Below are 112784 nucleotides of genomic sequence, written 5' to 3' on the forward strand. Positions count from 1 at the left end.
GCAGATCAAGGGCGCCGAACTGCCCTATGAGGACGAAAAGTTCATCTATCTGGCGGCCACCCGCGTCGCGCTGGGGCCACGACCGTCGCGCGTGCTGGCGCAGCCGGAGCTGACCAAGGCCGCGATCACCGCGAAGCTGTGCACGTCGCAAGGCCTGTTGCGCGCCGTCGCGCCGCGCCGCGACAAGCCGGCCTATGCGCGCTTCCGCCGGCTGGACTGGGGCGACACGATCGAGCCGGACGCTGCGCAAGACTAGCCGGCGCGCAACCCGGCTACGCGGCGCTGCGCGCGACCGCCTTGGTGGCCACCGCCATCTCCAGCCGCAGCGGGCTACGGAAGGTCGAGGACGGCATCCAGTCGAGCCGGGGCTGCACCCGCGTGTAGTCCGGCACCACCTTGTGAAACTCCTCGAACGCGATCCTGATTGCCATCCGGGCGATCGCCGAGCCGAGGCAGCCGTGGACGCCGCCGCCGAAGCCGAGATGACCCTTCGGCTTGCGCGCCAGATCGTAGACGTCCGGATTGGGAAACTGCCGCTCGTCGCGATTGGCGGAGCCATACGCCAGACAGACGAAATCGCCGGCCTTCATGGTGACGCCGTGCAGCGTCAGGTCGCTCTGCAGGCAGCGTTTGAATCGTTGGGCAGACGTGTTGTAGCGCAGCGATTCCTCGACCGCGTCGGGCAGCCGCGCCGGGTCGTCGACCACGGCGCGGCGAGCGTCGGCGAAGTCGGCGAGGTTGAGCGCCAGCATGCTCATGAAGCCGCCGAGCGATTCGATGCCGGCCATGATCAGCGTCGTCGTGGTCAGCAGCACCTCGCGCTCGTCCAGCCTGTCGCCGTCGATCTCGGCCATGCTGAAATGCGAGATCAGGTCGTTCTGCGGTTCGGCGCGGCGCTGCGCGATCACCTTTGCCGCGTAGTCCTGCATCCACGCGTAGGCGGCGAGATGCTCGGGCCCCTTGGCGCGGGTGACCGGATCGCTCTGCACCATCAGCACCGCCTTGTCGCGCACCGTCTGCTCGTCGCCGAGCGGCAGGCCCAATGCGGCGAACAGCACCCGCACGGTGAATTTCGACGAGAAGTCGGCGATGAACTCGAACTGCTCACGCCCGCGCAGCGCCTCGGCGGCGTCGCGCGCGATGTCGCGCATCGGCCCGGCCAGCGCCTCGAGATTGCGCTTCATGAAGGCGTGCTGGACGAGGCCGCGCAGCCGGTCGTGGCGCGGCGGATCGGTGGTGCCGAGCGTGGCGCCGGCGCGGCCCGGCAGCTCGGTCATCAGATTGCCCTTGGCCGACGAGAACACCTGCCAGTTGGTGCCGGCACCTGCGACGTCGATGTAGCGCGACAGCACCCACATCTGCGCCGGCTCGCTCCAGAACGCCGGATGCTCGTCGCGCAGGGTCCTGTACAGCGGGAACGGGTCGGCATCGACCGCGGGCGAATAGGGATCGAAGCTGAACATTGCGGTGTTTCCTCGTGATCGCGGCCGTATTGGCGACCGCTGTTGTCTTCCTTTGCGGACTAACCACCCCACCGACCTCATCCTGAGGAGCCCGACGAAGCCCGAAGGGCTTTGGTGGGCGTCTCGAAGGATGGGCCGCGGGTCCGTTGCATGGCCGCGACTCGCGACCTCGTGGTTCGAGACGCCCGGCTACGCTGCGCTACGCCGGGCTCCTCACCATGAGGGACTTTGACTCTCCACAGATGACGGCTTTTACGCCGCCTGCGCCAGCTTCGGCCGGTTTTCCAGCAGCATGATGCCCGACGCGGTGTTGGAGATCGGCAGGTGATAGTTGCGGTGCAGCTCGTGGACGTCGCCCAGCAGCGCGCCGCGCATCGCCACCCAGTTCATCACCTCGACGCCCTGGCTGCCGGCGAGTTCGACCAGTTCGTGCGGATCGATGCCGAGAATGCTCTCGATATCGCCGGTCATGGCGTCCATGCAGCGGCGGTCGAAGGCGGTGTTGATGAAGCCGGCGCGCTCGCCCTCTAATTGATGCGACAGCCCGCCGGTGCCGATCACCACGACTTTCATGTCTTCCGGATAGCTCTCGATGGCGCGGCCGATCGCCTGGCCGAGCTTGAAGCAGCGGCGCAGCGACGGCAGCGGATGCTGCACGGTGTTGACGACCACCGGCACGGTCGGGATGTCGTGCGCCCTTTCGCGGAAGAACAGTTCCATCGGCAGGCTGTAGGCGTGGTCGACCAGCATCTCCTGGCAGGTGACCGGATCGAATTCGGCGCCGACCAGCGTCTCGATGATGTGCCACGACAGCGCGGTGTCGCCGCGGAACGGCGCGCGCACCGGGATGCCCCAGCCTTCGTCCTCGTTGCGATACTCCGGCGCGGCGCCGACCGCGAAGGTCGGCATCTTGTCGAGGAAGAAGTTGAGGCCGTGATCGTTGTAGATCACCACCGCGGCGTCGGGCTTCACCGCGTCGAGCCAGCGATGCGTGGCGTCGAAGCCGTCGAAGAACGGCGCCCAATACGGGTCCTTCTGCAGGCCCTTGGCGATCGCGCCGCCGATCGCGGGCACGTGCGAGGCGGCGAGGCCACCGATGATCGTCGCCATGTCGGCTCTCCCTTCAACTATCTCTGGCGGCCAGAAGCTTCGCCTTGAACTGCTCGACGCTCATGCCGGTCTGCAGCGCGCCGATGTCCTGCATGTTGAGACCGAGGATGCCGGCGAATTTGGCGAGGTAGTAGGCGTTGCCGCCGTGATCGAGCAGCTTCAGCAGGTCGCGCTTCAGGATCGCGTCGGTCTGCGCGGCGGTGAGGCCGTAGCGCGCGCAATAGGCCGCCTCGTCCGCGACGAACTCGGCGCGGGCGGCGGCGGAATTGAAGGAGAAGCACATCTTGTTGAGGGCGTAGCCCTTCTGCGCCGATTCCGGCCCGAAGATCGGTGTCCCGAAAATCTCGCGCTTTGCGCCGCTGCGTTCGCGCGCCACAGCCTGACTCATGGCCGTCCCCTCCTGATCGTTTCCGTCTGCGGCCGTGCGGCCGCGTTTCGCAAACGATAGGCGGGGGCGGGAACCGGGAATTGAGCTGGATCAAATCAGCGGCGGGATGCGATCAGGGTCGTCCACCCGTCGCGCCGCGCCACCAATCTCGGATGCGGCGCAGCATGGAGGGTTGCGGATCGGCCGTGTCATCGGACCCCGCCAGCGGCGGCGCATCTGCCAGTTCGGCGATGACGTCGTCGGTCCACGGCGATTGAAGCGCCGGCGGCGTCCGCGCGGCGGCGGCGAGCACCAGCGGCCCGACATGGGCGAGGAAGGCCTGTTCGTGGCTGCGCGACAGCCGTTCGACCGCCTCGCGAAGCGGCAGCCAGTCGACCGCGCGGATGTCCTTCATCAGCGGGTGGGTCTGCACCGGCGCCGCCTCCATCCGCCAGAAATGCACCACCTTGGTGCGGCCGCCGGCCTCGCAGGCGAGCGTGCCGATGAATTCGTGAATCTCGACGAGGTGCCCGGTCTCTTCCAGCACCTCGCGCGCGGCGGCGGCGCGCGGCGTTTCGCCGCCGTCGAGCTTGCCCTTCGGCAGCACCCAGTCGTTGCGCTTGCGCATGCGGACGACGGCGAACAGCGGCTCGCCGCCGCGCCGCAAAACAATCCCGCCCGCTGCCAGCACAGGTGCCCGCAAGGTCACATCCTCGTTCGCTGCATGAAACTGCGTCGCGTCAGTATAGGCCGCGCATCAGCGCAGAGCGAGGTCCCACGCCGGTGCCGGCGGGATCACGGCGACGGCGGCGGCACCACCACCGGATAGCCGCGGTCCGGCGCGATCACGCAGCGATACACCCGCTTGTGCGCGGTCAGCCATCGCACGACGATGGCTCCGCAATTCCCGCATTTCAGCTGTCCCGGCTCGCCTTCCAGCGTCTCGGATTCCGCGCAGCGATAGACGGCGCCGCATCCGCACCCGACCTCGGTCAAAATCATCGCGGCATCCTCGATCACATGGGCCCGCAGCGTGGGAAATGTTGTCTTGATACGACGGGAAACTGACGCTTCGATGTCAGCATGGCGGCGGCGGGGAGGTCCATTCGGCTATTTTCACGCCCACGTTCGGCTGGCGGTACGCGCGTCCAGCGGGATAGTCTGGACGCAGCGCAGGCACGCGACCGGCGCCGGGCCGATCGCGCACCACCGCGGCGCGCGCAAGAAAACGACAACGGGAAACGCGCATGACTTTCTGGACACCTTCCGGCATCGGCGGACCGCTGCGCCGCGAAACCCATTACGGCGACCGCATGATGCTATGCTTCGCCGAGCGGCCGCCGACGCTGGCGGCGATGGTCGACGAACTCGTCGCCCGATTTGGCGACCGCCCAGCGATCGTCGACGAGGACGTCGCGCTGACCTATCGCGAACTCGACGACCTCGTCCGCCGGATCGCGGCGTCGCTGGCCGGCCTCGGCGTCGTTCCGGGCGACCGGGTCGCGCTGTTTCTCGGCAATTGCCGGGAGTTCCTGGCCGTCACGCTCGCCTGCAACCGGATCGGCGCGCTGCTGGTGCCGATCGGGACGCGGCAGCGCAAGGCCGAACTGGAGTTCCTGCTGAACAACTCCGGCGCCAAGATGCTGGTATTCGAGGCCGAACTGGCCGATCAGATTCCGTCGGCGGCGGAGGTCCCGACGCTGACGCATCGCTTCGCCGCGCATGGCGAGGCCGCCGGCGCGCGGCCGTTCGCCGATCTGCTGGCGGCGTCGCCCGCAGATGCGCCGATCGCGACGATCCACGAGGACGACACCGCGGTGATCCTCTACACCTCCGGCACCACCGGCAAGCCCAAGGGCGCCGAGCTGACGCATCTCAGCATCCTGCATTCGGCCTACGCCTTTGCCCGCGCGCTCGAACTGACCGAGCACGACCGCGGCCTCGTCGCGGTGCCGCTGTCGCATGTCACCGGGCTGGTCGGCGTGTCCTACGCGACGCTCGCCGCCGGCGGCTGCGTGGTGCTGATGCGGCAGGCCTACAAGACCGCGGATTTTCTCGCGCTGGCGAGCCGCGAGAAGATCACCTGGTCGATCCTGGTGCCGGCGATCTACACGCTGGCGGCGATGGCGCCGGAGTTCGACAAACACGATTTATCGGCGTGGCGGATCGGCTGCTTCGGCGGCGCGCCGATGCCGGTGCCGACCATCGAGATGCTGGCGCAGCGGCTGCCGCAACTGCAACTGCGCAACGCCTACGGCGCGACCGAGACGACGTCGCCGACCACGATCATGCCGCAGGCGCATTGGCGCGATCACATGGACAGCGTCGGGCAGCCGATCCCCTATGCGCAGCTGCGCGTCGTCGACGCCGACGACAACGAGGTCGCGCCGGGCGAGCCGGGCGAATTGCTGATCGCCGGACCGATGGTGGTGCCGCGCTATTGGCGGCGGGAGGATGCCAACGCGACGGAATTCGTCGGCGGCTACTGGCGCAGCGGCGATATCGGTTCGATCGACGCGGAGGGATTTGTGCGGGTGTTCGACCGCAAGAAGGACATGATCAACCGCGGCGGCTTCAAGATCTTCTCGGCCGAGGTCGAGAACGTGATCTGCGGCCTCGACGGCGTGCTGGAGACCGCGATCATCGGCACGCCGGACCCTGTGCTCGGCGAACGCGTCAACGCCATCGTGGTGACCAACGGGGATGCACGGCTGACCGAGCGCGACGTCGCCGCCTACTGCGCGGCGCGGATGTCGGACTACAAGGTGCCGGAAAGCATCATCATCCGCACCGACCCGCTGCCGCGCAACGCCAATGGCAAGATCCAGAAGACGGTGCTGCGCGAGACGATCGCCGAGCGGGCGGCGAGCTACACGCGGGCCTAGTCGACGCAGGTCGTGCGCACCGACTCTCACGCCACGGATCGTCATGCGCGGGCTTGACCCGCCTGCGGGGCCGTAGCCCCTTCGGCGCGGCGTAGGCCCGCGCATCCATCTCTCTTGGAAGGAGGATGGATTGCCGGGTCGAGCCCGGCCATGACGATTGTGGTTGTTACTTCGTTCGCGCGCCCACCTCCGCCTCGCCGTCATTGCGAGGAGCGCAGCGACGAAGCAATCCAGCACGCCACGCGCCGCCTCTGGATTGCTTCGCTGCGCTCGCAATGACGGGAAGAGACGTTACGTCGCCGGCCTGATCCTCACCTGCACGTCGCGCGGCTTCGCCATGTAGGGCGCCGACGTCACCAGCACCTGCGCGCCGGCCTGCGCGTAGTTCGCGGCGTTGCTTGCGTTGACGCCGCCGGCGGCGGCGATCACCGGGCGCAGCGGCGTCTCGGCGAGCCGCGCGACCAGGGCGGCGACGTCGGCGGCGCGAATTTCTCGAGCTGCAGCACGTCGAAGCCGGCCTCGGCGGCGGCCAGCGCCGCGTCGATCGAGGACACTTCGACAATCAGCTTCTTCTCCGGCACGGCGGCGCGCAGCCGCGCCACGGTCGTGCCCAGCGGCTCGTCGAGAAAGCCGCGATGCTCGGCGAACACCAGAATGGTTTCCGACAGGCCGAGCCGGTGCATGCCGGCGCCGCCGGCCTTCACCGCGGCGACCGCGAAGCGCTTGGTGCCGGGCGTGTTCTTGCGGGTGCAGGCAATCGCGATCGACGGCGACACCGCGCGCGCGGCCTCGACGATCTCGCGCGTCGCGGTCGCAACCCCCGACCAGATCTCGATCAGCGTCTGCGCCACCTTCCAGCCACGCAGCAGGCCGGACGCAGCGCCGCGCGCGATCAGGATCGGCGCGCCGGGCGCGAGCCGGTCTCCGGACCCGGCGATCTGTTCGACCTCGCAGCCGCACAGTCGCAGCATCGCCGCCGCATCCTCCGCCAGCGCCAGCACCATCGGATCGCGGGCGGTGAATTCCATGATTGCCGCCTGTGCGCCGATGCCGAGCGCCTCCGTGGTGAGGTCGCCATGCGGGACGTCGTCGTCGAGCAGGCGCTCCAGTTCGGTCATGGTCGCAGCGGGCATCGGGGTCCTCAGGCATGAGTCGCGGATCGGGACCATTCCCGGTCGCAATCGTTATGTCCATGACTATACAGCGATGTCGGGTTTGCGACGGCGGTACCAAGACGCCACCAACCCAATAAACCCTTGAATCAAGGCGCCTGCTGATCGCATCGCGTCGGCTTGTCCGGCATGGAGATTGCTAAACTGCACGCAGCGACGATCCGCCCCGCCGATCCAAGGATGCAGGCCATGACCGAGACCCCGACCGAGGCAGACACCCCGCGTATTGCGGCGATCGTCTATCGCGCCGAGGACGACGCCGACGGCCTGCTGGCGGCGTTCGCGTTCGACCGGCTGCGCGCCGGCGACCGGCTCGGCGGCGTGGTGCAGCGGAACATCAAGGACGCGTCCGGGCGCAGGACCGACATGCAACTGATCGACCTGATGACCGGGCGGGCGATCGGGATCTCGCAGATGCTCGGCGGCAGCGCCGGATCGTGCAAGCTCGACGCCGCCGGACTCGCGGAATCGGCGCAGGCGGTGACCCGCGCCGTCGCGGCAGAGGTCGCGCTCGTCGTCATCAACAAATTCTCCAAGCAGGAGGCGACCGGCCACGGGCTGCGCAGCGAATTCGCCGAGGCGATCGTCGCCGGCCGGCCGCTGCTGACCGCGGTGCCGGAGAAATGCGCCGAGGCCTGGCGCGACTTCATCGGCGATCAGGGCACCGAACTGCCGTGCACGCGCGCCGCCGTCGAGGCGTGGTGGCGCGAGGCAAGTTCGGAGCGCACCGCAGCGCTCTGCGCGCCGGGCCGAACCGGCACCACCGGCCGGCAGCCGGACGACCGTGACTGGCTGTGGCGAACGATCTGCTGAGGGAGCGAGCAAATGGCTGTTGTGGTGTTCTACGAAAAGCCCGGTTGCGTCGGCAACGCGTTGCAGAAGGCGCTGCTGGTCGCGTCGGGCCACGAGCTCGATGTACGCAATCTGCTGAGCGAGACCTGGACGCCGGAGACGCTGCGGCCGTTCTTCGGCAGCAAGCCGCTGGCGGAATGGTTCAACGCGTCGTCGCCGAAAGTGAAAGCCGGCGCGATCGACTTTGCTGCACTGACGGAGGAGTCGGCGCTGGCGCTGATGATCGCCGACCCGCTGCTGATCCGCCGGCCGCTGCTGCAGGCCGGCGACCGCCGCGAGTCCGGCTTCGATCAGCCGACCGTCGACGCCTGGATCGGCCTCAAACACACCGACATTCCGGTGACCGATCGCTGCGCAATGGAGTAGCGGGGCCGAGCGCTATTTCGGCTTCCAGCCGATCAGGTCGATCAGCGCCGACATCCCGACATGGCCGCTGCCTTCGACGATCTCGCTGTCGTGCTCGCGGATGCTGAGATTGTCGAAATCGCCGAACGCGGCTTCGAGCAGTTCGTGGGTGTAGAGATTGTCGGCGCGGCTCGGGCCGCCGGTCTTGTAGATCAATTGCTTCGGCCGGTAGCCTTCGATCAGCAGCAGCCCGCCCGGCTTCAAGGCGTCGCGGATCGCCTGGAAGATCCGCGGCCGCTGCTCGGCCTCGACGAACTGAAAGAAGATCCCGGCGATCACATCGAAGCCGCCCGGCCAGTCCCAGCTCAGCAGATCGGCGGTCTGCGTCTCGATCGTGACGCCGCGCTCGGCGGCGAGCCGTTGCGCCTTGCCCTGGGCGGCCGGCGAGAAGTCCACCGACCGCACCGACAATCCGCATTCCGCCAGGAACACGCCGTTGCGGCCCTCGCCGTCGGCGATCGACAGCGCCCGCCCCTGCTTCGGCAGGATGTCCCGGCACGACGCCAGAAACGCGTTGGGCGCGGTGCCGAACACATAGTCCTCGACCGCGAACCGGCCTTCCCAGCGGTTGAATTCGTCCGATGCCATCAGCGTCTCGACTTTCCCTGCGCCAGCGCGCAGCGCCATGCCGCCCCGCGAGCTTGGCCGCACCGCCGGTTCCGCGCAATCCCCGATCCGTCGATGGCAGCTATCGGACGCGGCCGCGGTGACATCGTCACAGACGCTCCGGCGCGGCCATGCGACCAACCGGGCGCAGAGGCGGAGGCCGCCGACGCCAATGGGAATGCCAGGGATGACGAACATCACCATCATCGGCTCGGGCTTCGCCGCTCTGACCGCGGCCCGCGCGCTGCGCAAGCGCAAGGTCGATGCGACCATCACCATGATCTCGCCGCGGCGCGAGCTGCATTTCCTGCCGAGCACGATCTGGATTCCGGCCGGCATCCGCAGCGGCGCGCGGCTGAGAGTGCCGCTGGCGCATTTCTTCGAGAAGCACCGGATCGATTTCGTCGAGGCCTCGGTGACCGGGCTGAAGGACGGCGGCCGCGTCGTCGTGACCGATCGCGGCGAGTATCCGAACGACCATCTGATCGTCGCCTGCGGCGCCCGCTTCATCCGCAAGCTGCCCGGCATCGAACACGCGCTGATCCCGTGCGAGGGCATCGCGGTCGGCGAGGAAATCGGCCGGCGGCTCGACGCGATGAAGGGCGGCACCATCGCGGTCGGCTTCGCCACCAATCCGGAGGAACCCGGCGCGATGCGCGGCGGGCCGATGTTCGAATTCCTGTTCATCATCGACACGCTGCTGCGTCAGCGCGGCAAGCGGCCGGGGTTCCAGATCGTGTTCTTCAGCCCGGCGGCACGGCCGGGCGCGCGGCTCGGCGAACGCGCCGTCGACGGCCTGCTGCGGGAGATGAAGGATCGCGGCATCGCCACGCAGCTCGGCCGCAAGATCCTGCGCATCGAGGAGCGCAAGGTCGTGCTCGACGGCGGCGGCGAGATCGACGCCGACCTGATCCTGTTCATGCCGGGCCTGACCGGCCCGGCCTGGCTCGCCAACACCGAACTGCCGCTGTCGCCGGGGGGGATGATCAGGGCCGACGAATGCTGCCGCGTCGAGGGGCTGCCGAATGTCTGGGTCGCCGGCGACGCCGGATCGTTCCCCGGCCCGGACTGGATGCCCAAGCAGGCGCATCAGGCCGACCTGCAGGCGCTCGCGGTGGCGGCCAACATCGCCGCGGTCGAGACCGGCGCCGAGCCGGCGACGCGGTTCAAGCCGGAGCTGGTGTGCATCGTCGACACGCTGGATTCCGGGATGCTGGTGTTCCGCAACGAGAAGTTCAATTTCGTCGGGCCGAAGATGAAGCTGTTTCACTGGCTGAAGCGGCTGTTCGAACGGCACTATCTGACGACGTTCCGCTGATGCAGCCCGCCGGGAGCCGATGATGGGTGTGAAAACGATATCGCCGATCGAGGCGCAGCGGTTGCTGGACGACGGCGCGGTGCTGGTCGATGTCCGCGAGCGCCACGAGATCGAGCGCGAGCGCATCGACGGCGCGATCGAACTGCCGCTGACGAGCTTCAGGAACGGCGACCTGCTCGACGCGCGCGGCCGCAAGGCGATCTTCTTCTGCCACTCCGGCGGACGGACGCGGATGTATGCCGGCCAGATCGCGGCGAAAGCGAACGGAGTCTGCGAGCCCTATGTGCTGGGCGGCGGCATTCTGGCGTGGCGCAAGGCCGGCTTCGACACCGTGAAGGGGCCGCAGCCGCCCGGCCTGTTCAAGCGGCTGTTCGGCGGCAACACGGACTGATCGTCACCGCGATCCGAACTACCGGCGTGCGGCGATCTTCTTCGCGGGGACCGTCTTGACCGGCCGCAGCACCGTGACCTTGGCGGCCCTGCCGCGCGGCTTGGCGCAGAAGATCGCGTGAAGCGCGAGAATCAGGCTGCGGACTTCCTCGCTCGCGAGCGAATAGAACACCTGCTGACCGTCGCGGCGAGTCTCCACCAGCCGCTCGCCGCGCAGCCGCGCGAGCTGCTGCGACACCGTCGGCTGGCGCTCCTCCAGCGTCGCGGCGAGTTCCGACACCGACTTCTCGCCCTCGGCGAGCAGGCACAGCATCACCAGCCGCGACGGGTTGGACAACGTCTTGAGGAATTCGCTGGCGACTCTCGCATTGTCGCGCAGATCGCTGGTGTTGACATGCGCCGGCCCATCCGTCGATGGCCTCCGGGCTCGCTTGGGCACGGACATCTCGTTCGCCTCTTGCAGGATTTGGGGACCGGAGCATCGCGGGAGTCGAGCCCGGCAGTCCCCTTGGAAAATCGACGCTCGCAGGATAATCCAATGATCGATCCGACGTTGCAACACATTGTCGAGCGGGCAAGCGCGTTGTTGCGGCACCATGGCGCATCATGCGCTCCCGTCGCCACACCGGCACGGATTCATCCGCGCGAGAGGCCATGCAGAATCCGGAAAGTCGCTTCTATCGGTCGCACGGGCTGCGGCTTCACTACGCCGACTGGGGCAACGACACCGCGCCGCCGCTGCTGCTGATCCATGGCGGCCGTGACCACGGCCGGAGCTGGGATCATCTGGCGCGATCGCTGCGGGCGGACTTCCACGTCGTCGCGCCGGATCTGCGCGGCCACGGCGATTCCGACTGGACGCTCGGCGGCAGCTACAGCCTGCCGGAATATGTCTACGACCTGACGCGGCTGCCGGCGTTCGAGGGCCGCGGGCCGATCACGATCATCGGCCATTCGATGGGCGGCATGGTGAGCCTGATCTACACCGGCACCTTTCCGGAAAACGTCGAAAGGCTGGTGGTGCTCGACGGCGTCACCGTGCTGCCGAATGCGAGGAAGCCGCCGGTGCACGAGCGCACCCGCAAATGGATCGGCCAGCTCGAGGCGCTGGAACAGCGCGAGCCGCGGCGCTATCGCGACATCGCCGAGGCGGCCGCGCAGATGCAGGCGCACAACAAGCGGCTGGCGCCGGAGCTGGCGCTGCATCTTGCCACCCACGGCGTGAAGCAGAACGACGACGGCAGCTACTCCTGGAAATTCGATCCGTATCAGCGGGTGATGGCGCCGCACCGGCTGTGGCCGGACGATCACGTCGCGCTGTGGGGCCGCATCGCCTGCCCGACGCTGCTGCTGTTCGCCGGCGAGAGCTTTCTCAGCGACGCGGCCGCAGCCGGAATCGCCGACGACTTCCCGCAGGCCCGCGCCGAAACCGTCGCCGGCGCCGGCCACTGGCTGCAGCACGACCGGCCCGACGAGGTGCTACGCCTGATCCGCGAATTCCTGCTCGGGTGAGCGCGGCGCGCTCGCGCCGCCTCCCGACGTCTCTCAGCGGTCGGCAAAAATCCGGTAGCGCTGCGGCTGCAGGCCGATGCGGTCGCCGACCTTGAGCGAGTGATCGCGCGGCGCGTCGATCTCGATCAGCGTGTCGCCGGCCAGGCCCTGCAGCACGATATCGGCGCGCTGCATCGGGCCGAACGCGCGCACCGACTTGACCGCGCCCTCGAACACGCCGCTGCCGCTCGGCCCGACCGCGACGTCGTGGCGGCGGACGAACAGTTTCGACGGGCCGGAGGCCGTCTCGGTCGGCGCGAGGTCGAGCACGCGGTCGCCGAGCCGGACGCGACCGTCCTGCACCTCGACCGGCAGCACGATGGATTCGCCGATGAAGCCGTGCACGAAGGCCGAGGCCGGACGCTCGTAGACGTCGCCGGGCGAGCCGATCTGTTCGATCCGGCCCTTGTCCATCACCACCACGCGGTTGGCGACTTCGAGCGCCTCTTCCTGATCGTGGGTGACGAAGATCGAGGTGACGTGGATCTCCTCGTGCAGATTGCGCAGCCAGGCGCGTAGTTCCTTGCGCACCTTGGCGTCGAGCGCGCCGAACGGCTCGTCGAGCAGCAGGATGCGCGGCTCGATCGCCAGCGCACGGGCGAGCGCGATGCGCTGGCGCTGGCCGCCGGAGAGCTGGTTCGGATAGCGGTCGGCGAGCCAGCCGAGTTGCACCAGGTCGAGCAGATCGCCGACGCGCTTCCTGATCTCCGCCTCGCTCCTGCGGATCTTGCGCGGCTGCACCCGCAGCCCGAAGGCGACATTCTCGAACACGCTCATGTGCCGGAACAGCGCGTAGTGCTGGAACACGAAGCCGACATGGCGCTCGGCGGCGCCGCGCGCCAGCGCGTCCTCGCCGTCGAACGCGATCGAGCCGGCGTCGGGCCATTCCAGCCCGGCGATGATCCGCAGCAGCGTGGTCTTGCCGGAGCCGCTCGGGCCGAGCAGCGCCATCAGCTCGCCGGTCTCGACCCGCAGGTCGACATTGTCGAGCGCGCGGAAGCTGCCGAATTCCTTGACGATATTGCGAACTTCAATGGTCATCGGTGTGCAGCCCTTCCTCGATACGGCCTTCCAGGATTGTCTTGACGATCAGCGTCACCAGCGCCAGCAGCGCCAGCAGCGAGGCGATCGCGAAGGCGGCGACCATCTGATACTCGTTGTAGAGAATTTCGACCAGCAGCGGCATGGTGTTGGTTTCGCCACGGATGTGACCCGAGACCACCGACACCGCGCCGAACTCGCCCATCGCACGGGCGTTGCACAGCAGCACGCCGTACAGCAGGCCCCATTTGATGTTCGGCAGCGTCACCCGCCAGAACGTTCGCCAGCCGCTGGCGCCGAGCGAGATCGCGGCTTCTTCCTCGTGCTGGCCCTGCTCCTGCATCAGCGGGATCAGTTCGCGCGCGACGAACGGGAAGGTCACGAAGGTGGTCGCCAGCACGATCGCCGGCAGCGCGAACAGGATCCGCACATCGTGGGCCATCAGCCACGGGCCGACAAAGCCCTGCGCGCCGAACAGCAGCACGAACACCAGGCCGGAGATCACCGGGCTGACCGAGAACGGCAGATCGATCAGCGTGATCAGCAGCGTCTTGCCGCGAAACTCGAATTTCGCGATCGCCCAGGCGGCGATCACGCCGAACACCAGGTTGAGCCCGACCGAGATCGCCGCCGCGACCAGCGTCAGCCGGATCGCCGCCAGCGCTTCGTCTCCCGCCAGCGCGTCGAGATAGAACGAGACGCCCTTCGACAGGGCCTCCGAGAACACCAGGATCAGCGGCAGCACCACGAGTATTGTGAGGAAGCCGACGGCGAAGCCGATGATCAGGAAGCGCACCCAGAACGGCTCGCTGTGCGCCGGGCGCCGCGCCGAATTTCCGGTGCCGGCTGTGGCAGCCGCAACGGCAGCGGGCTTGCGGGCGGAGCGCCTCAGCGGAGTGGTCGCGACCAGCGTCATCGTGTCACGCTCCGGCCAGCGACCGGGTCTGCGCCCAATGCTGCAGCCGGTTCAGAACGAGAATGATGAGGAAGGAGAAGATCAGCATCACCACCGCGATCGCGGTGGCGTCGGCGTAGCGGAATTCCGACAGCCGGATCACGATCAGCAGCGGCGCGATCTCCGAGACGTTGGGCAGATTGCCGGCGATGAAGATCACCGAGCCGTATTCGCCAACCGCGCGGGCGAAGGCGAGCGCGAAGCCGGTCATCACCGCCGGCGCCAGCGACGGCAGGATGACGCGGCGGATGGTCTGCCAGCGCGACGCGCCGAGCGATTCGGCGGCTTCCTCGATCTCGACATCGAGGTCGATCAGCACCGGCTGCACCGTGCGCACCACGAACGGAATCCCGATGAACACCATCGCCAGGAAAATCCCGAGCGGCGTGAACGCCACCTTGATGCCGAGTTCGGCGAGCGGCGCGCCGAGCCAGCCGTTCTGCGCGAACAGCGTCGTCAGCGCGATGCCGGCCACCGCGGTCGGCAGCGCGAACGGAATATCGACGATGGCGTCGAAGACCCGCCGGCCGGGAAAGCGATAGCGCACCAGCGCCCAGACGATCAGCAGCCCGGCGACGAGGTTGACGCAGGCGGCGGCGAACGCCAGGCCGAACGAGATCTTCAACGCATGCAGCGTACGCGGCGCCGTCACCGTCGCGAAGAATTCCGAGGGGCTGAGTTCGGCGGTCTTGACGAACAGCCCGGCCAGCGGAATCAGGATCATCAGCGACAGCCACATCAGGGTCAGGCCCATGGTGAGCCCGAAACCCGGCAACGACCGTCGTCGTGCGATCGCGCTCACAGTGTCACCTGCGCGCCGTCATTGCGAGGAGGCAAAGCCGACGAAGCAATCCAGTCTCCGGCGTGAGGCTTCTGGATTGCTTCGCTTCGCTCGCAATGACGTGGGGAGGCGCTGAAGATCGCCCGCATAGGCTCGGCGGCGTGGAAACGCCCCCTCACCCCTGCCCTCTCCCCGCAGGCGGGGAGAGGGAGCGCGCTGCCGTTGCTGCGAAGCATGTCACCCCCAATGAGCGATCGCGTTGCGACCCGCGCGCCGCTCAGTTCTTGTAGATCTTGTCGAACACGCCGCCTTCGGCGAAATGCTCGGCCTGCGCCCTGGTCCAGCCGCCGAAGGTCTCGTCGATGGTGAACAGCTCGACCTTTGCGAACGAATCGGCGTGCTTCTTCGCCACCTCGGGATCGCGCGGACGATAGAAGTTCCGTGCGGCGATTTCCTGACCTTCCGGTGTGTACCAATACTTCAGATAGGCATCGGCCACCACCCTGGTGCCCTTCTTGTCGACCACGCTGTCGACAACCGCGATCGGCGGCTCGGCGAGAATCGACAGCGATGGTGCCACGATCTCGAACTTGTCCTTGCCGAATTCCTTGACCGCCAGGAACGCCTCGTTCTCCCAGGCCAGCAGCACGTCGCCGACGCCGCGCTGGACGAAAGTCATCGTCGCGCCGCGGGCGCCGGTGTCGAGTACCGGGACGTTCTTGTAGATGTTGCCGACGAATTCCCGCGCCTTGTCGTCCGAGCCGTATGTCTTCAACGCGTAGCCCCAGGCCGCCAGATAGTTCCAGCGCGCGCCCCCGGAGGTCTTCGGATTCGGCGTGACCACGCTGACGCCGGACTTGATCAGATCGTCCCAATCCCTGATGCCCTTCGGGTTGCCCTTGCGCACCAGGAACACGATGGTGGAGGTATAAGGCGAAGCGTTGTCCGGCAGCCGCTTCTGCCAATCTTTCGCCAGCAAGCCCGTGTTGGCGATCGCATCGATGTCGTAGGCCAGCGCGATGGTGACGACGTCGGCCTGCAGGCCGTCGATCACCGAGCGCGCCTGCGAACCGGAGCCGCCGTGCGACTGCTTGATCTGCACGGTCTTGCCGGCTTCCTGCTTGTAGGACGCGATGAACGCCTTGTTGAATTCGGCATAGAGCTCGCGGGTCGGATCGTACGACACGTTGAGCAGCGTCACGTCCGCGGCATGCGCGGAGCTCGCGACCAGAAGGCCGGCGAACAGAGCCATCATTCGGCGAAACATTTCAGATCTCCATGGACCGGACGACGCCGTCGTCGTCAGCGGCGGAGCTGCGAAACTCAGGAATAAACCCGATCAAGTCAACGAAACCGGATTTCAATGTTGGCGTCGTTGCGACAGCAATCTGCTACGAGGTCTTCATCGTGTGAATGCCGCATTCCGTCTTGCCGCGGCCCTGCCAGCGGCCGGAGCGCGTATCCTGGTCCGAATCGGCGCGGCTGGTGCACGGCATGCAGCCGACCGACTGAAAGCCCGATGCCAGCAGCGGGTGCGGCGGCAGCCGGCCGAGCGCATAGATCGCGGCGATGTCGTCGCGCGACACATTGGCGAACGGATTGAACTTGAGCCGGACGCCGTCGGCTTCGACCACCGGAATCTCCGCGCGCACGCCGCCCTGGAACCGCTTGCGGCCGTTGATCCACGCCTCGAACGGCGCCAGCGCGCGGCGCAGCGGCTCGACCTTGCGGATGAAGCAGCATTGGTCCGGATCGGAGAACCACAATTCGCGCGCCGGATCGTCGCGATCGAGATCGGCGTCGAGCGGCTTGATCGTGCGTACGTCGGTGAGACCCAACCGATCGATCAGCGTATCGCGGTAACCGAGTGTCTCTTCGAACAGCCAGCCGGTGTCGAGGAAGATCACCGGGATCGCCGGATCGACGTCGGCCATTACCTTGAGCAGCGCCGCAGCCTCAGTGCCGAACGACGACACCAGCGCCAGACGCTCGCGTCCGGTCTCGCGCAGCGCCGCGGCGATGATCCCGGCGGGCGACGCGGTGCGGAGCGCTGCATCGAGTTCGCGCGCCCGCGCGTCGACGTCGACAGCCGGGGAGTCAGATTGCGCCAGTCCATCCATGTCGTCACGTCCTGATCGCGGCAGCGGCCCGATGAAGCAAGACGCAGGGCTGCCGGCACCGCTGGTCCGAAGAAGGATTGACTAGAATTATTTTCTATCTATGTATCTTACAAGTCAGATAGATAGAAAATTATTCTTTCTTCTGATCCGTTCGTACGTAGAAATTCTATCCCCTAATGGCGCGCCGCAGAGATGTTCGTTCTCCCGACGATGATGACGACCTCCCCGCCGCGCACGCACGACACCCCGGAGCGATCCGGGACCGCTTTTCCGGGAGCCCGTGAATGACCCTCGCCGCACGCCAAGCCGCCTCCCCCGACCCGACCTTGCTCCCCGATCCCGATCGCCGCGAGCAGTTGCGTCCGATGGATCACCTCGACGCGCTGGAAGCGCAGAGCATCTACATTTTCCGTGAAGGTTTTGCGCGGCTGAAGAAGCTGGCGCTGCTTTGGTCGCTCGGCAAAGATTCCAACGTGATGATCTGGCTGGCGCGCAAGGCGTTCTTCGGCAAGGTGCCGTTCCCGGCGCTGCACGTCGACACCGGCAAGAAATTTCCGGAGATGTATGCGTTTCGCGAACACTACGCCAAGGAATGGGAGCTCGATCTGCGGGTCGATCCCTGCCCGCCGATCGACAGCGTCGACCCGACCCTGCCGCCGGCGGCGCGCTCGGCGGCGCGCAAGACCGAAGGGCTGAAGCTGGCGCTCGCAAAATACGGCTTCGACGGACTGATCGCCGGCATCCGCCGCGACGAGGAAGCGACCCGCGCCAAGGAGCGCGTGTTCTCGCCGCGCGGCACCGAGGGCGGATGGGACGTGCGCGACCAGCCGCCGGAATTCTGGGATCAGTTCAACGCCTCGCCGCCGCCCGGCGCTCATCTGCGTATTCACCCGATCCTGCATTGGACCGAGGCCGATATCTGGGCCTACACCAAGCGCGAGAACATCCCGATCATCCCGCTGTATCTGGCGAAGGACGGCAAGCGCTATCGCTCGCTCGGCGATCAGGACATCACTTTCCCGGTGGCGTCGCACGCCTCGTCGATCGACGAGATCCTGCATGAACTGCAGACCACCAAGGTGCCGGAGCGCGCCGGCCGCGCGCTCGACCACGAGACCGAGGACGCGTTCGAGCGGCTTCGCGTCGCCGGTTATCTGTGAGCTGTGACTTCGCACCAAGTGATTTTCGACAATGAGTGACGCCATGACCATCGCCGTCCCGCCCGCCACGCTGTCCACGCCGAACGGCACCACGCGCCCGCTGGTGCGCATCGTCATCGTCGGCCATGTCGACCACGGCAAATCGACGCTGGTCGGCCGCCTGCTGCACGAAACCGGCTCGCTGCCCGACGGCAAGCTCGAGATGCTGAAGGCGGTCAGCGCCCGGCGCGGCATGCCGTTCGAATGGTCGTTCCTGCTGGATGCGCTGCAGACCGAGCGCGACCAGGGCATCACCATCGACACCACCCAGATCTCGTTCCGCACCCGCTCGCGCGACGTCGTGCTGATCGATGCGCCCGGCCACGCCGAGTTTTTGCGCAACATGATCACCGGCGCCTCGCAGGCCGACGGCGCGGTGCTGATCATCGACGCGCTGGAAGGCGTCCGCGACCAGACGCGGCGGCACGGCTATCTCTTGCAACTGCTCGGCATCAAGCAGGTCGCGGTGGTGGTCAACAAGATGGACCGCGTCGACTTCTCGGCCGAGCGGTTCGGCGCGATCAGCGACGAGATCAGCGCGCATCTGATCGCGCTCGGCGTCACGCCGACCGCGGTGATCCCGATTTCGGCACGTGACGGCGACGGCGTCGCCGAGCGCACCGCGAACATTGCCTGGTATCAAGGCCCGACCGTGGTCGAGGCGCTGGATTCGCTGACGCCGTCGCAGCCGCTGGATCTGTTGCCGCTGCGGCTGCCGGTGCAGGCGATCTACAAATTCGACGACCGCCGCATCGTCGCCGGCCGCATCGAGTCGGGCCGGCTGGAGGCCGGCGACGACATCGTGATCATGCCGGCCGGCAAGATCGCGAAGATCAAGACGGTCGAGAGCTGGCCGGCGACGCCGGTCGAAGGACCGCAGGGCGCCGGCCGCTCGGTCGGCATCACGCTCGACCGCGAATTGTTCGTCGAACGCGGCGACGTCATCGGCCATGTCGGCACAGCGCCGCGTGATACGCGACGGCTGCGCGCGCGGATCTTCTGGCTGCACGATCAGCCGCTGACCGCCGGCGCCACGCTGCTGGTGCGGCTCGGCACCCGCGAGACCCGCGCCACCGTTGTGGCGATCGAGAAGGCGGTCGATCCCGGCGACCTCGCCAGCGAGGCGGCGAGCGCGATCAAGCGCAATCATGTCGGCGAGATCGACCTGTCGCTGGCGCAGCCGGTGGCGGCCGACCAGGCCGACGAATTCCCGCGCAGCGGCCGGCTGGTGATCGAGGTCGGCGGCCGCATCGCCGGCGGCGGGCTGGTGCTCAGCGTCGATAGCGGACAGCGCGCCGCCACCGCCGACATCGTGCCGGTGGAATCCGCGCTGAAGCCCGAGGAGCGCGCCGCGCGGTTCCGGCACCACGGCGCGGTGCTGTGGTTCACCGGCCTGCCGGGCTCGGGCAAATCGACGCTGGCGAAAGCGCTGGAGCGACGGCTGTTCGATCGCGGCGGCTCGCCGATCCTGCTCGACGGCGACACGCTGCGCGCCGGACTCAACGCCGACCTCGGCTTCACGCCGCAGGACCGCGCCGAGAACATCCGCCGCCTCGCCGAGATCGCCGCGCATCTCGCCGCCAACGGCCATATCGCGATCGTCGCCGCGGTGTCGCCGGCGCTCGCCGACCGCGCCGCCGCGCGCCGTATCGCCGGTGATCATTTCCGCGAAATCCATGTCGCGACGCCCGCCGAGGTCTGCGAGCAGCGCGACCCGAAGGGGCACTACGCCAAGGCCCGCGCCGGCGCGCTGCAGAACTTCACCGGGATCGGCAACGACTATCAGCCGCCGACCGCGAGCGAACTGGTGATCGATACATCGGCGCTGACCGTGGCCGAGGCGGCCGACCAGGTCGAGACGATGCTGGCGCGCAGCGGCGTCGTGTTCGACGAGCTGGTCGATCTCGCCGCTAATATCTGATCGCCTTCGGCCCGACGAAACTGATCATTCACGCTTTGCGCATCCGGCAGCAGACATCTGCCGGGGCCGGCCGCAATTAGAAATCGCTTGATCGGCGGCGCTCCCGTATCGTCTTATGCGTCCGCCCGCATTGCAGCATCACTCCAGGAGACCGCATGGCCCTTTCGCGCATCGAGATCAATCGCCGGACCGTTCTGCTGACGTCGGCCGCCATCGCCGCCAATGTGATCAATCCGATGCGGGCGTTCGCACAGGAAACCCCGCGCAAGGGCGGCGTGTTCAACGTGCACTACGGCGCAGAGCAGCGCCAGCTCAACCCCAGCTTGCAGGCCTCGACCGGCGTCTACATCATCGGCGGCAAGATCCAGGAGCCGCTGGTCGATCTCGATGCCGCCGGCAATCCGGTCGGCGTGCTGGCCGAGAGCTGGGAATCGACGCCGGACGGCAAGACCATCACCTTCAAGCTGCGCAAGGGCGTCACCTGGCACGACGGCAAGCCGTTCACCTCGGAAGACGTCGCCTTCACCGCGCTGAACATGTGGAAGAAGATCCTGAACTACGGATCGACGCTGCAATTGTTCCTCACCGCGGTCGACACCCCCGATCCGCAGACCGCGATCTTCCGCTACGAGCGGCCGATGCCGCTCAATCTGCTGCTGCGCGCGCTGCCCGACCTCGGCTACGTCTCGCCCAAGCACATCTACGAGACCGGCGACATCCGCCAGAACCCGGTCAATCTCGCGCCGATCGGCACCGGCCCGTTCAAGTTCAACAAATACGAGCGCGGCCAGTACATCATCGCCGACCGCAACGACAATTACTGGCGCCCGAACGCGCCCTATCTCGACCGCATCGTCTGGCGGGTGATCACCGACCGCGCCGCAGCCGCCGCCCAGCTCGAGGCCGGCGGCCTGCATCTCAGCCCGTTCTCGGGTCTGACGATCTCCGACATGGCGCGGCTCGGCCAGGACAAGCGCTTCATCGTCTCGACCAAGGGCAACGAGGGCAACGCCCGCACCAACACGCTGGAGTTCAACTTCCGCCGCAAGGAGCTGTCGGACATCCGCGTCCGCAAGGCGATCGCGCATGCGATCAACGTGCCGTTCTTCATCGACAACTTCCTCGGCGATTTCGCCAAGCTCGGCACCGGGCCGATCCCCTCGACCTCGACCGACTTCTATCCGGGCCCGAACACGCCGCAATATCCGTACGACAAGAAGAAGGCGATCGCGCTGCTCGACGAGGCCGGGCTGAAGCCTGCCGCCGGCGGCAACCGCCTCACGTTGCGGCTGCTTCCCGCGCCGTGGGGCGAGGACATCTCGCTGTGGGCGACCTTCATCCAGCAATCGCTGGGCGAAGTCGGCATTCAGGTCGAGGTGGTGCGCAACGACGGCGGCGGCTTCCTCAAGCAGGTCTATGACGAGCACGCCTTCGACCTCGCCACCGGCTGGCACCAGTATCGCAACGATCCCGCGGTCTCGACCACGGTGTGGTATCGCTCCGGCCAGCCCAAAGGCGCGCCCTGGACCAATCAATGGGGCTGGAAGGACGAGGCGATCGACAAGATCATCGACGACGCCGCCACCGAAGTCGATCCGGTCAAGCGCAAGGCGCTGTATGCCGACTTCGTCACCCGCGCCAATGGCGAGCTGCCGCTGTGGATGCCGATTGAACAATTGTTCGTCACGGTGATCTCGGCGAAGGCACGCAATCACTCCAACAATCCGCGCTGGGCGTCGTCGACCTGGCATGATCTTTGGCTGGCCGAATAGCGCCAACTCCGCCAAGATGATCGCATGCGTATCCTGAGCCTCGCGGGGCGGCGGCTCGCCGCCTCGATCCCGACCTTGTTGCTGATCCTGATCGGCATCTTCCTGCTGCTGCAATTCGCGCCGGGCGACACCGTCGACGCGATGATGGCGCAGATGGGGGGCGGCGACGCCGCGACCGCGCGCGAGCTGCGGCAGTTCTACGGGCTCGATCTGTCGGTGCCAATGCAGCTCGGCAACTATCTGTGGCGGCTGGTGCGGTTCGATCTCGGCTTCTCGTCGATCTACGGCAAGCCGGTCGCCACCGTGATCCTGGAGCGGCTGCCGCCGACGCTGCTCTTGATGACAGCGTCGCTGTCATTCGCGTTCTTCGCCGGCCTGGTGCTCGGCGTGATCGCCGCGCGCGGCGTCAACAAATGGCCCGACACGCTGATCTCGACGCTCGGACTGATCTTCTACGCGACGCCGTCGTTCTGGTTCGGCCTGATGGCGATCGTGGTGTTCTCGGTGTATCTGCAATGGCTGCCGGCCGGCGGCTTCGAGGACATCGGCGCGGCCTCGACCGGGCTCGCCCGGACGCTCGACATCGCCAGCCATCTGGTGCTGCCGACGCTGACGCTGGGGTTGATCTTTCTGGCGATTTACTTACGCATCATGCGCGCCTCGATGCTCGAAGTGCTCAACCTCGATTTCGTCCGCACCGCCCGCGCCAAGGGCCTCGACGAGACCCGCATCGTGGTGCGCCACGTGCTGCGCAACGCGCTCTTACCGATGGTGACGCTGATCGGGCTGCAGGCCGGCACCATGCTGGGCGGCTCGGTGGTGGTCGAGAGCGTGTTCTCGCTGCCCGGCCTCGGCCGGCTCGCCTACGAATCGGTGGTGCAGCGCGACCTCAACACGTTGCTCGGCATCGTGTTCGTCTCGGCGCTGCTGGTGATCGCTGTCAATTTCCTGGTCGACCTGCTGTATGCCCGGCTCGACCCGCGCATCTCGGCCGGGACGTAAGCGATGGATGCGATCAAGCGTTACTTCCGCAGCCCCGCCGCGATCGTCGGCTTGCTGCTGTTGCTGGTGGTGATCGGCATGGCGATCAGCGCCGGCTGGTTCTACCCGCGCGATCCCCTGTCGCTCGCCGGCCGGCCGCTGATCTGGCCGTTCAGCAATCCGCGCTTCTTGCTCGGCACCGACAATTCCGGCCGCGACATCGCAGCCCAAATCTTCCATGGCGCGCGGATCGCGCTGTTGATCGGCGGCGCCGCCACCGTGATCGCGGTGGTGATCGGCGTGCTGATCGGCGCCTTCGCGGGCTATTTCGGCGGCTGGGTCGACACCGTGCTGATGCGCATCACCGAGGCGTTCCAGATCCTGCCGAACTTCGTTTTGTTACTTGTGCTGGTCGCGGTGTTCGGCTCGACGCTGACCACGGTGACGATCGCGGTCGGCATCGTGTCGTGGCCGGCGCCGGCGCGACTGACGCGCGCCGAGTTCCTCAGCCTGCGCAACCGCGAATTCGTCCAGGCCGGCCGCACGCTGGGCATGAAGGACCTGCAACTGATCCTCGGCGAGATCCTGCCCAACGCGCTGCCGCCGGTGATCGTCTATGCCAGCGTGGTGATGGCGGTGGCGATCCTGCTGGAAAGCGCGCTGGCGTTCCTGCGGCTGTCCGATCCCAACGTCGCCTCCTGGGGCAATCTGATCGGGCTCGGCCGCGACGTGCTGCGCGTGCAATGGTACGTCGCCGCGATCCCCGGCATCGCCATCCTGCTCACCGTGCTGGCGGTGTCGCTGGTCGGCCAGGGGCTGAATGATGCGCTCAACCCGAGGCTGAAGGGACGATGACGGACAACAAAGCCGCCGTCCTGACGCTCGACAAGCTTTGCGTCCGCCTGCCCAAGGGCGCCGACCGCAGCCACGCGGTCCGCGACGCCTCGCTGTCGATCGCCGCCGATGAGATCCTTTGCGTGGTCGGCGAGTCCGGCTCCGGCAAGTCGATCATGGCGAACGCGGTGATGCGGCTGCTGCCCGGCGGCGTCGCGCTCGACGGCGGCCGCGTGCTGTTCGAGGGCCGCGATCTGGCGCAGGCCAGCGCCGCCGAGATGCGCGCCGTGCGCGGCGCCGGCATCGCGATGGTGTTTCAGGAGCCGATGACCGCGCTGAACCCGCTGCGCTCGATCGGCGACCAGATCGGCGAGATGTTCCGCATCCACACCGACCTGTCGAAGAAGGAGATCCGCGCCAGGGTGCTGGCGCTGCTGGAGGACGTGCGGATTCCCGATCCGCTGCGCACCGTCGACGCCTATCCGCATGAACTCTCCGGCGGGCAACGCCAGCGCGCGATGATCGCGATGGCGCTGGCGCTCGACCCGAAGCTCTTGATCGCCGACGAACCCACCACCGCGCTCGATGTGACCACACAAGCACAGATCCTGACGCTGATCCGCGAACTGCAGCATCGCCGCAACACCGCGGTGCTGTTCATCACCCATGATTTCGGCGTCGTCGCCGAGATCGCCGACCGCGTCGCGGTGATGCAGCACGGCGTCATCGTCGAGCAGGGCGCGGCCGACGACGTGCTGCACCGGCCGCAGCATCCCTACACGCGGCAACTGATCGCCGCGGTGCCGCCGCTGACCGCGCCGCCGCCGCGGCCGATCGCGGCTGAAACGATCCTCAGCATCGACAAGGTCTCGAAGATTTTCCGCACCGGCGGATTCCTCGGCCGTGGCGCGCGCGTGACCGAGGCTGTCAAGTCAGTCTCGCTGCAATTGCCGCGCGGCGCCACGCTCGGCATCGTCGGCGAAAGCGGCTCCGGCAAATCGACGCTGGCGCGCTGCATCATCCGGCTGCTCGATCCCGACGGCGGCTCGATCCTGCTCGACGGCCGCGACTGGGCGACGATGCCGCGCGAACAGGTGCGCCGCGAAACGCGCCACATGCAGATGGTGTTTCAGGATCCGTTCGCCTCTCTCAACCCGCGCCACAAGGCCGAAGAATTAGTTGCGCAGGGCCCGATCATTCACGGCACGCCGCGCAAGCAGGCGATCGCCGAGGCGCGCGAGCTGTTCGCGCTGGTCGGGCTCGATCCATCGGCCGGCGACCGGCTGCCGCACGAATTCTCCGGTGGCCAACGCCAGCGCATCGGCCTCGCTCGCGCGCTCGCACTGAAGCCCGACGTGCTGATCGCGGACGAAGCCGTGTCGGCGCTCGACGTCTCGGTGCAGGCGCAGGTGCTGCGGCTGCTCGCGGATTTGCGCGAGCGGCTGGGCCTGTCGATCATCTTCATCACCCACGATCTGCGCGTCGCCGCGCAGATCTGCGACCTCGTCGCGGTGATGAAGGACGGCGAAGTCGTCGAACACGGCCCGGCGGGCGACATCTTCAACGCGCCGCAGCACCCGTATACGCAGGCGCTGCTCGCCTCGATCCCGGGCGGCGATTTCGCGCGGAGTCATCCGGTGGAGGCGGTGACGTAATCGCCACGCAGCAGGCGCCGTCATCCTGAGGTGCGCGCTCTTGCGCGCCTCGAAGCGTCATCCTGAGGTGCGAGCGTAGCGAGCCTCGAAGGATGCGGCCACAGGCACGCGCGGCCCATCCTTCGAGGCCCGCCGCGCCGCGCTCTGCGCGACGCAGCACGCACCTCAGGATGACGCATCGTGTGTGGCGAAGGGGTGGAATCAGATCTCGCCCGTCATTGCGAGGAGCGCAGCGACGAAGCAATCCAGCGCGGTGCACAGCGTCTCTGGATTGCTTCGCTGCGCTCGCAATGACGGAGAGGGAGCGTAACTACGCGATCTCCTTGCTGTCGCGATGCCGGTACAGCACCATCATCAGCGGCGCGAACGGGCGGAGCAGTTCGTTGGCCGGGATCGGGGTCGGCTCGGTGAAGGGCAGCGCCAGTTCGCCGTCCGGCACGCCGCGCACCGCTTTCGACAGTTCGTCGCCGAGCGCGATCGACAGCGCGACGCCGCGGCCGTTGCAGCCGGTCCAGCCATAGGCATTGGGGCCGAGGCGGTGGATGTGCGGCAGGTAGTCCGTGGTCATGCCGATGAAGCCGTTCCAGACGTAGTCGAACCGCACCTCGCCGATCTGCGGCCAAAGAGTCTGCAGCCGCTTGCCGACCCGCGCCCGCAAGGTCGCGGCCTGGTTGAACGGCCGGATGATCGCGCCGCCGGTGACGAAGCGGTTGCGGGCGTCGAAGCGGCCGAAGATCAGCTCGCCATGGGTATCCGACATCGCCTGCCGGCCCGGGATCATGCTCTTGCGCACATTGTCGCTCAGCGGCTGCGTCGCCATCTGCCACGACCGGACCGGCATCACTTCGCCGGCGATCGACGGCGCCAGCGTCTTCGAAAATTCGCCGGTGTAGGCATTGCTGGCGACCACCAGCGCGCGACCGCTGATCTCGCCCTGCGCGGTCGTGACGACCCAGCGATCGCCGCGCCGCTCGATGCTCAGCGCCGGCGAGCGCGCGAAGATCTTGCCGCCCTGCGCCAGCACGGTGCGCGCCAGCCCGCGCGCCAGCGCCAGCGGGTTGATGTGGCCGCCGGTCCTGTTCTGGAAGCCGCCGAACCAGGCGTCGGAGCCGAGCATGGCGCGGATCTGGTCGCGCGACAGCAATTCGACCGGCGCGCCGAATTTCGACCATTGCCGGACGCGGCGCTCGGCGATCCTGATCCGGCCCGGCGAATGCACCGGCTGCACCCAGCCGTTCTGCTCCTGCTCGGCGTCGATGCCATGGCGCCTCACCACGTCGAACAGGATCGAGGCACTGTCGCGAATGAGGCCCACCAGCCGCTCGCCGGCGGCGCCGTGCCTGGCGACGATGTCCTCCGGATCGGGCCGCGACAGCGTCGGGATCACCTGGCCGTTGTTGCGGCCGGACGCGCCCCAGCCCGGCTCGGCGGCCTCGACCACCGCGACGTCGATGCCGGCCTCGCGCAGATGCAGCGCGGTCGACAGCCCGCTGAAGCCGGCGCCGATCACCACGACGTCGGCCGTTTCCGTGCCGCGCAATTCGGGCAGATCGGGGCCGGGCGGCGTCACCGCGTGCCACAGCGACTCCGGCCAGCGAACCTCGGCACTCATGCTTGGAATCCTTCCATCATTCAAAAACGCGATTCAAAGACGCGTGTCGGGCATCCGACCTGCGTCGGGTTGCGGCACCGCGGCGATCTCGCTAGCCTTATATGCAAGAATTTTGGGGAGTTGAGCCAGCGTGTCACTAGAATACGTCATTGGAATCGATCACGCCGTTGTCATGGTCGGCGATCTGGATGCGGCTGCGGCCAACTGGCAGCGGCTCGGCTTCACGCTGTCGCCGCGCGGCACCCACAGCCCGGCGCTCGGCTCGGGCAATTACACCATCATGTTCGGGCAGGACTATATCGAGCTGCTCGGCGTCCTGACCCCGACCGAGCACAACGCGCCGAGCCGCAGCTTCCTCGCCGAACGCGGCGACGGCATCGAGCGAATCGCCTTCACCACCACCGACGCCGCCAAGGGCGCCGATGAGCTGCGCGACCTCGGCCTCGACGCCGTCGGACCGATCGATTTCGGCCGGCCGGTGCCGCTGCCGGGCGGCGGCGAGGGCGAGGCGCGGTTCAGCATCTTCCAGTGGCCGCTGACCGAAGCGCCCGCCGGGCTGCGGATCTTCGCCTGCCAGCACCACACCCGCGACACCGTGTGGATTCCCGAATTGATGCGCCACGCCAACGGCGCGACCGGGCTGGTGCGGGTGATCGTCACCGCGCCGCGGCCGGAGAGCGACGCGCGTCACCTGCTGCGGCTGATCGACGGCGAGCAATATTCCGAGCCCGACGGCAGCGTCGTGGTGCCGTCCGGGTCGGACCGCGCCGAATTCGCCTTCGTGGCGCGTGACACGCTGGCGCAGCAATATCCCGGCGTGTCGCTCGACGGCGTCCCGGAGCGCGGCGGCGCCGGGCTGATCATCGCGGTGAGCGATCTCGCCGCAGCGGCGCAGGCGGTCGGCAGCGCCGGCGTCACACTCGGCGACCGCGTCGTGGTGCCGCCCGGCGCCGCCAACGGCGTGCTGCTGGTGTTCGTCGCGCGCTGACACGCCACGGCGTTTTTCAGGAACGATTTCCCGGTCAGGCGCGTTCTTGCGCCGTCGAGTCTTCGCTCGGCGGTCTGAAGCGTGCGGGTGCTCCGCGAGGGGCGCCCGAATTCCGGGAGCGCTGGCTGTGCCAGTGAGTGAAAATGTCCGACGCCTACGTGATTGAAGTCAGCTCGCGCACCGCGGGCATCGTCGTTCGCGACGGGCGCAATTTCTGCTTCCACGCCGCGCATCGGGACTTCCACAGCCTGGAACGCCGCACCTTCGCCTCGCTGGTCGCCGCCCAGAAGGCCGCCCGGACTTGCGCCGAGCAGATTCGCAAGCTGATGCGCTGAGGGCGTTCTTGTTCGTCATTGCGAGCGACGCGAAGCAATCCAGAGGCGCCATCCACCGCGCCTCTGGATTGCTTCGTCGGCGTCGCCTCCTCGCAATGACGAGCGGCCGAGCCCATTCCTAATCCTTCGCCGGCTCGGCCCGCCGTGTCTCCGGCATCAGCAGCGCCACCACGGCGAATCCCAGCGCGGCGACGGCGGCGAGCCCCATGAAGGCGGCCGGGCTGCCGAACTTGTCGGCGACCAGACCGGCGACGACGTTACTCAGCGACGCGCCGATGCCGCCGGCGGTGCCGACCACGCCCTGCGCGAAGCTGAAATGGCCGCTGCCGAACGCCACGTCGGCGATGATCAGCGGCACCATCACGGCGAACACCGCTGCGGTGATGCCGTCGAACACCTGCACCGCCACCAGCCAATACGGATCGGTGACCGAGGCGAACAGCAGCCCGCGGATCGCCAGCGCGCCGAAGCCGGCGAACAGCAGCGGCTTGCGGCCGATCGATTGCGCCAGACGCCCGACCGTCGGCGAGAACAGCGCCACGATCGCCTGCGGCACGACGATGCAAAACGCGATCAGAGCGGGCGCGGAAGCGCTGGAGCGCGCCGTGACGGCGCTCGCCATCAGCGGCAGCATCGCCGCATTGGCGAGTTGCAGCGTCAGCATCGCCCCGGCGAACACCAGCAGCGGCCGCTGCCGCAGCAAGCCGGCGAGACCGGCGAGCCGGAAGCCGCTGGCGGCCTCGCGGCGCTCGGCGCCGTGCGCCCGGGCGGAGTCGATTTCATGTCCCCTGATCCGCGACAACGCGATCAGCGTCGGGATCACCAGCAGGCAGGTGACGAAGAACACCGAGCGGCTCGACAGCAGATAGCCGGCGGTGCCCATCACCGCGGCGGCGACGCCGTTGCCGAGCGAGGCGCAGCGCGCATTGCGGCCGAGACGTTCTCCAATAGCATAGCGGCCGACCAGCCCGAGGCTGATCGCGGCGATCGACGGCCCGAGCACGCAGCTCGCGGCCGCGTGCAGCGTCGCCGCCAGCATCACCACCGGAAAGACCGGCATCGTCGCATAGGCCAGCGCCGCGACGCCGATCGCGGCGACGGCGAAGCCGGCGACCTTGCGTTCGTCGCGTGCGGCGTCGACGATGGCGCCGCCCGGCATCTGGCCGATCAGCGAGATGATGCCGCCGACCGACAGCACCAGCCCGATCTCGACCTGGGTCCATTTCTGCGTGGTGAGATACACCGCGATGAACGGGCCGAAGCCGGTCTGCACGTCGGCGAGAAAAAAGATGAACCAGTCGAGCCCGCGCTGGCTCTGCTGCGACGGGGTGCGCGGCGGCTCCGGCACGGACGCCGGTCCCACCTCGCGCGTGGCGCGATCGTCGGCGCGCGGCGCGGCCTCGTGATCGGGAAGCGGCGCGCCCAGCCTACTGCTCCGGACCGAACTCGAGCGGCGACAGCTTGCCGGAGGCGCCGAGCACCACGACGAGCTGATCGTCCTTGTATTCCGGCGCGGCGCGTACCTGATCCCGGGTCAACGCCAGCGTGACCTTGTCCTCCTTCTTGGCGACGGTCCCGAACTTCAACGCGGCCCAGTCGACCGCGATCTTGCGGCTGCCGACGCCGAGGAAGCCGCCGAAATCGATGATGGCTGCGCGCGGTTTGCCGTCCTTGTCGACCACGATATCGACGATGCGGCCCATGTCCTCGTCGGCGGCGCTGCGGACCTCGCGGCCGAGCACGCCGCGCGCATCCTCCGAACTGATCACCGTCACCGACGGCGGATCGGCCTTCGCCGGCGCGGCGGGCTTGACCGGCGCGGCCTGTTTGGGAGGCTCCGCCGGTGGCGGGGCCGGATCAGCGCGCAGCCCGGCGGCGGCGACGCTGGTAATCACCACGACGGCGAACGCAGTACTGAACCGGATATGCATCGAGCCCTCCGCGACGATGCGCCGAGCGCACCGATCGAGCTGAACAGCGGCTCTCAGCGAGCCAGGACGATCGAAACCTGAACGCGGCCGTCGGTGCGCAGCACCTCCATCGAGACGCCCTCGCCGTGCCGCCGGATCCGCAGATCGACGCTGGACTCGCCGAGACGCAGATCGCGCAACACCACTTCGTTGAGGAACGCCGGCAGCCGCGGATTGACCAGACGGATCTCGCGCCGGTCGGCGTTGAACTGCACGCCGAGCGCCGCCTCGAGCAGCGTGAACGCCGTCGCGCTCGCCCAGGCCTGCGGCGAGCAGGCGACCGGATACAGCGTCGGGCCGCGACGGCGTTCGCGCTGGAAGCCGCAGAACAATTCCGGCAGCCGGCGCAGCTCCATATAGGACGCCGCCTCGAACAGCCCCTTGAACACGTTCTCGACCGCCGCCTTGAAGCCGTAGCGGGCGAGCCCGAGCGCGATCAGGGCGTTGTCATGCGGCCAGATCGAGCCGTCGTGATACGACATCGGATTGTAGCGCGCCTCGCCGCAGGCGATGGTTCGAATGCCCCAGCCGGAGAAGAAATGCGGCCGCATCAGATCGGTCGCGACCAGCCGCGCGCGATCGGGCCGGACGATGCCGGTGAACAGCAGCTGCCCGGCATTCGAGCTGCGCACCTTGCATGGCCGCTTGGCGCCGTCGAGCGCGAGCGCATAGGTGCCGAGCTCCTCGCACCAGAAAGCCCGCTCGAACTGCGCCGCGAGTTGCTCGGCCTGCTGCTCGAGCTGCTCGGCCCGCGCCACCAGACCCAGCCGATGGGCGCACAGCGCCGCGAGCCGCTTGGCGGCGAACACATAGCCCTGCACCTCGGCGAGCGCGATATTGCCCTCGGCGAGGCGGCCGTCGGCGTGGAAGATCGCGTCGTAGGAGTCCTTCCAGCCCTGGTTCTGCAGCCCCTGGTCGGTGGCGCGCTGATACTCGACGAAGCCGTCGCGATCCGGATCGCCGGGGCCGTCGATCCAGCCGAGCGCCTTCTCCAGCGCGGGCCACAATTCCTTCAGCGTCGTGTCGTCGCCGGTGCGCTCGACATAGAGGCCGGCGAGCATCACGAACAGCGGCGTCGAATCCACGCTGCCGTAATATTGCGCGAACGGCACCTCGCGCAGCGCGGCCATCTCGCCGCCGCGCATCTCGTGCAGGATCTTGCCGGGTTCGGCGTCGTTGAGCGGATCGACCGTCGTCGCCTGATGTGCTGCGAGCCGCCGCAGCACGCCGCGCGCGATCCGCGGGTCGATCCACAGCATCTGCAGCGCGGTGATCAGCCCGTCGCGGCCGAACGTGGTCGAGTACCAGGGGATTCCCGCATAGGGATAGCGGCCCTGCGGCGTCTCGGTGGTGAGAATATTGAGGTCGGCCATCGCCTGGCACAGCACCTCGTTGAAGATGTCGTTCGACGTCTCGATCGTGGTGGCGCCCTGGGTCTGCTGCCGCATCTCGCGCCGGTGCGCCAGCAGGCTGCGGAAGAACGGCATCAGCTTCTGCGTCGCCGGCCTGTTGCAGCTCACCGCGACGAACACCGACGCGGTCTGCTGCGGCGCCAGCGTGATCTGATAGACCGCGCGGTTGACCGTGAGCTGCGCCGGCGCCGGATCGAAGCGCATCGCGGTGCTGCGCTTGGTGTCGTCGAGACCGCGATATTCGAACGCGACGTCGCACGGCGACAGCCGCCGGCTGGTGGACTCGCCGCGCCGCGGCCGGACGCTGCCGCGCACCTCGAACAGATCGGCGAAGTCGGTGTCGAAATCGAGCGACAGTTCGAAGCTGGCTTCGGCGTCGCCGTGGTTCTGCAGGCCGATCCGCTGGAACGCGGTGCCGCGCCACAGGAAGATCGTGCGGACGATATGCAGCAGATCCTTCGCCAGCACCAGCCGGCCGTTGCGATAGATGTCCGGATTGGTGAGGTCGACGGTGAGCGCCGAATTATCGTCGCGCAGATTGGAGCCGAGCAGCAGCGGCTGCATGTCGTCGAGGCGGAGCTGCAGCCGCGCGAGATAGCGCGTATCGGCATTGAAAAGCCCGTCGCTGCCGCCGGCCGCCGCGCCGATGTCGCCGTGGCTGTCGAGCACCAGGAAGGTGTCGTCGTGTTTCAGGGCGGTCCGCGGGCGCGACGGCCCGGTCATCGGAATGTAGAACGGCGATTCCGCTGCTGCAGCGAAATCGTCGTCGGGAATAAGTTGCGGGATCACGTGGGAGAGCATCGATCGATCCTAACGGCGTCTTGACGACGCGACCGAAGTCGCAGGGGACGCACACGCGGCGGCTTCAGGCGACATTCGTCGCCAGCCGGCTGATCTCCCGCGCCACCAGGTCGCGATAAGGGCCCTGGCCCTGCATCAGCCGGTCGGGCGGCCCCTCTTCGATGATCCGGCCGCCCTGCATCAGGACAACCCGATCGAAATTACGCAACGTCGCGAGTCGGTGCGCGATCGCGATCACCGTACGCCCATGCATCAGTCGAGCCAATGCTTCTCTAATGGCTTCTTCGGAATCCGAATCGAGCGCGGCGGTGGCTTCGTCGAGCAGCAGGATCGGCGCGTCCTTCAGGAACGCGCGCGCGATCGCCAGCCGCTGCCGCTGACCACCGGACAGCTTGACGCCGCGGTCACCCACCATGGTGTCGAGCCCCTCCGGCAGCGTCTCGACGAAATCGCACCGCGCCGCTATTGCCGCACGCAGCACTTCTTCGTCGGTCGCGTCCGGCCGGCCATAGCGGATGTTGTCGCGAATCGAGCGCTGGAACAGCGATATATCCTGCGGAACCACGGAGATGGCGTCGCGCAGGCTGTGCTGGGTGACGCGTGATATGTCCTGACCGTCGATCGTGATACTGCCGCTCTCGACGTCGTAGAAGCGCTGCAGCAGCACGAACAGCGTCGACTTGCCGCCGCCGGACGCGCCCACCAGACCGACGCGCTCGCCGGCATTGAGCCGCAGCGTGAAGCGGTCGAACACTTTCGATCCGCCCGGATACTGGAACGAGACGTTGTTGAACGTGATCGCCGCTCCCGCCCGCACCAGCGGTTCGGCCTCGGGATGATCGCTGAGTTCGTGCGGCACCAGCAGCGTCGCGACCGCCTCGGACAGCCGCGCGACGTGCTGGGTGACGTCGACCAGCGCCACCGCGAGGTCGCGGGTGGCGTGCAGGATCGACAACCCCAGCGTGCAGATCAGCACAACGTCGCCGGTCGAGGCGCCGCCGCGCTGCCACAATTGGATCGCCCAGGCGAGCAGCGCCACCGTCAGAACCACGGTGATGACGGCATGCAGCAATCGCAGCCGCTCCAGATAGCGCAGGCTGCGGCCGCGGGCATGAACTTCGAGATTGACCGTGTTCTCGAAGCGCGCATGTTCGTGGCCGAGCCCGCAGAATGCGCGCACCAGCGGCATGTTGTTGATGACGTCGACCATCTCGCCGTCGACCGCGGCGGCCTTGTCGGCGAATTCGTCGTGCAACGGCTTGCCGTCGGCGGCGAGCTTGAACACCAGCGCCATCAGCAGGGCCGCGGCGAGCGACAGCGCCAGCGCCATCTTCACGCTGACGGTCGAGATCAGCGCGATCGCCAGAAAGGTCGCCACGAACGGCGGCATCACGTTCCAGACGAACATGTTCTCGATCGTGAACACCGCATTCGACGTCGCGGTGATGCGGCTCGACAGCATTCCGGGCAGGCGATCGGAGAAGTAGCTCGGCGCATGGCCGGTCAGATGCCTGAACATATCGCGCCGCAGATCGGCGGTGACGCCCGGGAAGGTGAAGCTCGCGACCCAGCTCGCGACCCGCCACAGCAGATTGTCGGCGGCGATCAGCGATACCAGGAAGAAGAAACCGAGCCAGACCACGCCGGACTGGCCCTGGCTGAGGCCGTCGACCAGATACTTGACTCCGTACTGCGTGCCCACCGAACAGGCAACTGCGAGCAGAACGCTCCCCATAATGATCAGATGTGTGCCTGGACGTTGGCGGACGTAGCGCAGAATGAAGGCAAAGGGGCGGCGAGAGTAGCCTGACAGAGCGTCCATAAAAGTCCCTCTCCTCAACGCATCTTCGCCAAGGTCACGCGCGATAGATCACTACGCCGGCAACGGCGGCGTTGTTCCGTTCACGGATCGCAACAGGACACCGAGATGTGGCACGAACGAGACGGGAACGTGGAAGAAGCGAGCGTTACCAAGGAACTTCGCACGTGCGAATTCGTTCCCGTCGCGGCATTGCCGGTGCCACTCGACTGAAGACCACGCACCTCACGCTGAAGCTTGATGTTCACAGTTACAACAAACAACAATAGGAGACCGGTCGATGCGCATCGCGCAGGTTGCTCCGCTGACGGAGGCGATTCCGCCCAAGCTTTACGGCGGCACTGAGAGAGTCGTTCATTGGTTGACCGAAGAGCTGGTCGCTCTCGGGCATGACGTGACGCTGTTCGCGAGCGGCGATTCCACCACATCGGCAAGACTCGAATCGACATGGCCTCGCGCGTTGCGCCTCGATGGCGCGGTGCGCGATCCCAACGCGCTGCACATGGTGATGCTGGAGCAGGTACGAAGGCGATGTGACAACGAGGAATTCGACCTCCTGCACTTCCACCTCGACTACTATCCCTGGTCCCTCTTCCACCGCCAGCCGACCCCCTTCCTCACAACGATGCACGGACGTCTCGACTTGCCCGAGCATCAGCCGGTGTTCTCGACTTTCGCCGACGTGCCGGTGGTGTCGATCTCGGATTCGCAGCGGCGGCCGGTGTCCAAGGCCAACTGGATCCGCACCATCCATCACGGTCTGCCGGCAAATCTGCTGACGCCGCTGGTGCGCAAGCCGGAATATCTCGCGGTGCTGGGACGAATCGCGCCGGAAAAGGGCGTCGACCACGCGATCCGGATCGCGATCCGCGCCGACATTCCGCTCAAGATCGCCGCCAAGGTCGACCGTGCCGATCAGGACTATTTCGAGCAGGTGATCGAGCCGATGCTGCATCACCCGCTGATCGAGTATATCGGCGAGATCGGCGACCAGCAGAAATCGGAATTCCTCTCGGGTGCGCTGGGGCTGCTATTGCCGCTGGCCTGGCCGGAGCCGTTCGGCCTGGTGATGATCGAATCGATGGCCTGCGGCGCGCCGGTGATCGCCTACAACCGCGGCTCGGTCCCGGAGATCATCGAATCCGGGCTGACCGGCTTCATCGTCGAGGACGAGACCAGCGCGGTCGCGGCGGTGCATCAGCTCGCCGATCTCGACCGCTCGGCGATCCGTGCGCGGTTCGAGGAGCGCTTCACCGCGCGGAGGATGGCGCTGGACTATCTCTCCGCGTATCGCGGCCTCGTCGCGAAGGCGACGCCGCCGCGGATCAAGCTGGTGTCGGCCGAGTAACCGGCGCGACGTTTCGTCGAGCCGACTCTCTCACTCAGTCGTCATGCCCGGCCTTGTGCCGGGCATCCACGTCTTTACCGCGTGTCGAGAAACAAGACGTGGATGGCCGGGACGGGCCCGGCCATGACGGTTTTCTGGATGGGGGCGGCCCGCCGGTCCCCGGCGCGCCTGTCAGCGCCTAGCGCCGATCCGGCAATTATAGGCCTTGCGGAATCCCGCCGCCTTGGCGTCGTCTTCCGAGCAGAACCATCGGTTGAGCTTTTCCAGGCTGGCGTAGCTCGGGCAGCCCTGCAACTGATACACACCGACATTGCCGGTGATGCGGGCGCGCTTGGCGAGCTTGCCCTTGATGGTGCAGCCGTCCGGCCTCGGCGGCATGTCGGGAAACAGCGCCGAACGGGTCTCGGCCTGGCGATCGTCGCGGCAGGCCGCGCCGCGCAGTGGCGCGGCCTTGTCCCATCGCCGGAAGCTCTGCGGCGCGACGAAGCAGCCATTCCACAAGCCGGTGTGATCGTCCATTGCCTTGGACTGATCGGCAGCAAAGCGGCCATTGGAATCGGAATTGAATGCGAGCCCGGCCTGCACCAGCGACTGGCTCAGGGAAACGCCGTCGCTGCCGACCGTGCAGGCGCCGATCCGGCGGCCCTTGAAGATCGGGTCCGGGCCGAGATCGCGGCAGTTGACGCTGCGGCCGCCGATCAGCTTGATTGCCGCATCGCGGGCTTCGATCCCGCAGGCGCTGAGATCGGCGAACTGACTGAGGCAACGCTGGTCGAGTTCCGGGGCGTCGATACCCTCGAGCCGGAAGGTGACGTCGCCGAGCCGCAGCGTGGCGGCGTCCTTGACGATCACATCGGCTGCCATGGCGGGGGCAAGGGCCGGCCCGCCGAACAGCAATGCCAACACCACGATCACCGCAACCATGCCCCGCTCCGCGCCCTCGGCTTCCCGCGGCATGTTTTATCGCGGCGCTATCGGAATGCCATAGCGCAATTCACGACGATCGCCTGCGGCGATCCTCGTCCACCCGGAGCGGCATCGGATCGACGGCGCGGGGTCGGTCAGTAGCCGTAGTCGCGATAGATCGAGTCCCAGAAGGCCGGCGGCGGCGTCCGCCGCCATTCGCCGACCGCCCTGTATTGCGGCCCGCAGCCGCCACAGGCGCCGGTCGGAACCAGATGCTGGACGTATTGCGGCGGCGCCTCGACCCAGATCACCGGCGGCGCCTGCGGAATCCCGATCGGCCGCGGCGCGTAATAAGCCACCGGCGCGGGCGCCGAGCGGTAGGCTGGCCGATAGGATGGGGGCGGATAGTCCGCAGCCATCGCCGCCGTGGCTGTCACCAGACCCGCAACCAAAGGAACCAGAAACCGGACTGTACGCACCGACGCTACTCCGAACCGAAACCGATGCGTCACGCTCGCACGATATCGTTAACAGAGCCTGCAGGCCGCCCCGTTCGCCATCCGCCGCGCCGCCGGCGCGGGCGGGCCCGCCCGGCTGCGGGCCGGCCCCGGCACCGGTTCGCTTCCCCCTGCCCGCCTCGCTTGCTAGAAGGCCTCATGCCCGACCTTTCCAGCGAACCTCGCGCGATGTCCTTCGAGGACAAGGCGCGGATGATCCAGCTCCGCCGCTCGATTCACGGCGGCATCCTCGGCCTGCAGCTCGACCGGTTCGAGCCGGCGCAGGCCTGGAGCAGCCTGCCCTATCACCCGGTGTTCGTCGGCGACATCCGGACCGGCGTGATCCATGGCGGCGTCGTCACCGCGATGCTCGACGAGAGCTGCGGCATGGCGGTGCAGCTCGCGCTGCCGAGCACGCCGGCGATCGCGACGCTCGACCTGCGGATCGACTATCTGCGGCCGGCGACGCCCGGGCAGGCGATCCGGGCGCATGCGCATTGCTATCACCTGACCCGCTCGATCGCCTTCGTGCGCGCCACCGCCTATCAGGAGTCCGAGGCCGACCCGATCGCCAGCGCCACCGCGATGTTCATGATCGGCGCCAACCACACCGACATGCTGCGGCAGACGCCGAAGGTGAGCTTCGAGACGCCGCCGCCGCTGGTCGCTCCCGAGGCGGATGACGGGCCGCTGGCGATCAGCCCTTACGCGCGCTTCCTCGGCATCCGGGTCGACGCCGACGCGCAGCCGGTGATGCCCTACGATCCGAAGCTGGTCGGCAATCCGATCCTGCCGGCGCTGCATGGCGGGGTGATCGGCGCGTTCCTGGAAACGGCGGCGATCGTCAGCGTCCATCGTGAGATCGGGCTCGCCACCGCGCCGAAGCCGATCGGCCTGACGGTGAATTATCTGCGCTCCGGCCGCCCGCTCGATACTTACGCCAGGGTCTCGATCGTCAAGCAGGGCCGCCGGGTCGTCGCCTTCGAGGCGCAGGCCTACCAGAACGACCCGACCAAGCCGATCGCGTCGTGCTACGGCCATTTCAAGCTGCGGGTGGCAGCCGGCTGAGCGGCGCGCCCCGCAGCCCGACCGGCGCGCACGCCGATCAGGCCGTCCGGCCGCCCTCGACCAGCCGCCAGACATGGCGGGCGATCATCAGGTCCTCGTCGGTCGGAATCACCCAGGCCGAAACCGGGCTGTCGGCGATGCTGATGCGCGCGGCGCCCGAGGCGTGCGCATTGGCGGCGGCGTCGAGCGTGACGCCGAGCCATTCGGCTTGGGCGCATATCCGCTTGCGGATCTCGGCAGAGCGCTCGCCGATGCCGGCCGTGAACACCACCGCGTCGAGACCGCCGAGCGCCGCGGCGAGCGAGCCGAGTTCGCGGCCGATGCGGTAGACGAACAAATCGATCGCCTCGGCGGCATGCGGATCGTCGCTGGCCAGCAGCGTGCGCATGTCGTCGCTGATGCCGGAGACGCCGAGCAGCCCCGATTTGCGATACAGCAGATCGCTGATCTCGGCGGGCGTCATGCCCTTCTGCTCCAGCAGATACAGCACCACGCCGGGATCGAGCACGCCGGTGCGACTGCCCATCATCAGGCCGTCGAGCGCGGTGAAGCCCATCGTCGTCGCTACGCTCTTGCGCCCGCGCATCGCGCACATGCTGGCGCCGGCGCCGAGATGCGCGACCACGACGCGACCGTCGGCGACGGCTGGCCCGGCCACCCCCGGCAGCGCGCTGGCGATGTATTCGTAGGACACGCCGTGAAAGCCGTAGCGGCGGATGCCCTGCGCGATGAGGTCACGCGGCAGCGCGAACCAAGTGGCGACGTTGGGCAGGCGGTGGTGGAACGCGGTGTCGAAACAGACGATCTGGGGCAGCCTGGGATCCAGCCTCGCCAGCGACTCGATCGCCGCGATGCTGTGCGGCTGATGCAGCGGCGCCAGCGGAATGAAGCTGCGCAGCCGCTCGATCACGCCGGCATCGACGCGTACCGGCGCGTCGAACAGATCGCCGCCATGCACCACGCGGTGCCCCGCCGCGGCGAGCCGCCGTTCGGGAAAGCGCTGCGCGATCCAGCCCATCAGGGTTCGGATCGCCTCCTCATGGCCGGCGCCGTCGGCCAGATAGGCGTCGTACAGCGTCGCGCCGTGGCGATCGACCACCTTGTGGTGCGGGCGATGGCCGAGGCTGCCGATGCCGCCCTCGCAGATCAGGCACTCCTGCGTCGGCTCGGTATGCGCCTCGTAGAGCGCGAATTTGACGCTCGAAGAGCCGGCATTCATCACCAGCAGGAGATCGTTCATTCGGCGCCTCCGGCCGCGAGGCTCGGCAGCGCCGCGGTCCTGTGGCGCGCGACCAGCAGGGCGATGGCGCAGGAGCTGAGCCGCGCCAGCGTGTTATCCGCGCGGCTGGTGAGCACGATCGGCACCCGTGCGCCGAGCACGATGCCGGCGACATGCGCGCGCGCCAGATATTCGAGCTGCTTGGCCAGCATGTTGCCGGCCTCGAGGTCGGGCACCACGAAGATATCGGCGAAGCCGGCGACCGGCGAGACGATCCCCTTGGTCTTGGCGGATTCCGCCGACACCGCATTGTCGAACGCCAAGGGGCCGTCGAGAATGCCGCCGGTGATCTGGCCGCGCTCGGCCATCTTGCACAAGGCCGCCGCGTCGAGCGTCGAGCGGATGCTCTCGGTGACTGTCTCGACCGCCGACAGGATCGCGACTTTCGGCTGGGCGATGCCGAGCGCATGCACCAGATCGATCGCGTTCTGGATGATGTCGCGCTTGTCGGTCAGCGTCGGATAGATGTTGATCGCGGCGTCGGTGACGAACAGCGCCCGCGGATAGTCCGGCGCATCGATCGCATAGACGTGGCTGATGCGCCGCGCTGTGCGCAGGCCGTGCGCGGGATCGACCACCGCGCGCATCATCTCGTCGGTGTGCAGCGCGCCCTTCATCAGCGCCTCGACCTTGCCGGCCCGCGCCAGCGCCACGGCCGCGGCGGCCGCGGCGTCGCTGTGCTCGGTCGCGACGATCTCGAAAGCCGACAGGTCGAGATCGGCCTGTACCGCGGCGGCGCGGATCCGCGCTGCGGGCCCGACCAGCACCGGCACGATCAGGCCGGCGCGCTCCGCCTCGACGGCGCCGAGCAGCGACGGCGTATCGACCGGGTGCACCACCGCGACCCGCAGCGGCTGCAGCCCCTGCGCCATCTCGATCAGCCGCTCGTGCCGCCGCGCCGCCGGATGCAGATCGAGTTCGGGCAGCTGCACGCGCGGGCGCGAGATCTTCTCGACCGGAGCGATCACCTCGGCGAGGCCGACGATCACCTCCTCGCCCTTCTGGTTGGTGGCGCGGCAATCCAGCAGCAGCCGCTTCTTGGCGTCGTTCTTCTCCTTCACCTTGACGCAGACGGTGACGGTGTCGCCGAGCAGCACCGGGCGGATGAAGCGCAGCGACTGGTCGAGATAGATCGTGCCGGGGCCGGGCAATTGCGTGCCCAGCAGCGTCGAGATCAGCGACCCGCCCCACATGCCGTGCGCCACCACCTGATGGAAGTGGTCGCTCTTGGCGAAGGCGGCATCGACGTGCATCGGATTGACGTCGCCCGACATCACCGCGAACACTTCGATATCGCGATAGGTCAGCGTCCGCACCAGGCTCGCGGTGTCGCCCACCGCGATCTCGTCGAAGGTGCGGTTCTGAATCTGCTCCATGATGGTCTCCAGACGGCCGGAGGATCAGCCGACGACGTGATATCCGGCATCGATGTATTCGATATTGCCGGTCAGCGCGCGGGCGCCGTCGCCGACCAGGAAGGTCGCGACATGGCCGACGTCCTCGATGCCGACGAGCTGGTGCGCCGGGGCGCGGGCGCGGGTGCGCTCCATCATCTCGTCGAAGCGGGCGATGCCGGAGGCGGCGCGGGTCTTCAGCGGCCCGGGCGACAGCGCGTGGACGCGGATGCGCTTCACCGCCAGTTCGGCCGCCATATAGCGCACCGAGCTTTCCAGCGCCGCCTTCACCGGCCCCATCAGATTGTAGTCTTCGACCACCTTGTCGGAGCCATAGAACGTCACCGTCAGCAGGCAGCCGCCGTCCCGCATCAGCGGCTCGGCGAGCTTCGCCATCCGGATGAAGGAATGGCAGGACACATCCATCGCCATCGCGAAGCCGGCCTGCGAGCAATCCACCACCCGGCCGTGCAGATCCTCCTTCGGCGCGAAGGCGATCGAATGCAGCAGGAAGTCGAGCCGGCCCCAGGTCTCGTCGATCTGCGCGAACACCGCCTCGAGCTGACCCGGCTCCCGGACGTCGCAGGGAAGCACGATCGGGCTCTGCAACTGCTCGGCGAGCGGCCCGACATAAGGCTTGGCCTTGTCGTTGAGATAGGTGACGGCCAGCTCGGCGCCGGCGTCGTGGAACGCCCTGGCGCAGCCGAAGGCGATGCTTTCCGCGTTGGCGATCCCGACCACCAGTCCCTTTTTACCTTTTAGCGTCATGTCTTCCTTACCGCGTTGTGGGCACTCCCCTAACCCGGACGGTGTGTCATTGGCGTGACCGACGCGCTTCGACCATCGATCCATGGTGAGATGCCGCACCCCGGCGGAAAGCCGGCACGTCGCCTATTTCAGCAACTGACGCCGCAGTTTCAGCAGTTCCTTGCGCCGCGCCGGAGAGGTCTCGGGATACGACATCTTCAGCGACTCGATGGTCTCCAGAATGACCTGCGAGACGATCAGTCGCGTATTCTGCTTGTCGTCGGCCGGCACCACATACCACGGCGCATCCTCGGAACTGGTTTCGCTGAGGCAATGCGCGTAGGCGTCCATGTAGTCGTCCCAGTATTTGCGCTCCTCGATATCGGCGACGCTGAACTTCCAGTTCTTGTCCGGCTCGTCGATCCGCGCCAGGAAGCGCTTGCGCTGCTCCTCCTTCGACAGGTGCAGGAAGAATTTGACGATCCGCGTGCCGTTGGCGTGCAGATGCTGCTCGAGATCGCGGATCGAGCGATAGCGCTTGTGCCAGAACTGCTTGCCGAAATTGGTGCCGTTCGGCACCGCCTCCCCCAGCAGGATCTCCGGGTGGACGCGGACGATCAGCACCTCCTCGTAATAAGAGCGGTTGAAGATGCCGATCCGGCCGCGCTCCGGGAGGTCCCGCGTGGTCCGCCACAGGAAGTCGTGCTTCAGCTCGGTAGGGCTCGGATGCTTGAAGCTGAACACCTGGCAGCCCTGCGGATTCACCCCCGACATCACATGCTGGATCGCGCCGTCCTTGCCGGCCGCGTCCATCGCCTGGAAGATCAGCAGGATCGCATGGCGGTTGCTGGCGTAGAGCAGCTTCTGCTGCTCGGCCAGGCGCACCACGTCGCTGCGCAGCATTTCCTGGTAGTTCTCCTTGGATTCGTACACCGGCGCGACCAGCGTCGGCCATTTGGCGAGATCGACTTTGGTGCCTTGCTCGACGCGAAACTGCTTGGGCTTGATCTTCATTCCGGTCCTTTCGACTCCCGTGCCCGGGCCTCTGCCCGGCCCGCCGGGGGCAACTCATGGCTGGCCGCCGCGATGCCCCTGAACCGGGGGCATCGGCCGATCCGGCGCGGCGAGGGCTTCAGCCACAATAGTCAGCGTTCGTTCATGATCGGTAGCGTATACCCGTTTGGTCTGATCAGGGAGCCGTCTGGCGAGCGGACCGGACACAAAGCGACCTCAATTTGACGCAATGTCCGGCCGGACGGCTGAGCTGCTGATCCCGCCCTTCTTGTGGGATCAACGGGAATGGGTATGGTGCTGCGAGCGAGGGGCCCGCAACGGGGCCGCGACCACGCGCCCGCCATCTCCAGCCGAACGATCGCCGCATTCAACGGCTGACAAAACTCACAGACATGGAAACGTCCGTTCAGACCAAGCTCCTCGCCGCACAGTCGCGCCGCACCACATCGGCGCGGATCGCGATGTTCGCATTGCCGCTGCTGCTGCTCGCGCCCGCTTTGTGGAACGGCTACCCGCTGCTCCAGTACGATACCGGCGGCTATCTGGCGCGCTGGTATGAAGGCTATCTGGTGCCGAGCCGGTCGACGAGCTACGGCATCTATCTGCATCTCGGCGAGTCCTCGCAGTTCTGGATCAACCTCGGCTTTCAGGCGATCGCCGTGCTGTGGATCCTGCAACTGACGCTGCGGGTATTCGGCATCACCCGGCCGTTCCGGCTGGCGGCGATCGGCGTCGCGCTGGTCGCGACCACGGCGCTGCCGTGGATCACCAGCATGCTGCTGACCGACATCTTCGCCGGCCTGTCGGTGCTGACGCTGTTTCTGCTGGTGGCCTGCCGCGACCGCACCTCGGGACTCGAGAAGGTGCTGCTGTTCGCCTTCACCACCTTCGCCGCCGCCACCCACAGCGCTACGGTCGGCGTGCTGATGGGGCTGTGCTGCGCCGGCTGGCTGCTGCTGCCGTTTCTGCGCGGCCGGCTTTCGGCGATGGGCCTGATGCAGGGCAGCATGACCGTGGTGGCCGGCTCGCTGCTGCTGCTCGTCACCAACTACGCCCTGTCCGGCACCGTGGCGTGGACGCCGGGCGGCTCCAGCGTCGCGTTCGGCCGGATGCTGCAGGACGGCCTCGTCAAGCGCTATCTCGACGACCACTGCGCCACCGTGAAACTCAAGCTCTGCCCCTACAAGAACGAGCTGCCGCCGACCGGCGACGACTTCCTGTGGGGCGGCAACAACATGTTCGACAAGCTCGGCCGCTTCGAGGGGCTGAGCAACGAGATGGAGTTCATCTCCCGCGAGGCGCTGAAGGCCTATCCGTGGCTGCAGGCCAAGGCCGCCGCCAGGGCGACCTGGGACCAGCTCGTGCATGTCGGCACCGGCGAGGGCACCAACGGCTGGCTGCCGCACACCTACGGCATCATCGAACGCTATCTGCCCGACCAGTCGAAGACGATGCGGGCGGCGCGGCAACAGCATTGGGACATCAATTTCAACGCGGTGAACTGGGTGCACATCCCGGTCGCGCTCGGCTCGATGGCGCTGCTGCTGGTGATCCTCGGCCGGGCGGCCTGGCGGCGCGAACTCGACGACGTCTCGCTGCTCGCCGGCTTCGTCGCCACCGCGCTGCTCGGCAATGCGCTGATCTGCGGCGTGATCTCCGGCCCGCACGATCGCTACGGCGCGCGGATCGTCTGGATCGCGACCTTCGTGGTGCTGATCGCCGCGATCAGATACTTCATCGACGGCCGCAACGCCCACGGCGACGAAGCCGCGGACTGATCACCGACTGATCACCGGTCTCCGCACATCAAAAAGCCGCCCGGGAGATCCCGAGCGGCTGATCGATTTCGTCAGGCCCTGACGTTACGGGCAGGAATGCCGGTTGCCGTCGTAGCCGAGATAGGTGCCGGACGCCGGATCGTAGGACTTGAAGCGCTGCGAGCAATACGCGACCGCGTCGCCCTGCGCCGCCTGCGCCTGGCTGTTGGCGATGGCGCCGCCGATGATCGCGCCAGCGGCAAGACCGCCGAGCGCCGCACCGGCCCCATAACCATAACCGCGGTGACCGTAGCCGCGATGACCATAGCCATAGCCGCGATGGCCGTAGCGCGGGCCACCGTGCCAGCCGCCGCGATGACCGCGATACTGAACCTGCTCGACGTTGGACGTGGAGACGGTGGGCTGTGCAGCGACCATCAACGGAGCGGCCGCAGCCGGCACCGTCGCGACCGCCAGCGATCCAGCGATCAGCGCCATGGCCGGCAGCGTACGTGACATCTTCATCATCGTGTCCCTTTCCTCATGTGCTTTCAGGGGAAGCAACGGGCGCGCATCCGAGACGTTCCAAATCCCCTGCCGATCGCGACAATTCGTCCGCGATACGTTCCCCAACGTACGAAACGCGCCCGCGGAACCGGGCACCGGCCTGTTCACATGAATCATTCTTGACTGACGCGCCGGGGAGCGTGGTGTAAACAGCAGCGGGTCACATGGGGGAACTTCGGTCGATGCCGCGCTACATGGCAGCTCTGAAATATCTCGGTCTCGGCCTGCTCGTGACTTTGCTTCTCGGATTGGTGATCGCGCCGTTTTCCAAGCGGCTGGTCGAGCAATGGGCGCGCAGCGACGTCGAGGGCCGCTCGCGGCTGGTCTACAACGCGATCCAGCATCAGGTCGTCGGCGCGATGGCCGACGACAATGCGGTTCAGCTCTCGGTGAGTTTCGAGGCGGTCGCGCTCGACCAGCGGATCCTCGCCGTCGGGCTGTGCAGCGATCAGGGCCAGTTGGTCGCGCCGACCAAATTGATGCCGAAGACGTTCTCCTGCGAGAAGGTCGCACGCTCGGAGGGTGTGAGCTTCTCCACCATCATGATCGATGGCCGCCGCGTCATGGTCGGCGCCTTCCCGATCGTCGAGCGGGCGCAGAAATCCTACCTGATCATCCTGCACGATCTCAGCTTTGTCGACGTCCGCTCCAGCGAAGCCCAGGGCTTCATAATCGCGGCGCTGGTCGGCGTGGCTTTGATGATCGCCGGCTGCGCCGCGATCATCGTCATGGTGGTGCTGCGCGGCTGGATGAACGCGCTGCGCCGCGCGGTCGACGACGTTCGCTCCGGCGCAGCACCGCAACTGCCGAAGCGCGACCCGTCGGCGATCGACCTGCAGATCAAGAAACTGCTGAGCGAGGTCGAAACCGGCCGCCGTTCGATTTCCGCGGCGCAGATCGAATGGTCGCCGGCGGCGCTGCAGCAACTGCTGCATTCGACGCTGCCCGACGCCGAAGTGCTGATCGTGTCGAACCGCGAACCCTATATCCACAATCGCGACGGCGGCCGCACCGAGGTGCAGGTTCCGGCGAGCGGGCTGGTGTCGGCGCTGGAGCCGGTGATGCGCGCCTGCGGCGGCACCTGGATCGCGCATGGCAGCGGCAACGCCGACCGCGACACCGTGGATTCCCACGACCGCATCGAGGTGCCGCCCGATCATCCGTCCTACCGACTCCGCCGGATCTGGATCACCGACGAGGAACAGGACGGCTTCTATTACGGCTTCGCCAATGAGGGCATGTGGCCGCTGTGCCATATCGCCTTCGTCCGGCCGTCGTTCCGGGAATCCGACTGGAAGGCCTATCAGCAGATCAACGAGCGCTTCGCCGCCGCCGTCGTCCAGGAGGCACGGACAGACAATCCGATCGTGCTGGTGCAGGACTATCACTTCGCGCTGGCGCCGCGGATGATCCGCGATCGACTGCCGAAGGCGACGATCATCACCTTCTGGCACATCCCGTGGCCGAACGCCGAGACCTTCAGCATCTGTCCGTGGAAGGAGCAGATCATCGACGGCCTGCTCGGCTCCACCATCCTCGGCTTCCACACCCAGTTTCATTGCAACAACTTCTTCGAGACCGTCGACCGCTTCGTCGAAAGCCGGATCGACCGCGAGCACGCCACCGTCACGCTGTCGGGTCACGAGACGATGGTACGCGCCTATCCGATCTCGATCGAATGGCCGCCGGCGGCGCTGGACGGCCAGCCGCCGGTCGAGATCTGCCGCAGCGAGGTGCGTAAGCAGCTCGGACTCGCCGCCGACGTCAGGATCGCGGTCGGCATCGAACGCTTCGACTACACCAAGGGGATTCTCGACCGCATGAAGGCGGTCGACGATCTGCTGACCCGGCAGCCGCAATGGAAACGCCGGCTGGTGTTCGTCCAGGTCGCCGCGCCGACGCGCAGCAAATTGTCGAGCTACAGCACGCTGCAGGACGACGCGGTGGCGCTCGCCGACGACATCAACCGCCGGCACGGCTCGGACGATTACAAGCCGATCGTGCTGCTGATCCGCCACCACAGCTCGCGCGAGGTGTTCAAGCTGTTCCGCGCCGCCGACGTCTGCGTGGTCAGCAGCCTGCACGACGGCATGAACCTCGTCGCCAAGGAATTCGCCGCCGCCCGCGACGACGAGCACGGCGTGCTGGTGCTGTCGAGCTTCACCGGCGCCTCGCGCGAGCTGTCCGAGGCGCTGATCGTCAATCCGTATCACGTCCACGAAATGGCGACGGCGCTCGACACCGCGCTGCGGATGCCGGCACACGAGCAGCAGGAGCGGATGCGCTCGATGCGTCAGCAGATCCGCGAGTGGAACGTCTACCGCTGGGCCGGCCGGATGCTGATCGACGCCGCCGCCAGTCGCCGCCGCCAGCGCATTCTCGATCTCGCCGAAGGCTGAGCATCTCGCCGAAGGCTGAGCGCAACGCCCGCCGCTACAGCTTGAACGGACCGAGCGGGCCGAGTTCGACGACCTCCATGAACGCCCGATAGCGGCTGCGAACATCGGCGAGATCGTCCGTCGAGCCGACCTCGCGCTCGGCGTCGGCCATCACCAGATCGGCATGTTTGCGCACGCTGGAGAGCCGCGGCGGATCGCGTTCGACGCCCGCCACCTGGGTCAGCACCTCGAGTATCCCGATCAGCACCGCGGGCTTGCCGGCGGCGTTCTGCCGAATCATGTGAAACATCGCGTCGACCAGTTCGTCATACTGCACGTAGGGAACTATCAGCACGATGCGCCCCTGCCTGACCACAACGCCGTTCCGCAACTGCAAAGGCTGCATGTCGCACAACGCGGCGCCGAGCCGGTTGAGCACGCTGAGCGCGGTGTGCGGATCGTTGATGCCGGGCGACAACGCGCGCACCGCGACCTCGACCAGTTGCCGGATCGCGAAGCGCAGATCGTCCGACGAGCTGAGCGTCGGGCTGAGCGCCGTCGCGTTGCGGACGGCCTCTTCCGCGCCCTCGCGCGGCGGCTTGATCAGCGCGATCGGCGCACCCGGAAAGACGTAGTCCCCGGGGCGCACCAGCAGGCGGATCTCGGCCTCCTGCTCGCACGCCCAGGTCGCCAGCCCGTCCTCGTCGAGATGATGCAGATATCCGGCGCGTGGATCGCGGATCGGCTCGGCGTCGCGCCAATGCGCCGCCGGCGGCGGCGCCGGATGCGGCTCGCCGTTGGCAAGTCCGCTCATCACGCGGCGGACGTCGTCGCTGACCAGGCCGATCACGGTGTCGACATTGATCCGGCTGGCCATGTGGTCGACGAAATACACCAGCGTGGCGACGCAGATGAAGCCCAGCGCAATCCCGACGCCGAGCGCGAGGTGGGGAACGAAGGCGCCCTCGTCTTCGGTGCGGACGCTGCGCAGCACGATCAGCGCATAGCAGAACGTGCCGAGGAAGATGCCGAGCGTGATCTGGTTGCCGCGGTCGCGGGTGAAGTTGCGCAGCAGCCGCGGCCCCATCTGCCCCGCGGCCAGCGACAGCGCCGCGATGGTGATCGAGAACACCGTACCGGCGACGCCGATCGTCGACGATGCCACCGCGCCGAGCAGGGTGCGCGCGCCGGTGGCGCCGCCGTTGTAGAGCCAGTTCTCCAGCAGCCAGGGCGGCACCATCCCGCTGCGATCGATGTCGATGACGCCGAACGCCGCGACGGTGCCGAGCAGCACCAGCAGCGCTGGAACGAGCCAGAACGTGTCGGAGAGATCGTCGTAGAGTTTGCGAAGGCGCGCGTTCACGGCAGATTCCGTCGGGTCGGCTGGATCTCGGTCGCGTCGATCCGCGACTGCCGACCGGCCCACCGGCAGCCAGGCCGCGACATCGATTTCGGAACCAACCAAGTGACCGCCCGCCGAAAAGTTCCATCTGCGGATCGCAGGCGCCCGATGGCGCTGACAGCACCGCGCCGCTCGGCGTCGCATCGGGCGTGCAGCACGAACCAAGGGCGGCGTCGCGGCCGCCCTTGGCGTGTCGGAGATGCGGACTTCGATCAGCCTTTGGCGATCGGCACCGCGACGAAGCGCGCGGCGGAGTCCGCGGTCTTGACCCGCATCAGCACGGTCTTCTTGCCGTGCGCGCTGGCCTGGGTCAGCGCGCCGCGGACGTCGCCGGAATTGGCGACCGCCTTGCCGCCGACGTCGAGGATGACGTCGCCGCTGCGCAGCCCGCGATCCGCCGCCGGGCCTTCCGGATCGACGCCGGTGACGACGACGCCCTTCTGGCCCGAGCCGCCGACCTCGCTGGCCGGCGCGACGCGCAGGCCGAGATAGGGCCGGCCGGACTCGCGCCCGGCATTGCCGTTGTCCGCGACTTTCGCGCTCTCGTTCGGCATCTCGGCCAGATCGAGCGTCACGGTCTTGCTGTCGCCCTTGTGCAGCACGTCGAGCTTCACCGCGCTGCCCGGCGCCATCATGCTGATGGTCCGCGCCAGCGCGCGGGAGTCCTTGATCTCCGCGCCATTCACCGCGGTGATGACGTCGCCCGCGGCGATCCCCGCCTTGGCGGCCGGGCTGCCGTCCTGCGGGCTGTCGACCAGCGCGCCGCGGGCCTGCTTCAGCCCCATGCTGTCGGCGATCTCGGCGGTCACCGGCTGCACCTGCACGCCGAGCCAGCCGCGCGTCACCACGCCCTTGTCCTTCAATTGCGCGATGACGAGCTTGGCGGTCGCCGCCGGAATGTCGAAGCCGATGCCGACCGAGCCGCCGGAGGGCGAATAGATCGCGGTGTTGACGCCGATGACGTTGCCGCTGGTGTCGAACGCCGGCCCGCCGGAATTGCCCTTGTTGATCGGCGCGTCGATCTGCACGTAGTCGTCATACGGACCCGAGCCGATGTCGCGGCCGCGCGCCGAGACGATGCCGGCCGTGACGGTGCCGCCGAGGCCGAACGGATTGCCGACCGCGACCACCCAGTCGCCGACCCGCGCCGGCTGGTCGGCGAACTTCACATAGGTGAAGTCGTTCTTGCCGTCGACCTTGATCAGCGCCAGATCGGTCTTCTTGTCGGTGCCGACGACCTTGGCGGTGTGGACGGTGCCGTCATCGGTCGTGACCTGCACCGACTTGGCGTGATCGACGACGTGATTGTTGGTCACCGCATAGCCGTCCGGCGAGATGAAGAAGCCGGAGCCTTCGCCGGTGATCATCTGATGACGCTGCGGCGTGCCGTTCTGGCCGCGGAAGCCGAACTGGCGGAGAAACGGACTGAGCTGCTGATCGAGGTCGCGATCCATGCCCTGATTGCCGTTGTCGTCGCTGCCGTCGTTGCGGATCAGCGGCGTGGTGCGGCTGTCCTCGTCGATCTTGACGCGCACCGAGATCACCGCGGGCTTCACCTTGCTGACGAGATCGCCGAAGCCGGCCGGCATGCCGGAGGGCGCAGCTGCTTCGGCCGCGACCGCGGGCGACGCGAACGACGGAAACTCGTGCGTCATATATCCGCCGGTGACCAGAGCCGCGCTCAGTGCTGCGGCAGACGCCAGCAGAGCAAAGCGCCGCGGCTTCATGATCCGGCGCAGCTGCGAATCCGATTTCGGGGTGTAGTCGATGTCGTTGCGATCCGTCTCATTTTGATTCATGGCGAGGCTCCAGTGAGTGGTGAACGGGGCGTGAACTACTCGCTGGAATATAGTGGACCGACATTACGCAGAGCTGTTTGGCGAATTAATCTTTGGACAGAGAGGGCCGCCGAATGAGATCGATGCGCCCACGACTACGCGGCGCGCGCGAACGACCTGTCCGAAAATTCATGAAGAGAAAGTGGCAAACAGAGCGATGAAGAAGGCAAGCAATAGAGACACGTAGACGATTGGACTAATGCGCTTCATCGATTGGTTGAAGCGGCGCGGCCTTCTCCCGTGCAGAGTCGTCATCCTGAGGTGCGCGCGTCGCGCGCCTCGAAGGATGCGGCCAAGGTGCCTGCGGCCCATCCTTCGAGGCCCGCTGGGCCGCGCACAGCGCGGCCCAGCGGGCACCTCAGGATGACGGCGGCAGTCGGATCGCCGGTTCTGATTCCATCAGAAGCAAAGCCGCGCTATTTCGCCCATGCCGCGTTATCCGCTTACTTCGTCATGGCCGGGCTTACTTCGTCATTGCGAGCGAAGCGAAGCAATCCAGGGGCGGCGCGCACCGGGTCCCTGGATTGCTTCATCGCGGAGCCTGTGCCCGGACGGCGCGGAGCGCTATCCGGGTGCTCCGCGCAATGACGAACTTCAGCGATGGACTTGTTACGCTCAGCGCTTCTTCAGCGACACCGAGACGTTGCGCACATTGGTGCCTTGCGGCACGATCGAGACCGATTGCGACGCGCCGCGGGTCGTGACCGACAGCGCGGCCGAAAAGCCCGGGCCGCCGACCTGCGCGTTGACGCGCCCGCCGCGCGCCGTGCCGGTGACCTGGCCGTTGGCGTTGCGGCTCGCTTCGGTCCACGTCCCGGAGATCCGGCCGCCGTTTTCCTCGACATGACTGGTGATGTCGAACTTTGCACTCGCGCTCGCGCACACCAGGGTTTGTTGCAGCAGGCGGCCGCCGCCGGCCACCGCATAGGACGCGCGGCAGCGGATGCGCTCGGTCGAGCCGTCGGACAGCTCCACCTTGCCGCTGCCGTTCCAATAGCCGGCCATGCCGTCGAACGCGCCGGATGCAAGGCTCGCCGTCGAGATCATCGCCAACGAGCCCGACAGTACGGCGGCGGACAAAAGCCGCGCAGCGGAATGAGTTCTCATATGCAGGTTCCTTTCAGTGCGAACGCCGGCAGAAACAACCCCGGTGCCGCGCGCCGGTTTCGTCAACACCTGGTGATCGGGCGTGCGATGCGCGAGGCCTCACGGCTCGATCATCGTCGCCATCGCCGCCAGCACCGCGGCGGACTGCGCAACCCACCCGAAGATACCGCCCTGCGCCTTGATCATCGCGAGCCCGGCTTCGTGAAAATCAGGAAAATACGACGCGCAGCCGTCGCCGATGACCACGCAACGATAGCCGCGGTCGTTGGCTTCGCGCACCGTGGTGTTGACGCAGACTTCGGTGGTCACCCCGCACACCAGCAGATTTTCGATGCCGTATTTCTGCAGGATGTCGCCGAGCTCGGTGGCGTAGAACGCGCCCTTGCCGGGCTTGTCGATCACGATCTCGTCCGCGCGCGGATACAACTCCGGAATGATGTCGTGTCCCGGCTCGCCGCGGATCAGGATGCGGCCCATCGGCCCGGGATCTCCGATCCGCAGCGACGGCGCGCCACGCGCCAGCTTGGCCGGCGGCGCATCGGCGAGGTCCGGCCGATGGCCTTCACGGGTGTGAACCACCAGCAGCCCGATCGCCCGCGCCGCGGCCAGCACCGACGCGATCGGCCCGACCGCGCGGCCGAGCCGCGCGACGTCGTTGCCCAGCGTCTCGCCGAAGCCGCCCGGCTCCAGGAAGTCGCGCTGCATGTCGATGATCAGCAAAGCCGTCGCCGCCCAGTCGAGCGTGATCGGCGCCGGTTCGGCCGCGATCGTAGCGGAGGCTGAAGACGTCGTGGCGGCCATCGTGCTGCTCCGCGATCGGAATCGATCGCAGCATAGAGCATCGGGCGGACCGGATGAAGGCGGCGCTCAGCCGATCAGCAAGGCGGCAAGCGTGCCGAGGATGGTGCCGGCGCAGGCGGCCGACAGACCGAACACCGAGCTCCACACCACGAAATACAGAATCACCGAGCCGAGGTTCTTTTCCAGATCGGCGCCGTACATCAGAAACGACACGCCGCAGGCGACCAGCAGCACGGCGGCGACGCCGATCCGCACCCACAGCGCCCGGCGCGGCGCACGCGCGACGAACCACGCGGCCCAGCCGAAGCCCGCGGCCAACACCAGCCAGATGATGATCAAGCGAACAGCCATTCTGATTCCCTTGGTACAGGTTTTGGCGTAGCGCGTGAAGCCGACGATCGGATGACGCATCGCGCCGGCGGCATTTTTCGGATAGGTTGGGCGTTCTGCGTGGGTGGGCCCGGCCGCGGGCGAAGTTGGAGAAGCCGATGAGAAAGTCGATTGCAGCCGCAGCGCTGGTTCTGGCGGCGGGCTGCGCAGCAGCGACCGGCGTCGCGGCGCAGGACAAGCCCGCCCGGCTCAAGATCGGCTTCGTCTATATCGGCTCGGTCGGCGATTTCGGCTGGACCTATCAGCACGATCAGGCGCGCAAGGCGATCGTCAAGGAATTCGGCGACCGGGTCGAGACCACCGCGCTCGAAAACGTCGGCGCAGGCCCGGCCGCCGAGCGCTCGATCGAGCAGCTCGGGCGCGCCGGCAACAGGCTGATCTTCAGCACCTCGTTCGACTACATGGATTCGACCATCAAGGTCGCGAAGAAATATCCCGGTGTGAGATTCGAACTCGCCACCGGCACCCGGCGCGAAGCCAACGTCGCGACCTATTCGGGCCGGTTCTACGAGGGCCGGACCATCGAAGGGGCGATCGCCGCCAGGATGTCGAAGAAGGGCGTGATCGGCTATATCGGCTCGTTCCCGGTGCCGGAGGTCATCTCCGACATCAACGCCACGATGCTGGCGGCGCGGAAGATCAACCCGGACATCAAGATCAGGATCGTCTGGGTCGACTCCTGGTTCAATCCCGGCAAGGAAGCGGACGCCGCGAAGGCGCTGCTCGATCAGGGCGCCGACGTGATCATGCAGAGCACCGACAGCGCGGCGGCGATGCAGGTGGCCAATGAGCGCGGTGCGCTGGCCTTCGCGCAGAATGCCGACATGATCAAGTTCGGCCCCAAGGCCCAGCTCACCGGCATCGTCGCCGACTGGACGCCGTACTACCTCGCGCGCGTCCGGGCGGCGCTCGCCAACGAGTGGACCTCGGGCGCGACCTGGGGCGGGCTGAAGGACAGGATGATCCTGATGGCGCCCTACACCAACATGCCGGAGGACGTGAAGAAGCTCGCGGCCGAGACCGAGGCCGGAATCATCGACGGTAGCATCAAGCCGTTCGCCTGCCCGATCCGCGACCAGGACGGCAAGGAGATCGAATGCAAGGGCGGCGACCATCTCGACGACAGCCAGGTGCTCGGCATGAATTTCTTCGTCCAGGGAATCAACGACAGGATTCCGGGCAAGTAGGACGAATATCGACGCCCCCCAGTCATTCCGGGGCGCATCGGCGCGCGTTTACGCGCGGTGATGCGAACCCGGAATCCATAGCCCCGGGCGTCGATGACATTCGAGAGCATCCAACGCCTTACCCTTCACTGGCGCGGGGCGTATGGATTCCGGGTCTGCGCGCAAGTGCGCGCATCCCGGAATGACGAACTTAGACGATGACGTGTCGCTCAGGGATTCCCGGTCTCGCGCCGAGCCGCCCCTCAATGCATCCGCGGACCCTTGAGGAACATGGCGCGGTCCGCCGAATGCAGCACGACGTCGAAGGTGGCGCCGCCGCTGAACAGAGTCAGCGGGACTTCGACGCCGGCGGCGCCGAGCGCCCAGACCTTGCGATAGAATTCCGCCTCGCTCGTCACCTTGTCGCCGGCGACGGCGAGAACCACGTCACCCGATTTCAGCTCGGCGCGCGCGGCGGGCCCCTTCGGCGCGATCCCGACGACGACGATCCTGTCCTCGATCTCGGTCGAATACAGCCCGAGCCACGGCCGCGGCGGCTTGTCGACCCGGCCGAATTTGCGCAGATCGCCGAGCACCGGCTTCAAGAGATCGATCGGAACCGCCATGTTGTAGTGCTCGTCGCTACCGCTGCGCTCGATCTGCAGCGAGCCGATGCCGATCAGCTCGCCGCTGGCGGAGATCAACCCGGTGCCGCCCCAGTTCGGATGTGACGGTTCGGTGAAGATCGCGTCGTCGATCAGATATTCCCAGTAGCCGGCAAAAGGCTGCCGCGCCGCGATCCGCCCCGCGACGGAACGAACGCGTCCGCCGACGCCGCCGATGATCACGCGATCGCCGGTCTTCGCCGCGCTGGAATTGCCGAGCGGCAGCGGCGGCAGGTCGATCCCGCCGAGCGCCTGCACCAGGCCGAAGCCGCTATCGGAATCGATGCCGAGCGCATGGCCCTCGACCACCCGGCCGTCGCCGAGATGCAGCCAGACCGCTTCCGCCTCGGTGATCAGATAGCCGATGGTCAGCAGCAGGCCGTCGTCGATCAGGACGGCGTTGCCAGCGCGCTCGGTGCCGAGCGTGGTCGCGGTGAACGCGTCGGACGGGATGATCGCGTGCAGGCCGAGCACCGCCGACAGCACACGATCGAGATCGAACGGAAAGTCCGCGGCGCGCGGCCGGAGCGCGGCCGGCACATTCCATTCGGGCAGGGAAGGCATCCGGCGTCTCCCATCGTGCATCGGCGCAACGGGAAATATCGGCAACCCGACGGCCAATTGCAAGCCGACGCGTCGCAGCAGTGCCATGGTGCCGCAATCACGATAAGCCAGCGTTAATCTCGTTTTCCTACACTCGAAGCGAGGCGGACAGCCCCGTGCAAGCGACCGCGTGCCTCCGCACCGCGTGCCGCCCGGGCCGTGCGCCGGCGTTAACGAAGTGTTCCAGCCGTCGACGCAAGGTTGCAGCCATGACCGACTTTGCCATCACGGCCGCACCCTCCCGGGCGACGGCGCCACGATTGCGGGCGCTGCAGCTCGCGCTGCTGTGGTTCGCCGGCGCCAGCGGCGCGATCGTGTTCATCGAACCGAGCCCGTATGAATTCGCGATCCTGCTGTCGATCGTGGTGTTCTTCGCCTCCGGACTGCGGATCGCGCCGGCGCTGATCGTGCCGATCGCGCTGCTGATCGGCGTCGAGCTCGGCTACACGATCGGGGCCAGTTCCCTGCTCGACGATCCGATCATCCTGAACTGGCTGCTGACCTCGTGGTACATGGCGATCACCGCGATCTTCTTCGCGCTGGTGACGCTCGAAAACACCGCCGACCGGATCGAGGCGCTCGCCAGGGGCTATCTGGTCGGCGGGCTGATCGCATCGCTGGCCGGGATCGCCGGCTATTTCAATCTGATCCCCGGCGCCACCGATCTGCTGACCTATGCGGGGCGCGCGCGCGGCACCTTCAAGGACCCGAACGTGCTCGGCGCGTTCCTGATCTTTCCGGCGGTCTACGCGCTGCAGCGGGTGATCGAAGGCTCGTTCTGGAGCGCGATGCGCAATGCGGTCGCGTTCGGCATCATCGCGCTGGCGATCTTCCTGGCATTCTCGCGCGCCGCATGGGGCACGCTCGCCGGCGCATCGATCCTGACGATCGCGCTGATGTTCGTCACCGCGCCGACCCAGCAGCGGCGGCTGCGGATCGTGATGCTGGCGGCGCTCGCCGGCCTGGTGCTGGTCGCGGCGATCGCCGTGCTGCTGTCGTTCGACCGGATCGACGCGCTGTTCAAGGAGCGCGCCAGCTTCGCGCAGCCCTACGACAGCGGCCGGTTCGGCCGGTTCGGCCGGCATCTGCTCGGCGCCGCGATGGCGCTGGACTATCCGACCGGGATCGGGCCGCTGCAGTTCCGGCGGTTCTTTCCCGAGGACACCCACAATTCGTTCCTCAACGCGTTCATGTCGGGCGGCTGGATCAGCGGCATTCTCTATCCGGCCCTGGTGTTCATCACCGCGGCCTACGGGCTGCGCAACGTCTTCGTCCGCACGCCCTGGCAGCGCACGTACATCGCCATCGTGGCGACGCTGATCGTGACCCTGCTCGAAAGCTTCATTATCGATACCGATCACTGGCGGCATTATTTCATGCTGATCGGCTTGACCTGGGGCGTGGCAATTGCGAGCAGTCGCGTCCGGTTCCACAGCAACGCCAGCCCCTGACCGTCCGACGGCCCGCGGACGCCAGCCACGGAAAGCCCGAGATGGACAAGTACATCCTCGTCACCGGCGGCGCCGGCTATATCGGCAGCCATATGACACTGGCGTTACAGGCTGCCGGTGAACGACCGCTGGTGATCGACGATCTCTCCGCCGGGCTGCGCAGCGCCGTGCCCGAGGGCGTACCGTTCTTTCGGGGCTCGGTCGGCGATTCCGGCTTCGTCGGCGACGTCATGGATCGCCATCCGATCGCGGCGATCATCCATTTCGCCGCCAGCGTCGTGGTGCCGGAATCGGTCGCGCATCCGCTCGCCTATTATCGCAACAACACCGCCAACGCCCGCACGCTGATCGACTGCGCGGTGCAGCGGGGCGTCCCGCACTTCGTGTTCTCGTCGACCGCCGCCGTCTATGGCGAACCCGACCGCAATCCGATCGGCGAGGATCAGCCGACGCAGCCGATCAATCCCTATGGCCGTTCGAAACTGATGGTCGAATGGATGCTCGGCGACGTCGCCCGCGCGCATCCGCTGAGCTACGCGGCGCTGCGCTACTTCAACGTCGCCGGCGCCGATCCCGACGGCCGCGCCGGGCAGTCGTCGCCCAACGCCACGCACCTGATCAAGATCGCCGTGCAGGCCGCACTCGGCAAGCGCGACGGGCTCGACGTGTTCGGCACCGACTATCCGACCGCGGACGGCTCCTGCATCCGCGACTACGTCCATGTCGCCGATCTCGTCGCGGCGCATCTCGACGCGCTGCGCCACCTGCGCGCCGGCAATCCCAGCGTCACCTGCAACATCGGCTATGCCAGCGGCTATTCGGTGCTGCAGGTGATCGAGGTGGTCAAGCGCGTCTCGGGTGTCGATTTCCCGGTGCGCCTCCAGGGCCGCCGCGCCGGCGATCCCGCAGCGCTGGTGGCGGCGAACGATCGCGCGAAAAGCCTGCTGGGCTGGACGCCGCGCTACGATGATCTGGAAACCATCGTGCGGCACGCGCTGGCCTGGGAGCACCGGCTCACCGCCTGACGCGGCGAATGCGCCGGTGCATCATCCTGGCACGCCGGGTCGTGCCCGGCACAAAGCTGTCACAGCACGGCACATCCGACCGAAATCATCGACCTTCTTCGCACCGAACATTTAACCGTTTTACCTTGTTGAATGGAAACGGTTAAGTGGCGATTGCAAGGTCACTAAGATGAGCTAATTGTTCTATTTGAAATGATCGAACAGCCCGTCTTGAACCAGCAGCGACCATCGGAATCCGCAATGCCCCACGTGCAAGTTGCCGGCCGTCCGCCGAACCCTGCGCCCGGCGAGCGGCGGGATCTGGATCGCCGCGTCGCGCCGTTCTCGATTCCCGCCTCGCTCGCCGAACTGCCGTTCGGCGAGCGTCGCGTCGCAGGCGATCGCCGGCGCAATCGGTTCCAGCACTGGAAGCGCAACATCATCGGCGGCCTGCCGATCGTGGTCGCCGACCGCATCGAGACCGCGACGGCGATGGTCGACGAGGCGCTGAAGCGTCGCGGGCTGTGGCGCTATCCCGCCTACATGACGTCGACCAACGGCGAGGTGACCTATCGCTGCGCGGTCGATCCGTCCGAGCACGCGATGTTTCTGCAGGCCGACGCGATCCACGCCGACGGCATGCCGCACGTCTTCGTCTCGCGCTTCAAATGCGACGCCCCGCTGCCGGAGCGCGTCGCCACCACCGACCTGTTTCACGACGTCGCGCGCGAGGCCAGCGCACGCGGCGCGACGATGTTCATGCTCGGCGCCGACGAGACCTCGAACCATCGCGCGGCGGAATGGGTCAGGAAGCACTATCCCCAGGTCAGGCTGGTCGGCCGCCGCAACGGCTACTTCGCCAGCGAGGCCGAGGAGATCGCCGCCTGCCAGCGGATCGCCGAGCTTGCGCCGGACATTCTCTGGGTCTCGATGGGCGTGCCGCGCGAGCAGGTGTTCATCGGCCGGAATCGCCACCGCCTGACCACCGTCGGCGTCATCAAGACCTCCGGCGGCCTGTTCGACTTCCTGTCGGGATCGAAGCCGCGGGCGCCGCAGTGGATGCAGCGCGTCGGCCTGGAATGGCTGTGGCGGATGGCGCTCGAGCCGCGCCGGCTCGGGATGCGCTATCTCCGGACCAACCCTTACGCGATGTATCTGCTGCTGACGCAGACGCGCTGATCCGGTTCACTGATCGATGTCGTCATGGCCGGGCTTGTCCCGGCCATCCACGCCGTCGGACCCGGCACCATTGCAAGACGTGGATGCCCGGCACGAGGCCGGGCATGACGGATCCAGATTCAGCGACCTTCTTAGAGCAGCTCTGTTTTGATGGAATCACCGCCGTCATCCTTCGAGGCCCGCTGCGCTCGCACCTCAGGATGACGACTCCGCACGCGCGAATGCCGCGTTGCTTCAATCAAGCGATGAAGCGCTCTACTTGCGCGGCCGAAACAGCATCTGGTCGGTGATCGCGATCTGGTCCGGGCGATAATGGCCGACGCCCCATTCGGTCTGCAGGCCGAACGGCGGGTCGTTCGACGGCCCGATCAGCCACCAGCTTCCGCTGACCGGCTGCTGATCGCCCGAAAACGTCGGACCGCCCTCGGCGCCGTATTTGCCGTTCATGTAGTCGAGCAGATTGCGCGCCCATTCGCGGGTCTCGGGCGTGCGCAGCGAGGCGCCCATCTCGCCGATCCAGACCGGCGCGATGTCGTCGCGCACCAGATAGCCCCAGGTGTGGTTCATCCGGTCGATGAAGCCCTTGCCGGTTTCGGGGATGCCCCAACGCTTGGTATCGGCGATCTCTTCGGGATATTCATGAATCGAATACACCAGCCTGTTCGGGATCGGCAGCTTCACCGGATTGGCGCCGGCGGCAGTGAGATTGCCGGCGGGGGCGGCATGGCGCGGGTCCATCCCCGAGGATGCCGGCGGCGGCCGGTAGGTCTCCGGACCTTCGCAGATGATCAGCACGTCGGGACTGACATCCTGGATCGCCGAGCCGACGTCCTCGCACATCGCCTTGATGTCGGTCGGCCCGCCGCCGCCCCAGGTGATGTGGCCGCGATCGCCGTTCGGCTCGTTGTGCAGATCGTAGCCGATCACGGTGGGGTTGCCGGCGAAGACCTTCGCTACGCGCAGCCAGTTCTGCTTGAATTGCGCCGCCGTCACCCGGCCCGGCACGATGCCGTCGGTGTTGTCGGTGCCGGGGCCGAGATCGAACCACAGCCCGTTGCGCTGCTGCCCGGCGGTGCCCTGATTGGTGTGGTGATTGAAGATCACCTTGAGGCCGATGTCGCCGGCGTAGTCGACGATGCGCTGGAACGCTACCAGCGTGGTGACGTAGCGATAGCGCCCCCGCGCGTTCGACGTGTCGCTCGCCAGCAGTTCGGGATTGAGCGTGGTGTTGATCCAGCCGAGCCGGTCGCTGTAGCCGTGCAGCGGCGTGTCGAGCCCGATATCGGTCCAGGGAATCCGCACCGCATTGAATCCCGCGGCGACGATCGAATCCAGCACGGTCCGGTAGCTGACCTTCCAGATCCCCGACGGCGCCGCGCCGGGCGGCCCTTCGGTGCCGTTCCAGCCGATCGAGGCGATCCGCACCGGCCGGCCCGCCACATCGACGATCTGGCTGCCCCGCGTCCCGAGATAGCCGCGCGGCAGCAGCGTGCCGCCGCGCCCCGCCGGCCGCAGATCGGCGGCGTCGCGGACGATCGCCGGCGGATCGGCGAGATGGTTCGGCACGGCTGCGTCCATCGCGCCCTCCTCAGCTCACACAATTCGACGGCGCATCCGGCCGCCGGAACAGCGTCGCCACAACGATCAGGAAGATCGCGAAAGTGAAGAACCGCCCGGCGAACGAACCGAAAGTGCTGCACAGGAAGAAATACACCGCGATCGGGAAGATCGCCTTCGCGGTCATCCGCCGATACGCCTCCCACATCAGCAGCAGGATGCCGAGCATGATCAGCGACGCGATGATGACGCCCTGGAACACGCTCATCTGGATGAACGGATTCTCCACGCCCCATTCCAGCCCGTACGAATAGATCTGCGACCTGACATAGTCGGTATGCGCGCCCCACAGCAGGTCGCCCCAATCGAACGACAGCAGCAGCGGAAACATCAGCCAGCGGCTGCGGGCGCTGCCGCCGTCCTCGGTGAAGCGGTCGAGCAGCGGATCGAACGCGCCGATCGACGCCAGCACCGCGACCACCGCGATGCCGACCGGAATGATCGAGAACCAGACGATCAGGCCGCGCTGCGAAACCTTCATGCCGGCAGCGTAGCGGAACATCGACCACAGCAGCATGCCCGCCATGATCAGCCCGGTCAGCAGGAACGCGGTGCGCCCGCCGAAAGCCAGCAGCGCGGCGCATTGCAGGAGGATCATCGGCATCCGCAGATTCGGCCGCAGCCCCTTGCCGGCGCCGCACAGCAGGCTGACGATATAGACGCAGGTGATGGTCGCGGCGTGCAGCGGATGGCTGAGAAACGCGGTCGCCCGCGGCTCGATCGTCGTCATGCCGTCCGGCGAATAGGTGATCAGCGGAAAGATGTTGAACCCGATCGCGAGTTCGACCACCGCCAGCACCGCATTGACCAGGAAGAACCAGTGCAGGAAGCGCTCGAGCCGGTCCATGTTGTCCGGCGTCGCGAATGGCAGCAGCATGGCGCACAGGAACAAATGCAGGTCGGTGTCGAAATACATGCCGAAGCCGTTGCGGCCGTCGACGACGATGTTGATCACCGCAAAGGTGGCGGCGCAGAAGAAGAAGATCGAGCCGAGCCTGGTCGCGAGATAATAGCGCGCGAGGTCGCCCTTCTGCGGATAGGTGACCAGAAACACCGCGAACAGCAGCACGATGAAATAGGTCGAGACGTGAATCTTGGTGATCGGCGAGCCACCGATCGCGCTGTAGTCGTAGCCGATCAGGTCCAGCACGTTGGCCGACACCACGAACAGCAGCACGATGTAGACCGCCATCATTTTCTGGACGAGCGGCGGCGCGAACGGCAGCCGCAGCCGGATCGTGGAGGCGGCCGGGGCGGCAGGCGCGAGCGCGACCGGCGGATACGGCGCGCCGTGTCCGCCCGCCGTCATGCCGCCACCGAGACGTCCGGCTCGACGAAGACGACCCGCGCCTTGACCTGACGAAGCCGCAGCAGATCGACCAGAATGGCGGCGTCCTCGCTCTTGCCGCCGGGCCCCTGCGCCAGGAACACGACTTCATCGGCCATGTAGTACAGACCGAATTCGGACGCGGTCGATCCCATTTCGCCGCCATCGACGATGACGCGATCGAATTCGCGAAGCTGCCGGAACGCCAGCGACAGCGCCTGCCGGGCGCGCGGGTCGCGCTCGGCGACGGCCGACAGCCCGACCGGCACGATCCGCATCGCGGTCGGCTCGTGCAGTTGCACGACCTCGTTGATCGCGGCGACGCCGGCCATCACGTCGCGCAGGCCGGGCGCCTTGTCGAAACCGAGCCGCGACGTCGTCCGGTGCCGCGCCAGATCGGCGTCGACCAGCATCACGTCCATCTCGTTGGCGATCACCGCGCGCGCGAGCTGCAGCGCGACGTCGTCCAGCCAGGCGCCGCGCTGCACCTGCACCAGCACGATGGTGGTGCCCTTCGGCGCGGCGAGCAGTTCCTCGCTCAGCGCTCTCAGCCGGCCGGCGCTGTGCTGCGCCATCACCGGCCGCAGCACCGGCGCCGGCGCGACCGCGGCGGGAGCCGGAACGTCGGCCTCGGCGACGGCGTCCGGCCCCGGTCCACGGTCCGGGCGATCGAAGTAATCGCGCGCCAGCGCCAGCGCGATGCCGATCGTCAGGCCGGCGAAGATCGCGGCGGCGAGCATGATCATCGTCGGCGGCCAGCTCTTGTTCTCCGGCGTCGTGGCGCGGGAGATCAGCCGGATGTTGGTGGTGTCGATGCCCTGCCGCTCCTCGGCGGTCTTGGCCTTGGCGAGGAAGCTCTCGTAGACGATCCGGCTCGACTCCGCCTTGCGCTCGAGTTCGCGCAGCGGCACCATCAGCTTTTCGTTGGCTTGCGACTGCGTCTTCAGCGCGTCGAAATTGGCCTGCAGATTCTGCACATTGGTGCGTTCGCTGGCGTAGGTGTTGCGGACCGATCGCGCGATCGTCTTCAGTTCGCGCTGGATCGCCGCCTGCACGTCGCGGACCTGCGCCCGCGCCGCCTGCAGCGCCGGATGATTGGGGCCGTCGATCTGCGCGAGCTGCGCCTCTTCGCGCGACGCGTCCGCCAGCCGCCCGCGCAGCTGCACGATCGCGGCCGACTGCATCGCCTCCGGCACCGCGTCGAGGCCGGCGTCGCCGTGCTCGATGGTTTCGATCAGCCGCACGCGGGCCTGCGCATCGGCGAGCCTCGTCTTGGCGTTGGTCAATTGGGTGTTGGCTTCGTCGAGCTGCTGCTCGCTCACCATCCGGCTGCGCGCGCCGACCAGATTGTTGGCGGCCTTGAAGGCGGCGACCGCCTCCTCGCCGCGCTTCACCTCCTGCCGCAGCTTGCCGAGCTGCGCCGAGATCGACTCGGAGGTGCGGCGCTGGAACGCGGAATTGGCGCCGGCCTGCTCTTCGAGATACGAGGTCGCGACCGCATTGGCGAGCGCGGCGGCGCGCGGCGCGGTGTCCGCCGATGCCAGAATGTCGATCACGAAGGAGCGGTCGATCCGCCTGGTGGTGACTTTCTTGCGCAGGTTTCGCAGCGTGACCAGCGCGCGATCCTCCGGCTTGCCGAGGCCGATCAGCGCCTTCACCAGCCGGCCGAGGCCCATTCGCTCGCCGTTGAATTCCGGATCGTTCTGCAGGTTCATCTGCTCGATGACGCGGTTCAGCACCTCGTTCGAGGTGATGATCTTGAGCTGGCTCTCGACCAGCAGCAGGCCGTCGCCGGGAACCGAATTCTGCAGCGGATCGTCCTTCGGCGTGTACTGATCGCGCGGGTCGACGAACACCTGCGCGGTCCCGGTGTAAGCCGGATGCGCGACCAGCAGATAGGCCACGACCAGCGCGCACAGCGCCAGCGGAACGCCGAACACCCAGTTCCTGCGCCGCGACAGGATCCCGACGACGTTCCTGAAATCGACCCCGTCGGAATCGCGGTCGGCCGGGATATTCTGCGAAGTCGGCTGGGGCGACATGGTCGATTACACACTCGCTTGTCTACAGACTCGGATCATTGGCCGCGCCGACCCACGATATAGGCTGGCCTCGCGCCGCATGCCGCCCGGTGCGTCGGCGAGCCGCGGCACCGCCCGGGACGCCGACGCGGCGCCCGCGCTGCCTTGCACGCTGACTACAAAGTAAAGAACTACGGTTAATCGCCGGTTACGCCTCCACACGGGGCACGGCGTTAGCGAAAGGTTAACGCGGCGCCGACGCTTATGATCGATCCCGCCGGAGAGATCACACCATTAACCGCTTCGGCGGGAACCGCCCCACGAAATGTCCGGAAACGTGTAAAAGGCCGGAGCGCGCGTAGTACACGCTTCATTAACCAGCAGCGCGCATGCGGCAACGTCGACAATGGAAACGAAACCGAGTTGCTGAGAATTGTGGCCATGACGATCACCACGGACGACCGGACCGAACACGCGCGGATTCACGAAGGCGACGCTGACATCGCGCGACGGCCTGCGCCGGCTGCGGAGGCCGCGCCGGCGAAGCGCACGCGCGTGCTGCTGATCCAGACCCAGGCCGAAAACGCCGGCGCGCAGGAAATCTCGCGGCTGGTCGGCGCCGGCCTCGCCGCGCGCGGCTACGACGTCCACAATCTGTTCTTCTTCCGGCAGTCGCGCTCGTTCGACGAGCCGGCGCAGACCACCTATTGCGCACCGCGCCGTCCGGGCGATCCGCTGTCGTTCCTGCGCTTCCTCGGCGCGCTGCATCGGCGCATCCGGCAGCTCCGCCCCGACGTCGTTCTGACCTTCCAGCACTACGGCAATTCGATCGGCGGAGCCGTCGCGCGGCTGGCCGGCCCGGCGCCGGTGATCGCCAACCAGGTGTCGGCGCGCCTGATGATGCCGGGCTGGCTGCGCGCGCTCGACTGGTTGATGGGGCAGATCGGCGTGTTCGAAACGATCACCGTCAATTCGCACGACATGCTGCGCGACTATTCGCGCTATCCCGAAGGCTATCGCAGGCGGCTCGAGCACGTCCCGCACGGCTTCGACCAGAAGCAGGCGACGCTGTCGAAGACCGACGCCCGCCGCCAGTTCGGGCTGAGGCCCGATGCGGTCATTCTCGGCTCGGCCGCGCGGCTGCATCCGCTCAAGCACCTCGACGCCGCCGTGCGCGTCCTGGCGCAGCGGCCGGACTGGACCCTCGCGCTGGCGGGCCAGGGCCCCGACGAGGCACGACTGCGCGAACTCGCCGATCAGCTCGGCGTTGCCGACCGGGTGACGTTCATCGGCGAAATTTCTCCCGAGCAGGTCGCGAACTTCCTGGCCTGCCTCGACGTATTCGTCTTCCCGTCGCTCGCCGAGACGTTCGGCCTCGCCGCGGTCGAGGCCGCGCATGCCGGCGTGCCGGTGGTCGCCAATGATCTTCCGGTGCTGCGCGAGGTGCTGGCGGATCAGGGCGAGCCGGCGGCGCTGTTCGTCGATGCGTCGGACGCCGCCGCGATGTCGAATGCGATCGCCCGGGTGCTCGACGACGACGCGCTGCGCGCGCGGCTGCGTCGCGCCGGCGACGGGCTGAAGTCGCGCTACTCGGTCGACGCGATGGTCGACGCATATGTTCGCATCATCCAAGGTGCAGTCGGGCCGGCGGCGGAGGGAAGGAACCAGCCGTGATCGTTGAGCTCCGCGTCGACGACCAGCGCCCGCGACGGTGGATGCGCCATCTGATCGCGCTGCTCGGTTCGGATCAGCGCAAGCTCCAGATCGCCTGGGTGCGGACCGATGCGCGCCGGGCGGCCGGACTGGAATCATTGCTCGAGATCGAACGGATGCTGCTGCGGCGCGGCAGGCCGTGCGGCGCGGATGCCGATCCCGCGCTGACGAGCGAGCGCAATCCGCCGCCGCAGAGCGCCGACATCGTGATCGATATCACCGCGATGCCGCGCGATCCGTCGAGCGCAGCCCGGCTCTATCTGCGTCCGCTATACGAGGGCGTTGCCGGCGAGGACGCCGCGCTCGCCGCCATTCTCGGCGACGATCTGCCGTTGATCGAGATCCTCGACGAGGCCAGCGGCGCGATCGTCTGGTCCGGCAAACCCTCGGCCGAGACCGCCGACGGCCTCGGCGGCGCGCTCGACACCGTGATGGCGCGAACCGGCACATTGCTGAAAGGCGTGATCGAGTCCGGCCCGCGAGCGACCGCGCCGCGCGGGTCCGTTCGACGTCGCAGCCTGCGCTCGCCATCGGCCTATGTTCTGCGCGGCCTTGCGGCGGATCTGGTCCGGCGCATCTACCGGCTGTGCTGCTATTCCCCGCACTGGCGGATCGGATGGCGCAACACCGAAGATGCCGGCATCTGGACGTCCGCCGATCTCTCCGGCCCGGCCTGGCGCGCGGTGCCGAGCCCCGGCCACCGGTTCTATGCCGACCCGTTTCCGATCACCTGGAAGGGTCGCACCTTCGTGTTCTTCGAAGATCTCGACCATCGAGTCGGCAAGGGCACCATCGCGGCGATCGAATTCGGGCACGACGGACCGATCGGCACGGCGATCCCCGTGCTCGAGGAGCCCTGGCACCTGTCCTATCCGTTCCTGATCGTCCACGATGACGAATTGTGGATGATCCCCGAGAGCAGCGCCGCGCACCAGGTGAACATCTACAAATGCGTGCAGTTTCCGGATCGCTGGGAGCGGCACGCGACATTGCTGTCGGGCGTCGAATTCGCCGACGCGACGATCGTGCAGCACGACGGGCTGCATTACATGTTCGGCGCTACCCGCGACGGCGCGGGCGGCTATTCGGACACGCTGTCGATCTATCATGCCGACGATCTGTTCGGACGGTGGACGCCGCACGCGCAACGGCCGGTGCTGGTCGATCGCGCCAGCGCGCGGCCGGCCGGGCATTTCATCCAACGCAACGGCCGGCTGTGGCGGCCGGTGCAGGATTGCACGAACGGCTACGGCGGCGCGCTCGGCCTCGCCGAAATCACCGCATTGTCGCCGACGGACTTCGCCCAGACCGTCCACCACATCATCACGCCCGGGCCGCGCTGGCCGGGCCGCAAGCTGCACACGCTGAATCGATGCGGGCGGCTCGAACTGATCGACGGCACCATCATCCAGCCGAAGATCGAAGCGCTACGGCTGCCCGACAAGCTCGGCACTGTGGCCGACGCCCACAGCCGCTGAGGTCGCATAGCGCGTCAATGCCGCGGCATCCACCGCACCATCAGCCAGCCGACGATCAGCCCGACGGTGCCGCCGGACAGCTTCACGCCGGCATCGAACAGGCGGCCGTGCCGCGAGGGCGCCAGGACCTGCAGGATTTCGAACAGCATCGCCGCGCCGAGCACGATCGCGGCGGCAAACAGGATGTAACGCGGATAGGCCGCGGCGAACAATCCGCCGACCAGGGCAAACGCGAGAAATCGCTCGATCGAGGGCGGCCATCCCGTCGTCGGCCGAAGACCGAGCGGACTGAGCGTCGCCGTCGCGATGAACGCCAGGCTCAGCCACGCCGCTCCGCGCAACACCGTCTCGTACCTTACCGAAAGTTCAGTCATCAAGTCCTCGTCGCATCGGATCGTGCATGGTTAACAAGTCGACAATTCCGCCATTGCTAAGCGAACTGGAACCACGGCTCAGTCTTAACCTCACACGCAAATATCATTTCGAATTTTCACGATCGGTCCTCAGATAGGGTAAGTTACCGTCATACGCCAGAGCGCCGGCGCCATATCGTCGACAGGCTATCCGGCGAACGCGCGGCAACACGACGTCCGCACCAGTATCGCACCGACCAGGTTGAGTGAGAGTGAAGTTCAGCGTCGCGATCGGCAAGGTCATCCAGCTTCGCAACGACTCGACGGTTCGCGCGATGTCCGGCGCGTTCGCGTTGCGCGTCGCGATCACGGTGGTGAATCTGGCGCTGGTGACGCTCGCCGCGCGGATGCTGAGCAGGCACGATTTCGGCACCTACTCGATGCTGTTCAGCGCGGCCGGCCTGCTCAGCGTGATCGCGACCTTCGGCCAGCAGATCTTCGTGATGCGCTCGTGGAGCGAATTCGGCGCCGCCGGCAGCGAGAGCATGCTGAAAGGCGCGATGACCTTCAGCGCGCTCGCCTGCCTCGCCGGCGTGACGCTGATCGGCCTGCCGTTCTACGTCTGGTTCGCCGCGGAGCACGATGCGACGCTGGCGCTGTCGGCCACGCTCTATCTGGTGTCCTACTCGCTGATGCTGACTTCGGCGCACGTCACGCGCAGCGCAATCGGCGTCGGCGTCGGCGACGGCCTCACCTATCTCTTGGTGGCGGCGTGTCCGATCTCTTATCTGATCGGATGCTATCTGCTCGGCGCTCCGATCGAGATCTATCGCATCTTCCTGGCGATGGCGGGCGCGTCCGCCTTCACGGTGCTGGTGCAGATGATCCTGCTGCGGCGCAGGGTCCGGACGAAATTCCCGACACTCGGCCGCTCCCGCGCGAGCTTCGACCTCCGGACATGGATCACCCGCTCGGCCAAGCTCTGGGTGTCCGGCGGGCTGGAAGCCGCCAACCAATATGCCGACGTCGTGATCATCGGCTATCTGACGACGCCGTCGATCGCCGGCGCGTATTTCGTGACGACGCGGATCGCCAACGCCTTCGCGATGGCGACCGGCGCGGTCTACATCTTCTCGACCCGGCACATTCCGAACCTGTACTACAATCAGCAGCACCGGCAGCTCGACAGCCTGCTCGACTCGGTCGCATTGGTGACGCTGACCATCGTGGTCGGCGGCCTGCTGGTGGTGCTCGGCGGCGGACACTGGATACTGTACGCCTTCAACCCGGAATACGTGTCTTACTACGGCATGCTGGCGCTGCTCACCGCCGGGACGGCAGCCGTTGCGGCCACCGGCCCGTCCGGCTCGATCCTGATGCTGACCGGTCACGAAGGCCGCTATCTCGCGATCATCGGCGGCACGGTGCTGATGCGCGCGATCGGCTTCTTCGTGCTGATCCCGATGTTCGGCATTCCCGGCGCCGTGGCGGCGACGACGATCTCGTTCATCACCATGGCGCTGCTGCTGCGCAGCTCCGCCATCAGCACCACCGGCATCGACGGCTCGGTGCTGCGGCTGCTGACGCGACTGCGCCGCGGCCCGGTGTCGCTTCGCCCCGAACAGGCCGGCAGTTCCGAGCGATAGCGCCGTTCTGCCTTCGGTGGAATCAGCACTGGCGTTCCAGCGCGCTCACTGATGCCGCAGACCGCGCCGCGCCGTACAGGGCCGCGCCGCCGGCTGGTGTGCGCGACTGGGATTGATTTGCCGCAAAGCCGGCCGCTGCCGCTTCTGGCATTCTACTATGCGAAAGTCGTATTGGAAAATTGCGGGCAGCGATGGGGTTCAATCTCGGCAGGACTGGCAGGCCGTCGATTCTCGCGGTCGTGTATTCAGATGGCGCGGCCGCCTGCCGCATGATCTCGGAACTCGGCTACCGGTTGCGCAACGCCGGTGTCGTCGTCGCCGGGATCGTCCCGTATCACGCGACACGCGACAGCATCCCACGCTGCGACATGGAGGTCGAGGAACTCGCCTCGCGGATCATTCTGCAACTGGCCGAGGACCAGACGTCGCGGTCGAGCGGTTGCCGTGTCGATCCGCTGGCGATGCAGGACGCCGCCGCGCTGATATCGGCCGCGTTCCAGAAATGTCCGGAACTGCTGATCGTCAATAAGTTCGGCCAGCTCGAGGCCGAGGGCGGCGGACTTGGCGACGCGATCACCGAAGCGGTCGAACTCGGCATCCCGGTGCTGGTCGGCGTGCCGGAGCGCCGGCTCGGGCGCTGGCGCGAATTCACCAACGGCCTTGCCGAAGAGGCGATGCTCGACTCGCCGCGGGTGCAGCAATGGCTGGCGCGGCGCGGCTTCGCGTCCCAGCGCAGCCGGATCGGCGCCCAACAGGCGCTGAACTCGGCCGCCTGATCGACTGAAGCGATATGGCCCCCTGCCAGATGGGATGAGTCCCCATCCTGAGGAGCCCGGCGAAGCCGGGCGTCTCGAAGGATGGCGGAGATTCATCACCGGAGGCGCATGGTTCGTGACGGCGCTTCGCGCCTCCTCACCATGAGGTCGTGCCCATGGTGAGCTGTTCGGAATTCCAATGTTCGATTGATTGAAGCACCGCTGCATTCTCGCGTGCGGAGTCGTCATCCTGAGGTGCGAGCGCTGCGAGCCTCGAAGGATGCGGCCAAGCCGCTCGCGGCTCATCCTTCGAGGCCCGCAGCGCCGCGCATGCGCGGCCCAGCGGGCACCTCAGGATGACGGCGGTGATTTCATCAAAGCCAGAGCTGCTCTAGCACCGCCGAGTCGCGTTCGCGAAGACCGATGGCGGCTTCGTGAACGGCGCGTTGGCCGCCGATGTTGTCATGGCCGGGCTCGTCCCGGCCCTCGACGTTTTCTGTCCGCGAGAGCCGCTCTGTGTCCGATGGAATCAGCAGAGCCGCTCTAGGCTCAGCCGAATTTGAACAGCACGCCGTAGCCGCCGCGCGGGTAGTTCCATTCGATGTCGCCATTGCCCTCGGCGATCACCCGGCAGGTGCCGCATTCGACGCAGCCGTCGGGCGTCACCTCGACCTGGCCGTTGGTGTTCAGCTCGTAGCAATGCGCCGGACACACCTTGATCAGCGCCAGCAATTCCGCCGACGGCTTGGTGTGCGGCTTCACCTTGATGTGGGCGTTGCCGACGTCGACCAGATAGCGGTTCTGGAACAGCTTGTCTTCGACTCGGATCGGGGCTTCCACCGTCATTGTCTCGCTCTCCGGGTTTGAGTTCGTCGCTATCGTCGACTATCGCCACGCCCGCGCGAAGCGGAAGGCGTCGCCGAACAGGCCGGCCCAGGATCGCGCCGACACGAACGACTTGATGGTGACCTTCTCCTTGTCGACCTTGGGCGTGCCGTCGACCCGCACGAAGTTCTGCAGCGCCTTGTTGATGAGCTGCGGATAGGTCAGGAAGAAGTTCTGCGACTGGATGTGCAGCAGGTCCGGCATATCCTTGTACTTCTTCAGATCCTTGATGACGAAGCTGTCGTCCAGCATCTTCTTGTAGAGCGCGAGATTTTCCTTGGTCATCGGATCCTTGCGCGACTTGACCTGGAAGATCGCCTCGCCGGCGATCCGGCCGGAGGTCATCGCCAGATTCGAGCCCTCGCGATGCAGCGCGTTGTTGAGCTGCGCCGCGTCGCCGACCACAACCCAGCCGTCGCCATAGAGCTGCGGGATCGCCTTGTAGCCGCCCTCGGGAATGAGGTGGCCGGCATATTCCTTGACCTCGGAGCCTTCGATCAGCGGCGCGATCGAGGGATGCTTCTTGAAGCGTTCGAGCAGATCGTAGGGCGTCTCGCCGGTCTTCTGGAAATCCGCCACCAGGCAGCCGATGCCGACCGAAACCGATTCCTTGTTGGCGTAGACGAAGCCCATCCCGGTCATGCCGCGCGAGATCGTGCCCGCCGCCTCGATCACCACGCCCTCGTCGCCCTTGAGGTTGAAGCGCGCCTCGATGGTCTCGCGCGGCAGGAAGTGCATTTCCTTCACGGCGAGCGCGACGTTGTCCGGCGCCGGCCGGGCGCGCAGATCCGCCTTGGTGCCGAGCAGGCCGTTGACGCCCTCCGCCAGCACGACGACGTCGGCATGGACCTCGCCGCCCTCGCGGTCGGTGATCACGCCGATCACCTTGCCATAGGCGTCCTTGACCAGTTCCTTGACGGTGGTCTCGCACAGCACGATGGCGCCGGCTTCCTGCGCCTGGCTGGAGAACCATTTGTCGAACTGCGCGCGGATGATGGTGTAGCGGTTCGGCTTCTCTTCGTTGAAATCGTCCGAGCGATAATGCAGCCCGGTATGCGAGCGCTCGTCCATCATCCAGAACCGCTGCTCGACCAGATGCCGCTCCAGCGGCGCATCCTCGCGGAAGTTCGGGACCAGCTTCTCCAGCATCTCGGCGTAGAGAATCGCGCCCTGCACGTTCTTCGAGCCGGGGTACTCACCGCGCTCGATCTGCAGCACCTTCATGCCGCGTTTGGCCATCGTCAGCGCGGCGGCGTTTCCGGCCATGCCGGCGCCGACCACGATCGCGTCGAAACGTTCCTCGATCATGGCGAACTCCTGTTAGCTTGCGATGCGATCGCGGGTGTGCGGCGACAGCCGCTTGCGGAATGCTTCGGTCAGCGCCGGCAGCAGGCGGATCGCGTCGGTGACCAGCGCCAGATGCGCGAAGTCGAAGATCGGCGCGTTCTTGTCGGTGTTGATGGCGACGATCAGGTCGGCGCCGTCGACGCCGACGCGATGCTGGATCGCGCCGGAGATGCCGGCCGCGATGTAGAGCTTCGGCCGGATGGTCTTGCCGGTCTGGCCGATCTGGCGGTCGGCCGAGACCCAGCCCTTCTGCACCAGCGGCCGCGAGCAGCCATATTCGGCGCCGAGCACGCCGGCGAGCTGGCGCACCAGCTGGAAGTTCTCCATCGAGTTGAGCCCCATGCCGCCGGCGACGACGATGTCGGCGTAGGCCAGGTTCGAGGTCGCCTTGTCGCGATCCGGCACGAAGGCCAGGATCTTGGTGACGATGTCGTCCTCGACCATGCCGAGCGGGAATTCGATGATGCGGCCGACCGGCTTCTCGACGCGTTCCGGCATTTCCATCACGCGTGGCCGTACGGTCGCCATCTGCGGCCGGAAGTTCAGCGTGTAGATCGTGCACAGCAGCGAGCCGCCGAAGGTCGGCCGGGTCGCGGCGAGCGAATTGTCGGCGTCGACCTCGAGCTCGGTGCAGTCGGCGGTGAGGCCGGTCAGCAGCGTGGTGGCGACGGCGCCGGCGAGATCGCGGCCGAGCGTGGTGGCGCCGAGCAGCAGGATCTCGGGCTTGTAGGTGTTGACCAGATCGGTCAGCGCCTTGGTGTAGGATTCGTTGCGATAGTCGGTGAGCACGTCGTCGGCGACGATGTAGGCGAGGTCGGCGCCGTAGCAGAACGCCTCCGCCGCCGCCGCTTTGGTCGCCTCGCCGGCCGGGCCGATCACCACCGCGGCGAGTTCGACGCCGAGCTTGTCGGCGAGCCGGCGGCCGGAGCCCATCAGCTCCCAGGACACCGGATGGACGTGGCCGCGCTCCTGCTCGACGAACACCCAGACGTGCTTGTACTGCTTGAAATGTTCGGACAGCTCTTTCTTGGCGTTGGCGCGTCCGGCGGGCGGGGCAGGCTTTGCTGGCTGGCTCATGAGACTGCTTTCAAATGGGTGTTGTCAAAATCCACGCGCGAGCTCGAACATGTCGGCTTCGAGTTTCGGCCGGAGCTTGAAGATCTCGTCGATCAGCGCCTCCGCGGGCGGCCGGCCCGCCGGCTCCACCACCACGGCCTTCTCCGAGCGCGCGGTCGGCGCGAACACGCGCTTCACCACGGTCGGCGAGCCGCGCAAACCGCATTTGGAGATGTCCTCGACGCCGGCGTCCTGGGCGCTCCACTTCACCACCTCGGCGCGCGCCGCGGTGAGCGCGTTCAGCATGGTGCCGCGACGCACCTCGTTGGTGCCTTCCAGCATGGTGATCAGGCAGGGCAGCCGGCTGCGCAGCACCTGGACGCCGCCCTCGGAGCGGCGCTCGACCTCGATGCTGCGGCCTTCGAGATCCAGCGACGCGACCTTGGAGACGTAAGTGAGCTGCAGGAAGTCGAGCCGCTTGCAGATCCCGGGGCCGACCTGCGCGGTATCGCCGTCGATGGTCTGCTTGCCGGTGAAAACGATGTCGGGCTCGCCATAGGTGGCGCCGATCTTGCGGATCGCGGAAGCGAGCGCGTAGCTGGTCGCCAGCGTATCGGCGCCGGCGAAGAAACGGTCGGTCAGCAGCACCGCGCGATCGGCGCCGAAGGTGAGCGCCTTGCGCAAGGAGTCTTCGGCCGAAGGCGGACCCATCGTCAGCACCGTGACCTTGCCGCCGAATTTGTCGCGCAGCCGCAGCGCCTCTTCGAGCGCGAACAGATCGTACGGGTTGATGATCGTGGGCACGCCCTGGCGCATGATCGTATTGGTGACCGGGTGGACGCGGATCTGCGCCGAGTCCGGGACCTGCTTGATACAGACGACGATATGCATGGTGAGCTCCGCGCTTGCTGACACTCAGGACATCAGCTGACACAGCGACATCAGCAAGCCCCGTACCAACTTTTCGGCCGACGAAATTCGACCGATAAAGCAACGGTTTGCGCCGGACCGGCGAACGCCTTGGAATGGTTCTCGATGAACGCGACCCGACAAGTGTGACACTTGTCAGGAAGGCGACAGCGCGTTGAATAAGGACGCCCGGCATATCCAGCCCCGTCATGGCCGGGCTCGTCCCGGCCATCCACGTCAGCGCACAACAGCACCAAAAACGTGGATGGCCGGCACAAGGCCGGCCACGACGGAAAGATGCTTGTCGTGTTCGCTAAAAAGTACGCGAGCGGCTATTTCAGATCGTCGAGCGAGACGAAGGCCGGCCGCCGCGGCGATTTCGGCGCCACCGCGTCCTTGAGGACCTTGAAGACGCGCTGATCGAGCGGCGACGATGCAACAAAGTCGGCGTAGGCCCGCTCCAGCACCGCCTTGCAGCGCGCCGTCGCCTCGGCCACCGGCAGGCCGTCGAGATCCTCGCCGGCGAGATACTGGCCCATCCGCTTGAGGATATGCAGCCGCGCGACATTGACCAGCTTCGGATCGTAGGCGACGTCGAGCAGCTGGAAGAACTCCTCCGCCGACGCGGCGTTCTGCAACTGCCGGATGATGTCGGCCGGCGCTTGGGGGTCGCTGTGTTGGGAAGTGGCCTGGGTCGCGCTCATGTCATTCTCCTTCGGATGTGGCTTGCGGTGAAGCCCTCAGCTCCGTCATTGCGAGGAGGCGAAGCCGACGAAGCAATCCAGCGCCATGCACCGAGCCCCTGGATTGCTTCGTCGCTGCGCTCCTCGCAATGACGAAGGCCCTCATCGCCAATCTCGTCACTCAGGCGCAGTTCGGCAGCGTGCGGTCGTGAACCTCACGCCAGATCGCCGTCAATGTCTCGTTTCCGACCGGGCCCTTGTGGGCGACCGCGTGTAGCCGCACCCGCGCCAGAATGCCCTGCGCCTCCTCGGCCGTCGCCGGCAGGTTCAGCTTGGCCAGCGACGAGGTGATCGCCGACAGGCCGGAATGCTTGCCGATCACGATCCGGTTGGCGCGCCCGAGCAGCAGCGGATCGAGCGACTGATAGGTGCGCTGGTCTTTCAGCAGGCCGTCGACATGAATTCCGGATTCGTGGGTGAAGACGTGTTCGCCGACGATCGCCTTGTTGAGCGGAATCGTCCGCGCCGCAGCGGCCGCCACCACATCGGCGACATGGCCGAGCTCGGACAGCACGATGCCGGTGTCGCGACCGTAGAGCTGCTTCAGCGCGACGGCGACCTCCTCCAGCGGCGCGTTGCCGGCGCGCTCGCCGAGGCCGATCACGGTCACCGACGCATGGCTGGCGCCGGCTTGCAGCGCCGCCAGCGTATTGGCGGTGGCGAGGCCGAGATCGTCGTGGCCGTGAAATTCCAGTTCGAGATCGGTGGTGGCGCGCAGCGACGCCAGCAATTTGTAGCTGCCGAACGGGTCGAGCACGCTGAGCGTATCGGCGATCCGGAACCGCCGCGCGCCTGCCGCCTTCGCGGTGGCGATGACTTCGGCGAGAAATTCAGGATCGGCGCGCGACGAATCCTCGCCGCCGACCGCGACGTCGAGGCCACGATCGCGGGCATAGCCGACCACGCGTTTGACGGTCTCGATCGCGTTGGAGCGCTTGCCGCCGAGCTTGGCGGCGATCTGCACGTCGGACACCGGAACCGAGACATTGACCATCGCCACGCCGGCCTGCAGCGCCGCGTCGACATCCTCGGTGCGCATCCGGCACCAGGCGATCGTTGTCAGCGGCAGTCCGGCCTCGACGATGCTGCGGATCGCCGCGATCTCGTCCGGGCCCATCGCCGGCGTTCCGGCCTCGATTTCCGGCACCCCCGCCTGCGCCAAAGCGCGGGCGATCGCGAGCTTTTCGGCTTTGGAGAACGCCACGCCCGGCGCCTGCTCGCCGTCGCGCAGCGTGGTGTCGTTGAGCACGATCGGCGTCATGGCGGCCTTCGTCGCGGAACCGGCTGCGGTGATATCAGGCATGGGCACGCCCGAGCAGCGGGCCGTCATCGGCGTCGAACGGCGAGATCGCGCGCAGCTTCGCGACCACGCCGGGGATGACGGCGAGCGCGCGGTCGATGTCCTCGTCGGTGTTGTCGCGCGACAGCGAGAACCGCACGCCGCCGCGCACGGTGTCCTCGGCGACCTTCATCGCCATCAGCACATGCGACGGCTCGAACGAGCCGGTCGAACACGCCGAGCCCATCGAGGCGGCGATGCCGGCGCGGTCGAGCAAAGTGACGATGGCTTCGCTGTCGATATACGAGAACGCGATGTTCGAGGTGTTCGGCAGCCGCTCGGCGCGGGCGCCGATGGCGACGCAATGATCGACGCGCGCCAGGATCTCGCGCTCCAGCCGGTCGCGCAGGCCGCGCACCCGGATGTCCTCGTCGGCCATCGCCTCCGCGGCGAGTTCGGCCGCCATGCCGAGACCGACGATGCCCGGCACGTTCTCGGTGCCGGCGCGGCGGCCGCGCTCGTGCTGGCCGCCCTTGATCTGCGGCTTGAAGGCCGCGCCGCTGCGGACATACAGCGCGCCGATGCCCTTCGGCCCGTGCAGCTTGTGTCCGGACAGCGACAGCATGTCGATTGCGGTGGATTGCAGTTCGATCGGGCATTTGCCGACCGCCTGCACCGCGTCGGTATGAAACAGCGCGCCGACTTCTTTCGAAAGTTCGGCCAGATCGGCGACCGGATTGATCACGCCGGTCTCGTTGTTGGCCCACATCATCGACACCAGCGCGACGCGGTCCGACAGCGCGTCACGATAGGCGGCGATGTCGAGATGGCCCTGGCGATCGACCGGGATGACGTGAACGCGGATGCCCTTGTTCTTCTCCAGCCAGGCGCACAGCGACAGCACCGCGGGGTGCTCGACCGCGGTGGTGATGATCTCGCGCCGCCGGGGTGCAGCTTCCAGCGCCGACAGGATCGCTGTGTTGGCGCTCTCGGTGCCGCCGGAGGTGAAGATCAGCTCGTGCGGATGGGCGGCGCCGACCAGCGCCTGCAGCTGCTCGCGGGCGTGCTTCACCGCGCGCGCCGCATGGCCGCCGAGCGCGTGCTTGGACGACGGATTGCCGAAATAGCCGGAGAAGAACGGCAGCATCGCATCGACCACGCGCGGATCGGTGCGCGTCGTGGCATTGGCGTCGAGATAGACGATGTTCGCCGGCTGCGGCGGGGTGCGGGTCTGGCTCATGACACCGGCACCACGCGCAGCGGCCGGCCGATCTTGTCGGCGAGCCTGGCCTGAACCCCCGACAGCGTCACCGAGGAGAGCTGGCAGCCGACGCAATTGCCCGAGAGCCTGACGTAGACGATATTGCCTTCGACGCTGACCAGCTCGCAATCGCCGCCGTCACGCTTCAGATGCGGGCGCAGTTCGTCGAGCGCCTCGGCGATCAGCGTGGTCTGCGACGGCGCGTCGACGCCGACGGCGACCGGCGCGGGCGCCGGGCGCGGCGGCGGGGTCTTCGGCGCGGCGCGCAGATGCGCCGGCGCGGCCTTAGCGGCGAAGATGTTCGCCGCCGGCTGCGGTGCGCCGTGCGGCTTCAGATCGATCGCGCGTTGCGGCGCCGATCCGAGCTGATAGGCCTCGCCGGACTGGATCAGCCCGTCCTCGACCATGTCGGCATTGACCCGCGCCAGCAGGCCTTCGACCTGCTTGAAGCAGGAACTGCAACTGCCGGCCGCCTTGGTGTAGTGCGTCACCTGTTCCAGGCTGGTCAGGCGATTGAAGCGGATGGTGCGTTCGATCATCATCTGGCTGACGCCGAGGCACTTGCAGGACGGCGCGGCCCCGGCTTCGCTCAGTTCGGCATTGCCGCGATAGGCGGTTATCGCCTTCTGCAGCGCCTCATAGACCATCACCGCGCAATACATCCGCTCCGGTGGCAGCCCGCCCAGATAGTCCGCGATGTCCGCCGCGCCGAAGCCGGCGGCATCGTCGAGCGTCTTGCCCGTGATCATTTCCGTGACCGCGGAGGACGCGGCGATCGCCGAACTGCAGCCGAACGCCTGAAACCGTGCCTGCTCGATCCGGTCCGTCTGCGGATCGACCTGCAGCATCAGCTTGACCGCGTCACCCCAGCGGATGGTGCCGAACGAGCCGACCGCGTTGGCCTGCGGCAGCACGCCGGCATTGCGCGGACTGGAAACGTGTTCGTCGAGCCTGGCGAGATGATCGAGCATGACGACGCTCCGTGTGCAGAAGAAGTCCTCAGCCGAACGATTTGCCGCAGCCGCATTTGTTCTCGGCGTTGGGATTGTCGAAGGTGAAGCCGGAGCCTTCGAGGCTCTCGACGAAATCGATCGTCATGCCGTTGAGCAGCGGCTGGGAGTCGGGGTCGACGAACACCATGACGCCGCCGGCTTCGACGACCGCGTCGTCGGAGCGCGGCGCGGGGTCGAGCCCGATCAGATATTTGTAGCCGGCGCAGCCGCCGGCCTCGACCATGATACGAAGTCCGCCTTCGGTCTTGCCGGCGCGAGACATCGCAGCCTTGACGGCGTTACCGGCTTGTTCGGTCAGGATGATCATGATCGGCCTCCGTGCGTTGGGTCCGACATGAGTAACTGCAACCGCCGTGCCAGCCTGTGGCGGCGCAAAAAGGTACTGATTTCGCTGTCTATTTTTGATCACCGCGACCAATGTCGGGGTTGCGACATGGTCGCGAAGGCGACGGTTTCCGACAATCGATCGCAGCTAACGTCTGCTCTCACCCCGTCATCAGGCAATGCCTGACCTCTCCCCGCGCGCGGGGAGAGGTCGACCAGGCTCCGCGCAGCGGAGCCGGGTCGGGTGAGGGGGCGCATCAACGAGTCTGAGCGTTTCGAGAAGAACTCTTCGCCGGCCGACAATCACTATCAACGCTCGACCTCTGTGCGACGCCCCCTCATCCCACCCTTCTCCCCGCGCGCGGGGAGAAGGAGCAGGCCGTGCGCGCGGCGACGTTGCGTGGCCCGAACTCACGCCACTCCCGCGGCGCGTTGGTCGATCTCGCGCCGGCGGCCGGCCATGCGGCTTTCGCCGCTCTCGTCGCCGAAGCATTCGGCGAAATCATTGCACTGCGAACACACCGGCGCGCTGCACATCACCATGCCGTCGTCCTCGCAGAGCTTGCGATAGAAGAACCGCTTCCAGCGCATGTTGCGGGTGTTGTCGCGCGCCAGCGGGCCGAAGTGCCGCAGCAGCAGCCGCGTCAGCTCGGTGCGATCGCGCAGGCCGAGATCTTCCCAGAGGTGATCCGGCTCCATCGCCCGGCGCGCCACCATCGCGGCAAGCCAGCGCCCGACCTCGCCCGGCGTCGAGCGATGCGCCAGCAAGAGATCGCGCACCATCGCGGCTTCCTCGTCGTCGACCGGCTCGCCGGCGGCGAGCACCGACAGCAGCACCGAGATGTGCGGGAAGAATCCGGTCACCAGCGCGACGAAATCGTCGGCGCCGAGTCCGCAGCGCTCGTTGATCGGGCCGGGCTCGGAAATCGCCGCCGACAGGATCGAGGCCAGCACATGCCGATCGAACGCGCGGTCGTCGTCGATCAATGCATCGGCCGGCAAGCCGCCGGTGAGCGCGCGATACACGATCGCCGGCGACGACGCGAAGCCGGACGCCGCCACGCGCAGCGGCAGGTCCGCCGCCGGCAACGCGCTTCCGAGCTCCTGTTTCGCCGCGCCGATCATGATCCGCTCCCCTACAACCCGAGTTCGCTGGCCTTGACGTGGGTCTGGCAGGCCTTCGGGCAGACCCGGACGCAGGCCGAGCAGCCGATGCAATTGCCGGCCTTGTCCAGCACCATCACCTTGCGAACGAACTCCTCGTCGTCATCGTCGTCGTTCTCGAGCGAACAGCCGACCAGCTCGCCGTCCTCGTTGACGCCCATCAGATGCATCACGTCGCGCGAGCACACCTTGTGGCAGCGGCCGCAGCCGATGCACTTGTCGCCGTCGATCGCGGTGAGATAGGTCGGCTCCCACGGCTTGCCGTCGCGGGATGAAAAAATCGTCATTGCAATTACTCCTGGCGCGGCAACTTTCCGCGCGGTTCGGGCTAGGTGCGGCGGGCCGCGCTCACGCGGCCTTGGCTTCCAGTTCCTTCAAAGCCTTTCGCGCGGCTTCGAGCGCCGCATAGGCATCCTGGGTCTGCTGCGCGATGGTCATGATGTTCTGCCAGTTGATCGGCAGCTCTTCCGACAAATCGTGCAGATTCATCTTCATCGTCGTCGCGCGCGCGGACAGTTTCTTGATTTCGGCCTTCAGCGATTCGATGTCGGACATGGTTGTTTCCTTCAGAGCGCCGCGACCTCGGGGAATTTCCGGATCATCTCGACGCCGGCATCGACCAGTTTGTCGCCGTCCTCGGCGAGCTTGCCGAGATTGTCGAAGCCGAAGCGGTGGACGTCGCGCATGTGCTTGTTGACGACGATCAGCCGGCCGGCGCTGAGGATCATCCGTCCGAAGCCTTCGTGATGCATCTTCATCATCGGCGACACCATGATCCTGGTCTCGCGCTCGATCGACAGCGCCACCGCGTTGTAGAACAGCTCGAGCCGCCACAGCGTCTCCGGATCCGGATCGCCCATCAGCGGGATCTCGCGGCGCTTGGCCTTGTCGATGATGTAGGGTTCGAGCAGCTTGAGATCGGACTTGCTCTCCCAGACGCCGTGGGTGTCCTGGGCGCGCAGCTGCTTCACCAGCTCCTTGACGAACAGCGAGTCGAGCGCGGCGTCGGCGGTGGCTGCTACTTCGGTCATGTTACACCTCGTCCGCAAAATCGAATTTGCGTTCTTCGCCCTTGAGCAGCGCCTTGCGCAGCCACGGCGGCGGCACGCCGCGCAGCACGCCCTGCAGCTTGACGATCAGTTCGATGATCGGCTCCGGCTGCGCCAGCTTCAGGGGATGCACCTGCGCCGCGACGACGCGCGCAGCACCCGAGCCGCCGATCGCCGCGCAATACACGATGGCGCAATCGCGGATGGCGTCGATCTTGGCCGCGAGCTTGTCCTCGTTGCCGTCTTCCTTCTCCTCGGCGAACTGCACCGCCTCGACGAAGCGATAGTCCTCGGCGGTGACCTCGTAGATGGCGAGGTTCCGGGCCCAGCCGAAATGCGCGTCGACGCGCGTCAGATCCTGGGTGGCAAAGGCGACCTTCATGCCGCGCCTCCGTTGCTGTGCATCGACACTCTCCTTCTGGTCCGAACTAATGAGCCGTAGCCGCCGCATCGACCTGATCCGGGCCGGCGGCGGCGCTGCGCCAGTCATCGACATGCGGTTCCTTGATGGCGGCGATGAACAGATTGCCGATCGCAAAGATCAGATCGCGGCTGCCGCGATAGCCGACCGCGACCTGATGCGCGGCGCCGAGCCGGTCGAACATCGGAATGCCGATGCGGAACAGCGGCACGCCGAGCCGCTCGGCCGCCTGGCGGCCGTGCGAATGCGTCACCAGCAGATCGCAATCCTCGGCGCGCGTCTCCAGATCTTCCAGATCGCCGATCAGCACCTCGTCGGCCGGCACCAGCGCCAGCGCCGGCGATTGCGTCGTCGTCACCGCGGCCGTGACCGTGCAGCCCATGTCGGCGAGCCAGCCGCCGATATTCAGCAGCATGTCCGGCTCGGCGCCGATCGCGACCTGCTTGCCGCCGAAATAGAAATGCCCGTCGAGCATCGCGTCGACCAGCTGGCTGCGCTGTCGGCGATATCTTTGCGGCACCGGCCGGCCGCTGATCTTGGCCAGCGTCGCCATCAATTCGTCGCCCGCCGCGAGCCCGGTGAGCCGCCGCAGCAGCGTGAACGGCACGCCGGCCTTGGCCTCGAGCGCGGTCGCGGCCTTGCGCATCTGCTCGCCGAGCGCGAGCGTGTGCGCCGCGCCGCCCATCGCCGCGACCTCGGCCACCGACACGCCGCCATGGGTGGTCGGGGTGAAATCCTCGGGCAGATGGCCGTCGAGCGAACCGGAGATATCCGGCAGGAATGTCGGCTGCAGGCCGAACGCCTCGATGATGTCGCGCAGCTCGTCGATGTCGCCCGGCGTCAGATGGCTGCCGGCCAGCACGTTGAGCTTGTGCGGATCGCGCGCCACGCCGGGCGCCGGCGCCTCGACCAGCAGATCGACGATCTTGGCGACGGTGGTGGCGAAGCCGTCCTCGAACGCGCCCTTGAAGTCCGGCGTCGACACCGGCACCAGCGCGACGTTCGCCAGTTCGGGATGCTTGCGGCGGACGTCCTTGATGAAGCCGTCGAGATCGTCGCCCTTGATCTCGGTGACGCCCGTCGTGCAGATCCCGATCACGTCGGGCTTCGTGCGGCCGACGATGTTGACGATCGCCTGCTCGACATTGTCGAAGCCGCCGAGCACGGTCGCGACTTCGCTCATCGCCGTGGTCTGCATCGGGATCTGTTCGCGGAAGTGGCGCACGAACAGCACCAGGCCGAACGAGGCGCAGCCCTGCGAGCCGTGCAGCAGCGGCATCGCATTGCGCAGCCCCATCAAGGCCAGCGCCGCGCCGAGCGGCTGACTCATCCGCAGCGGATTGACGGTGCAGGACTTTGTCGAGGTCACGATCTTGCCCATCGCCCGCTCCTCAGGCCACGCGCGCGGCGGGCGCGGCTTCGGCGGCGCGCTGTGCGTCGTCGGCGGCATTGGCGGCGTCGGCGCGGGTCTCCCAGCTCACTTCGTCCCACGGCGGCGCAGAGCGGACCTGCTGCCAGATCGGGTTCGACAGCGCCTTGTCGATCTGCCGCACCATCTCGACGATGCCGACATAGCCACAATACGCGTAAGAGCGCTCCTGATTGATATCCATCCAGGGCATCCGCGCCTTCAGCGCGACGAATTGCGAGCGGCCGCCGGACAGCATGATGTCGGCCTGCGCCTCTTTCAGCATCTTGTACATTTCGCGCGGCCGCAGATCGTCGATCAGATGGACGTCGGGGCTCATCTCCTTGAGCCGCTCCTTGTCCTCCTTGGTCGATTTCTTGACGCTGGTGCCGACGATGGTGAGCCCGGCTTCCTGCAGCGCCAGCACCACCGACCACGACTTCACGCCGCCGGTGATCAGCAGCACCTTTTTGCCTGCGAGCCGCGGCGTATAGGCCTTGATCGCGGCCCAGGCCTTCGCCTCCTCGCGCGCGATCAGCGCCTCGACGCGGTCCATCAGCTCGGCGTCGGCGCCGCGCGCGATCAGGAGCTTCGCGATCTGCCGCAGCGAATCCGAGGTGTCGGTGATGCCGTAGAACGAGCCTTCGAAGTACGGAATGCCGTAGCGCTCCTGCATCTTGCGGGCGACGTTGATCATCGCGGTCGAGCACACCATCATGGCGGCGCGGGCGCGGTGCGACTGCGCCACCTCGTGATAGCGCGCGTCGCCCGACAGGCAGGACAGGATGCGGATGCCGAGCTCGTCGAGCAGCGGCTTGACCTGCCACAGCTCGCCGGCGACGTTGTATTCGCCGATGATGTTGATGTCGTAGGGGGTGGTGACTTCCGGCTCCTGCGTGCCGATCACGTAGTCGAGCATCGCCTCCCCGGCGAGCTTGTTGCCGAGATTCTTCGGCCCGACGAAGCCCGGCGCGATGATCGGGATGCAGGGCTTGCCGAATTTCTCGGCCGCCACCTTGCAGACCGCGACGATGTCGTCGCCCATCATCGCCGGCACGCAGGTCTGATACACGAACACCGCCGGCGGGTCGTACTTCTCGATGATTTCTTTGATCGACCGGAACAGCCGCTTCTCGCCGCCGAACACCACGTCGTTCTCGCTCATGTCGGTGGTGAAGCCGGTGCGATACAACTTCGAGCCCGACGATTTGGTGCCGCGATTGTCCCAGGACGAGCCCTCGCAGGCGATCGGGCCGTGCACCAGATGGGCGACGTCGACGATCGGCTGCAGCGCGATCTTGGCGCCGTCGAAGGCGCAGCCACCGGCGGCGCCGCCGGGCTGCAGCGGTTTGCTGCAGCCCTTCTTGCGTTGCTTCTCGGACTTGGCCTGATTGTCCGCACAGCCGGGCTCGTTGAAGACATCTTGGATCTTGTCTGCGAGACGGCTCATGCGACGCTCCTGAGGATCAGGTAGTCCGAGACTTTGGTATCGCCTCCGGCATCAGCGGATGATGTCGAAGGACAGGTCGGTCTTGCCGGCGATGTTGGTCGCCTTGTCCATCTCGTCGAAGATCTTGTCGAGGATCTTGACCAGCACGTTCATCGTGCCCTGATAGCCCCAGATCGGCGAGCGGTGGTGGTGGTGGCGATCGAACACCGGGAAGCCCATGCGGATCAGCGGCGTGCCGGTGTCGCGCTCGAGATACTTGCCGTAGGTGTTGCCGATCATGAAATCGACCGGCTCGGTGAACAGCAGCGAGCGCAGGTGCCAGAGATCCTTGCCGGCGTAGACCTTGCAGTTCGTGCCGAACGGCGAGGACGCCAGGAGCTGGTTGACCTTCTCTTCCCAGTTCTTGTTGCCGTTGGTGGCGAGAATATGGGTCGGTTCGCCGCCGAGCTCGAGGATGAATTCGGCCAGGCCGTAGCACAGGTCCGGATCGCCGAAGATCGCGAACTTCTTGCCGTGGATGTGCGCCGAGGAGTCGCCGATGGCGTCGACCAGCCGGCCGCGCTCCTTGGTCAGCGCTTCGGGGATCGCCTTGCCGGTGATCCGCGACACCGCCTGCAGGAAGCGGTCGGTGCCGGTGATGCCGATCGGTGAGTTGAGCGCGACCACTTCCTGGCCGTGCGCCGCGATCGTCGCCAGCGTCTTTTCGGTGCAGAATTCCTGCATCGAGATCGTGCCCTTGGCGTGGATGGCGTTGGCGGCCTGCTCCAGCGTGGTGCCGCCGTCATACATCCGGAATTCGCCGTCGGCCGGGGTATCCCAGACGTCGCTGTTGTCGCCGAAGATGGTGTAGTCGACGCCCATCAACTCGAAGATGCGCTTGACCTCGCGGATGTTGCCGACGGTGTTGCCGTCGAAGCCGCCGAGGAAGTTGACCGACTCGTTGGGCTGGCGCTCGAGCTTCGGCGCGGTGCCGGACTTGCCGTCCCAGAAGTGCTCGACCACGCCCTTCATGGTGTTGTCGTAGCCGGTGATGTGGCTGCCGACGAAGGCCGGGGTGTGGGCGTAGGTGACGTCGAAGTCCTGCGGAACCGAGCCCTTTTCCTTCGCGTTCTTGATGAAGGCGTTGAGGTCGTCGCCGATCACTTCGGCCATGCAGGTGGTCGACACCGCGATCATCTTCGGCTTGTACAGCGCGTAGGAATTGGCCAGGCCGTCGATCATGTTGTTGAGGCCGCCGAACACCGCGGCGTCTTCGGTCATCGACGACGAGACGCAGGAGGTCGGCTCCTTGAAGTGCCGCGAGAAGTGGCTGCGATAATACGCGACGCAGCCCTGCGAGCCGTGCACGAACGGCAGCGTCTTCTCGAAGCCCACCGCGGCGAACACCGCGCCGAGCGGCTGGCAGGCCTTGGCCGGGTTGATGACCAGGGCTTCACGAGCGAAATTCTTCTCCTGATATTCCTTGGTCTTGGTCCAATCCGACACGCGCGCGACTTCGGCTTCGCCGACGGCGTTCTCGAACTGCTTGCGCTTGTTGTCCATCATGTCCGCGTATTCGGGCTGATGGAAGAGATCGAAATGATCCCGGATCTTTTCTGCGGTCTCGGTCATGTTGATGTTCTTTCCCAAGGAATTCGGGGACACGGCGCTTCCGGTGGATCGCACCGGAAGCCTGTGTGACGAGTGGGTTCAGCTCCGAACCGTCAGCTCCAAGGTGCCTTGGTCAGCTTCCAGATCGGGGCGTTGATGGCGATGTCCATGTCGCGGGCGAAGATGGCGAAGCCGTCATAGCCGTGATACGGACCGGAATAGTCCCACGAATGCATCTGGCGGAACGGCACACCCATCTTCTGGAAGATGTACTTTTCCTTGATGCCGGAGCCGACCAGATCGGGCCGGACCTTCTCGACGAACTTCTCGAATTCGTAGCCGGTGACGTCGTCGTAGATCAGCGTGCCGTCCTTCACGTAGTGGGTGGTGCGCTGATAGTCGTCGTTGTGGCCGAATTCATAGCCGGTGCCGACCACTTCCATGCCGAGGTCTTCGTAGGCGCCGATGACGTGGCGCGGACGCAGGCCGCCGACATAGAGCATGACCTTCTTGCCTTCGAGGCGCGGACGATAGCGATCGACGATCGCCTGCATCCGCGGCTTGTACTTGGCGATGACGCGCTCGGCGCCTTCCTTGATCTTGTCGTCGAATTTCGCGGCGATCTCGCGCAACGAGGCTTCGATCTTGGTCGGGCCGAAGAAATTGTACTCGACCCACGGGATCCCGAACTTCTCTTCCATGTGCCGCGTGATGTAGTTCATCGAGCGGTAGCAGTGCAGGATGTTCAGCTTCGCCTTCGGGGTGTTCTCCAGCTCGGCGATGGTGCCGTCGCCGGACCACTGCGCGATCACGCGCAGGCCCATTTCCTCGAGCAGGATGCGCGAGGCCCAGGCGTCGCCGCCGATGTTGTAGTCGCCGATGATCGCGACGTCATAGGGGGTCGATTCGAAGGTGGCGACCTTGTCGCCGGCCTTGTCGAACACCCAGTCGCGGATCACGTCGTTGGCGATGTGGTGGCCGAGCGACTGCGACACGCCGCGGAAGCCTTCGCAGCGCACCGGGATGATCGGCTTGCCGTCGTATTGCTTGGTCTTGGCCTTGGAGACCGCCTCGATGTCGTCGCCGATCAGGCCGATCGGGCATTCCGACTGCACCGAAATGCCGCGGTTCAGCGGGAACAGCTCCTGAATTTCGTCGATGATCTTGCCGAGCTTCTTGTCGCCGCCGAAGACGATGTCCTTCTCCTGGAAATCGGAGGTGAACTGCATCGTGCCGAAGGTGTCGATGCCGGTGACGCCCTTGTAGTAGTTGCGGCGCGAACCCCAGGAATACTGGCCGCAGCCGACCGGACCATGGCTGATGTGGACCATGTCCTTGATCGGACCCCACACCACGCCCTTGGAGCCGGCGTAGGCGCAGCCGCGGATCGTCATCACGCCGGGGATCGACTTGATGTTGGACTTGACCGAGCACTCGGCCTTTTCGGCCTCGTAGGTGTTGAGGTGCTTGGCGCGGCGCTTGGCGGATTTGTCCGGATAGGCTTCCAGGACTTCGCCGATCAGCTGCTTGTTGCGTTCCTTGATGTCCGCGGGGGATTCTGCGACTGCGGTGCTCATCGTTGTTCCTCGTGTAAGGGGCCGCCGGGGAGCCGGCCGCGCGAGGCGGCCGGCCCGGCTGATGGATCAGGCGGTTGCGGCGGCCGCCTTGGCGGCTTCCTTTTCGGCGAGCTCGGCGAGCGCCTGCTCGTCGGTCTTCATGATGCCGAAGTCGAGCAGCATGCCTTCCAGCTCTTCCATGGTGATCGGCGTCGGGATCGTGCCGTTGCCCGAGTTGGCGTGGATCTTGTTGGCCAACTGGCGATATTCCTGCGCCTGCTGGCTGTCGGGCGCGTATTCGATCACGGTCTGGCGGCGCAGCTCGGCGTGCTGCACGATGTTGGCGCGCGGCACGAAGTGGATCAGCTTGGAGTTCAGGCGGCCGGCCAGCGCTTCGGCGAGGTCGAGCTCGCGGTCGGTCTGGCGCTCGTTGCAGATCAGGCCGCCGAGGCGGACGCCGCCCGACGAGGCGTACTTCAGAATGCCCTTGGCGATGTTGTTGGCGGCGTACAGCGCCATCATCTCGCCGGACATCACGATGTAGATTTCCTGGGCCTTGTTCTCGCGGATCGGCATCGCGAAGCCGCCGCAGACCACGTCGCCGAGCACGTCGTAGGAGACGTAGTCGACGTCCTCATAGGCGCCGTTCTCTTCCAGGAAGTTGATCGCGGTGATGACGCCGCGGCCGGCGCAGCCGACGCCCGGCTCCGGGCCACCGGCTTCGGTGCACTTGATGCCCTTGTAGCCGATCTTCATCACGTCTTCGAGTTCGAGGTCCTCGACCGAGCCGGCTTCAGCGGCGAGGCTGAGCACGGTGTCCTGCATCTTGGTGTTGAGGATCAGGCGGGTGGAGTCCGCCTTGGGGTCGCAGCCGACGATCAGGATCTTCTGACCGAGCTCGACCAGCGCCGCGAGGGTGTTCTGCGAGGTGGTCGACTTGCCGATGCCGCCCTTGCCGTAAAATGCGATTTGCCGAAGTGCCGCCATGTTTTCTCTCCGTTGTTCTCGAGCCGTTGATCGATGTGCGCGAACCGCGCAGCCTCATTCAGTTAAACCGTCGCACGGCCCAGAAGCGGATGTTGCCCTTCGCAGGAACTGCTCAGCCAACATCCCTCGCCTTGCTGATCCCTGTTTTGCAACCGCCGTGCCAATCGCTGCGGCGAGTGAAAAGGCGAGCATTTACGTGCGGATAGCGAACAATCGGGGGTGTCCTACGCAGATGTTTCGAATCCGACATGCGGTGTCTTCGGCCGACATCGCGGCGACCGGCTGTTAGAAACGAAACAAACTGATACCGGCGGCGGGGCTACACGAGAGATCGTCGCAATTGGCGTTCCGCCATTGCCCCCGTCATTGCGAGGAGCGACAGCGACGAAGCAATCCACGCCCCGCATGAGGCCTGGATTGCTTCGCTTCGCTCGCAATGACGGAGACGCCGACTGCTCGGTGCCAGCCGCGCCGGCATGCCCGGCCTTAGGCTGGGCATTAACGTCTTCTGCGCTCTTTGGGCCAAGACGTGGATGGCCGGGACAAGCCCGGCCATGACGCGAAGGATGCGCGTGGTGAGTGAGACGAGCTACGCCGGCAGGCTCTGGTCCTGCAGCATCGGGGCGAGCGCCGCGACGAACTTCGCCAGCGGCCAGTCGATCCGCTCGATGTTCTGCTCTTCGAGGAAGCGCTCTTCGTTGCGGGTCAGGGTGTCGGGCAACACCGCCCAGTGACGCGCCGAGGAGCGCTTCATGATCTGACGCGCGAACAGACGGTCGAGCTGATTGTCGAAGCGGCAGCCCATGAACAGGAAGTGCCGGCCGCGGCGCAGTTCCTGCACCGCGAACGGAATCGGCGTCTGAATGTCGATCTCGGTCAGAACCTCGACGAAATCGCTGTCGGACACCAGATAGTTGGTGGCCGGCGCCACCGAGCCGAGCGGCTGATACAGCAGCGTCCCCCAGGCCTGCGCCTCGTCGGGCGTCGGCGCGAACAACGGCATTTCGCCCTCGACGACATTCGGATCGGGCCCGGTCACCTCGCTGCCGTCGGGGCGATAGTAATTGACCCAGCGGCCGTGATGCTCGGTCTGGCTGACGCCCTGCGCCATCCCCCAATCGGCGCGGCCCGCGAGCGCCTTCTGCGGCACGTCGTCGTACCAGGCGTGGACCAGCAGCGGCAGATCGGGAATCGCCGCCAGCATCCGGTGCAACTGGTTCGGCGCCGCCGAGGCGCGAAAGGCTTCCGTCATCAGCGAAGACAGCGTCTTGCGGTGCTTGAAGTTCTCGATGTACTGCGCCGCGCCGGTGAGATTGGTGCGGACCTTGTGCGGCACCGTCGTCTTCGCCGTCAGCCGCGCCACCAGCTCCAGCGGCGTCGCCGGAATCGGACTGGCCTCGGCGCCGAGCGCCAGCGCGCCGCAGCCGAGATAGGGAATGGCCTTGCCTCGCGCGAAAGCCGCGGCGACGTCATCGAACAGTTGGGCCGGCATAACGGTCTCCTTCACGACGCCCGCGATGGCGCGGCGGCCTTGTGATGCGCGACGACCAGCCCGGTCGCCCGGGCGGGATCGCCGGTGATCGTCCAGCAGTGATCAGAACTGTCGACCAGGTAGAGGCTGAGCTGCGGACAGACGCGAAACGGCTGCTCGTGATCGACGTCGGAGGCGTCGCATTGGGTCAGCGACAGGCCCGGAAACTGCTGCCGCAGGTTTGCCACCAGTTTGCCGCAAGCCTCCGCATCGCCGAGCAGCGCGTCCAGCCGGGTGAGATCGTCGGCGGAAAGGGCCATGATCAGTTCAGCTTGCGGGCTTCGACGGTAATCGGCAGCCGGGTATCGGCCGCCATCGCCGGCAGTTCGAGTTGCCAGCCATTCGCCAGCGTGACTTTACCGCCCCACAAGTCCGGGTTTTCCATATCGATAATCGCCTCTTCGAGATCCTTTTTGGCGACATAGGCCGAGAGCTTCCCGGCCTCGGATCTGCGGATCATCACCTTCATCGATTCAAGTCCTTACATTTGGCCGGCGCGCGACGGCGCGAGCGGGGCGATTTCGTCCTCGAGGCAGCCGACGACGCGATTGCCTGCGAATTCAACCAGATAGACCGGCCGTTGGGTCTCTTCGTGCAGTCCGATCCGGACGATCTCGCCGGGATCGCCGCTCTTCACCAGCAGCGCATCGAGCGGCGCGTCCGGAAAGCTGCCGTCGTTGAACAGGTCGACCTCGGCGCGAACCGGTTGACCCCATTGATATTTCGGCTCCGGACCCATCACGCCACCTGCTGCGAGGCGGGCTGTTCGACCTCGGCCGAGACCAGCTCCTTGCGCTTCATCCCGACGATCCGGCCCTGCGCGACGAAATCGACGCCGTAGATGTAAAACTGCTGCAGGAAGGTGCCGATCGAGACGACGTAACCCTCGTCGCCCTTCTTCACCAGCACGTCGCCGATCTCCTTGCCGGGAAAGGTGCCGTCGTTGCGGACGTTGATCTTCGCCCTGACCTTTTGGCCGTATTCGAATTCCGGCGGACCATCGAGTTCGACGATGTCGCTGTCGCGGCTGATATTCATGGTGTCGACTCCGTCACGGGCGTTGCATGGGGTTGGGACGATGCCGATCGCGCCGGCCCGGTGAAGCCGGTGCGGCTGCGGACCAGCTCCCGCACCAGCGGATCGGGATCGTCCAGCAGCTCGGCCAGTTCGTAGGTGTCGACGCGGCTCGCGACTTCGTAGCGAATCCGCCAGTCCGCATCGTCGATCATCGCCAGCAGGCGGCCGGGCGACATCCGCCGCGCCGCCTCGAGCCGGACGTCGCCGTCCTTGTCCATCGCGATCTGCGCCAGCCATTCCGGGCCGATCCGGCGCGCCACCTCGCGGCGGACGCCGCTGTCGGGATCGAGCACCAGCAGCGGCAGCAGGCCCGGCGAGGCCCGCTTCGCCACGATCTGACGGACGTAGTAGTCGCTGTCGTTGACCATCGGCCGCAGATCTTCGTCGGAAAGCACCGAGGCGATGCGGATCCGCACCTCGCGATGCGGATCGGCGCGGAGCGGCAGCAGATAGCGCTTCGGCAGCCGCCGCGCCGCGCTCCAGCGCACCGTCTCGTCGGGGTCCTGCAGCAGCCGCGGCAGCAGGAAGACGGTGGCATAGCCGGCCGCGACCGCGCGGACTTCGAAATAGGGATGCACCAGATAGTCGTCGGCGAGCGCGCGGTTCTGCTGGAAGAAGCGCTCCAGCCGCCGCGCATAGCGATCCTGCACGCAGGCCTTCTTCAATTCGCAACGGCCGGCCGACAGCAGTTCGCGGTGCGGGCAAGACGCGCAATCGACCTCGTTGCCTTGCCAGTCGAGGGCTTCGTCGATGTCAGTCGTCATCGACCTCCCCTATCCGCCGCCAGACGTCGTGCAGCACGCCGGCATTGACCTTGTCGGAGGGGTCGAGTTCGAGCAGCTTCTCGATCGCGGCATGGCCTTCGTCGACGTCGCCGACCCGCATCCGCAGATAGGCGTAGGCTTTCAGCGCGAACAGATAGAACCGCGGCAGGATGGCGGAGAAGCTGGAGAATTCGGCGTCGCTGCGCCGGACCTTGCGCCAGTCGGCGTCGAGACCGTTGTCGCGCGCCGCCTTCTGCAGGCAGATCTCGGCGACGCGCAGCGCCTCGGCGAGCCGGCCTTTGTAGAAATAGAAGCGATACAGCCCGATCAGCACGGCGGCGTGATCGGGCGCCAGCGCCTGGGCCTCGCGCAGATGCTGCTCGGCGACGGCGTCGCTCTGATAGTCGCGTCCGGCCAGTTCGAGATGCCGCTGCGCCTCGGCCGGCAGTCCCGCACCGAGCAACGCGCCGCCGAGCAGCGATTGCTCGGGTCCGGACATCGTCAGCTCGCTGTGCAGGACATCCGGCATCTCAGAAATCCCGTAGCTGATGCAGATTCTGCTTCGGCGCTTCGACGGTGCCGTCGGAGCACTGGCAGCTCGACGGCTTCGGATCGTGGAAGATGAAGCCGCTGGACGTCGGCGTTTCCATGAAGTCGATCACGACGCCTTCCAGCAGCTTGAAGCTGTCCTCGGGGATGAACAGTCGAACATCGCCATGTTCGACGACCTGATCCCCGGGCCGCGGCGACGCTTCGATGTCGAACGCGGCCGACAGGCCGGAGCAGCCGCCGGAGGTGACTGCGAGGCGGAAGCCGCCGGAGCCACCGCTGAGCCGGACCATCCGGCGAATGAACTTCTCGGCCGAGGGCGTCAGATCAAGGTCCATCGTCTCACCTCAAGCAGCGCTGGCGCGCGGGACGGAATTGTCGATCACGCAGGTGCCGTCGACCGGGCACACTGCGACGCATTGCGGCACATCGAAATGGCCGATGCATTCGGTGCATTTCGACGGGTCGATCATGAACACGCCGCGCTTCTCGGTGATCGCGACGTTGGGGCACTCCGGCTCGCAGGCCGAGCAGGAGGTGCATTGCGACGCGACGATCTTGTAAGCCATGGTCGGTGCCCGCTGCCCTGACGTCAGCTCGCGACGAACGCGCCCTGGCGGATATCGGCGTCACCACGGGCGACGTGGCTGATCTCCGACTTGCCGACGCGTTCGAGATAGTCCTTGAAATAGGCGATCACCGACTGCTCGATATATTCGAAAGCGTAGTCCTCGACCGCCTCGATCCCGGCGCCGGCCAGAGAATCCTTCGGGCAGAGACCGATCTTGGCGACCAGCACCGCGGTGCAGTCGTTCAGCGCCTTGAGGATCGGCTCGATCCCGGTCTCGCTGGCATAGCCGCCCTCGCAATACAGATCGACGCGACGATGGCCGATGAACTTGGCACCGGCGGTCGAGACTTCGTAGATCTGGAATTCGTGAGCGTGGCCGAAATGCTCGTTGATCACGCCGCCGCCCTTGGTGGCGATCGCGACCTGGATCTTGATGGTGGCGGTTTCGTCGGCGAGCGTCGCCAGTTCGCGCTGCTTGGCGGCCGCGATGGCGTCACGCTCGGCCTCGACCTTGGCCTGATAGGCCTGGCGCGCGGCGAGATCGTATTCGACCTCCATCTCCATCACCTTGTCGGTGGTGAATTCGGCGCTGCGGTCCTCGCCGAGCAGGCCGACCGCGTCGGCGCGGCACTGCCGGCAGTGCCGCATCATGTTCATCTCGCCTTCGCAGTCGTCCTGCAGCGCCTTGAGTTCCTGCGCCGACGGGCCGCGACGTCCTTCGAGACCGAACACCGTGCCGTGCTCCGGCTCGGAGATCAGCGGCATGATGTTGTGCAGGAAGGCGCCGCGCGACTTCACCGCCTTGTTGACCTCGATCAGGTGCCGGTCGTTGATCCCCGGGATCATCACCGAATTGACCTTCACCAGGATGCCGCGCGCGGTGAGCATCTCGAGCCCGAGCAATTGCCGCTCGCTGAGGATCTTCGACGCCTCGACGCCGGTGTAGCGGCGGTGGTTGTAGAAGATCCACGGATAGATCTGCGCGCCGATCTCCGGATCGATCATGTTGATGGTGATGGTGACGTGATCGACATTCATCGCGGCGATCTGCTCGACATAGTCGGGCAGCATCAGGCCGTTGGTCGACAGGCACAGCTTGATGTCGGGCGCCGTTGCGGTCACCAGTTCGAAGGTCTTGAAAGTCTTCGCCGGATTGGCGAGCGCATCGCCTGGGCCGGCGATGCCGAGCACCGTCATCTGCGGAATCGTCGACGCGACCGCGATCACCTTGCGGGCCGCCTGTTCGGGCGACAGCTTCTCGCTGACGACGCCCGGACGCGATTCGTTGGCGCAATCATATTTGCGATTGCAGTAATTGCACTGGATGTTGCACGCCGGCGCAACCGCGACATGCATGCGGGCGAAGTGATGATGCGCCTGTTCGCTGTAGCAGGGATGGTTCTTGACCTTCTCCCAGATCTCCGGTGGCAGATCGCCCTGTCCCGCCGCCGAGCCGCAACCGGATTTGCCGTTGCCGCCGGTGCTGCTGCAGCCGGATTGCGCGGCGCCCTTCCGCAACTCGTCGAAGGAAGTCGCACCAGGTGCGCCGAAGTCGTGCAGCGTGAGGAGTTTCTTTTGCATGTCCGGCCCTCGTTCGAGCGCCGCGCGACGGGCGCGGCAGATCCGTTGGAGACTGCGCACGACCGAGCCAGCATGTCTGGCGCGGCGATCAATTGACGAGGGCAAGCGCCGTCGCTTCGCGGCAGGCGCCGGGACAATCCGACGCCGTCACGCTGATGGGGTCGCTCGCAGGCTTCGATGCAGGCGGCGAGCCTGCATGAAGCGGATCAATCAGGCCGGCACGCAGGTGTTGTCGACCGGGCAGACCGCTACGCATTGCGGCTTGTCGAAATGGCCTTCGCACTCGGTGCACTTGACGGCGTCGATCACATAGGTGCCGCGCTTCATCGAGATCGCGGCGTTCGGGCATTCGAACTCGCATGCGCCGCAGACGGTGCACTGAGAGGTGATGATCTTGTAGGCCATAGGGGTCTCCTGGTTTCGCAGACGTTGCGTTGAACAACTGTCTTTCAAGCCCCGTGCCAGTTGGCCTTGTGATTGATTTTAAAGGACTATCGCAGTTGGCAAGAAAGCCGGCGGTGTCGGGGGCCTGACACTTGTCGCAAGTCTGACAGGTCGGAGCGGAGCCCTAAATAGACGAGAGCTTCGGTCTGATCACGATCAGGACCGAAGCTCTCGATGACCAGATGCGATTGTCAACGCGAACCAGTACCAACTTCCCGCGGAGACGCTGTCAGAAGTGCTTGAGCTCGATGTCGTGCTTCTTCAACGCATAGCCGATCTGGCGCGGCGTCAGCCCGAGCAGGCGAGCGGCCTTCGCCTGAACCCAGCCGGAGCGCTCCATCGCGCTGATCAGACGCTCGCGCTCCGACATCGGCGCTCCATTGGCCGTTTCGGCCTGGACGGGTGCCGACCCCGGATCCGTCGGCGCGCTCGCTTGCTCACGCGTCGACACGACTTCGAGCGGCGCCTTGCGGGGCATGACCTGCAGCGGAATCTGCGGCCGCGGCCGCACCGGCGCAGGTTCGGCGTGGCCCTTCCACAGGATCGCCGACAGGCACTCGTCCTGATGGCAGGCGAAATCGCTGTCGGTGATTTCCGGCCCGACCGCCAGTGTCGCCGTTCTTCGCACGCAGTTTTCGAGTTCGCGAACGTTGCCGGGGAACGAGCACGCCTTCAGCAGTTCCAGCGCATGCGGCTCGAACTGCAGCTCGCGATCGTTCTCCTTGTTGAAGTTCTTCAGAAACTCGCTCGCCAGCAGCGGAATATCGGTCGGCCGGTCGCGCAGCGGCGGCAGGATCATCGGCACGACATTAATCCGGTAGTACAGATCAGCGCGGAATTCCTTGCGTGCGACGGCTTCTTCGAGATTGCGGTTGGTCGCCGCGACGATCCGGACGTTGACCTTGATGGTCTGGTTGCCGCCGACCCGCTCGAATTCCTGCTCCTGCAGCACGCGCAGCAGCTTGGCCTGGAACGACGCGGAGATTTCCCCGATCTCGTCGAGGAACAGCGTGCCCTTGTCGGCGAGTTCGAAGCGGCCCTTGCGCGAGGCGATGGCGCCGGTGAACGCGCCCTTCTCGTGGCCGAACAGCTCCGACTCGAGCACAGACTCGGGCAACGCCGCACAGTTGATCTTGATGAAGGGACCGTTGGCGCGCGCCGACAATTCGTGGATCGCCTTCGCGATCAACTCCTTGCCGGTGCCCGATTCGCCGCGCAACAGCACCGGCGACTGCGATTTGGCGATGATGCTGACCTTGGCGAGCAGCGTGCGGATCGCCGGGCTCTCGCCGACGATGCCGTCGACCCGCACGCGCTTGCGGTCGCGCTGCGGCTTCAACTCGTACAGCTCCTTCTGCAGCCGATGGCTCTCCGCCATCAGTCGCTCGCGATCGCGCGCCACGACGCGGTGCAGCTTCACGGTCTGGCCGATCAGATTGGCGACCATGGTCAGGAAGCGCACATCGGCGTCCATCCTGAAATTCGACTGCCCGTCGCGAACCCGATCGATCGTCAGGGTGCCTACGACCCGCGAATCGATCCGGATCGGAACGCCGATGAACGACACGCGGGTCTCGTCGGTCGCGCCCAGCGCGAGCGCGTCGGCGGCAGAGAACATCGGATGCGACGACACATTGTCGGCCACAAGAGGTACCGAAGTAGCGACGATCTGGTCGATGGCTTTTTGCGGCAGCCGCGCGCGATAGCGGTTGTCGCTGCCTTCATTCCAACCGACGCCGACGGTGATGTCGGGAACGCTGTCGTCGGCCAGCAGCGAAACGACGCCGTTTCGCATCTGCAGAAAGGACTGCAGCAGATTGACGACATTGGCGAGCGTGACTTCGAGTCGCGCCGGCGCTGTGAGGATCTTGGAGATCTCGAAAATACCGGTAAGCGCAATCTCACTCAGCGGTATCGGGTTCTGGTTCATCGGCTGCCGCGATTGCTCGCTCTCGACAAGACGTACTTCGCGCTGAGCCATTGCTATCTCCATCGCTCCTGAGACTTCCCCCCTTAGTTCCGGAGCATTACGAGATTGTGTATGATCCTCAACCAGATGTCGTGCTCAACTTGGCTGCATCACTGAGGAAGTTGATAGCGGTACCTGCACAGTTCGTCGCCAGAGCGAAAGTGTATGAATATGCACTGATTACTTAGTTACCAGCGAAAACAGCAACGTTTCGCATTGATGCAGCGCAAAACAGCCCGATGAAAAGACACGCAGTTGTGCGCGGCCCACAGCATGCTCATCGAACTAATTGCAAACTGGTCGCTAGACGCGCTGGCCGCCGTTGATGTGAATTTCCTCGCCGGTGACGTAGCTGGCGGCATCCGAGCACAGGAAGAACATCACCTTTGCGACTTCCTCCGGTGTCCCGATACGGCGCATCGGGATCGTCGGCGCCAGCATCGCCTCGGTTTCGGGCGACAGGATATCGGTCTTGATCTCGCCCGGCGCGATGGCATTCACGCGGATTCCGTAGGGTGCGTAGTCGTGCGCCATTTCGCGGGTGAGGCAGGTCAGCGCTGCCTTCGAGGTCGCATAGGCGCTGCCGGCGAACGGGTGCACGCGCGAGCCGACGATCGAGGTGACATTGACGATCGAGCCGCCACCGGCGCGCAATTCGTCGAACAGTCCCTGCGCCAGCATCACCGGGGCCAGCAGGTTGACGTGGAACACGCTCATCCAGGTCCCGACCGGCGTATTCAGCGAAGTGAGGCGCTCACCCTCCGGGCTCTTCGGCGAGATTGCGGCGTTGTTGATCAACGCGCTCAGCGGCCCTCCCGCCAGCTTCTCCTTGAGCTCGTCGATTGCGCGCGGCAGCGCCCGATGATCGGCCAGTTCAACGGCGACGTGGTTTTCCATGCCGGTGGCCCACGGACAGCGATCGTCGGAAAACGGCTGGCGCGAGCAGGTGATGATCCGCCATCCGGCGTCGGAAAACAGTTTCCCGGTGGCGTGGCCGATGCCGCGGGAGGCGCCGGTCAGCACCAGCGTCTTCTGCTTGCCCGAACGGGCCTCGTGTTGATCGTTGTGAAACGGACATGCTCCGCCGCCGGCAGCCGGCATTCCCGGCACGTTGACCTCCGCTCCATGCCCCCCCGGATGTCCTGGCCGTTCGGCCTGCAACGGCTCGCTGTGCACGGGCGCCTCCACTGCTTGTTTCATTGACAAGACTTTGCATGAAATGGGCCAAGGATGGGCTAAGGGTTGCCGCATCGGCTTTTCAAGCGCTTTCCGGCCCTTTGTTGCCAGCCAATGTCATTAGACCGACATGGCGAAACGTGGCCGGCCCGACAAAGCGTGGTGTTTCCGACACCGCGCGCGGGATTCCGCGGTACTCACCGACAGTTTCGACAGTTCCGTACAATGGTCCGAGCCTTGCTTAGTTGCCGGCTGCCGACCATCGCGACATCCGGGACCCGCATGCATCAGCCGATCCACAACAACCGCCGCCCGTTCGCGATCGTGCTCGGCACCAGCGAGATCGCCTCCGCCGTGGCGGTGCATCTGCACCGCGCCGGGTACTTCGTGGTGATGTCGCATGACCCGTTTCCGCCGGTGATCCGGCGCCGGATGTCGTTTCACGATGCGTTGTATGGCGATCCGGTGTCGGTCGACGGCATCGCGGGCGCGCGCGCTGACGACGGCGTGCAGATTCTCAAGGCGCGCCGACAGCCGCAGGCGATCCAGGTGTCCTGGCTGGTGCTCACCGACCTGCTGTCGGTGGCGAGCATCGATGTTCTGGTCGACGCCCGGCTGCAGAAGCATAGCGTGAAGCCCGACCTGCGCCGTCTCGCGCGGTCGAGCATCGGCCTCGGCCCCGGCTTTGCGGCGCAGGTCAATTGCGACATCGCGATCGAGACCCGGCCCGGCCGCAGCGGGCTGATCGTCGCCCAAGGCTGGACCGACGCCGCCGATGGCGTTGCCAGCCCGCTGGGTGATGCCGGCGCCGAGCGGTTTCAGTATTCGCGGACCAGCGGCCGCTGGCACACGCCGGTCGAAATCGGAAGCCGCGTCTTCAAGGGCTTTGTGCTCGGCCATTTGTCCGGTGAAGCGGTCCGCGCGCCGTGCGACGGCATCGTTCGCGGCATCGTCCGGGACGGCAGCGACGTGCCGGCTCGGGTCAAGCTACTGGAGATCGATCCGCGCGGCCGGCACGCGCAATGGACCGGGATCGACGGCCGCGGCCGGACGATCGCAAACGCGGTCTGCCGCGCGATCGAGTCCGAGAGGACGCCCAGCGATCCGACCATCACCCAGCCGGTGTGACGCCGGCCTCAGCCGGCGCCGAACGCGACTGCGACGTTGTAGGTGATCAGGCTCGCGACATAGGCCAGCGCGAACATGTAGATGAAGGTGACGCCCATCCAGCGCCAGCTTCCGGTCTCGCGCTTGATCACGGCGAGCGTCGAGGCGCATTGCGGCGCGAACACGAACCAGGCCAGCAGCGACAGCGCGGTGGCGAGGCTCCATTTCGAGGCGAGCACCTGGCCGATCTGGTCGGCGGCTTCCTTGCCGCCTTCGATGGCGTACACGGTGCCGAGCGCCGCCACCGCGACCTCGCGCGCGGCCATGCCCGGGATCAGCGCCACGCCGATCTGCCAGTTGAAGCCCAGCGGAGCCAGCACCGGCTCGATCGCGTGCCCGATCATCGAAGCCAGGCTGTAGTCGATCGCCGGCTCGGTCGCCCCCGCCGGCGGTCGCGGGAACGACGCCAGGAACCAGATCAGCACCATCATCGAGAAGATCGTGGTACCGGCGCGCTGCAGGAACATCTTGGCGCGGATATAGATGCCAATCGCGACGCTCTTGACCCGCGGCAGCTTGTAGTCCGGCAGTTCCAGCATGAACGGCGCCGGCTCGTAGTCGCGCCACATGAAGAACTTGATCAGCGCCGAGACCGCGAGGGCGCTGACGATGCCCGCGGTGTACAGGCCGAACATCACCAGGCCCTGCAGATTGATCCAGCCGAACACCTGCTGCGCCGGAATGAAGGCGGAGATTATCAGGGTGTAGACCGGGATCCGCGCCGAACAGGTCATCAGCGGCGCGATCAGGATCGTCGTCAGCCGGTCGCGGCGATTGTCGATCACCCGCGTCGACATGATCCCTGGAATCGCGCAGGCGAAGCTCGACAGCAGCGGAATGAATGCGCGGCCGTGCAGGCCGGCGCCGCCCATGATGCGGTCCATCAGGAACGCGGCGCGGGCCATATAGCCGAAATCTTCCAGCAGCAGGATGAACAGGAAGATGATCATGATCTGCGGCAGGAACACGATGACGCTGCCGACGCCGGAGATGACGCCGTTCTGCAGGAAGCTCTGCAGCAATCCTTCCGGCATCGTCGCACTGACGAAATCGCCGAGCGCGCCGAAGCCGTCAGCGATCAGCTCCATCAACGGCTGCGCCCAGGAGAACACCGCCTGGAACATCACGAACAGGATCAGCAGCAGGATCGCGAGGCCGGCAACCGGATGCAGGACGACGGAATCGACCTTTGCGGTCAGCGTATGCGGCCGGGCCGGCAGGCTGACGCACTCGGCGATGATCTGGTCGGCCTCGCGCTGCAGAGCCCGCAGTTCCGCGGTGGTCAGCGGCCGCCAGTCGTTTGCGGTCGACTCATTGCCGATGTGCCCGGCGAATTCGTCGGTCCGCTTCAGCAGATCGACGGTGCCGCCCTTGCGGACCGCGATCGAGGTCACGACCGGAATGCCGAGCCGCTCGGACAGCTTCTCGAGATCGACGGTGACGCCGCGACGCAGCGCGATGTCGTACATATTGAGCACGAGCATCAGCGGCCGGCCGGTCGCCCTGAGCTCGAGCATCAGCCGGAACGTCAGCCGGAGATTGGTGGAATCGGCGACGCAGAGCACCAGATCCGGCACGATCTCGCCCGGCCGACGGCCGAGCACGACGTCCCGCGTGATCTCCTCGTCCGGGCTGCGGCCGCGCAGCGAATAGGTCCCGGGCAGGTCGAGGATGCTCACGATGCGGCCGCCGGGCGTCGTGAACACGCCGGCCTTCCGCTCGACGGTGACGCCGGGATAGTTCGCGACCTTCTGACGGCTGCCGGTCAGCGCGTTGAACAGCGAGGTCTTGCCGCTGTTCGGCGTTCCCACGAGCGCGAGATTGAAGGGGTGGCTTTCGATCGAGCTCATCGCGCAGTCGTCACATCAGTACGACGGCCATCGCCTCGCGTCGTCGGACAGCGATCGTGATATTGTCCACACGCACAGCGATCGGATCGCGGCCGATGATCCCTTCGTGCAGCACTTCGACCTTGGCGCCTTCGACGAACCCCAGCTCGATCAACCGGCTTTCGAGTTCCACCGGCTGCAGCGCGGACGCCACCTTCTCCGAATCGATCGCCTGGACAACGCCGCGATAACCGCGCCGCGCATTGCCGAGCAGGATGGGCTGGTGGCCGTTGTGATGCAGCATTGAGGTCATCGCCCGTTCTTCCAATCGTCGCCGCGGAGGTCAAGTGATTCAGCGCTGCGTCGATCGGAGTTTAGAACGATTGTAACAGGCGCTATCAATTCGCATCTAAGCCGGAACCGGCGAAAATTGGATTGATCCAGCACAAATGTGTCGTCGCTTCCGATCTCTTCTCGGTCATCAGCCACGCGAAGACGCCGGCGGGCGCGAGAACGCGGCGGCCGATCAGGCGCGTGCTGCGTGGGATTCCGTAAACCATGCATTGTGAAGACAAACTCCCGCGGAACGCGATTAAGGGTTCGGGGAGCGCAGCCATGCGAAGATAGCAAACGCTGGTCAATCATGCCCTGCTGCGAATTCAGCGGCGAGGGTGTCGTTTCGGGAATGGAAATGGCGTCGAAGAAGCGGGCCTCTCAAAGCCGACGCAAACCGAAGCAGGTGGCGGTTTGCACCACGTCGCTGACGACTGTGATCACCCAGAACCTGGCGAACATGGCGACGGTGTTCGCGTCGTCGGGGTCGGTGTTGCTGTGTCTACTGATCGCCAGGCGCTTCTGAACCGGCAAAGCTGGAATTGAAGAGCGCCCCCGGCGGCATCCAATGAAGCAAAACGGCCCGCACAAGGCGGGCCGTGCGACGTCGGGTTTGCAGTCGCAGCTTACGCAGCTGCCAGCTTCAGCGAGTTGCGCCAGTTCGGGAACAGCTTGTCGGCGTCCTGCGGGAAGCTCTCGAAGGCGCGGGCGAATTCGCGATGATCCTTGGCGAACTCCACCGGATCGGCGCCGGCCTTCCAGCACTGTTCGGCCTGCCGCAGCGACTTGGCGCCCGCCGCGCCACCGTCGATATGACCAAAGGCGCCGCCGCCCGCGGTCATGATCAGGTTGGAGTGGCCGAGATTCTCAAAGAAGCCGGGCATCCGCAGCGCGTTCATGCCGCCGGAGATGATCGGCGTCGTCGGATTCATGCCGAGCCATTCCTGATGGAAGAACGGGCCGTCCGCCGAGTCCTCGGTGATCATGTAGGCCATGGCGCGGTCTGCCGCCTCGCCTTCCATCTTGCCGAAGCCCATGGTGCCGGTGTGGATGCCGGAGGCGCCCTGCAGCCGGGCCATCTTCGACAGCACGAAGGCGGTGTAGCCGCGCTTTGACTGCGGCGAGGTCACCGCGCCGTGGCCGGCGCGATGATAGTGCAGATATTGCTTCGGGAAGGCGCGGCGCGCCGTGGTCACCGCGGCGGGGCCGGCGACGTAGCCGTCGACCAGGAAGGCGACGTGATCGGCGTTGTCGGCGAAGGTCTCGAGGATGTATTCGCCGCGCGCGACCATTTCATAGTGATCGTCGGCGGTGATGTTGAAAGAGAACAGCTTCGGCTCGCCGGTCTTGTCCTGAGCGCGGCGCATCGCGTCGTCGACCGCGCGGACCGTCTCCTTGAACGGCGCGAATACCTGGTTGCCCTGCGGTTCGTCGTTCTTGATGAAGTCTCCGCCCAGCCAGAAATCGTAGCAGGCGTTGGCGAAGGGCTGCGGCCGCAGGCCGAGCTTCGGCTTGATGATGGTGCCGACGATGAAGCCGCCGTCGACCACCGGCCGGCCGAGCACGCGCCACAGATCCTTGATCGTGGTCGACGGGCCGTCGAACAGCCGCAGATAAGCCGGCGGCACGTAGAAATCGTGCATCTTGGCGTATTCGACGTCGCCCATGCCCTGGTTGTTGCCGATCGTCAGCGTCAGGAACGAGGCGATCATCGCGCGGCCGTCGATCACGTTGCGATCGAACAATTCGATCGGGTAGGCGATCTTCATCAGTTGCCTGGCTTCGTCGATCTCGTAGACCAGCGCATCGACGCCACGGGTGAAGTCGTCGGTCGTCGACACTTCGACATTGGTGCCGGTCGAGGATTCGGCCGAAAAATGCGCCGCGGTCTGCAGGAAATTGCCGAAGCCATCCTTCGGCTTCATGATGTAGGCGCACAGCACATGCCGCCCGCCGGCGATCAGGTCGGCTTCTTTGAGGTTGAGGTTGGCGTAGCGGCTCGACTGGTCCATCGTGGTCTCCTGAATGGCGAGTGCGGGGCGGCCGGTGGCCGCTCCCGATTGTTTCGAACTACTCTGCAGCTCTTGCCACCTGGCCGATCTGCGGATCGAGCGCGCCCGACTTATAGCGCTTGGCCATTTCCGACAGCGGGATCACCTTGATCTTCGAGGCGTTGCCGGCGGTGCCGAACTGTTCGAAACGCAACCGGCAGAGGTCGCGCATCGCGTCCATCGCCGGCTTGAGGAACTTGCGCGGATCAAACTCGGCCTTGTGCTCGGTCGCGATCTTGCGGAACACGCCGGTCATCGCGAGGCGACAATCGGTGTCGATATTGACCTTGCGGACGCCGTGCTTGATGCCGCGGACGATTTCCTCGACCGGAACACCGAACGTCTGCGGCATCGCGCCGCCGTATTTGTTGAAGGCTTCCTGCAGATCCTGCGGCACCGAGGACGAGCCGTGCATCACCAGATGGGTGTTCGGCAGCCGGCGGTGGATTTCCTCGACCACCTTCATGGCGAGCACGTCGCCGTCCGGCTTGCGCGAGAACTTGTAGGCGCCATGCGAGGTGCCCATCGCGATCGCCAGCGCATCGACCTTGGTGGCGCGGACGAAATCGACTGCCTGGTCCGGATCGGTCAGCAACTGCTCGCGGCTGACCTTGCCCTCGACGCCGTGACCGTCTTCCTGCTCGCCGCCGCCGTGCTCGAGCGAGCCCAGCACGCCGAGTTCGCCTTCCACCGAGGCGCCGACCCAATGCGCCATGTCGGTGACGCGGCGGGTGATGTCGACGTTGTACTCATAATCCGCCGCGGTCTTGGCGTCGGCCTTGAGCGAGCCGTCCATCATCACCGAGGTGAAGCCGTATTTGATCGCGGTGGCGCAGGTGGCTTCGTCGTTGCCGTGATCCTGATGCATGCACAGCGGAATGTCGGGATACATCTCCGCCAGCGCGTCGATCATCTTCGCCAGCATGATGTCGTTCGCATAGGAGCGCGCGCCGCGCGAGGCCTGGATGATCACCGGCGCGTCGACCGCAGCCGCCGCCTCCATGATCGCGAGCCCCTGCTCCATGTTGTTGATGTTGAACGCGGGCACGCCGTAGCCGTGCTCGGCGGCGTGATCCAGCAATTGCCTCAAGGTGATACGCGCCATGATGGCTCCTGTCTAAATGTTGAAGAACGATCCGGTGTTGATCGGTGTCATGCTTATCAGTGTTTGCTGCGGGCGATCGCGGCCTTGGCCGCCTCCGTGACCGCATCCGCGGTGATGCCGAACTTCTGGTACAGCACCGGCGCCGGCGCCGAGGCACCGAACCCGGTCATGCCGACGAAAGCGCCGCCGTCGCCGATCCAGCGCCGCCAGTCGATGTCGCGCGCGGCCTCGATGCCGATCCGCGGCGCCGTGCCGAGCACGGTCGCATGGTAAGCGTCGTCCTGCTCGGCGAACAGTTCGAAGCAGGGCGCCGAGACCACCGCGGCCTTGATGCCTTCGGCTTCGAGCTTCGACGCCGCTTCCAGCGCCAGTGAGACTTCCGACCCAGTCGCGATCAGTGTGACATCCCGCTTGGCCGGATCGATGACCAAATAAGCGCCACGCGCCACCGGATTGTCGTCGGTGCCGTTCGGCCGCGGCAGCGTCGGAAGCGCCTGCCGCGACAGCGCCAGCACCGAGGGCCGGCTGGTCTGCTTCAGGGCGCAATCCCAGGCTTGCGCGGTCTCGATCGCATCCGCCGGGCGGAACACCAGCAGATTCGGGATCGCCCGCAGCGAGGCGACGTGCTCGACCGGCTGATGGGTCGGGCCGTCTTCGCCGAGGCCGATCGAATCGTGGGTCATCACGTGGATGACGCGGATGCCCATCAGCGCCGCGAGGCGGATCGCCGGGCGGCTGTAGTCGGCGAACACCAGGAAGGTGCCGCCATAGGGAATGAACCCGCCATGCAGCGCGATGCCGTTCATCGCCGCCGCCATGCCGAATTCGCGGATGCCGTAGTGCAGGTAAGCGCCGCCATAGGCGCCGGGCTTGACCGACGCGGAGCCCTTGGCGTGGGTGAGGTTGGAATGCGTCAGGTCGGCCGAGCCGCCCAGCAGGTTCGGCGATGCCGGCACCAGCGCGTTGATGGTGAGTTGCGACGCCTGCCTTGTGGCGATCGACGGCTGCTCGGCTGCAAAGCCGGCGATCAGCGCTTTCAGCGCGGGCTCGTAATCGGCCGACAGCTTGCCGGCCAGCACGCTCTCGAAGCCGGCACGGGTCGCGGCATCGACGCCGCCGAGCCGCTCGGCCCAGGCCTGATGCGCGGCCTTGCCGCGGCTGCCCGCCTCGCGCCAGCGCGCGAGGATTCCGTCCGGAATCTCGAACGGCGCGTGCGGCCAGTTCAGCGCGGCGCGGGTCTTCTCGACCTCGTCGGCGCCGAGCGGCGCGCCATGCGCCTTCTCGGTGCCGGCGACCTTCGGCGAGCCGAATCCGATCGTGGTGCGGCAGGCGATCAGCGACGGCCGGTCGCTCGCCTTCGCGGCCTCGATCGCGGCCGCGACCGCTTCAGGGTCATGGCCGTCGACCCGCGTGGTCGCCCAGCCCGACGCGGCGAAGCGCGCGAGCTGATCGTCCGAGCACGACAGCGAGGTGTCGCCGTCGATCGAGATGTGGTTGTCGTCCCACAGCACGATCAGGCGGTTGAGCTTGAGATGGCCGGCGAGCGAGATCGCCTCGTGGCTGACGCCTTCCATCAGGCAGCCGTCGCCGGCGATCACATAGGTGTAGTGATCGACCAGCGCGTCGCCGTAGCGCGCATTCATCATCCGCTCGGCGAGCGCCATGCCGACCGAGGTGGCGAGCCCCTGGCCGAGCGGGCCGGTGGTGGTCTCGACGCCTTTGGTGTGGCCGTATTCGGGGTGGCCGGGGGTCTTCGAGCCCCATTGCCGGAACGCCTTGAGCTGATCGATCGTGACCTCTTCGACGCCGGTCAGATGCAGCAGTGCGTAGAGCAGCATCGAGCCATGGCCGGCGGAGAGCACGAAACGGTCGCGATCGGGCCACGCCGTGTCTGACGCGTCGAACTTCAGGAATCGGGTGAACAGCACGGTGGCGACGTCCGCCATGCCCATCGGCATGCCGGGATGGCCGGACTTCGCCTTCTCGACCGCGTCGATGGCGAGGAAGCGGATCGCGTTCGCCATGTCGGCGTGGCTGACCTGGTCGTGGAGTTCGCGTGCGGAGATATTCAAGCCGGCCTCCCGGAAGTGGAATGATGACGCATGTTTACTTCACGCCTCGCTTGCGATCGACCAGTTGCATGATCAGCGGCGTCAGGATCAGCTGCATGGCGAGATCGAGCTTGGCGCCGTGGATCACGATCGAATTGGCGCGCGACATGAAGCTGCCCTGGATCATCGACAGCAGATAGGCGAAGTCGATGCCGCGCGGGTTCTTGAACCGGATCACCACCATCGATTCGTCGGCGGTCGGGATCCAGCGCGCGATGAACGGATTCGAGGTGTCGACCGTCGGCACCCGCTGGAAGTTGATGTCGGTCTCGGCGAATTGCGGCACGATGTAGTGCACGTAGTCCGGCATCCGCCGTAAGATCGTATCGGTGACCGCCTCGGTGGAGTAGCCGCGGTCGGCGCGGTCGCGGTGCAGCTTCTGGATCCATTCCAGATTGATCACCGGCACGACGCCGATCTTGAGGTCGGCATGTTGCGCGACGTTGACCTTCTCGGTGATCACCGCGCCGTGCAGACCCTCGTAGAACAGCAGGTCGGACTCCGCCGGCAGCGACTGCCACTCGGTGAAATTGCCGGGCGCGACGCCGTGGATTGCGGCTTCCTTGTCGTCGTGCACGTAGGTGCGGGTCTTGCCGGTGCCGGTCGCGGCGTAGTCGCGGAACGTCGTCTCCAGCTCCTCGAACAGATTGGTCTCGGGGCTGAAATGGCTGAAGTGCCGGTTTCCGCGATCGGCCTCCTCGGCCATCTTGGTGCGCATGTCGACGCGGTTGTAGCGGTGAAACGCATCGCCCTCGATGTAGGCAGCGTTGACGTTCTCGCGGCGGAAGATCTGCTCGAAGGTCCGCTTGACGGAAGTGGTGCCGGCGCCGGAGGAGCCGGTAATGGAGATGATCGGGTGCTTACGGGACATGAGGATGGACTTCCAAAAAACGACTGCGTCAGATCCGGAACAGGCCGCGGCGTCCGAACAACGGCGCGGTGCGTGAGGCGGCACTCGGATCGAGATGCAGCTCGACGATGCGATGAACCTTGTCGCTCGATCCCATGATCAGCGGCGAGCGCTGGTGGGTCGAACTCGCGACGACTTCGAGGACGCGCTCGCGGCCGGTGGACGCTGCGCCGCCGGCCTGCTCCATGACGAACGCCATCGGATGGGTTTCGTAGAGAACGCGCAGCCGGCCTTCGCCGTAGCCCGGGCGCGAATCCGCCGGATACAGGAACACGCCGCCGCGGGTAAGGATGCGATAGGCCTCGGCCACCAGCGAGCCGATCCAGCGCATGTTGAAGTTCTTGGCGCGCGGGCCGTCGGTCCCCGCCAGGCACTCGTCGACGAAATCGCGCACCGGCTGCTCCCAGTGGCGATGGTTCGAGGCGTTGATGGCATATTCGGCGGTGTCGGCCGGCACCTGCACGCGCTCGCGGATCAGCCGGTAGGTCTTTGCGGCGCGGTCGAGCGTGAAGATGTCGACGCCGTCGCCGAGCGTCAGCACCAGCGAGGTCTGCGGCCCGTAGACCACGAAGCCGGCAGCGAGCTGGCAGGTGCCGGGCGCGGTGAACGGCGCCACGCCCTCCTGGTTCGGAATGATCGAGAAGATCGTCCCGACCGTCATGTTGGTGTCGATGTTGGACGAGCCGTCGAGCGGATCGTAAGCGATCGAGATCGGCGCCTGCGGATCGCCCATCACCAGCGCCTCGGTCTCCTCGGAGGCCAGCGCCGCGTAGGGCACATTCTTCAGCGCCGCGACGATGGCGGCCTCGGCGCGAACGTCGAGATCCTTCTGAACATCCCCGTCGGCATTGCTCGCGCCATGCGCCGCGCCGGTGATCCCGGCCAGCGCGCCCTGCCCGATCAGGTCAGAGATTTCGATCGACGCCTCGGCGATCGCGCCGACGGCCGCAGCAACCGCGCGCGTGCGCGGGTCCGTCCCGTAAGAGTCCAAGAGACGTGATAGCGTCTGACCCTGATCCATCCATACCCCCAACCGCGCAGCCTGGCCTTCTGCCGCCGCGAGCCCAGCACCCGGGGGGTTGTGGGCCCAACAGCAGCATAAGAGAAATTTTATTTTCCTTGCTACCGCAGCAAGAAATCTTATATCGCGCCACCCTACTAAAATACCTCAGGCGACACGGTGCGCGGTTTTTCATGCACCGGGTGACTGTTATCCGCCGTGATCTAAATCAGAAACGCGAGGTCACGATGCGTTTGATCTCGTCGTCGGTCAGCACCACCGGATTGGTTTTCATGCTGGAACCGCGGCTGGCCGCAACGATCCTGTCGACATCGGAGGCGGCGACGCCGAGCGACGACAGCTTCGGCAGCGACATCCGCTGCGTCCATTCGGCCAGCGTGCGCACCAGATTGTCGCGATCCTGGGCCGCGTCGACGCCGCTGCGGCCGGACAGCAGGCGGCCGATCTCGGCGTATTTGGCCAGCGCCGGATGCTGCGGCGCACGCGCCTCCAGCGCCTCGATGTTGACGCGGGTGGCGTCGGCGACCAGCGTGCCGCACACCACGCCGTGGCCGATCGGGAAGAACGCGCCGAGCGGCGATGCCAGACCGTGGACCGAGCCCAGCCCGGTCTGTGCCAGGCAGATGCCCGACAGCAGCGACGCATAGGCCATCAGCGATCGCGCCTCGGGCGCCGCGTCGCCGCCGTCGTGCCAGGCGAGCAGGCCGTCGCGGACGGCGCGCAGGCCGGACAGCGCCAGCGCATCGGTGAACGGATTGGAGCGGGTGGAGACGCAGGATTCGAGCAATTGGGTCAGCGCGTCCATGCCGTTGGCGGCGATCAGCGCCGGCGGGCAGCCCGACAGCAGATCCGGATCGACCAGCGCGATCGCGGCGACGAGGGCGTCGTCGCGGAACGACTTCTTGAAGCCGTCAGCGCCGTGGCGCGACAGCACCGCGTTTCTGGTGGCCTCCGAACCGGTGCCGGCGGTGGTCGGCACTGCGATCAGCGGCGTCGCGGGGCCACGATACGGCCGCTCGGGGCCGACACCTTCGAGATGGTCCATCACCGAATTGCCGGGCTCGAGCAGCCCGGCGATCGCCTTGGCGGCGTCGAGCGCGCTGCCGCCGCCGATGCCGATCACCACGTCGACGTCCCAGTTCCGAAACTCCCTGACGGCGTCGTCGACCACCTCCGGCGACGGCTCGCCGCCGATCGCAACGCGGGCGATGCCGAGGCCGCGATCGCGCAGGCCGGCCAACAACGGCGCCGCATAGGCCGCGCGGTCGAACGAGCGCGCCCCGGTGACCAGCAGAGCCCGCCGACCGAAGCGCGCCGCCATTTCAGGCAATCGGGAGACGGCGCCCGCGCCGAATTCGATGCGGGGCAGGCGGGCAATCGAGAAAGGGGAAATCATCACGCGCTCGGAGAGGCCCGCGCCGGGGCGCGGGGTGGTTCAATGAAGGCGCGAGGAGTTCGCGCCACGCCGCGTCAGGCGGCGTCGGCGCAGAATAGCAGCCCGAAAGCTACGGCGCGAGGTATTGCAGCAGCCGCGGGTCGTTGCGGACTTCGTCGGCAGTGCCGGTCAGCGCCACCCGTCCGCGATCCAGCACATAGGCGCGATCGGCGACCCGCAGCGCCAGATCGAGATGCTGCTCGACGATGACCACCGCGATCTCCTTGGCCAGCGCGATCAGCCGGTCGGTGATCTCCTCGATGACGCCGATCCAGACCCCTTCGGTCGGCTCGTCGAGCAGCAGCACGCGCGGCTCCGACAGCAGCGCGCGGCCGATCGCCAGCATCTTGCGCTCGCCGCCGGACAGCGTGCCGGCGGCCTGATCGAGCCGCTGGCCGAGCTTCGGGAACATCTCCAGCACGCGGTCGACCGCGCCGCTGTCTTTATTCGTCAGCGCGCCGACCGCGAGGTTGTCGCGGATCGACAGCCGCGCGAACACCGGGTGATCCTGCGGCACGTAGCCGAAGCCGGCGCGGATGCGCTGCTCGGTCGGCAGCCGGGTGACGTCGCGCGCATCCAGCGAGACACTGCCGCGCTTCACCGGCAGTTCGCCCATGATTGCCTTCATCAGCGTGGTCTTGCCGGCGCCGTTGCGGCCCAGAATGGCGACGCCGCCGCGCCACGGCGCCGACATCGAGACGCCGAACAGCACCTGACTGCGGCCATAGCCGGCGTCGAGATCGCGAACGTCGAGATACTGATCCTCAGGCACGGCGCAGATAAACCTCTTGAACCTTGGGGCAGCTCTGAATCTCCGCGATCGTCCCGCTGTTGAGCACCGCGCCCTGATCGAGCACGGTGAGCCGGTCGCAGATGTCGCGAATGAAATCGAGATCATGCTCGACGATCACCAGCGAGCAGCGCGACTTGATCGGCGCCAGCAATTCGCCGGTGACGCGGCGCTCCTCCAGACTCATGCCGCCGGTCGGCTCGTCGAGCAGCAATAGTTTGGGTTCTGGCGCCAGCGCCATCGCGATCTCCAGCCATTGCTGCTGCCCGTGCGACAGCGCCGACGCGTGCTCGCCGGCGCGGTCGACCAGCCGGAACTGATCGAGCATCGCCATCACCTTGTCGTGCAGCGCGCCGCGGGTGCGCGAGAACATCAGTTTGGTCAGCGCGGTCTGGCCCTGCAGCGCCAGCAGGACATTGTCATACAGCGTCAGTGCCGGCAGCACGCTGGTGATCTGGAATTTCAGGCTCATGCCGGCGCGGGCCCGCTCGGCCGGTGTTGCCGCGGTGATGTCGTGGCCGTCGAAGATGACTTTGCCTTCGGTGGGCACCTCGGCGCCGGCGATGCACTTCATCATCGTGCTCTTGCCGGAGCCGTTGGGGCCGATCAGGCCGTGGAATTCGTTCGGCTGCACGATCAGCTCTGCGCCGTTGAGCGCGGTGAGCTTGCCGAAGACCTTCTTCAGGCCGCGCGCTTCAAGCAGCGCCATGGTCGCGCTCCTTCCGGTGCGGCTTCGGCGGCCGGCCGAAACTGCCGATCCGCTCGCTGTGACTGACGATCAGGCTGACCAGGCCGGCCGGACGGAACAGGATCACCAGCAGCATCAGGCAACCGAGGATGATCGGCCAGATCTCCTGATAGGAATTGGAGAGCCAGAACGACACGATCTCGATCACGACCGTGCCGATCACCGCGCCGATCAGCGTGCCGGAGCCGCCGAACAGTACATACAGCACCACCTGGGTCGACATCACCACGCCGAGCATGTTCGGCCAGACGAAGCCTTCGTGGAAGGCGTAGAGGCTACCGGCGAGTCCGGCGATCGCGCCGGCGAGCGAGAAGATGATCGCCTTGATATGCTGCACCTGATAGCCGAAGAAGGCGATGCGTTGCTCGTTCTCGCGCAGGCCGGCGAGTGCGAGTCCAAACTGCGACTTGGTCAGGAAGCGGCAGCCGAGATAGACCAGCAGCAGGATGCCGAACACGAAATAGTAGAACACCGGGCCCTCGGTGAGATCGTAGCCGCCGAGATGCATCGGCGGGATCGACGGGATGCCGTTCTGGCCGCCGAGATAGTACCATCCGCGCGCCAGCCGGTCGAACGCGTAGGAGCCTGTGAGCGTGCCGAGCGACACGAAGATCACGCTGGACGGATTGCGCCCGAGCAGCAGGAAGCCGCCGATCAGGAGCGCGATGGCGAACCCGATCAGCACGCCGGCGGGGAGCACCAGCAACATCGAGGTGACGTCGAGATCGCGCGCCAGCAGCGCGACGCCGTAGCCGGCCGAGCCGAAGAACACAGCCTGGCCGAAGCTCATGATGCCGGAATAGCCCCACACCAGATCGAACGACAGCGCGAACAGGCACAGGATCAGCACCCGCGTGCCGAATATCGTGAGATAGTCCTGCAGCACCAGCGGCAGCAGCAGGCCGATCGCCAGCACGACAAGCTCGATGATCGGCAGCACCTTGAGGCGGCGTCCCGCCCGGGGGGCTGCGATCGGCGCGACTGTCGAGGAAGTTTCGGTCATCGATCCGCCAGGGTGATGGTGAACATGCGTGCCGCGTGCGAGGAGAGCGAGTGTGAGCAGAGCGCGGCCCGGAGCACTCCCTCTCCCCGCGCGCGGGGAGAGGGTCGGGGTGAGGGGCCGTCACGGCGAGTCCGAGCGGTTCGGTTGGCAACAATCGGAGAGGCCCGGCTGGTAAGAATCTGAGCGGCTCGGCTGCGTCGAGACGCCCCCTCACCCGGCTCGCATCTGACGATGCGTGCCGACCTCTCCCCGCACGCGGGGAGAGGCGCAGGCTGTGCCAGCCGAAGGCACGCCGGCCGACCGGCGTATGGCGCGTTCGCCATCAGCATTCCTTCGGATCCACCAGGCCCTTGCTGCGCTCGACGATCTCGTAGCTGCCGTTCTTGGCGAC

Annotated in this window: 107 protein-coding genes and 1 pseudogene (2 of these 108 cut by a window edge); 29 read left to right on the plus strand and 79 right to left on the minus strand. The window is 66.5% G+C overall.

The genetic code is table 11. The features are described from left to right. Positions 1-256, plus strand: partial view of a small ribosomal subunit Rsm22 family protein gene (locus ACTZWT_RS18200; RefSeq protein WP_444771087.1) — the final stretch only. 728 nt of this gene lie to the left of the window's left edge; only the last 256 of its 984 coding nucleotides appear in the window; its start codon lies beyond the left edge, outside the window; the stop codon is at positions 254-256. Between the two features lie 16 nt (positions 257-272). On the opposite strand, the gene ACTZWT_RS18205 is transcribed toward ACTZWT_RS18200, so the two are convergent. From ACTZWT_RS18205 to ACTZWT_RS18225, 5 genes are all read right to left on the minus strand, one after another. Next, a complete protein-coding gene (locus ACTZWT_RS18205) occupies positions 273-1463 on the minus strand; it encodes a cytochrome P450 (protein ID WP_444771088.1) in 1191 nt (396 codons plus the stop codon). A gap of 252 nt (positions 1464-1715) precedes the next feature. Beyond that, complete coding sequence (locus tag ACTZWT_RS18210; protein ID WP_444771089.1) at positions 1716-2573, minus strand: class III extradiol dioxygenase family protein; 858 nt, start codon at positions 2571-2573, stop codon at positions 1716-1718. Positions 2574-2586: 13 nt separating this feature from the next. Next, complete coding sequence (locus ACTZWT_RS18215; protein ID WP_444771090.1) at positions 2587-2961, minus strand: protocatechuate 4,5-dioxygenase subunit alpha; 375 nt, start codon at positions 2959-2961, stop codon at positions 2587-2589. Between the two features lie 112 nt (positions 2962-3073). After that, positions 3074-3643, minus strand: a complete 570-nt coding sequence (locus ACTZWT_RS18220) for an NUDIX hydrolase (RefSeq protein WP_444771091.1) — start codon at positions 3641-3643, stop codon at positions 3074-3076. Positions 3644-3735: 92 nt separating this feature from the next. Further along, positions 3736-3942, minus strand: coding sequence for a hypothetical protein (locus tag ACTZWT_RS18225; protein ID WP_444771092.1), 207 nt, complete (start codon positions 3940-3942; stop codon positions 3736-3738). 245 nt (positions 3943-4187) lie between these two features. Here ACTZWT_RS18225 and ACTZWT_RS18230 point away from each other — a divergent pair, with 245 nt between their 5' ends. Continuing rightward, on the plus strand, positions 4188-5825 hold the full coding sequence (locus tag ACTZWT_RS18230; protein ID WP_444771093.1) for a class I adenylate-forming enzyme family protein: 1638 nt from the start codon (positions 4188-4190) through the stop codon (positions 5823-5825). A gap of 291 nt (positions 5826-6116) precedes the next feature. Here ACTZWT_RS18230 and modD read toward each other — a convergent pair. Then, a pseudogene (modD, locus tag ACTZWT_RS18235) lies at positions 6117-6958 on the minus strand (ModD protein). 228 nt (positions 6959-7186) lie between these two features. Here modD and ACTZWT_RS18240 point away from each other — a divergent pair. Next, complete coding sequence (locus ACTZWT_RS18240) at positions 7187-7810, plus strand: DUF2478 domain-containing protein (protein ID WP_444771094.1); 624 nt, start codon at positions 7187-7189, stop codon at positions 7808-7810. A gap of 12 nt (positions 7811-7822) precedes the next feature. Further along, positions 7823-8215 carry an ArsC/Spx/MgsR family protein gene (locus ACTZWT_RS18245; RefSeq protein ID WP_444771095.1) on the plus strand — a complete coding sequence of 131 codons (393 nt, stop codon included), beginning with the start codon at positions 7823-7825 and terminating at the stop codon, positions 8213-8215. A 12-nt stretch (positions 8216-8227) separates the two neighbouring features. Here ACTZWT_RS18245 and ACTZWT_RS18250 read toward each other — a convergent pair whose 3' ends face one another. After that, complete coding sequence (locus ACTZWT_RS18250) at positions 8228-8842, minus strand: SAM-dependent methyltransferase (protein WP_444771096.1); 615 nt, start codon at positions 8840-8842, stop codon at positions 8228-8230. A gap of 205 nt (positions 8843-9047) precedes the next feature. Between ACTZWT_RS18250 and ACTZWT_RS18255 the strand changes: the two genes are divergently transcribed. Further along, on the plus strand, positions 9048-10178 hold the full coding sequence (locus tag ACTZWT_RS18255; RefSeq protein ID WP_444771097.1) for an NAD(P)/FAD-dependent oxidoreductase: 1131 nt from the start codon (positions 9048-9050) through the stop codon (positions 10176-10178). A gap of 22 nt (positions 10179-10200) precedes the next feature. Then, positions 10201-10569 (plus strand): rhodanese-like domain-containing protein, encoded by a 369-nt coding sequence (locus tag ACTZWT_RS18260; RefSeq protein WP_444771098.1) that lies wholly within the window; start codon positions 10201-10203, stop codon positions 10567-10569. Positions 10570-10587: 18 nt separating this feature from the next. Here ACTZWT_RS18260 and ACTZWT_RS18265 read toward each other — a convergent pair whose 3' ends face one another. Beyond that, entirely contained in the window at positions 10588-11013 is a 426-nt protein-coding gene (locus tag ACTZWT_RS18265; protein WP_444771099.1) for a metalloregulator ArsR/SmtB family transcription factor, read from the minus strand. A 209-nt stretch (positions 11014-11222) separates the two neighbouring features. On the opposite strand from ACTZWT_RS18265, the gene ACTZWT_RS18270 reads away from it, so the two are divergent. Beyond that, positions 11223-12080: an alpha/beta fold hydrolase gene (locus ACTZWT_RS18270; RefSeq protein WP_444771100.1), complete on the plus strand. Its 858-nt coding sequence runs from the start codon at positions 11223-11225 to the stop codon at positions 12078-12080. Positions 12081-12113: 33 nt separating this feature from the next. Here ACTZWT_RS18270 and ACTZWT_RS18275 read toward each other — a convergent pair whose 3' ends face one another. The 5 genes from ACTZWT_RS18275 to ACTZWT_RS18295 form a co-directional block, all read right to left on the minus strand. Continuing rightward, positions 12114-13160, minus strand: a complete 1047-nt coding sequence (locus ACTZWT_RS18275; RefSeq protein WP_444771101.1) for a sulfate/molybdate ABC transporter ATP-binding protein — start codon at positions 13158-13160, stop codon at positions 12114-12116. Continuing rightward, positions 13150-14076, minus strand: a complete 927-nt coding sequence (gene cysW / locus ACTZWT_RS18280; RefSeq protein ID WP_444771102.1) for a sulfate ABC transporter permease subunit CysW — start codon at positions 14074-14076, stop codon at positions 13150-13152. The genes ACTZWT_RS18275 and cysW overlap by 11 nt, the downstream gene beginning before the upstream one ends. Positions 14077-14080: 4 nt before the next feature. Then, positions 14081-14917 carry a sulfate ABC transporter permease subunit CysT gene (cysT, locus tag ACTZWT_RS18285; RefSeq protein WP_444771103.1) on the minus strand — a complete coding sequence of 279 codons (837 nt, stop codon included), beginning with the start codon at positions 14915-14917 and terminating at the stop codon, positions 14081-14083. Between the two features lie 256 nt (positions 14918-15173). Then, entirely contained in the window at positions 15174-16163 is a 990-nt protein-coding gene (locus tag ACTZWT_RS18290) for a sulfate ABC transporter substrate-binding protein (protein WP_444771104.1), read from the minus strand. 124 nt (positions 16164-16287) lie between these two features. Continuing rightward, entirely contained in the window at positions 16288-17016 is a 729-nt protein-coding gene (locus ACTZWT_RS18295; protein WP_444771105.1) for a phosphoadenylyl-sulfate reductase, read from the minus strand. A gap of 365 nt (positions 17017-17381) precedes the next feature. Here ACTZWT_RS18295 and cysD point away from each other — a divergent pair, with 365 nt between their 5' ends. From cysD to ACTZWT_RS18325, 6 genes are all read left to right on the plus strand, one after another. Then, a complete protein-coding gene (cysD, locus tag ACTZWT_RS18300) occupies positions 17382-18176 on the plus strand; it encodes a sulfate adenylyltransferase subunit CysD (protein WP_444771273.1) in 795 nt (264 codons plus the stop codon). 43 nt (positions 18177-18219) lie between these two features. Next, the gene (gene cysC / locus ACTZWT_RS18305; protein WP_444771106.1) at positions 18220-20136 is read left to right on the plus strand and encodes an adenylyl-sulfate kinase; all 1917 of its coding nucleotides are present in this window, start codon (positions 18220-18222) and stop codon (positions 20134-20136) included. 155 nt (positions 20137-20291) lie between these two features. Next, a complete protein-coding gene (locus ACTZWT_RS18310; RefSeq protein WP_444771107.1) occupies positions 20292-21908 on the plus strand; it encodes an ABC transporter substrate-binding protein in 1617 nt (538 codons plus the stop codon). 24 nt (positions 21909-21932) lie between these two features. Then, the gene (locus ACTZWT_RS18315) at positions 21933-22910 is read left to right on the plus strand and encodes an ABC transporter permease (RefSeq protein ID WP_444771108.1); all 978 of its coding nucleotides are present in this window, start codon (positions 21933-21935) and stop codon (positions 22908-22910) included. Positions 22911-22913: 3 nt separating this feature from the next. Beyond that, on the plus strand, positions 22914-23744 hold the full coding sequence (locus ACTZWT_RS18320) for an ABC transporter permease (RefSeq protein ID WP_322514397.1): 831 nt from the start codon (positions 22914-22916) through the stop codon (positions 23742-23744). After that, the gene (locus ACTZWT_RS18325; protein ID WP_444771109.1) at positions 23741-25378 is read left to right on the plus strand and encodes an ABC transporter ATP-binding protein; all 1638 of its coding nucleotides are present in this window, start codon (positions 23741-23743) and stop codon (positions 25376-25378) included. Before ACTZWT_RS18320 ends, ACTZWT_RS18325 begins: the two co-directional genes overlap by 4 nt. 310 nt (positions 25379-25688) lie before the next feature. Here the strand turns inward: ACTZWT_RS18325 and ACTZWT_RS18330 are convergent, their stop codons facing one another. Beyond that, positions 25689-26990 carry an NAD(P)/FAD-dependent oxidoreductase gene (locus ACTZWT_RS18330; protein ID WP_444771110.1) on the minus strand — a complete coding sequence of 434 codons (1302 nt, stop codon included), beginning with the start codon at positions 26988-26990 and terminating at the stop codon, positions 25689-25691. A 130-nt stretch (positions 26991-27120) separates the two neighbouring features. On the opposite strand from ACTZWT_RS18330, the gene ACTZWT_RS18335 reads away from it, so the two are divergent. Next, positions 27121-27978 carry a VOC family protein gene (locus ACTZWT_RS18335; protein WP_444771111.1) on the plus strand — a complete coding sequence of 286 codons (858 nt, stop codon included), beginning with the start codon at positions 27121-27123 and terminating at the stop codon, positions 27976-27978. 143 nt (positions 27979-28121) lie between these two features. Continuing rightward, positions 28122-28313 (plus strand): hypothetical protein, encoded by a 192-nt coding sequence (locus ACTZWT_RS18340; RefSeq protein WP_444771112.1) that lies wholly within the window; start codon positions 28122-28124, stop codon positions 28311-28313. A 118-nt stretch (positions 28314-28431) separates the two neighbouring features. Here the strand turns inward: ACTZWT_RS18340 and ACTZWT_RS18345 are convergent, their stop codons facing one another. The 4 genes from ACTZWT_RS18345 to ACTZWT_RS18360 form a co-directional block, all read right to left on the minus strand. After that, a complete protein-coding gene (locus ACTZWT_RS18345; RefSeq protein ID WP_444771113.1) occupies positions 28432-29676 on the minus strand; it encodes an MFS transporter in 1245 nt (414 codons plus the stop codon). 64 nt (positions 29677-29740) lie between these two features. Continuing rightward, complete coding sequence (locus tag ACTZWT_RS18350; RefSeq protein ID WP_444771114.1) at positions 29741-30244, minus strand: PRC-barrel domain-containing protein; 504 nt, start codon at positions 30242-30244, stop codon at positions 29741-29743. Between the two features lie 53 nt (positions 30245-30297). Further along, positions 30298-32496, minus strand: coding sequence for an amylo-alpha-1,6-glucosidase (locus ACTZWT_RS18355; RefSeq protein ID WP_444771115.1), 2199 nt, complete (start codon positions 32494-32496; stop codon positions 30298-30300). Between the two features lie 64 nt (positions 32497-32560). After that, complete coding sequence (locus ACTZWT_RS18360; protein WP_444771116.1) at positions 32561-34318, minus strand: ABC transporter ATP-binding protein; 1758 nt, start codon at positions 34316-34318, stop codon at positions 32561-32563. Positions 34319-34595: 277 nt separating this feature from the next. Here ACTZWT_RS18360 and ACTZWT_RS18365 point away from each other — a divergent pair, with 277 nt between their 5' ends. Beyond that, complete coding sequence (locus tag ACTZWT_RS18365) at positions 34596-35663, plus strand: glycosyltransferase family 4 protein (RefSeq protein WP_444771117.1); 1068 nt, start codon at positions 34596-34598, stop codon at positions 35661-35663. A 171-nt stretch (positions 35664-35834) separates the two neighbouring features. Here ACTZWT_RS18365 and ACTZWT_RS18370 read toward each other — a convergent pair whose 3' ends face one another. Both ACTZWT_RS18370 and ACTZWT_RS18375 read right to left on the minus strand, forming a co-directional pair. Further along, positions 35835-36587, minus strand: a complete 753-nt coding sequence (locus ACTZWT_RS18370) for a thermonuclease family protein (RefSeq protein WP_444771118.1) — start codon at positions 36585-36587, stop codon at positions 35835-35837. A 137-nt stretch (positions 36588-36724) separates the two neighbouring features. Beyond that, on the minus strand, positions 36725-37048 hold the full coding sequence (locus tag ACTZWT_RS18375; RefSeq protein ID WP_444771119.1) for a hypothetical protein: 324 nt from the start codon (positions 37046-37048) through the stop codon (positions 36725-36727). A 177-nt stretch (positions 37049-37225) separates the two neighbouring features. Here ACTZWT_RS18375 and ACTZWT_RS18380 point away from each other — a divergent pair, with 177 nt between their 5' ends. Beyond that, positions 37226-38134 (plus strand): PaaI family thioesterase, encoded by a 909-nt coding sequence (locus tag ACTZWT_RS18380; protein WP_444771120.1) that lies wholly within the window; start codon positions 37226-37228, stop codon positions 38132-38134. 37 nt (positions 38135-38171) lie between these two features. On the opposite strand, the gene ACTZWT_RS18385 is transcribed toward ACTZWT_RS18380, so the two are convergent. From ACTZWT_RS18385 to ACTZWT_RS18400, 4 genes are all read right to left on the minus strand, one after another. Next, the gene (locus ACTZWT_RS18385) at positions 38172-39374 is read right to left on the minus strand and encodes an acetate/propionate family kinase (RefSeq protein WP_444771121.1); all 1203 of its coding nucleotides are present in this window, start codon (positions 39372-39374) and stop codon (positions 38172-38174) included. Next, positions 39371-40789: a bifunctional enoyl-CoA hydratase/phosphate acetyltransferase gene (locus tag ACTZWT_RS18390; protein WP_444771122.1), complete on the minus strand. Its 1419-nt coding sequence runs from the start codon at positions 40787-40789 to the stop codon at positions 39371-39373. Before ACTZWT_RS18390 ends, ACTZWT_RS18385 begins: the two co-directional genes overlap by 4 nt. A gap of 24 nt (positions 40790-40813) precedes the next feature. Next, on the minus strand, positions 40814-41575 hold the full coding sequence (gene fabI, locus ACTZWT_RS18395; protein WP_444771123.1) for an enoyl-ACP reductase FabI: 762 nt from the start codon (positions 41573-41575) through the stop codon (positions 40814-40816). Between the two features lie 123 nt (positions 41576-41698). Further along, entirely contained in the window at positions 41699-42568 is an 870-nt protein-coding gene (locus ACTZWT_RS18400; RefSeq protein WP_444771124.1) for an ADP-polyphosphate phosphotransferase, read from the minus strand. Between the two features lie 392 nt (positions 42569-42960). Between ACTZWT_RS18400 and ACTZWT_RS18405 the strand changes: the two genes are divergently transcribed. Then, positions 42961-44346, plus strand: a complete 1386-nt coding sequence (locus ACTZWT_RS18405) for a hypothetical protein (RefSeq protein ID WP_444771125.1) — start codon at positions 42961-42963, stop codon at positions 44344-44346. A gap of 84 nt (positions 44347-44430) precedes the next feature. Here the strand turns inward: ACTZWT_RS18405 and ACTZWT_RS18410 are convergent, their stop codons facing one another. Further along, entirely contained in the window at positions 44431-44850 is a 420-nt protein-coding gene (locus tag ACTZWT_RS18410) for a BA14K family protein (RefSeq protein ID WP_444771126.1), read from the minus strand. Between the two features lie 224 nt (positions 44851-45074). On the opposite strand from ACTZWT_RS18410, the gene ACTZWT_RS18415 reads away from it, so the two are divergent. Beyond that, positions 45075-47291, plus strand: a complete 2217-nt coding sequence (locus ACTZWT_RS18415; RefSeq protein WP_444771127.1) for an alpha,alpha-trehalose-phosphate synthase (UDP-forming) — start codon at positions 45075-45077, stop codon at positions 47289-47291. A gap of 34 nt (positions 47292-47325) precedes the next feature. Here ACTZWT_RS18415 and ACTZWT_RS18420 read toward each other — a convergent pair whose 3' ends face one another. From ACTZWT_RS18420 to ACTZWT_RS18440, 5 genes are all read right to left on the minus strand, one after another. After that, positions 47326-48633 (minus strand): DUF2254 domain-containing protein, encoded by a 1308-nt coding sequence (locus ACTZWT_RS18420; RefSeq protein ID WP_444771128.1) that lies wholly within the window; start codon positions 48631-48633, stop codon positions 47326-47328. Between the two features lie 251 nt (positions 48634-48884). Further along, positions 48885-50471: a Do family serine endopeptidase gene (locus ACTZWT_RS18425; RefSeq protein WP_444771129.1), complete on the minus strand. Its 1587-nt coding sequence runs from the start codon at positions 50469-50471 to the stop codon at positions 48885-48887. Positions 50472-51125: 654 nt separating this feature from the next. Continuing rightward, positions 51126-51617 (minus strand): hypothetical protein, encoded by a 492-nt coding sequence (locus ACTZWT_RS18430; RefSeq protein WP_444771130.1) that lies wholly within the window; start codon positions 51615-51617, stop codon positions 51126-51128. Between the two features lie 99 nt (positions 51618-51716). Continuing rightward, a complete protein-coding gene (locus ACTZWT_RS18435; RefSeq protein ID WP_444771131.1) occupies positions 51717-52418 on the minus strand; it encodes a cysteine hydrolase family protein in 702 nt (233 codons plus the stop codon). A gap of 66 nt (positions 52419-52484) precedes the next feature. Next, positions 52485-52769 (minus strand): hypothetical protein, encoded by a 285-nt coding sequence (locus ACTZWT_RS18440; RefSeq protein WP_444771132.1) that lies wholly within the window; start codon positions 52767-52769, stop codon positions 52485-52487. A 137-nt stretch (positions 52770-52906) separates the two neighbouring features. On the opposite strand from ACTZWT_RS18440, the gene ACTZWT_RS18445 reads away from it, so the two are divergent. Next, positions 52907-53995, plus strand: coding sequence for a BMP family ABC transporter substrate-binding protein (locus ACTZWT_RS18445; protein ID WP_444771133.1), 1089 nt, complete (start codon positions 52907-52909; stop codon positions 53993-53995). A gap of 242 nt (positions 53996-54237) precedes the next feature. Here the strand turns inward: ACTZWT_RS18445 and ACTZWT_RS18450 are convergent, their stop codons facing one another. Next, a complete protein-coding gene (locus tag ACTZWT_RS18450; protein WP_444771134.1) occupies positions 54238-55203 on the minus strand; it encodes a S1C family serine protease in 966 nt (321 codons plus the stop codon). 248 nt (positions 55204-55451) lie between these two features. Here ACTZWT_RS18450 and ACTZWT_RS18455 point away from each other — a divergent pair, with 248 nt between their 5' ends. The 3 genes from ACTZWT_RS18455 to ACTZWT_RS18465 all read left to right on the plus strand — a co-directional run bounded on the left by ACTZWT_RS18455 (position 55452) and on the right by ACTZWT_RS18465 (position 58876). Then, positions 55452-56693: an O-antigen ligase family protein gene (locus ACTZWT_RS18455; protein WP_444771135.1), complete on the plus strand. Its 1242-nt coding sequence runs from the start codon at positions 55452-55454 to the stop codon at positions 56691-56693. 41 nt (positions 56694-56734) lie between these two features. Next, positions 56735-57718 carry a UDP-glucose 4-epimerase GalE gene (gene galE / locus ACTZWT_RS18460; RefSeq protein ID WP_444771136.1) on the plus strand — a complete coding sequence of 328 codons (984 nt, stop codon included), beginning with the start codon at positions 56735-56737 and terminating at the stop codon, positions 57716-57718. A gap of 240 nt (positions 57719-57958) precedes the next feature. Next, positions 57959-58876: a WecB/TagA/CpsF family glycosyltransferase gene (locus tag ACTZWT_RS18465; RefSeq protein WP_444771137.1), complete on the plus strand. Its 918-nt coding sequence runs from the start codon at positions 57959-57961 to the stop codon at positions 58874-58876. A gap of 255 nt (positions 58877-59131) precedes the next feature. On the opposite strand, the gene ACTZWT_RS18470 is transcribed toward ACTZWT_RS18465, so the two are convergent. From ACTZWT_RS18470 to ACTZWT_RS18480, 3 genes are read right to left on the minus strand one after another with little or no spacing between them, the layout of a single operon-like run. Continuing rightward, entirely contained in the window at positions 59132-60454 is a 1323-nt protein-coding gene (locus ACTZWT_RS18470; RefSeq protein ID WP_444771138.1) for a glycoside hydrolase family 5 protein, read from the minus strand. A 10-nt stretch (positions 60455-60464) separates the two neighbouring features. Then, positions 60465-61802, minus strand: coding sequence for a VpsF family polysaccharide biosynthesis protein (locus ACTZWT_RS18475; protein WP_444771139.1), 1338 nt, complete (start codon positions 61800-61802; stop codon positions 60465-60467). Continuing rightward, a complete protein-coding gene (locus tag ACTZWT_RS18480; protein ID WP_444771140.1) occupies positions 61799-63862 on the minus strand; it encodes a GumC family protein in 2064 nt (687 codons plus the stop codon). Before ACTZWT_RS18480 ends, ACTZWT_RS18475 begins: the two co-directional genes overlap by 4 nt. Before the next feature lie 420 nt (positions 63863-64282). Between ACTZWT_RS18480 and ACTZWT_RS18485 the strand changes: the two genes are divergently transcribed. Together ACTZWT_RS18485 and ACTZWT_RS18490 are read left to right on the plus strand one after the other, a co-directional pair. Then, positions 64283-65515, plus strand: coding sequence for a glycosyltransferase family 4 protein (locus tag ACTZWT_RS18485; protein ID WP_444771141.1), 1233 nt, complete (start codon positions 64283-64285; stop codon positions 65513-65515). Then, positions 65512-67032 (plus strand): glucosamine inositolphosphorylceramide transferase family protein, encoded by a 1521-nt coding sequence (locus ACTZWT_RS18490; protein ID WP_444771142.1) that lies wholly within the window; start codon positions 65512-65514, stop codon positions 67030-67032. The genes ACTZWT_RS18485 and ACTZWT_RS18490 overlap by 4 nt, the downstream gene beginning before the upstream one ends. A 14-nt stretch (positions 67033-67046) precedes the next feature. Here the strand turns inward: ACTZWT_RS18490 and ACTZWT_RS18495 are convergent, their stop codons facing one another. Further along, on the minus strand, positions 67047-67406 hold the full coding sequence (locus ACTZWT_RS18495) for a hypothetical protein (RefSeq protein ID WP_444771143.1): 360 nt from the start codon (positions 67404-67406) through the stop codon (positions 67047-67049). Between the two features lie 251 nt (positions 67407-67657). Here ACTZWT_RS18495 and ACTZWT_RS18500 point away from each other — a divergent pair, with 251 nt between their 5' ends. Together ACTZWT_RS18500 and ACTZWT_RS18505 are read left to right on the plus strand one after the other, a co-directional pair. After that, on the plus strand, positions 67658-69031 hold the full coding sequence (locus tag ACTZWT_RS18500; RefSeq protein WP_444771144.1) for a lipopolysaccharide biosynthesis protein: 1374 nt from the start codon (positions 67658-67660) through the stop codon (positions 69029-69031). Positions 69032-69222: 191 nt separating this feature from the next. Beyond that, positions 69223-69807, plus strand: a complete 585-nt coding sequence (locus ACTZWT_RS18505; RefSeq protein WP_444771145.1) for a DUF2478 domain-containing protein — start codon at positions 69223-69225, stop codon at positions 69805-69807. Between the two features lie 528 nt (positions 69808-70335). On the opposite strand, the gene ACTZWT_RS18510 is transcribed toward ACTZWT_RS18505, so the two are convergent. The 32 genes from ACTZWT_RS18510 to ACTZWT_RS18665 form a co-directional block, all read right to left on the minus strand. Continuing rightward, positions 70336-70632: a ferredoxin family protein gene (locus ACTZWT_RS18510; protein WP_322514448.1), complete on the minus strand. Its 297-nt coding sequence runs from the start codon at positions 70630-70632 to the stop codon at positions 70336-70338. Between the two features lie 39 nt (positions 70633-70671). Further along, entirely contained in the window at positions 70672-71979 is a 1308-nt protein-coding gene (locus ACTZWT_RS18515; protein WP_444771146.1) for an FAD-dependent oxidoreductase, read from the minus strand. A gap of 12 nt (positions 71980-71991) precedes the next feature. Further along, positions 71992-73095: an electron transfer flavoprotein subunit alpha/FixB family protein gene (locus ACTZWT_RS18520; protein WP_444771147.1), complete on the minus strand. Its 1104-nt coding sequence runs from the start codon at positions 73093-73095 to the stop codon at positions 71992-71994. 24 nt (positions 73096-73119) lie between these two features. After that, positions 73120-73965, minus strand: coding sequence for an electron transfer flavoprotein subunit beta/FixA family protein (locus tag ACTZWT_RS18525; RefSeq protein WP_444771148.1), 846 nt, complete (start codon positions 73963-73965; stop codon positions 73120-73122). A 350-nt stretch (positions 73966-74315) separates the two neighbouring features. Next, positions 74316-74687 (minus strand): nitrogenase stabilizing/protective protein NifW, encoded by a 372-nt coding sequence (gene nifW, locus ACTZWT_RS18530; RefSeq protein ID WP_444771149.1) that lies wholly within the window; start codon positions 74685-74687, stop codon positions 74316-74318. Between the two features lie 160 nt (positions 74688-74847). Beyond that, positions 74848-75987: a homocitrate synthase gene (gene nifV, locus ACTZWT_RS18535; RefSeq protein WP_444771274.1), complete on the minus strand. Its 1140-nt coding sequence runs from the start codon at positions 75985-75987 to the stop codon at positions 74848-74850. Between the two features lie 34 nt (positions 75988-76021). After that, positions 76022-77245, minus strand: coding sequence for a cysteine desulfurase NifS (nifS, locus tag ACTZWT_RS18540; RefSeq protein WP_444771150.1), 1224 nt, complete (start codon positions 77243-77245; stop codon positions 76022-76024). Beyond that, a complete protein-coding gene (nifU, locus tag ACTZWT_RS18545) occupies positions 77242-78237 on the minus strand; it encodes a Fe-S cluster assembly protein NifU (RefSeq protein ID WP_444771151.1) in 996 nt (331 codons plus the stop codon). Before nifU ends, nifS begins: the two co-directional genes overlap by 4 nt. A gap of 28 nt (positions 78238-78265) precedes the next feature. Further along, positions 78266-78586 (minus strand): HesB/IscA family protein, encoded by a 321-nt coding sequence (locus ACTZWT_RS18550; protein WP_444771152.1) that lies wholly within the window; start codon positions 78584-78586, stop codon positions 78266-78268. Between the two features lie 428 nt (positions 78587-79014). Then, entirely contained in the window at positions 79015-79728 is a 714-nt protein-coding gene (locus ACTZWT_RS18555; RefSeq protein WP_444771153.1) for a nitrogen fixation protein NifQ, read from the minus strand. An 11-nt stretch (positions 79729-79739) separates the two neighbouring features. After that, entirely contained in the window at positions 79740-80054 is a 315-nt protein-coding gene (fdxB, locus tag ACTZWT_RS18560; protein ID WP_444771154.1) for a ferredoxin III, nif-specific, read from the minus strand. Between the two features lie 61 nt (positions 80055-80115). Next, positions 80116-80322 carry a CCE_0567 family metalloprotein gene (locus tag ACTZWT_RS18565; protein ID WP_444771155.1) on the minus strand — a complete coding sequence of 69 codons (207 nt, stop codon included), beginning with the start codon at positions 80320-80322 and terminating at the stop codon, positions 80116-80118. A gap of 11 nt (positions 80323-80333) precedes the next feature. Then, positions 80334-80798 (minus strand): NifX-associated nitrogen fixation protein, encoded by a 465-nt coding sequence (locus tag ACTZWT_RS18570; RefSeq protein ID WP_444771156.1) that lies wholly within the window; start codon positions 80796-80798, stop codon positions 80334-80336. 1 nt (position 80799) lies between these two features. After that, the gene (gene nifX / locus ACTZWT_RS18575) at positions 80800-81198 is read right to left on the minus strand and encodes a nitrogen fixation protein NifX (RefSeq protein ID WP_444771157.1); all 399 of its coding nucleotides are present in this window, start codon (positions 81196-81198) and stop codon (positions 80800-80802) included. Positions 81199-81244: 46 nt separating this feature from the next. Further along, complete coding sequence (gene nifN, locus ACTZWT_RS18580; RefSeq protein ID WP_444771158.1) at positions 81245-82618, minus strand: nitrogenase iron-molybdenum cofactor biosynthesis protein NifN; 1374 nt, start codon at positions 82616-82618, stop codon at positions 81245-81247. Between the two features lie 10 nt (positions 82619-82628). Continuing rightward, positions 82629-84095: a nitrogenase iron-molybdenum cofactor biosynthesis protein NifE gene (nifE, locus tag ACTZWT_RS18585; RefSeq protein WP_444771159.1), complete on the minus strand. Its 1467-nt coding sequence runs from the start codon at positions 84093-84095 to the stop codon at positions 82629-82631. A 51-nt stretch (positions 84096-84146) separates the two neighbouring features. Then, positions 84147-85706, minus strand: a complete 1560-nt coding sequence (nifK, locus tag ACTZWT_RS18590; RefSeq protein ID WP_444771160.1) for a nitrogenase molybdenum-iron protein subunit beta — start codon at positions 85704-85706, stop codon at positions 84147-84149. A gap of 92 nt (positions 85707-85798) precedes the next feature. Further along, positions 85799-87262 (minus strand): nitrogenase molybdenum-iron protein alpha chain, encoded by a 1464-nt coding sequence (gene nifD, locus ACTZWT_RS18595; RefSeq protein ID WP_322514464.1) that lies wholly within the window; start codon positions 87260-87262, stop codon positions 85799-85801. Positions 87263-87328: 66 nt separating this feature from the next. Next, on the minus strand, positions 87329-88228 hold the full coding sequence (gene nifH, locus ACTZWT_RS18600; protein WP_444771161.1) for a nitrogenase iron protein: 900 nt from the start codon (positions 88226-88228) through the stop codon (positions 87329-87331). Between the two features lie 589 nt (positions 88229-88817). Continuing rightward, the gene (locus tag ACTZWT_RS18605; RefSeq protein WP_444771162.1) at positions 88818-89720 is read right to left on the minus strand and encodes an SIR2 family protein; all 903 of its coding nucleotides are present in this window, start codon (positions 89718-89720) and stop codon (positions 88818-88820) included. 11 nt (positions 89721-89731) lie between these two features. Beyond that, positions 89732-90019 (minus strand): hypothetical protein, encoded by a 288-nt coding sequence (locus tag ACTZWT_RS18610; protein WP_444771163.1) that lies wholly within the window; start codon positions 90017-90019, stop codon positions 89732-89734. A gap of 2 nt (positions 90020-90021) precedes the next feature. After that, positions 90022-90228, minus strand: a complete 207-nt coding sequence (nifT, locus tag ACTZWT_RS18615; RefSeq protein WP_444771164.1) for a putative nitrogen fixation protein NifT — start codon at positions 90226-90228, stop codon at positions 90022-90024. A 12-nt stretch (positions 90229-90240) separates the two neighbouring features. Continuing rightward, a complete protein-coding gene (locus ACTZWT_RS18620; RefSeq protein ID WP_444771165.1) occupies positions 90241-90498 on the minus strand; it encodes a nitrogen fixation protein NifZ in 258 nt (85 codons plus the stop codon). Then, entirely contained in the window at positions 90498-90797 is a 300-nt protein-coding gene (locus tag ACTZWT_RS18625; RefSeq protein WP_444771166.1) for a nitrogen fixation protein NifZ, read from the minus strand. Before ACTZWT_RS18625 ends, ACTZWT_RS18620 begins: the two co-directional genes overlap by 1 nt. Next, positions 90794-91600 carry a 4Fe4S-binding leucine-rich repeat protein gene (locus tag ACTZWT_RS18630; protein ID WP_444771167.1) on the minus strand — a complete coding sequence of 269 codons (807 nt, stop codon included), beginning with the start codon at positions 91598-91600 and terminating at the stop codon, positions 90794-90796. The genes ACTZWT_RS18625 and ACTZWT_RS18630 overlap by 4 nt, the downstream gene beginning before the upstream one ends. Then, complete coding sequence (locus ACTZWT_RS18635; RefSeq protein WP_444771168.1) at positions 91590-92129, minus strand: hypothetical protein; 540 nt, start codon at positions 92127-92129, stop codon at positions 91590-91592. The genes ACTZWT_RS18630 and ACTZWT_RS18635 overlap by 11 nt, the downstream gene beginning before the upstream one ends. Before the next feature lies 1 nt (position 92130). Beyond that, entirely contained in the window at positions 92131-92487 is a 357-nt protein-coding gene (locus ACTZWT_RS18640) for a HesB/IscA family protein (RefSeq protein ID WP_444771169.1), read from the minus strand. A gap of 9 nt (positions 92488-92496) precedes the next feature. Beyond that, entirely contained in the window at positions 92497-92718 is a 222-nt protein-coding gene (locus tag ACTZWT_RS18645; protein ID WP_444771170.1) for a 4Fe-4S binding protein, read from the minus strand. Between the two features lie 23 nt (positions 92719-92741). Then, a complete protein-coding gene (gene nifB, locus ACTZWT_RS18650; protein ID WP_444771171.1) occupies positions 92742-94301 on the minus strand; it encodes a nitrogenase cofactor biosynthesis protein NifB in 1560 nt (519 codons plus the stop codon). Positions 94302-94511: 210 nt separating this feature from the next. After that, positions 94512-94706 carry a 4Fe-4S dicluster domain-containing protein gene (locus tag ACTZWT_RS18655; RefSeq protein ID WP_444771172.1) on the minus strand — a complete coding sequence of 65 codons (195 nt, stop codon included), beginning with the start codon at positions 94704-94706 and terminating at the stop codon, positions 94512-94514. 268 nt (positions 94707-94974) lie between these two features. After that, a complete protein-coding gene (nifA, locus tag ACTZWT_RS18660; protein ID WP_444771173.1) occupies positions 94975-96726 on the minus strand; it encodes a nif-specific transcriptional activator NifA in 1752 nt (583 codons plus the stop codon). Positions 96727-97017: 291 nt separating this feature from the next. Beyond that, the gene (locus ACTZWT_RS18665; RefSeq protein ID WP_444771275.1) at positions 97018-97815 is read right to left on the minus strand and encodes an SDR family NAD(P)-dependent oxidoreductase; all 798 of its coding nucleotides are present in this window, start codon (positions 97813-97815) and stop codon (positions 97018-97020) included. 357 nt (positions 97816-98172) lie between these two features. On the opposite strand from ACTZWT_RS18665, the gene ACTZWT_RS18670 reads away from it, so the two are divergent. Beyond that, entirely contained in the window at positions 98173-99018 is an 846-nt protein-coding gene (locus tag ACTZWT_RS18670; RefSeq protein WP_444771174.1) for a xanthine dehydrogenase, read from the plus strand. Between the two features lie 8 nt (positions 99019-99026). Here ACTZWT_RS18670 and feoB read toward each other — a convergent pair whose 3' ends face one another. Further along, positions 99027-100907 carry a ferrous iron transporter B gene (feoB, locus tag ACTZWT_RS18675; RefSeq protein WP_444771175.1) on the minus strand — a complete coding sequence of 627 codons (1881 nt, stop codon included), beginning with the start codon at positions 100905-100907 and terminating at the stop codon, positions 99027-99029. A 10-nt stretch (positions 100908-100917) separates the two neighbouring features. After that, positions 100918-101199, minus strand: a complete 282-nt coding sequence (locus tag ACTZWT_RS18680) for a FeoA family protein (protein WP_444771276.1) — start codon at positions 101197-101199, stop codon at positions 100918-100920. A 378-nt stretch (positions 101200-101577) separates the two neighbouring features. On the opposite strand from ACTZWT_RS18680, the gene ACTZWT_RS18685 reads away from it, so the two are divergent. After that, positions 101578-101745 carry a hypothetical protein gene (locus tag ACTZWT_RS18685; protein ID WP_444771176.1) on the plus strand — a complete coding sequence of 56 codons (168 nt, stop codon included), beginning with the start codon at positions 101578-101580 and terminating at the stop codon, positions 101743-101745. A 100-nt stretch (positions 101746-101845) separates the two neighbouring features. On the opposite strand, the gene ACTZWT_RS18690 is transcribed toward ACTZWT_RS18685, so the two are convergent. The 10 genes from ACTZWT_RS18690 to ACTZWT_RS18735 all read right to left on the minus strand — a co-directional run. After that, complete coding sequence (locus ACTZWT_RS18690; RefSeq protein ID WP_444771177.1) at positions 101846-103231, minus strand: ribulose-bisphosphate carboxylase; 1386 nt, start codon at positions 103229-103231, stop codon at positions 101846-101848. Between the two features lie 58 nt (positions 103232-103289). Then, complete coding sequence (gene fba, locus ACTZWT_RS18695; RefSeq protein WP_322514482.1) at positions 103290-104375, minus strand: class II fructose-bisphosphate aldolase; 1086 nt, start codon at positions 104373-104375, stop codon at positions 103290-103292. A gap of 56 nt (positions 104376-104431) precedes the next feature. Beyond that, entirely contained in the window at positions 104432-106447 is a 2016-nt protein-coding gene (gene tkt, locus ACTZWT_RS18700) for a transketolase (protein ID WP_444771178.1), read from the minus strand. 34 nt (positions 106448-106481) lie between these two features. Then, entirely contained in the window at positions 106482-107357 is an 876-nt protein-coding gene (locus ACTZWT_RS18705) for a phosphoribulokinase (protein WP_444771179.1), read from the minus strand. Between the two features lie 28 nt (positions 107358-107385). Next, positions 107386-108417, minus strand: coding sequence for a class 1 fructose-bisphosphatase (locus ACTZWT_RS18710; protein ID WP_444771180.1), 1032 nt, complete (start codon positions 108415-108417; stop codon positions 107386-107388). 208 nt (positions 108418-108625) lie between these two features. Further along, positions 108626-109813 (minus strand): iron-containing alcohol dehydrogenase, encoded by a 1188-nt coding sequence (locus ACTZWT_RS18715; protein WP_444771181.1) that lies wholly within the window; start codon positions 109811-109813, stop codon positions 108626-108628. A gap of 109 nt (positions 109814-109922) precedes the next feature. After that, a complete protein-coding gene (locus ACTZWT_RS18720; RefSeq protein ID WP_444771182.1) occupies positions 109923-110624 on the minus strand; it encodes a branched-chain amino acid ABC transporter ATP-binding protein in 702 nt (233 codons plus the stop codon). Then, positions 110617-111351, minus strand: coding sequence for an ABC transporter ATP-binding protein (locus ACTZWT_RS18725; protein ID WP_444771183.1), 735 nt, complete (start codon positions 111349-111351; stop codon positions 110617-110619). The genes ACTZWT_RS18720 and ACTZWT_RS18725 overlap by 8 nt, the downstream gene beginning before the upstream one ends. Then, entirely contained in the window at positions 111338-112393 is a 1056-nt protein-coding gene (locus ACTZWT_RS18730) for a branched-chain amino acid ABC transporter permease (protein ID WP_444771184.1), read from the minus strand. Before ACTZWT_RS18730 ends, ACTZWT_RS18725 begins: the two co-directional genes overlap by 14 nt. A gap of 322 nt (positions 112394-112715) precedes the next feature. Beyond that, on the minus strand, positions 112716-112784 hold the end of the coding sequence (locus ACTZWT_RS18735) for a substrate-binding protein (protein WP_444771185.1). 1155 nt of this gene lie beyond the right edge of the window; only the last 69 of its 1224 coding nucleotides appear in the window; the start codon falls outside the window, past its right edge; the stop codon is at positions 112716-112718.

The organism is Rhodopseudomonas sp. NSM (assembly GCF_052445935.1).
Classification (GTDB): Bacteria; Pseudomonadota; Alphaproteobacteria; order Rhizobiales; family Xanthobacteraceae; genus Rhodopseudomonas.

Bases quoted from the DNA above. Each gene is read 5' to 3' on its own strand.
- ACTZWT_RS18520 (WP_444771147.1), bottom strand. From the start codon at position 73,095: ATGAGCCAGCCAGCAAAGCCTGCCCCGCCCGCCGGACGCGCCAACGCC.
- feoB (WP_444771175.1), bottom strand. From the start codon at position 100,907: ATGAGCTCGATCGAAAGCCACCCCTTCAATCTCGCGCTCGTGGGAACG.
- ACTZWT_RS18240 (WP_444771094.1), top strand. From the start codon at position 7,187: ATGACCGAGACCCCGACCGAGGCAGACACCCCGCGTATTGCGGCGATC.
- ACTZWT_RS18330 (WP_444771110.1), bottom strand. From the start codon at position 26,990: ATGAGTGCCGAGGTTCGCTGGCCGGAGTCGCTGTGGCACGCGGTGACG.
- ACTZWT_RS18635 (WP_444771168.1), bottom strand. From the start codon at position 92,129: ATGCCGGATGTCCTGCACAGCGAGCTGACGATGTCCGGACCCGAGCAA.
- ACTZWT_RS18270 (WP_444771100.1), top strand. From the start codon at position 11,223: ATGCAGAATCCGGAAAGTCGCTTCTATCGGTCGCACGGGCTGCGGCTT.
- ACTZWT_RS18365 (WP_444771117.1), top strand. From the start codon at position 34,596: ATGCGCATCGCGCAGGTTGCTCCGCTGACGGAGGCGATTCCGCCCAAG.
- ACTZWT_RS18455 (WP_444771135.1), top strand. From the start codon at position 55,452: ATGACCGACTTTGCCATCACGGCCGCACCCTCCCGGGCGACGGCGCCA.
- ACTZWT_RS18475 (WP_444771139.1), bottom strand. From the start codon at position 61,802: ATGACGGCGGGCGGACACGGCGCGCCGTATCCGCCGGTCGCGCTCGCG.
- ACTZWT_RS18640 (WP_444771169.1), bottom strand. From the start codon at position 92,487: ATGGACCTTGATCTGACGCCCTCGGCCGAGAAGTTCATTCGCCGGATG.
- cysD (WP_444771273.1), top strand. From the start codon at position 17,382: ATGGATCACCTCGACGCGCTGGAAGCGCAGAGCATCTACATTTTCCGT.
- ACTZWT_RS18215 (WP_444771090.1), bottom strand. From the start codon at position 2,961: ATGAGTCAGGCTGTGGCGCGCGAACGCAGCGGCGCAAAGCGCGAGATT.
- ACTZWT_RS18525 (WP_444771148.1), bottom strand. From the start codon at position 73,965: ATGCATATCGTCGTCTGTATCAAGCAGGTCCCGGACTCGGCGCAGATC.
- ACTZWT_RS18710 (WP_444771180.1), bottom strand. From the start codon at position 108,417: ATGGATCAGGGTCAGACGCTATCACGTCTCTTGGACTCTTACGGGACG.
- ACTZWT_RS18480 (WP_444771140.1), bottom strand. From the start codon at position 63,862: ATGTCGCCCCAGCCGACTTCGCAGAATATCCCGGCCGACCGCGATTCC.
- ACTZWT_RS18290 (WP_444771104.1), bottom strand. From the start codon at position 16,163: ATGTTTCGCCGAATGATGGCTCTGTTCGCCGGCCTTCTGGTCGCGAGC.
- nifB (WP_444771171.1), bottom strand. From the start codon at position 94,301: ATGCAAAAGAAACTCCTCACGCTGCACGACTTCGGCGCACCTGGTGCG.
- ACTZWT_RS18275 (WP_444771101.1), bottom strand. From the start codon at position 13,160: ATGACCATTGAAGTTCGCAATATCGTCAAGGAATTCGGCAGCTTCCGC.
- ACTZWT_RS18260 (WP_444771098.1), top strand. From the start codon at position 10,201: ATGGGTGTGAAAACGATATCGCCGATCGAGGCGCAGCGGTTGCTGGAC.
- nifU (WP_444771151.1), bottom strand. From the start codon at position 78,237: ATGCTCGATCATCTCGCCAGGCTCGACGAACACGTTTCCAGTCCGCGC.
- ACTZWT_RS18630 (WP_444771167.1), bottom strand. From the start codon at position 91,600: ATGACGACTGACATCGACGAAGCCCTCGACTGGCAAGGCAACGAGGTC.
- nifD (WP_322514464.1), bottom strand. From the start codon at position 87,262: ATGAGCACCGCAGTCGCAGAATCCCCCGCGGACATCAAGGAACGCAAC.
- ACTZWT_RS18730 (WP_444771184.1), bottom strand. From the start codon at position 112,393: ATGACCGAAACTTCCTCGACAGTCGCGCCGATCGCAGCCCCCCGGGCG.
- ACTZWT_RS18555 (WP_444771153.1), bottom strand. From the start codon at position 79,728: ATGATCGGCGCGGCGAAACAGGAGCTCGGAAGCGCGTTGCCGGCGGCG.
- ACTZWT_RS18510 (WP_322514448.1), bottom strand. From the start codon at position 70,632: ATGACGGTGGAAGCCCCGATCCGAGTCGAAGACAAGCTGTTCCAGAAC.
- fdxB (WP_444771154.1), bottom strand. From the start codon at position 80,054: ATGACGATTTTTTCATCCCGCGACGGCAAGCCGTGGGAGCCGACCTAT.
- ACTZWT_RS18665 (WP_444771275.1), bottom strand. From the start codon at position 97,815: ATGCCGGCTGCCGGCGGCGGAGCATGTCCGTTTCACAACGATCAACAC.
- ACTZWT_RS18380 (WP_444771120.1), top strand. From the start codon at position 37,226: ATGCCCGACCTTTCCAGCGAACCTCGCGCGATGTCCTTCGAGGACAAG.
- ACTZWT_RS18465 (WP_444771137.1), top strand. From the start codon at position 57,959: ATGCCCCACGTGCAAGTTGCCGGCCGTCCGCCGAACCCTGCGCCCGGC.
- ACTZWT_RS18515 (WP_444771146.1), bottom strand. From the start codon at position 71,979: ATGATCGAGGAACGTTTCGACGCGATCGTGGTCGGCGCCGGCATGGCC.
- nifA (WP_444771173.1), bottom strand. From the start codon at position 96,726: ATGGCTCAGCGCGAAGTACGTCTTGTCGAGAGCGAGCAATCGCGGCAG.
- ACTZWT_RS18210 (WP_444771089.1), bottom strand. From the start codon at position 2,573: ATGGCGACGATCATCGGTGGCCTCGCCGCCTCGCACGTGCCCGCGATC.
- ACTZWT_RS18230 (WP_444771093.1), top strand. From the start codon at position 4,188: ATGACTTTCTGGACACCTTCCGGCATCGGCGGACCGCTGCGCCGCGAA.
- ACTZWT_RS18410 (WP_444771126.1), bottom strand. From the start codon at position 44,850: ATGAAGATGTCACGTACGCTGCCGGCCATGGCGCTGATCGCTGGATCG.
- ACTZWT_RS18610 (WP_444771163.1), bottom strand. From the start codon at position 90,019: ATGGCCCTTTCCGCCGACGATCTCACCCGGCTGGACGCGCTGCTCGGC.
- ACTZWT_RS18505 (WP_444771145.1), top strand. From the start codon at position 69,223: ATGGGGTTCAATCTCGGCAGGACTGGCAGGCCGTCGATTCTCGCGGTC.
- nifN (WP_444771158.1), bottom strand. From the start codon at position 82,618: ATGGGCAAGATCGTGACCTCGACAAAGTCCTGCACCGTCAATCCGCTG.
- nifV (WP_444771274.1), bottom strand. From the start codon at position 75,987: ATGACGCCGATCGTGCTCAACGACACCACGCTGCGCGACGGCGAGCAG.
- ACTZWT_RS18245 (WP_444771095.1), top strand. From the start codon at position 7,823: ATGGCTGTTGTGGTGTTCTACGAAAAGCCCGGTTGCGTCGGCAACGCG.
- ACTZWT_RS18415 (WP_444771127.1), top strand. From the start codon at position 45,075: ATGCCGCGCTACATGGCAGCTCTGAAATATCTCGGTCTCGGCCTGCTC.
- ACTZWT_RS18295 (WP_444771105.1), bottom strand. From the start codon at position 17,016: ATGGATGGACTGGCGCAATCTGACTCCCCGGCTGTCGACGTCGACGCG.
- ACTZWT_RS18425 (WP_444771129.1), bottom strand. From the start codon at position 50,471: ATGAATCAAAATGAGACGGATCGCAACGACATCGACTACACCCCGAAA.
- ACTZWT_RS18385 (WP_444771121.1), bottom strand. From the start codon at position 39,374: ATGAACGATCTCCTGCTGGTGATGAATGCCGGCTCTTCGAGCGTCAAA.
- ACTZWT_RS18435 (WP_444771131.1), bottom strand. From the start codon at position 52,418: ATGGCCGCCACGACGTCTTCAGCCTCCGCTACGATCGCGGCCGAACCG.
- ACTZWT_RS18250 (WP_444771096.1), bottom strand. From the start codon at position 8,842: ATGGCATCGGACGAATTCAACCGCTGGGAAGGCCGGTTCGCGGTCGAG.
- ACTZWT_RS18405 (WP_444771125.1), top strand. From the start codon at position 42,961: ATGGAAACGTCCGTTCAGACCAAGCTCCTCGCCGCACAGTCGCGCCGC.
- ACTZWT_RS18625 (WP_444771166.1), bottom strand. From the start codon at position 90,797: ATGAATATCAGCCGCGACAGCGACATCGTCGAACTCGATGGTCCGCCG.
- ACTZWT_RS18205 (WP_444771088.1), bottom strand. From the start codon at position 1,463: ATGTTCAGCTTCGATCCCTATTCGCCCGCGGTCGATGCCGACCCGTTC.
- ACTZWT_RS18340 (WP_444771112.1), top strand. From the start codon at position 28,122: ATGTCCGACGCCTACGTGATTGAAGTCAGCTCGCGCACCGCGGGCATC.
- ACTZWT_RS18430 (WP_444771130.1), bottom strand. From the start codon at position 51,617: ATGAGAACTCATTCCGCTGCGCGGCTTTTGTCCGCCGCCGTACTGTCG.
- ACTZWT_RS18265 (WP_444771099.1), bottom strand. From the start codon at position 11,013: ATGTCCGTGCCCAAGCGAGCCCGGAGGCCATCGACGGATGGGCCGGCG.
- ACTZWT_RS18315 (WP_444771108.1), top strand. From the start codon at position 21,933: ATGCGTATCCTGAGCCTCGCGGGGCGGCGGCTCGCCGCCTCGATCCCG.
- ACTZWT_RS18570 (WP_444771156.1), bottom strand. From the start codon at position 80,798: ATGACCGAAGTAGCAGCCACCGCCGACGCCGCGCTCGACTCGCTGTTC.
- ACTZWT_RS18390 (WP_444771122.1), bottom strand. From the start codon at position 40,789: ATGGAGCAGATTCAGAACCGCACCTTCGACGAGATCGCGGTGGGCGAC.
- nifS (WP_444771150.1), bottom strand. From the start codon at position 77,245: ATGAGCCAGACCCGCACCCCGCCGCAGCCGGCGAACATCGTCTATCTC.
- ACTZWT_RS18485 (WP_444771141.1), top strand. From the start codon at position 64,283: ATGACGATCACCACGGACGACCGGACCGAACACGCGCGGATTCACGAA.
- ACTZWT_RS18495 (WP_444771143.1), bottom strand. From the start codon at position 67,406: ATGACTGAACTTTCGGTAAGGTACGAGACGGTGTTGCGCGGAGCGGCG.
- fba (WP_322514482.1), bottom strand. From the start codon at position 104,375: ATGGCGCGTATCACCTTGAGGCAATTGCTGGATCACGCCGCCGAGCAC.
- ACTZWT_RS18350 (WP_444771114.1), bottom strand. From the start codon at position 30,244: ATGCATATCCGGTTCAGTACTGCGTTCGCCGTCGTGGTGATTACCAGC.
- nifW (WP_444771149.1), bottom strand. From the start codon at position 74,687: ATGAGCGCGACCCAGGCCACTTCCCAACACAGCGACCCCCAAGCGCCG.
- ACTZWT_RS18470 (WP_444771138.1), bottom strand. From the start codon at position 60,454: ATGGACGCAGCCGTGCCGAACCATCTCGCCGATCCGCCGGCGATCGTC.
- ACTZWT_RS18565 (WP_444771155.1), bottom strand. From the start codon at position 80,322: ATGTCCGACATCGAATCGCTGAAGGCCGAAATCAAGAAACTGTCCGCG.
- nifE (WP_444771159.1), bottom strand. From the start codon at position 84,095: ATGAGCCGTCTCGCAGACAAGATCCAAGATGTCTTCAACGAGCCCGGC.
- ACTZWT_RS18400 (WP_444771124.1), bottom strand. From the start codon at position 42,568: ATGAAGATCAAGCCCAAGCAGTTTCGCGTCGAGCAAGGCACCAAAGTC.
- ACTZWT_RS18370 (WP_444771118.1), bottom strand. From the start codon at position 36,587: ATGGTTGCGGTGATCGTGGTGTTGGCATTGCTGTTCGGCGGGCCGGCC.
- nifH (WP_444771161.1), bottom strand. From the start codon at position 88,228: ATGGCGGCACTTCGGCAAATCGCATTTTACGGCAAGGGCGGCATCGGC.
- ACTZWT_RS18715 (WP_444771181.1), bottom strand. From the start codon at position 109,813: ATGATTTCCCCTTTCTCGATTGCCCGCCTGCCCCGCATCGAATTCGGC.
- ACTZWT_RS18655 (WP_444771172.1), bottom strand. From the start codon at position 94,706: ATGGCCTACAAGATCATCACCTCTCAGTGCACCGTCTGCGGCGCATGC.
- ACTZWT_RS18225 (WP_444771092.1), bottom strand. From the start codon at position 3,942: ATGATTTTGACCGAGGTCGGGTGCGGATGCGGCGCCGTCTATCGCTGC.
- ACTZWT_RS18445 (WP_444771133.1), top strand. From the start codon at position 52,907: ATGAGAAAGTCGATTGCAGCCGCAGCGCTGGTTCTGGCGGCGGGCTGC.
- ACTZWT_RS18690 (WP_444771177.1), bottom strand. From the start codon at position 103,231: ATGGACCAGTCGAGCCGCTACGCCAACCTCAACCTCAAAGAAGCCGAC.
- ACTZWT_RS18325 (WP_444771109.1), top strand. From the start codon at position 23,741: ATGACGGACAACAAAGCCGCCGTCCTGACGCTCGACAAGCTTTGCGTC.
- ACTZWT_RS18685 (WP_444771176.1), top strand. From the start codon at position 101,578: ATGGCGTCGAAGAAGCGGGCCTCTCAAAGCCGACGCAAACCGAAGCAG.
- ACTZWT_RS18355 (WP_444771115.1), bottom strand. From the start codon at position 32,496: ATGCTCTCCCACGTGATCCCGCAACTTATTCCCGACGACGATTTCGCT.
- ACTZWT_RS18645 (WP_444771170.1), bottom strand. From the start codon at position 92,718: ATGGCTTACAAGATCGTCGCGTCGCAATGCACCTCCTGCTCGGCCTGC.
- ACTZWT_RS18670 (WP_444771174.1), top strand. From the start codon at position 98,173: ATGCATCAGCCGATCCACAACAACCGCCGCCCGTTCGCGATCGTGCTC.
- fabI (WP_444771123.1), bottom strand. From the start codon at position 41,575: ATGACGCTAAAAGGTAAAAAGGGACTGGTGGTCGGGATCGCCAACGCG.
- nifT (WP_444771164.1), bottom strand. From the start codon at position 90,228: ATGAAGGTGATGATCCGCAGATCCGAGGCCGGGAAGCTCTCGGCCTAT.
- ACTZWT_RS18255 (WP_444771097.1), top strand. From the start codon at position 9,048: ATGACGAACATCACCATCATCGGCTCGGGCTTCGCCGCTCTGACCGCG.
- ACTZWT_RS18310 (WP_444771107.1), top strand. From the start codon at position 20,292: ATGGCCCTTTCGCGCATCGAGATCAATCGCCGGACCGTTCTGCTGACG.
- ACTZWT_RS18320 (WP_322514397.1), top strand. From the start codon at position 22,914: ATGGATGCGATCAAGCGTTACTTCCGCAGCCCCGCCGCGATCGTCGGC.
- cysW (WP_444771102.1), bottom strand. From the start codon at position 14,076: ATGACGCTGGTCGCGACCACTCCGCTGAGGCGCTCCGCCCGCAAGCCC.
- ACTZWT_RS18550 (WP_444771152.1), bottom strand. From the start codon at position 78,586: ATGATCATCCTGACCGAACAAGCCGGTAACGCCGTCAAGGCTGCGATG.
- ACTZWT_RS18620 (WP_444771165.1), bottom strand. From the start codon at position 90,498: ATGGGTCCGGAGCCGAAATATCAATGGGGTCAACCGGTTCGCGCCGAG.
- ACTZWT_RS18725 (WP_444771183.1), bottom strand. From the start codon at position 111,351: ATGGCGCTGCTTGAAGCGCGCGGCCTGAAGAAGGTCTTCGGCAAGCTC.
- ACTZWT_RS18605 (WP_444771162.1), bottom strand. From the start codon at position 89,720: ATGCCGGCCCAACTGTTCGATGACGTCGCCGCGGCTTTCGCGCGAGGC.
- ACTZWT_RS18360 (WP_444771116.1), bottom strand. From the start codon at position 34,318: ATGGACGCTCTGTCAGGCTACTCTCGCCGCCCCTTTGCCTTCATTCTG.
- ACTZWT_RS18450 (WP_444771134.1), bottom strand. From the start codon at position 55,203: ATGCCTTCCCTGCCCGAATGGAATGTGCCGGCCGCGCTCCGGCCGCGC.
- ACTZWT_RS18705 (WP_444771179.1), bottom strand. From the start codon at position 107,357: ATGTCCCGTAAGCACCCGATCATCTCCATTACCGGCTCCTCCGGCGCC.
- cysC (WP_444771106.1), top strand. From the start codon at position 18,220: ATGACCATCGCCGTCCCGCCCGCCACGCTGTCCACGCCGAACGGCACC.
- galE (WP_444771136.1), top strand. From the start codon at position 56,735: ATGGACAAGTACATCCTCGTCACCGGCGGCGCCGGCTATATCGGCAGC.
- nifX (WP_444771157.1), bottom strand. From the start codon at position 81,198: ATGAAGGTCGCCTTTGCCACCCAGGATCTGACGCGCGTCGACGCGCAT.
- nifK (WP_444771160.1), bottom strand. From the start codon at position 85,706: ATGACCGAGACCGCAGAAAAGATCCGGGATCATTTCGATCTCTTCCAT.
- ACTZWT_RS18680 (WP_444771276.1), bottom strand. From the start codon at position 101,199: ATGACCTCAATGCTGCATCACAACGGCCACCAGCCCATCCTGCTCGGC.
- ACTZWT_RS18440 (WP_444771132.1), bottom strand. From the start codon at position 52,769: ATGGCTGTTCGCTTGATCATCATCTGGCTGGTGTTGGCCGCGGGCTTC.